General features: G+C 71.7%; 75 protein-coding genes and 3 pseudogenes. 39 read left to right on the plus strand and 39 right to left on the minus strand.

The window, feature by feature from the left end; all coding sequences use genetic code 11:
- Nucleotides 1-312: 312 nt before the first annotated feature.
- From FM051_RS01460 to FM051_RS52995, 5 genes are all read right to left on the minus strand, one after another.
- Nucleotides 313-1482, minus strand: coding sequence for a GTP-binding protein (locus tag FM051_RS01460; protein ID WP_158839762.1), 1170 nt, complete (start codon nt 1480-1482; stop codon nt 313-315).
- 64 nt (nt 1483-1546) lie between these two features.
- Entirely contained in the window at nt 1547-1780 is a 234-nt protein-coding gene (rpsR, locus tag FM051_RS01465; protein ID WP_158839764.1) for a 30S ribosomal protein S18, read from the minus strand.
- 5 nt (nt 1781-1785) lie between these two features.
- Entirely contained in the window at nt 1786-2082 is a 297-nt protein-coding gene (gene rpsN, locus FM051_RS01470) for a 30S ribosomal protein S14 (protein ID WP_158839766.1), read from the minus strand.
- A 3-nt stretch (nt 2083-2085) separates the two neighbouring features.
- The gene (rpmG, locus tag FM051_RS01475; RefSeq protein WP_158839768.1) at nt 2086-2253 is read right to left on the minus strand and encodes a 50S ribosomal protein L33; all 168 of its coding nucleotides are present in this window, start codon (nt 2251-2253) and stop codon (nt 2086-2088) included.
- On the minus strand, nt 2253-2378 hold the full coding sequence (locus tag FM051_RS52995) for a large ribosomal subunit protein bL28 (RefSeq protein ID WP_274383424.1): 126 nt from the start codon (nt 2376-2378) through the stop codon (nt 2253-2255). Before FM051_RS52995 ends, rpmG begins: the two co-directional genes overlap by 1 nt.
- A 49-nt stretch (nt 2379-2427) precedes the next feature.
- Between FM051_RS52995 and mrf the strand changes: the two genes are divergently transcribed.
- The 4 genes from mrf to FM051_RS01495 all read left to right on the plus strand — a co-directional run bounded on the left by mrf (nt 2428) and on the right by FM051_RS01495 (nt 4680).
- Complete coding sequence (mrf, locus tag FM051_RS01480) at nt 2428-3522, plus strand: ribosome hibernation factor-recruiting GTPase MRF (RefSeq protein ID WP_158839770.1); 1095 nt, start codon at nt 2428-2430, stop codon at nt 3520-3522.
- Entirely contained in the window at nt 3519-3770 is a 252-nt protein-coding gene (locus tag FM051_RS01485) for a type B 50S ribosomal protein L31 (RefSeq protein WP_158839772.1), read from the plus strand. Before mrf ends, FM051_RS01485 begins: the two co-directional genes overlap by 4 nt.
- Nucleotides 3770-3931 carry a 50S ribosomal protein L32 gene (rpmF, locus tag FM051_RS01490; protein WP_158839774.1) on the plus strand — a complete coding sequence of 54 codons (162 nt, stop codon included), beginning with the start codon at nt 3770-3772 and terminating at the stop codon, nt 3929-3931. The genes FM051_RS01485 and rpmF overlap by 1 nt, the downstream gene beginning before the upstream one ends.
- A gap of 524 nt (nt 3932-4455) precedes the next feature.
- On the plus strand, nt 4456-4680 hold the full coding sequence (locus tag FM051_RS01495; RefSeq protein ID WP_158839776.1) for a DUF2795 domain-containing protein: 225 nt from the start codon (nt 4456-4458) through the stop codon (nt 4678-4680).
- 102 nt (nt 4681-4782) lie between these two features.
- Here FM051_RS01495 and FM051_RS01500 read toward each other — a convergent pair whose 3' ends face one another.
- The 8 genes from FM051_RS01500 to FM051_RS01535 form a co-directional block, all read right to left on the minus strand.
- A complete protein-coding gene (locus FM051_RS01500; protein ID WP_158839778.1) occupies nt 4783-5238 on the minus strand; it encodes an AAA family ATPase in 456 nt (151 codons plus the stop codon).
- A gap of 143 nt (nt 5239-5381) precedes the next feature.
- Nucleotides 5382-6608, minus strand: a complete 1227-nt coding sequence (locus tag FM051_RS01505) for a hypothetical protein (protein WP_158839780.1) — start codon at nt 6606-6608, stop codon at nt 5382-5384.
- A 126-nt stretch (nt 6609-6734) separates the two neighbouring features.
- The gene (locus tag FM051_RS01510; protein ID WP_158839782.1) at nt 6735-9239 is read right to left on the minus strand and encodes a glycoside hydrolase family 32 protein; all 2505 of its coding nucleotides are present in this window, start codon (nt 9237-9239) and stop codon (nt 6735-6737) included.
- Nucleotides 9236-10708, minus strand: a complete 1473-nt coding sequence (locus FM051_RS01515) for a glycoside hydrolase family 32 protein (RefSeq protein WP_158839784.1) — start codon at nt 10706-10708, stop codon at nt 9236-9238. The genes FM051_RS01510 and FM051_RS01515 overlap by 4 nt, the downstream gene beginning before the upstream one ends.
- Nucleotides 10709-10770: 62 nt before the next feature.
- The gene (locus FM051_RS01520) at nt 10771-11682 is read right to left on the minus strand and encodes a carbohydrate ABC transporter permease (RefSeq protein WP_158839786.1); all 912 of its coding nucleotides are present in this window, start codon (nt 11680-11682) and stop codon (nt 10771-10773) included.
- Nucleotide 11683: 1 nt separating this feature from the next.
- Nucleotides 11684-12619, minus strand: coding sequence for a carbohydrate ABC transporter permease (locus tag FM051_RS01525; RefSeq protein ID WP_238412047.1), 936 nt, complete (start codon nt 12617-12619; stop codon nt 11684-11686).
- Between the two features lie 75 nt (nt 12620-12694).
- Nucleotides 12695-13951 (minus strand): extracellular solute-binding protein, encoded by a 1257-nt coding sequence (locus FM051_RS01530; protein ID WP_238412049.1) that lies wholly within the window; start codon nt 13949-13951, stop codon nt 12695-12697.
- A 129-nt stretch (nt 13952-14080) separates the two neighbouring features.
- Nucleotides 14081-15112 carry a LacI family DNA-binding transcriptional regulator gene (locus FM051_RS01535; protein WP_202918623.1) on the minus strand — a complete coding sequence of 344 codons (1032 nt, stop codon included), beginning with the start codon at nt 15110-15112 and terminating at the stop codon, nt 14081-14083.
- 330 nt (nt 15113-15442) lie between these two features.
- On the opposite strand from FM051_RS01535, the gene FM051_RS01540 reads away from it, so the two are divergent.
- Nucleotides 15443-16024 carry a lytic polysaccharide monooxygenase auxiliary activity family 9 protein gene (locus FM051_RS01540; RefSeq protein WP_158839792.1) on the plus strand — a complete coding sequence of 194 codons (582 nt, stop codon included), beginning with the start codon at nt 15443-15445 and terminating at the stop codon, nt 16022-16024.
- Nucleotides 16025-16156: 132 nt separating this feature from the next.
- Nucleotides 16157-16609, plus strand: a pseudogene (locus FM051_RS51440) (amidohydrolase family protein); the annotation flags it as partial.
- Between the two features lie 442 nt (nt 16610-17051).
- Here FM051_RS51440 and FM051_RS01550 read toward each other — a convergent pair.
- On the minus strand, nt 17052-17285 hold the full coding sequence (locus FM051_RS01550; protein ID WP_158839796.1) for a hypothetical protein: 234 nt from the start codon (nt 17283-17285) through the stop codon (nt 17052-17054).
- 126 nt (nt 17286-17411) lie between these two features.
- On the opposite strand from FM051_RS01550, the gene FM051_RS01555 reads away from it, so the two are divergent.
- Complete coding sequence (locus FM051_RS01555; protein ID WP_158839798.1) at nt 17412-17612, plus strand: hypothetical protein; 201 nt, start codon at nt 17412-17414, stop codon at nt 17610-17612.
- A 65-nt stretch (nt 17613-17677) separates the two neighbouring features.
- Here the strand turns inward: FM051_RS01555 and FM051_RS01560 are convergent, their stop codons facing one another.
- The 5 genes from FM051_RS01560 to FM051_RS01580 form a co-directional block, all read right to left on the minus strand.
- Nucleotides 17678-18601, minus strand: coding sequence for an RNA polymerase sigma-70 factor (locus tag FM051_RS01560; protein WP_158839800.1), 924 nt, complete (start codon nt 18599-18601; stop codon nt 17678-17680).
- A 176-nt stretch (nt 18602-18777) separates the two neighbouring features.
- Entirely contained in the window at nt 18778-19545 is a 768-nt protein-coding gene (locus FM051_RS01565) for an SDR family oxidoreductase (RefSeq protein WP_158839802.1), read from the minus strand.
- A 243-nt stretch (nt 19546-19788) separates the two neighbouring features.
- Nucleotides 19789-20055: a hypothetical protein gene (locus FM051_RS01570; RefSeq protein WP_158839804.1), complete on the minus strand. Its 267-nt coding sequence runs from the start codon at nt 20053-20055 to the stop codon at nt 19789-19791.
- Between the two features lie 46 nt (nt 20056-20101).
- Nucleotides 20102-20443, minus strand: a complete 342-nt coding sequence (locus FM051_RS01575) for an SH3 domain-containing protein (RefSeq protein WP_158839806.1) — start codon at nt 20441-20443, stop codon at nt 20102-20104.
- A gap of 187 nt (nt 20444-20630) precedes the next feature.
- A complete protein-coding gene (locus FM051_RS01580; RefSeq protein WP_158839808.1) occupies nt 20631-21089 on the minus strand; it encodes a DegT/DnrJ/EryC1/StrS family aminotransferase in 459 nt (152 codons plus the stop codon).
- 81 nt (nt 21090-21170) lie between these two features.
- On the opposite strand from FM051_RS01580, the gene FM051_RS01585 reads away from it, so the two are divergent.
- Together FM051_RS01585 and FM051_RS01590 are read left to right on the plus strand one after the other, a co-directional pair.
- Nucleotides 21171-24044: a proprotein convertase P-domain-containing protein gene (locus FM051_RS01585; protein WP_158839810.1), complete on the plus strand. Its 2874-nt coding sequence runs from the start codon at nt 21171-21173 to the stop codon at nt 24042-24044.
- A 245-nt stretch (nt 24045-24289) separates the two neighbouring features.
- Nucleotides 24290-25273, plus strand: coding sequence for a quinone oxidoreductase family protein (locus FM051_RS01590; RefSeq protein ID WP_158839812.1), 984 nt, complete (start codon nt 24290-24292; stop codon nt 25271-25273).
- A gap of 93 nt (nt 25274-25366) precedes the next feature.
- Here FM051_RS01590 and FM051_RS01595 read toward each other — a convergent pair whose 3' ends face one another.
- Genes FM051_RS01595 through FM051_RS01620 form a run of 6 tightly spaced genes read right to left on the minus strand, consistent with a single transcriptional unit; the run spans nt 25367 to nt 32286 of the window.
- Nucleotides 25367-27133 (minus strand): condensation domain-containing protein, encoded by a 1767-nt coding sequence (locus FM051_RS01595; protein WP_158839814.1) that lies wholly within the window; start codon nt 27131-27133, stop codon nt 25367-25369.
- 6 nt (nt 27134-27139) lie between these two features.
- Nucleotides 27140-28096, minus strand: coding sequence for a thioesterase domain-containing protein (locus FM051_RS01600; RefSeq protein WP_158839816.1), 957 nt, complete (start codon nt 28094-28096; stop codon nt 27140-27142).
- On the minus strand, nt 28093-29565 hold the full coding sequence (locus FM051_RS01605; protein ID WP_158839818.1) for an AMP-binding protein: 1473 nt from the start codon (nt 29563-29565) through the stop codon (nt 28093-28095). The genes FM051_RS01600 and FM051_RS01605 overlap by 4 nt, the downstream gene beginning before the upstream one ends.
- A gap of 2 nt (nt 29566-29567) precedes the next feature.
- Nucleotides 29568-30077: a phosphopantetheine-binding protein gene (locus FM051_RS01610; protein WP_158839820.1), complete on the minus strand. Its 510-nt coding sequence runs from the start codon at nt 30075-30077 to the stop codon at nt 29568-29570.
- Nucleotides 30071-30847, minus strand: coding sequence for a hypothetical protein (locus tag FM051_RS01615; RefSeq protein WP_158839822.1), 777 nt, complete (start codon nt 30845-30847; stop codon nt 30071-30073). Before FM051_RS01615 ends, FM051_RS01610 begins: the two co-directional genes overlap by 7 nt.
- On the minus strand, nt 30838-32286 hold the full coding sequence (locus FM051_RS01620) for an AMP-binding protein (protein ID WP_158839824.1): 1449 nt from the start codon (nt 32284-32286) through the stop codon (nt 30838-30840). Before FM051_RS01620 ends, FM051_RS01615 begins: the two co-directional genes overlap by 10 nt.
- A 127-nt stretch (nt 32287-32413) precedes the next feature.
- Between FM051_RS01620 and FM051_RS01625 the strand changes: the two genes are divergently transcribed.
- From FM051_RS01625 to FM051_RS01635, 3 genes are read left to right on the plus strand one after another with little or no spacing between them, the layout of a single operon-like run.
- The gene (locus FM051_RS01625) at nt 32414-32674 is read left to right on the plus strand and encodes an acyl carrier protein (RefSeq protein WP_158839826.1); all 261 of its coding nucleotides are present in this window, start codon (nt 32414-32416) and stop codon (nt 32672-32674) included.
- A complete protein-coding gene (locus tag FM051_RS01630; RefSeq protein WP_158839828.1) occupies nt 32671-33906 on the plus strand; it encodes a beta-ketoacyl-[acyl-carrier-protein] synthase family protein in 1236 nt (411 codons plus the stop codon). The genes FM051_RS01625 and FM051_RS01630 overlap by 4 nt, the downstream gene beginning before the upstream one ends.
- Nucleotides 33899-35317, plus strand: a complete 1419-nt coding sequence (locus FM051_RS01635; RefSeq protein ID WP_158839830.1) for a condensation domain-containing protein — start codon at nt 33899-33901, stop codon at nt 35315-35317. Before FM051_RS01630 ends, FM051_RS01635 begins: the two co-directional genes overlap by 8 nt.
- 69 nt (nt 35318-35386) lie before the next feature.
- Here FM051_RS01635 and FM051_RS01640 read toward each other — a convergent pair whose 3' ends face one another.
- From FM051_RS01640 to FM051_RS01650, 3 genes are read right to left on the minus strand one after another with little or no spacing between them, the layout of a single operon-like run.
- A complete protein-coding gene (locus FM051_RS01640) occupies nt 35387-36178 on the minus strand; it encodes a 2-hydroxy-acid oxidase (RefSeq protein WP_158839832.1) in 792 nt (263 codons plus the stop codon).
- A 6-nt stretch (nt 36179-36184) separates the two neighbouring features.
- On the minus strand, nt 36185-36466 hold the full coding sequence (locus tag FM051_RS01645; RefSeq protein WP_158839834.1) for a phosphopantetheine-binding protein: 282 nt from the start codon (nt 36464-36466) through the stop codon (nt 36185-36187).
- A 27-nt stretch (nt 36467-36493) separates the two neighbouring features.
- Nucleotides 36494-37423, minus strand: coding sequence for a 3-oxoacyl-[acyl-carrier-protein] synthase III C-terminal domain-containing protein (locus FM051_RS01650; protein WP_158839836.1), 930 nt, complete (start codon nt 37421-37423; stop codon nt 36494-36496).
- A gap of 57 nt (nt 37424-37480) precedes the next feature.
- Here FM051_RS01650 and FM051_RS01655 point away from each other — a divergent pair, with 57 nt between their 5' ends.
- The 13 genes from FM051_RS01655 to FM051_RS01715 all read left to right on the plus strand — a co-directional run bounded on the left by FM051_RS01655 (nt 37481) and on the right by FM051_RS01715 (nt 52934).
- Nucleotides 37481-38626 (plus strand): glycosyltransferase, encoded by a 1146-nt coding sequence (locus FM051_RS01655; RefSeq protein WP_158839838.1) that lies wholly within the window; start codon nt 37481-37483, stop codon nt 38624-38626.
- Between the two features lie 26 nt (nt 38627-38652).
- Nucleotides 38653-39537, plus strand: coding sequence for an alpha/beta fold hydrolase (locus tag FM051_RS01660; protein ID WP_158839840.1), 885 nt, complete (start codon nt 38653-38655; stop codon nt 39535-39537).
- 144 nt (nt 39538-39681) lie between these two features.
- Nucleotides 39682-39879 (plus strand): hypothetical protein, encoded by a 198-nt coding sequence (locus FM051_RS01665; RefSeq protein ID WP_158839842.1) that lies wholly within the window; start codon nt 39682-39684, stop codon nt 39877-39879.
- Nucleotides 39876-41522 carry a class I adenylate-forming enzyme family protein gene (locus FM051_RS01670; RefSeq protein ID WP_158839844.1) on the plus strand — a complete coding sequence of 549 codons (1647 nt, stop codon included), beginning with the start codon at nt 39876-39878 and terminating at the stop codon, nt 41520-41522. The genes FM051_RS01665 and FM051_RS01670 overlap by 4 nt, the downstream gene beginning before the upstream one ends.
- 3 nt (nt 41523-41525) lie before the next feature.
- On the plus strand, nt 41526-44762 hold the full coding sequence (locus FM051_RS01675) for a non-ribosomal peptide synthetase (protein ID WP_158839846.1): 3237 nt from the start codon (nt 41526-41528) through the stop codon (nt 44760-44762).
- 55 nt (nt 44763-44817) lie between these two features.
- Nucleotides 44818-46191 carry an aminotransferase-like domain-containing protein gene (locus tag FM051_RS01680; RefSeq protein WP_238412051.1) on the plus strand — a complete coding sequence of 458 codons (1374 nt, stop codon included), beginning with the start codon at nt 44818-44820 and terminating at the stop codon, nt 46189-46191.
- Between the two features lie 86 nt (nt 46192-46277).
- Complete coding sequence (locus FM051_RS01685) at nt 46278-47687, plus strand: class I adenylate-forming enzyme family protein (protein WP_158839848.1); 1410 nt, start codon at nt 46278-46280, stop codon at nt 47685-47687.
- A 51-nt stretch (nt 47688-47738) separates the two neighbouring features.
- Entirely contained in the window at nt 47739-47993 is a 255-nt protein-coding gene (locus FM051_RS01690; RefSeq protein WP_158839850.1) for a hypothetical protein, read from the plus strand.
- The gene (hppD, locus tag FM051_RS01695) at nt 47974-49077 is read left to right on the plus strand and encodes a 4-hydroxyphenylpyruvate dioxygenase (RefSeq protein WP_158839852.1); all 1104 of its coding nucleotides are present in this window, start codon (nt 47974-47976) and stop codon (nt 49075-49077) included. Before FM051_RS01690 ends, hppD begins: the two co-directional genes overlap by 20 nt.
- A gap of 16 nt (nt 49078-49093) precedes the next feature.
- Nucleotides 49094-49993 (plus strand): phytanoyl-CoA dioxygenase family protein, encoded by a 900-nt coding sequence (locus tag FM051_RS01700; protein WP_238412053.1) that lies wholly within the window; start codon nt 49094-49096, stop codon nt 49991-49993.
- Between the two features lie 25 nt (nt 49994-50018).
- Entirely contained in the window at nt 50019-50999 is a 981-nt protein-coding gene (locus tag FM051_RS01705; protein WP_158840070.1) for a thiamine pyrophosphate-dependent dehydrogenase E1 component subunit alpha, read from the plus strand.
- Nucleotides 50999-51967: an alpha-ketoacid dehydrogenase subunit beta gene (locus tag FM051_RS01710; RefSeq protein WP_158839856.1), complete on the plus strand. Its 969-nt coding sequence runs from the start codon at nt 50999-51001 to the stop codon at nt 51965-51967. Before FM051_RS01705 ends, FM051_RS01710 begins: the two co-directional genes overlap by 1 nt.
- Nucleotides 51968-51989: 22 nt before the next feature.
- Complete coding sequence (locus FM051_RS01715) at nt 51990-52934, plus strand: alpha/beta hydrolase (RefSeq protein ID WP_158839857.1); 945 nt, start codon at nt 51990-51992, stop codon at nt 52932-52934.
- A 34-nt stretch (nt 52935-52968) separates the two neighbouring features.
- Here FM051_RS01715 and FM051_RS01720 read toward each other — a convergent pair whose 3' ends face one another.
- The 3 genes from FM051_RS01720 to FM051_RS01730 are packed head-to-tail and all read right to left on the minus strand — an operon-like array spanning nt 52969 to nt 57891.
- Nucleotides 52969-54087, minus strand: a complete 1119-nt coding sequence (locus FM051_RS01720) for an alpha-hydroxy acid oxidase (RefSeq protein ID WP_158839859.1) — start codon at nt 54085-54087, stop codon at nt 52969-52971.
- A 22-nt stretch (nt 54088-54109) separates the two neighbouring features.
- The gene (locus tag FM051_RS01725) at nt 54110-55897 is read right to left on the minus strand and encodes an ABC transporter ATP-binding protein (RefSeq protein WP_158839861.1); all 1788 of its coding nucleotides are present in this window, start codon (nt 55895-55897) and stop codon (nt 54110-54112) included.
- On the minus strand, nt 55894-57891 hold the full coding sequence (locus tag FM051_RS01730) for an ABC transporter ATP-binding protein (protein WP_158839863.1): 1998 nt from the start codon (nt 57889-57891) through the stop codon (nt 55894-55896). Before FM051_RS01730 ends, FM051_RS01725 begins: the two co-directional genes overlap by 4 nt.
- A gap of 743 nt (nt 57892-58634) precedes the next feature.
- Here FM051_RS01730 and FM051_RS01735 point away from each other — a divergent pair.
- On the plus strand, nt 58635-58841 hold the full coding sequence (locus FM051_RS01735; RefSeq protein WP_158839865.1) for a hypothetical protein: 207 nt from the start codon (nt 58635-58637) through the stop codon (nt 58839-58841).
- A 79-nt stretch (nt 58842-58920) separates the two neighbouring features.
- On the opposite strand, the gene FM051_RS01740 is transcribed toward FM051_RS01735, so the two are convergent.
- On the minus strand, nt 58921-59373 hold the full coding sequence (locus FM051_RS01740) for an SRPBCC family protein (protein WP_158839867.1): 453 nt from the start codon (nt 59371-59373) through the stop codon (nt 58921-58923).
- Nucleotides 59374-59592: 219 nt separating this feature from the next.
- On the opposite strand from FM051_RS01740, the gene FM051_RS01745 reads away from it, so the two are divergent.
- From FM051_RS01745 to FM051_RS01770, 6 genes and pseudogenes are all read left to right on the plus strand, one after another.
- Nucleotides 59593-60990, plus strand: coding sequence for an NAD(P)/FAD-dependent oxidoreductase (locus FM051_RS01745; RefSeq protein ID WP_158839869.1), 1398 nt, complete (start codon nt 59593-59595; stop codon nt 60988-60990).
- A 20-nt stretch (nt 60991-61010) separates the two neighbouring features.
- Nucleotides 61011-67688 (plus strand): type I polyketide synthase, encoded by a 6678-nt coding sequence (locus tag FM051_RS01750; RefSeq protein ID WP_202918624.1) that lies wholly within the window; start codon nt 61011-61013, stop codon nt 67686-67688.
- A gap of 30 nt (nt 67689-67718) precedes the next feature.
- Nucleotides 67719-72578 (plus strand): annotated as a pseudogene (locus tag FM051_RS01755) (type I polyketide synthase); the annotation flags it as partial.
- 19 nt (nt 72579-72597) lie between these two features.
- A pseudogene (locus tag FM051_RS51445) lies at nt 72598-90743 on the plus strand (beta-ketoacyl synthase N-terminal-like domain-containing protein); the annotation flags it as partial.
- Entirely contained in the window at nt 90726-98477 is a 7752-nt protein-coding gene (locus FM051_RS01765; RefSeq protein ID WP_476655314.1) for an SDR family NAD(P)-dependent oxidoreductase, read from the plus strand. The pseudogene FM051_RS51445 and the gene FM051_RS01765, both read left to right, overlap by 18 nt.
- An 80-nt stretch (nt 98478-98557) precedes the next feature.
- Nucleotides 98558-99469, plus strand: coding sequence for a proline iminopeptidase-family hydrolase (locus FM051_RS01770; protein ID WP_238412055.1), 912 nt, complete (start codon nt 98558-98560; stop codon nt 99467-99469).
- Here the strand turns inward: FM051_RS01770 and FM051_RS01775 are convergent.
- Nucleotides 99420-100883, minus strand: coding sequence for an AMP-binding protein (locus tag FM051_RS01775; RefSeq protein ID WP_158839879.1), 1464 nt, complete (start codon nt 100881-100883; stop codon nt 99420-99422). The genes FM051_RS01770 and FM051_RS01775 overlap by 50 nt on opposite strands.
- Nucleotides 100884-101000: 117 nt before the next feature.
- On the opposite strand from FM051_RS01775, the gene FM051_RS01780 reads away from it, so the two are divergent.
- Complete coding sequence (locus tag FM051_RS01780; protein WP_158839881.1) at nt 101001-101249, plus strand: phosphopantetheine-binding protein; 249 nt, start codon at nt 101001-101003, stop codon at nt 101247-101249.
- Between the two features lie 104 nt (nt 101250-101353).
- Here the strand turns inward: FM051_RS01780 and FM051_RS01785 are convergent, their stop codons facing one another.
- On the minus strand, nt 101354-102235 hold the full coding sequence (locus FM051_RS01785) for an ACP S-malonyltransferase (RefSeq protein WP_238412056.1): 882 nt from the start codon (nt 102233-102235) through the stop codon (nt 101354-101356).
- A 410-nt stretch (nt 102236-102645) separates the two neighbouring features.
- On the opposite strand from FM051_RS01785, the gene FM051_RS01790 reads away from it, so the two are divergent.
- From FM051_RS01790 to FM051_RS01800, 3 genes are read left to right on the plus strand one after another with little or no spacing between them, the layout of a single operon-like run.
- Nucleotides 102646-103482 carry a vWA domain-containing protein gene (locus FM051_RS01790; protein WP_158839883.1) on the plus strand — a complete coding sequence of 279 codons (837 nt, stop codon included), beginning with the start codon at nt 102646-102648 and terminating at the stop codon, nt 103480-103482.
- 8 nt (nt 103483-103490) lie between these two features.
- A complete protein-coding gene (locus FM051_RS01795) occupies nt 103491-104294 on the plus strand; it encodes a protein phosphatase 2C domain-containing protein (RefSeq protein WP_158839885.1) in 804 nt (267 codons plus the stop codon).
- Complete coding sequence (locus tag FM051_RS01800; protein ID WP_158839887.1) at nt 104257-106404, plus strand: serine/threonine-protein kinase; 2148 nt, start codon at nt 104257-104259, stop codon at nt 106402-106404. Before FM051_RS01795 ends, FM051_RS01800 begins: the two co-directional genes overlap by 38 nt.
- Before the next feature lie 50 nt (nt 106405-106454).
- On the opposite strand, the gene FM051_RS01805 is transcribed toward FM051_RS01800, so the two are convergent.
- From FM051_RS01805 to FM051_RS01820, 4 genes are read right to left on the minus strand one after another with little or no spacing between them, the layout of a single operon-like run.
- Complete coding sequence (locus FM051_RS01805) at nt 106455-107690, minus strand: cupin domain-containing protein (protein WP_202918626.1); 1236 nt, start codon at nt 107688-107690, stop codon at nt 106455-106457.
- Nucleotides 107691-107739: 49 nt separating this feature from the next.
- Nucleotides 107740-108882, minus strand: a complete 1143-nt coding sequence (locus FM051_RS01810; RefSeq protein ID WP_158839889.1) for a cupin domain-containing protein — start codon at nt 108880-108882, stop codon at nt 107740-107742.
- Between the two features lie 5 nt (nt 108883-108887).
- On the minus strand, nt 108888-110681 hold the full coding sequence (locus FM051_RS01815; protein WP_158839891.1) for a GMC oxidoreductase: 1794 nt from the start codon (nt 110679-110681) through the stop codon (nt 108888-108890).
- A gap of 4 nt (nt 110682-110685) precedes the next feature.
- Nucleotides 110686-111681 carry a gluconate 2-dehydrogenase subunit 3 family protein gene (locus tag FM051_RS01820; RefSeq protein WP_158839893.1) on the minus strand — a complete coding sequence of 332 codons (996 nt, stop codon included), beginning with the start codon at nt 111679-111681 and terminating at the stop codon, nt 110686-110688.
- Between the two features lie 580 nt (nt 111682-112261).
- Between FM051_RS01820 and FM051_RS01825 the strand changes: the two genes are divergently transcribed.
- Nucleotides 112262-112861: a DUF6801 domain-containing protein gene (locus FM051_RS01825; protein WP_158839895.1), complete on the plus strand. Its 600-nt coding sequence runs from the start codon at nt 112262-112264 to the stop codon at nt 112859-112861.
- 380 nt (nt 112862-113241) lie between these two features.
- Complete coding sequence (locus tag FM051_RS01830; protein WP_158839897.1) at nt 113242-113928, plus strand: glycoside hydrolase family 12 protein; 687 nt, start codon at nt 113242-113244, stop codon at nt 113926-113928.
- 176 nt (nt 113929-114104) lie between these two features.
- On the opposite strand, the gene FM051_RS01835 is transcribed toward FM051_RS01830, so the two are convergent.
- Nucleotides 114105-114638 carry a carboxymuconolactone decarboxylase family protein gene (locus FM051_RS01835; RefSeq protein WP_158839899.1) on the minus strand — a complete coding sequence of 178 codons (534 nt, stop codon included), beginning with the start codon at nt 114636-114638 and terminating at the stop codon, nt 114105-114107.
- Between the two features lie 82 nt (nt 114639-114720).
- Between FM051_RS01835 and FM051_RS01840 the strand changes: the two genes are divergently transcribed.
- Nucleotides 114721-115188 (plus strand): MarR family winged helix-turn-helix transcriptional regulator, encoded by a 468-nt coding sequence (locus FM051_RS01840; RefSeq protein ID WP_158839901.1) that lies wholly within the window; start codon nt 114721-114723, stop codon nt 115186-115188.
- The last annotated feature ends 155 nt before the right edge of the window (nt 115189-115343 follow it).

The raw sequence follows: 115343 nt of genomic DNA on the forward strand, positions 1-115343 counted from the left end.
GGCTTTCCTGGGGGGTTGGGGGCGGGGGGTGCGCGCGTGGCCACGGCGGGGGGGGGTGAACGCGGTGCCACGGCTCGGCTGCCCCTGCCTGGGGCGGTCCCAAATCCGTCCCTGGAGTTGGACGGCACGGTGGTCTTGGTTGTCGGCACGGCGTCGAGAACGACCGCGGACGGCGGGCGGTCGACGGGGTGGGTGACCGTGCCGTCGCGGCCGTCCTCGAACGTGACACCGATGACGTCCACACCGTAAGCACGATTGCAGATGATAATCATTATCGGCAGGGCCGGTTGGTCGAATGGTCGCCCCGCCGCATCAGTGCTCCACCGACCAGCGTGGCGCGGGGAACGGGTGCTCGTGCAGGTGGGGTTCGAGGTCGTCCCACGAGGGCAGGGGGTCGTCGAACCGTCGCCACGCGGCCGGACCCGCCGCCAGTTCGGCGTCGGTGAGCAGGGCGGGGTCGAGCCTGCGGCGCGGTTCGTCGCGGTCGAGGTCGACGCCGATGAACACCAGCTCCTGGCGGGCGGTGTGGCCGTCGAGCAGTTCGCCCGGCTCGATGGTCAGGTTCGGCCCGGCCTGGGACCACACGGCGAGGGTGTGCGGGCGGCTGGCGATGTGGCAGAAACCCTTGCTGCGCACGACGCCCTGCCAGTCCTCCAACGCGGCGGCCAGCCGGGCGGGGTGGAACGGGCGGTCGGCGCGGTAGGTGACCGAGCGGATGCCGTACTCCTCGGTCTCCGGCACGTGCGACCCCGCCAGCTCCTCGGCCCATCCCGGTGACGTGGCGGCGGTGACGGGGTCGTAGCGGCCGGTGTCGAGCACCTCGGCCAGGTCCACCACGCCGCGGTGCGACCGGATCAGCCGGGCGCTCGGGTTGAGCTTGCCCAACAGCCCCTCCACCACCGCCAACTGCTCCGGTGTGGCCAGGTCGGTCTTGTTGAGCACCAGCACGTCGGCGAACTCCACCTGGTCCACCAACAGGTCCGAGATGCCCCGTTCGTCCCCCTCGGCCGCGGCCAGGGCGCGTTCGTCGAGCCGGTCGCCCCGTTCCAGCTCGGTGAGGAACCCGGAGGCGTCGACGACGGTGACCATCGTGTCCAGGCGGGCGTGGTCGGACAGGCTGGTGCCGTCCTCGAACGTCCACTCGAAGGTCGCGGCCACCGGCATCGGCTCGGAGATCCCGGTCGACTCGATCAGGATCGTGTCGAACCGGCCTTCGCGAGCCAGGGCCCCGACGCTGTCCAGCAGGTCTTCGCGCAACGTGCAGCAGATGCACCCGTTGGTCAGCTCCACCAGCCGTTCACCGCCGCGTCCGGACACCAGGGCGGCGTCGATGTTGACCTCGCTCATGTCGTTGACCACCACGGCCACCCGGCGTCCTTCCCGGTTGGCCGGCACGTGGTTGAGCAGGGTGGTCTTGCCCGCGCCGAGGAAGCCGGACAGCACGGTGACGGGTACGCGCGGGGGAGTGGGCGCAACAGACATGATCATCAATCTCGGTGGGGGGACGGTGGCGGATGCGGGCCGCCGGTGGCGGCGGCCCGTCCGGTCAACGTCCTTGGCTGGGGTAGGGCAGTAGTGCCATCTCTCGTGCGTTCTTGATCGCGGTGGCGACCTGGCGTTGTTGTTGCGGCGTCAGGCCGGTGACGCGGCGGGAGCGGATCTTGCCGCGGTCGGAGATGAACTTCCGCAGCAGCGTCACGTCTTTCCAGTCCACTGTGGTCACGCCCTCTTTGCGCAACTGGTTGACCCGGCGCTTCGGGGCACGCTCGATTTTGGGCACCCGGCTCACCAACTCGACTTGGTCACGCCGGGCAGCTCGCCGCGGTGCGCCATCTCACGCAGTCGGATGCGGGACAGGCCGAACGCGCGGTTGAAAGCCCTGGGGCGGCCGTCCACGGCATCGCGGTTGCGCAACCTGGTGGGACTGGCGTCGCGAGGCAGCTTCCGCAGTGCCCGCTGGGCCTCCGCCCGCCGCTCGGGGTCGAGCCGGATGATCTCCTTGAGCTCCTGCCTCCGCTCGGCGTACCGGGCGACGACCTGCCTGCGCTGCTGGTCGCGGGCGATCTTCGACTTCTTCGCCACGTCTCAGCGCTCCTCTCGGAAGTCGACGTGCTTGCGGACCACCGGGTCGAACTTGCGCAGCACCATTCGATCCGGATCGTTTCGGCGGTTCTTGCGGGTCACGTAGGTGTAGCCGGTGCCCGCCGTGGAGCGGAGCTTGATGATCGGCCGCACGTCGTTGGCCTTGCCCATCAGACCTTCTCCCCGCTCGCGCGCAGCGCCGCGACGACCGACTCGATGCCGCGCCGGTGCGAGTGCGGGACCTGCTCGCCGAAGCCGGGTTTGCGGCCGGTCAACCGGCAGTGGTGCGAGGACACGCGACCTCCCGTTTTGTAACGACAATCATTTCCAGTTACGCTACAGCACATGGGAACCGAGGTCGTACTGGTGGCCGGGCTCGCACACCACGACGTCGCCGACGAGCTCTGGCGCGCGTCGCCGGGCTCGGTGCTGGTCCGCCACGACCTGAGCGGCCTCGCCGAGGGCGTGGTGCGCCGCTGGGTCGACGGCAGGCTGACCGTGCTGGAACTCGCGCACGGCTGCGTCTCGTGCACCCTGCGCCTGGACCTCCTGCCGTTGCTGAAGCGGCTGGGCGGTCGGGTGGTCGTGCACCTGGACCCGGCGCTGGAGCCGGAAGCCGTCTGCTTCGCGCTGCGCGGCCTCGACGTCCGGGTCGAAGCCGTGATCACGGTGGTCGACCGGACGACGTGGTTGGCCGACGCGACGGGCGGCGTCACGCTGGCCGAGCGCGGCATGGCGGCGGCCGAGGGCGATGAGCGCACCGTGGCGCAGGTCGTCGTGGGGCAGGCCGAGTTCGCCGACGCGCTGGTGATGACCGGTGTCGGCGGCGGTGAGGTGCTGGACGCGGTGCTCGACCGGTTGGCGCCACTCGCGCCGCGGCACGAGCTGAACACGCTGGACGTGGCGGCCCTGCTCGCGGCGATCCCGACCGACGCGCGCAGGGGTCGCGTGGACGACGGGTTCGGGCCTTTGCTGCACGGGCAGCCGCCGCTGGAACCGGCGCACGGCGTGTCCGTCGTCCACTTCACGGAACGGCGGCCGTTCCACCCGATGCGGTTGCACAAGGCCGTGGACGTCCTGCTCGACGGTGTCGTGCGCACCCGTGGCCGGCTGTGGGTCGCCGGCCAACCGGATGTCGCGCTGTGGCTGGAGTCCGCCGGCGGCGCCCTGAACGTGGGAAGTCTCGGCCCGTGGCTCGCCGCCGTGGAGGACTGGTCCGAGGTCGACGCCGAGCGGCGGGCGACGGCGGCGGCCCTGTGGGACCCGGACTACGGCGACCGGTCGCAGGAACTGGTGGTGATCACCGAGTCCGCCTCGCCGGACGAGATCACGACGGCACTGCGCGAGGCGTTGGTGACCGACGAGGAATTGGCGTTGATCGACGAACTCGAGTTCGTCGACCCCTTCGCCGAGTGGCACGACCAGATGGAGGAGTTGTGAAGCAGGGCATCCACCCCGACTACCACCCGGTGGTCTTCCAGGACCTGTCGACCGGGAAGGCGTTCCTCACCCGGTCCACGGCCACGTCGAACAAGACCGTCGACTGGGAGGACGGCAACACCTACCCGCTGATCACCGTCGACATGACCTCGGACTCCCACCCGTTCTGGACGGGCACCCAGCGACTGGTGGACACCGCCGGCCGGGTGGAGAAGTTCAACCGCCGCTACGGGAAGAGGACCACCTGATGGCCGTGCCCAAGCGCAAGACCTCGCGCAGCAACACCCGCCACCGCCGCGCGCAGTGGAAGGCCACGCCACCGGACCTCGTCCCGGTGACCACCCTCGACGGCCGCAAGCTGACGGTGCCCCGCCGACTGGTGGCCGCCTATCGACGGGGACTTCTCTGACGTCAGGATCACCGCGGTCCTTGCTGAGCGGGACTTTCAGCCGAAGAACCCCGGTCCGCCGGGCACGGCGGGTTCGCCGAGCACCTGAACTTCGTCCGCGCGACCGACTACCCCGGCACGATCCCCGGCGATCCAGGCGATCCGAACGGCCCCGGCACGACTCCGGGCGACCCGACGGGCGGACTGCCCGGCGGCTGCTGAACACCGGAGGGGCCGCCGATCGGTATCGGCGGCCCCTCCGCTCACACGAGGGTACGAACCGGCTCGGGGGTGGATTTCGTGCCGGCCGGAACCTCGGTGGCTCGTGTTGGGCTGTCGGGGGTTTCCGCGCAATCCCGGTTGATTACTTGAAGTGACCGGGTTATTGCACAGCGAGGTCTGGCACATGCCGTTGACGAGTGGTGGGTCCCGAGGAGGTCCTGTTATCGCCATCCAGCGTTTTTCCGGACGCAGTGGGGGTAATCGCATCGACACGGGGCTCGGCCGAGGACGGGCAACGCACGACAAACCACGTGGAGGTGGCCATGTCCGCGTACACCACTCGCGAACGGCTTCGGCAGTGCTTGAAGGAGATCGACTTCCCCGCCAGCAAGGACGAGTTGATCTACGCGGCGCAAGAGCTGGGGGACGAGATGACGGCGCGGGCGCTTCGGGCGATCCCGCCGGTCGACTACGCCAACATGGCCGAGGTGATCGCCTCTGTCCGGTTCGACGACGACACCAGGCGTGCCAACCCCAGCGGGCGCTGACCGGCGGGAGGGGGGACCGTCGTCCACGTGCCGCCGTGCCCGCGGGTGTTCCTGGCGGATGTCGAAGTCGACGGGGCGACGGATGACCCACTGCGGACCGCATCAAGGCAGCGGCGTGACGGTGAAGCCGCCGACGCCGTCGAACCTCACTTCGCACACCTCGTCGAAGCCTTCCTGGCGCGTCGGCGGTGTGAGTCGTTTCGCCGTCGCGAACAGCCCCACGTCCGGCACTCGGGCCCGCCCGGCACGAGTGGAGTTGCGCTGGAGCGATTCAGAAAGATCGGGCGGGAACCAGTAGCCGACAACCGGGACACCGGCGGCCCGTGCGAGCGCGATCAGGGCCGCTCGCTCCCCGATGGAGGCGTTGGTGTTGTCGACGGCGACGGAGTGCCCGTGCCCGAGCGCTGCCGCCACGACCCGCTGCTGACGGGAATCGCGTCGGCGTGAGTTGGGCCAGTGGTCCTTGCTGACGTGGACATGGGTGGCCGCGAGGTGACGGGCGTAGAAGGTGCTCTTGCCCGACGCCTGCAACCCCACCAGGACCACGAGTCGCGCCATGTCTGCAAAACCTCGCAGGGCGGATACCACCCGAGGCGGATCCGGATACGGGCGAACGGGGAAAAGCGGTGGTGACGGTGTTGGGCGCGCAGTCACCGCCGTCCGTATGCAGTACCGGTGAACCTCTCACGCGTGTGGCCCGTTCAGTCACGGCGGTACCGGCTGGTGGCTGTGGTGCCACTGTCGGCTACCCCCTCGACCCGACGCCGGCGTTGCTGCTCGCGGTAGCCGTAGGTGGCCTCGCGGACCGTGGTGTCGTCCTCGAGCCCGGACCCGACGGCGCCGGCGATCGTGCCGAGCACGCTGGCCATCAGGGCGAGGACCAGGTAGTGGGACGGGCCCACCGGGTGACCCAGCGTGCCGGCCAGGTACGAGGGCGGGATGACCAGTGCCACGGCGGCGAGGGCGATGGTCAGCATGGCGAGGAAGAACGCGACGGTGCCGACGGTGACCGTGACGAGCGTGCTGGCGTTGCGCAACCGGACCCGGGGGTCACGGCCGCCGCCGTCGGTCCGCCGCCCGCGTTCCCACAGCTCGTGCCCGACGATGACCCAGACGGTCATCGCGGCCACGGCGGCCACGGTGACCCCGGCCAGTCGCAACGGGCCGAGCGAGGTCCCGAGGGTCCAGATGGTGGAGTACAGCACGCCGAACGCGATGCCGGTCAGCGCACCGGCCAGAGCCCTGGACAGTCCGCGGAGCAACCGCCACGGCCGGTTGACGCGGACCATCCCGGCCAGCAGGCGGGGCAGCGCCCGCCGGAACGGGCGGACGACCTCGACACGGGAGTCGGCATGGGCGTCGGCGTGGGCGTCGAGGTGCGGAGAGCCCGGTTCCGCGCCGAGCACGCAGGTGGTGCGCGAGGACAGCCGCCGTCGTAGCTCGCTGATCGCGACGGGCTCTCGCGGATCGTGGGTCTGCGCGGTGAAGTAGCCGATGATCGCCACCACGGTCGCGCTCAGCCGGCGGCGCAGACGCCACCCGCCGAGCGCGGGCAGCGAGATCACCGAGACCCGGTCGGCGGTGTGGAGGCTGGCGACGACGACGGTCGAGTCGTCCTGCATCGGCTGGTCGGTGACACAGACCACGAGGTCCCACACGGTGCCGCGGACGTGTTCGCGCGCCTTGTCGATCAGCGGGCTGTAGTCCGGGTACATCGCCTCGAACGGCTCGTGCACCGTGTCCACGGTCCAGGCGACCTCGTCCGTCACACCGTCGCGGAGTCGCTCGGGCAGCGCGTCGCGCAGCCGGTCGGTGAGTGTCGCGGGCAGACCCGGGTCGGCGAGGAGACCGACCGCAACCGCGGCCGGCGGCGCGTCGTCGGATCGCTGCCCGATGCCGACGTCGAAGCGGTGGTCCGGATCGGTCATCGGTCTCGGCCCGAGGTCACAGGTCGTTCCTCCAATTCGACGTCGCCTCTCGTGGCCTACCCGCTCCTCTCGGGGGAAAAACCGGGCACGGTGGTGGAGCCCGGCGGGCTCCACCACCGTGTGCGGTCAGTGCCGGTAGGAGCCCATGTCCCAGACGGTGAGGCGGTCGACCCGGGCGCTGCCGCCCTCGGCGAAGACCTCCACCCCGTCGCTGGTCGGGTCGGGGAAGACCTGGCTGGTGATCACGGCCTGGCCCGCGCCGCCGAAGACCTCGACCGACGACCAGTCCACCAACGCCCGCAGCGTCACCTTCCCGTTCACGGCGGCCAGCGGCGCGCGTTGCACGGCGGGGAACTCGGGACTGAAGTCCACGCGCCCGGACCGCGTGCGGTCCACGTACAGCTCACCGGTCGTCGTGTCGTAGCCGATCACCGTCTCCTGCCCCGCACCGCTGCGCACCTTGAGGCCGAAGCGCTCGGCGTCGCGGAGGGAGAAGGTCGCCTCGATGTCGAGTGCCTGCCCCTCGGCGTCCAGTGATCGCGAGCCCTCGGGGACGGTGCTGCCTTGCACGAAGACCGGCCGGCCTCGGTGGAGTTGGCTCAGGGAGTGCACCGGCTCCTGCACGAGTTGGATCTCACCTCCGATGGTGCGCAGCCCCACCTGCCTGGGCGCACTCTGGGCGCTGCGCCACGGCGAGGTCGGGGTGTTGCCGGCGTACTGCCAGTTGTTCATCCACCCGATCATGTAGCGCTTGCCGTCCGGGACGTCGTCCCACGACACCGCGGCGTAGTAGTCCTTGCCGAAGTCGACCCAGTCCGCCCGCTCGACGGTGGACCTCGCGGGTGCGTCGGCGAACGTGAACTGGTCGACCATCACGTGTCCCCAGCCCGCCGTGTTCATGTCCACCACGGAAATCCGCGCCTGCCTGCCGTGGTACTCCCGCAGGTCGAACGACGCCCAGTCGAGGGTTTCGCCGTCCGCACCGGTGGCGGTCCGCACGACCTTCCCGTCGACCACGAGGTTGACCGACGTCTCGGTGGAGCGCGGCTTGGCGGGGGCGTCGGCGAGCACCACGTGGTCGACCAGGATGTGTCCCCAGCCGCCGGTGTTCTCGTCCACGACTTCGACGCGCGCCTTCCTGCCGGCGAGTTCGCGCACGTCCCACGAGGCCCAGTTCAACGCCTCGGAGTCCTTGCCGGTGGCACTGCGCACGACTTCGCCGTCCACGACCAGCCGCACGGCGGTGGGCGCAACGGAGGTGACCGGGTGGTTGCCGCCGCCGATCAGGAAGTTCAGGTACGGCGAGGAGACGGTGAACTCCGGTGAGGTGAGCGTGCCGACCGTGGCGTCGCCCCGCAGGTAGGTGTTGACCAGGCCGCCGCCCTGCCAGCCGGACACCTGCTGCTGGTCGGGGAGCGTGCCGGTCGCGGGCGCGGTGCCGAACGCCTCGCCGGTGGTGGTCCAGGTCCCGTAGTCGCCGCCCTCGAAGTCGGCCAGGACTTCGCCCGAAGGCGCCGGCTCGTCACCGGTCACGGCTGCCGGGTCGTGCGGGTGCCTGCCACCGCCGATCTTGAAGTTGAGGTACCGCTCGTCCACCGTGAACGGCGGCGAGGTGAGAGTGCCGGTCGAGCTGTCACCGCCGTGGAAGCTGTTGGCGTAGCCCGTTCCCTCGACACCGCCCACGGGGGACTGCCCCGCCGGCGGGCCGGTGGCCGGTGTGTCACCGAAGGCGCCGCCGGTGGTGGTCCACCCGCCGTAGGACGACTCGAAGTCCTGGAACACCAGGCCGGCAGGCGGGGTGTAGCTGCCGTCGTCGTCGGCGGTGAAGCGGGTGCCGTCGAAGTCGCCGACGAAGTACTGCGTGGCCGAACCGCCCGCGATCCCGCCGGGGTTGATGCTGACCACGAGGACCCACTTGGTCTTGCGGGGGTCACCGTCGACCTTGAGCGGGAACAGGTCCGGGCACTCCCACACGCCCCCGACCGCGCCCGCCGGGCCGAAGTCGCTCAGCGCCTCCCACGTCTTCAGGTCCTTCGACGAGTAGAACCGGATCTTGCGCTCCGTGGCCAGGGCCACGGCCATCAGCCAGCTCTGCGTGGGCGCGTGCCACTGCACCTTCGGGTCGCGGAACTCGGTCGAGCCGATGTCCAGGACGGGGTTGCCCGCGTACTTCGTCCACGTGCGACCGCGGTCGGTGCTGTAGGCCAGGGATTGGGCCTGTTTTCCGCCGTCCTTGAAGAAACTGGTGTAGACGGCGACCATCGCCGGTTCGTCGGGGGTGCCGAAGCCGGAGGTGTTGGCGTGGTCGACGACCACGCTGCCGGAGAACACCATCTCGGTGTCGTCGTGGGCGATCGCGAGGGGAAGCTCCTGCCAGTGCACGAGGTCGCGGCTGACCGCGTGACCCCACGACATGTCGCCCCACGAGTTGCCGTTCGGGTTGTGCTGGTAGAAGAGGTGGTACTCGCCCTTGTGGTGGACGAGGCCGTTCGGGTCGTTCATCCAGTTCCGCTCGGGGGTGAAGTGGAACTGCGGTCGGTACGTCTCGGTGGCCGGCGCCGCGAGGACGGGGCTCGTCGAGACGACGAGCGCCGCCGCGGTAAGCACGGCGGTCATCAACCTCTTCGTCATGGCTGCCCTACTTTCTGTTCGGGGGAGCGGAATCGGTTGCGCCGACCGCTGGTGCCCAGCTCCCAGGCGTCGACGATGTGGTCCGGCGCGCCGAAGGTCCGCAACCGCCACGGAACGGGCCCGGTGGGGTAGCACCGCAGCGTCAACGCCTCGCCGCTGTCGAGGAACAGCTCCACGATCGAACCGTCCACGATCACCCTGAGGTCGACCGAGCCGTCCGCTGAGCCGTCCGTTGAGCCGTCCGCCGTCCGCTGCCCGGACAGTGGAATCCGGTAGCGGCCTTTCAGGGCGCGGGGGTCGAGCGACGCGTTGTCGCGATCCACCACCAGTTCGCCCGCGATCGGGTCGACGACGATGTCGAGGTGTTCGGCGCCGTCGTCGGTGGTCTCCAGGCGCAGTCCGCCCGGCGCGCCCGAGCCGGGCCGCAGCCTCGCGGTGAGGTCGAAAGCCGAGCCGACCGTGCCGAGATCGGCGGTGGAGGACCAACCGGTGGCGTGCACGAGTTTGCGGCCCCGGTGCCCCAGGACCTCGACCGCGGGCTGCTGGTGAACCCTCCCGTCGTCGGTGAGCGAGACCTCGCGGGGAACGGTGAGGACCCCCGCCCACCCCGCCGCACGTGACCATTGCCCGTCGCGGGCTTCCCAGGACCACCCCCACAGCAGCCATCGGCCGTCCGGCGCGGGCAGCAACGCGGGCGCGTACATGTCCGGGCCGTAGTCGAGGGGCTGGTGCCGGGTGGGGACGAACCGGTCCTCGTGCTCACCGCCCACGTAGGCACGTGTGCTGCGCGGACCCGCGACGGCGTCCCACAGGCTGACGACCAGCACCGAGCGGTCACCGAAGGTGGCGTACTGGGGGCACTCCCACCCGGTCCAACCGTCCGCCGCGGTGACCACGTCCGGTCCGTCGGTGAAGAACGGTCCCCGGTACCGCCAGTCTTCCAAGTCAGACGACTCGTACAGCAGCGCCGCGCCGCGTTCACCGGTGACGCTCGCGCCGACGAGCATCCGCCACCGGTCGCCCTGGCGCCAGACGTAGGGATCGCGGTACATCGACGTGCCGTCCGGTGGCTTCGGGATCACCAGTCCGGGGTGCTTGCGCCAGGTGAGTCCTCCGTCCCGGGACTCCGCCGTCGCGATCGGCTGCCACCAGCGGTCGGTCCGGTAGGCGGAGTAGAACGCCAGCACCCGTTCCCCGTCGGAGATCGCGTTGCCGGAGAAGCAGCCGTCGGCGTCGTCGCCACCGGGTGTGGGTGCCAGCGCCACCGGCAGTTCCTCCCACGTGACGAGGTCGGTGCTGCGGTAGTGCCCCCAGTGCATGCCGGCGTGGTCGGGTCCGCTCGGGTTGTGCTGGAAGAACACGTGGTAGTGGCCGTCGTGGAAGGTGAGCCCGTTGGGGTCGTTGATCCAGTTCCGCGGGGGTCTGAGGTGGATCGCGGGCAGGTGGGTGTCGGGAGATGGGGTCGACAAAGGAGTCCTTCGATCGGAAGGGCCGCGCCGGGGAGCCGGCAGTGGAGAAGGGAGTCGGCGGGTCAGCCTTTGACGCCGCTGGAGGCGATGCTGTTGATGAAGGACCGCTGGAAGGCCAGGAACAGCGCGAGCACGGGAACCGTGATCATCGACGAGTACGCCATGATCTCGCCCCAGGAGGGGTTGAGCTGGAAGAAGTACTGGATGCCGACCATGACCGGGCGGAGTTCCTCCTGCTGCACGACCATGAGCGGCCACAGGTAGGAGTTCCACGCGGGCAGGAAGGTCAGGATCGCCACGGTGGCGATCGCCGGACCCGACAGCGGCATGACGATCCGGCGGTAGATGCCGAACCACCCCGCGCCGTCGATCAGCGCGGCCTCGTCGAGTTCCTTGGGGATGCTCTGGAAGTACTGGTGGAACAGGAAGATCGAGAACCCGTGCGCGACGAAGGGCAGGACCTGCACCCGGTAGGTGTCCAGCCAGCCCTCGGTGAGGGTGAGGCCGAACCCGTTCAGTTCGAGCCACGGCAGTTCGTTGACCCACCAGACCAGGGGCAGCGCGAAGGTCTCGAACGGCACGATCAGGGTGGCGATGATGAGCGTGAGCAGGAGTTTCCGGCCGGGCCAGCGCATTCTCGACAGGGCGAACGCGGCGAGGCTGTTCACCACGATGCCCAGCACGACGGTGGTCGCCGAGATGGCGAGCGAGTTGAGCAGGAACCGCAGCGCGGGCACGCGCTCGAACACCGCGGTGTAGTTGGTCAGGGAGAGGTCGCCGACCGGGAGGAAGGCGCGGGGGCCGCTGAGGTCGCCGAAGATCTGCTGGTCCGGCTTGAACGAGGAGACCAGCATGAACACCACGGGGAACGCGAAGAACAACGCGAGCACGACCCGCACCGCGTGGACCGGCAGCCTCCGCCACGCGGTCGGGGGTCCGGACGTCGCACGCGACTGGGACGACCTGGTCGACATGTCAGTCCTTCTCCCTGGTGAGGTAGCGCTGGACGAGCGAGACGATCAGCACCAGCACGAAGAACACCAGCGAGATCGCGGAGGCGTACGCGGTCTGCTGTTGCTGGTACCCGCTGCGCACGGCCTGGTAGACCACGGTGGTGGTCGAGTCCAGCGGGCCGCCCTGGGTCATCACGTTGACCTGGGTGAACAGGCTGAACGCGGCGATGGTGATGGTGATCAGCACGAACGTGCGGGTCGCCCGCAGCCCCGGCCAGGTCACGTACCGGAACCGCGTCCACCGGCTCACGCCGTCGATGGAGGCGGCCTCGTACAGGTCGGCGGGGATGGTCTGGAGTCCCGCCAGCCAGATGATCATGTGGAAGCCGGCGCCCTGCCAGACGGACATGAACACGATCGCCGCCAGCGAGGTCGACGGGTCGTTCAACCAGTCGGGCCCTTCGACCTGCCCGAACGTGACCGCCTCGATGACCCGGTTGAGCAGACCGTCCTTCTGGTACAGCAACGTCCACACGATCGACACCACCACCATGGAGGTGACCACCGGGATGAAGTAGACGGTGCGGAAGAAGTCGGTGCCCCGGAAGCGCGCGTTGATCAGCAGGGCCAGCCCGAGGGCGACACCTGCCTGGAGGGGCACCACGACGGCGGCGAAGACGAACGTGTTGAGCACGGAGCGGAGGAACACCGGATCTTCCGCCAGCATGGCGAAGTTGCGCAGGCCGACGAAGCGGGCGGGCGTGGGTGAGACCAGGCGGGCACTGGTGAAGGCCAGCACGAACGCCAGGCCGATCGGGATCACGACGAAGACGAACAGCAGCAGGACCGCGGGGGCGGCCATGCCGACGGCGATGATGCCCTCCCGGCGGCGGGCGCCGGTCTGCGTGGTGCTGTGCGCGCGTCGCAAGCGCGCGCGGAGGGGGACAGCGGCGGTCAACGAGACCTCCGGAGGAGGAACGGGCGCGCCTGGTGGAGACGATCAGGCCACCACCAGGCGGGCGTGGCGGGGCCGTCAGCCGGCGTAGAAGTCGTTCATCTTCAGGTTGGCGTCGATCTGCTTGACCGCCTCGTCCAGTGCCGAGTCGGGATCGGCGCCCGCGACGACGTCCTTGGCCGCTTTCTCGAAGACCGAGGCGATGAACGGGTACGCGGGCGTCACGGGGCGCACCACGGCGAAGTCCCTGGCGGCACGGACCAGGGGCTCATACCGGCCACCGGGTTCGTACCCGGGGATCTGCGCGGCGGCGGCGTCCGTCGCGGGAATGGTGCCGGTCGCCTTGGCGTACTCCGTGAAGTACTTCGTCTTGCGGGAGAACTCCAGGTACGCGCGCGCACCGTCCGGTTCCGAGCAGTTGGCGCTCATGGCCCACTGCCAGGAGGCACCGCCGATCTTCGGCCCCTTGCCGAAGTCCACCGGCGGCAGGATGACGAGGTCGTCGCCCAGCTTCTCGACGTTCTTGGCCGCGTCCCAGCTACCGTCCCACTCGATGGCCGACTTGCCGTTGAGGAAGTCGTCGTTGGGGCTGGCGCCCGACTTCTGGGCCATGTACCCGTCGGTGACCAGGGAGCGGAACCACTTCGCCCAGTCGAGCGCCTCAGGCCCGTTGAGCGTGCCGTCCGCGGTCTTGTAGGTGGTGCGGTCCACCAGGTCGCCGCCGAAGCTCTGCAACTGCGGGGAGTACGCGTAGGGCCACCACTCGCCGCTGCCCCCGGTGCCCATCTCCAGCGGGTGCTCGAACTTGCCGGTCGCCTTCAGGGCGGTCAGCGCGGCGGTGAACTCCGCGCGGGTCCACGGCTGGTCGGCGGTCGGGATGCGGATGCCGTTCTCGTCGAGGACCGACTTGCGGGCGAACATGGTCAGCGCCACGTCGTAGAAGCCGAAGGCGTAGACCTTGTCCTGGTACTTGCCGACGGTGCTGGGCAGCTGGTCGGCCACGGGGACCTCTCCGTCGGAGATCTCCAGCGGGGCCAGGTACCCGCCCCAGGCCCAGTTGGGCACGTTGGGGCCGTCCACGTCGAGGATGCAGGGCAGCTTCTTCGACGACGCGGAGGCGACCACGGCGTCGTTGTAGGCGCCCTGCGGGAAGGCCTCGATCTCGACCTTGTAGGTGGACTGGCTCGCGTTGAAGTCGTTGACGATCTTCTCCACGACCGCGTACTCGGCGGCGTTGCCCGCGTTGTGGGTCCACAGCTTCAGGGCGCCGCCCTGGCCGCCCGATCCGCCGCCTCCGGTGGCGCAGCCCGTGAGCGCGGCCGTCGCGGTGATCACGGCTAGACTCGCTCTCGCGAGACGCCTGGTCCTCGCATTCATGGTTCCTCCATCGTGCTGGGCTGGGTTCTCGCCGGGCGACCGGTGTCAGCGGTCGCCCTCCTCCAAGTCGCTCTGCCGTTCCGGTGGTCAAGACCGGGGCGGCGGAGCGACCGAATCCCTGGCCACCAAGGGGCAGCGCAGTACCTCTTGGGGAGCAGGGCCGGTCGTCGTCTCCGATGTGTCGATGACGGCCTGGAGCCGGGCGATCGCCCGTGCCCCCATGTCGTAGTGGGGCAGGGCGACGGTGGTCAGCGCGGGGTGCAGGTTCTCGCTGATCAGTTCCTGGTTGTCGAACCCGATCACGGACAGGTCGGTCGGGACCGTGAGGCCGAGTTCGGCAGCCGCGCGGTAGGCGCCCATCGCCATGCGGTCGTTGAAGCAGAACAGCGCGGTGGGCCTGTGCGCGGACGAGAGCAGGGTCCGTGCCGCGCGGTAGCCGCCGGGCGCGTCGGAGCGGTCGGCGACGACCAGCGCGGGGTCGAACCCGATGCCCCCTCCGGCCAGCGCGGCCCGGTATCCGGCAAGCCTGCCCCTGGTGGCGGGTATGTCATCGATGTTGGTGACGAACCCGATCCTGCGGTGGCCGTGTTCGAGCAGTTCCCGGGTGGCGGTCAACCCGCCCTGTTCCTCGTCGGGCACGATCGAGGGGACCGTCGGGTCGTCCGCGCTCGCGTCGACCAGGACGGTGGGCACCGAACGCAGCTGTTGCGGCACTTGCACGACCCGGTGGTACATCGACGCGTAGAGGATGCCGTCGACGCCGTGCTGGAGCAGCAGCGCTATCGCCTTGCGCTCCAGCTCGGGGTTGCCCCCGGTGTTCAGCATGAGCAGCAGCAGGCCGTGCTCGGTGCCCGCGTCCTGCGCGCCCCGGATGATCTGACCGGCGTGAGGCGTCGTGGCGATCTCGTCGCTGACGAAACCCACCGTGTAGGTGCGGCTCGTGCGCAGGCCGCGGGCCAGGCTGTTCGGGCGGTAGCCCAGCTCGCGTGCCACCCGGAGCACGGTCGCCCGCGTCTCGACGTTGATCCGCTTGCCCTCGACGTCGTTGAGGATGTGGGAGACCGTCGTCGCGGACACCCCGGCCGCCGCGGCCACGTCCTTGATCCCGATGCGCTTCACGCCAGCCTGCCAAATCGTTTGGGCACCTTGGTTCGGTAGACCATTCATCACGATCAAGCGCGTGTCAACGATCCGTTACGTACTCGTGTCCGATGTTGGACGACCGTGCGCCAGGGCTCGCAGCACCCGCCGTCGTGAGGGCGGTGACCGTCGCAACGACGAAGCCGCGTGCTCGTCCGGCTGCAGCCGAGCGCCGCCGGGACTCATCGGTCGTCCCCGGTCGGGTGGACGACAGGGTGCCGCCCCGTATAGGCGACACCGCGTCACACTGGCGAGTGGACGCATCCCGATAGCATATCGTGACTGTTTGGTCACTCTTAGTCTGACGTCATGACTGAAACTCGTAGTGGCGCACGGCATGGTGCGGTGACCGACCCGCCGTCGCGTGCGGCGATCTATCTGACCGACTGGCAGGCCGCCGACCTCGAGGCGGGCAAGTTCTTCCCGGCGACGGAAGCCGGCCTGCAGGACCCGTTCGCACCCGAGGACGTGGTCAGCGCCACGCCGCCGCCGGACGGCCGGATCGCCAGCGCGGGCCGTGACTACGCCGCGATGCTGGACGAGCCGCGCCCCGACTGGCAAGCGCACCAGGTGAGCCCAGGGGAGTCCCTGACGGTGAGCTGGCACTTCCGCATGCCGCACAAGACGCGGCGGTGGAACTACTTCCTCACCCGTCCCGACTGGGATCCCGGCCTGCCCCTGTCGCGCGCGCAGTTCGAGCCGGAGCCGTTCCACGTGGTCCAGTTGCCCTGTCAGCCGTTCTGGCAGTGCGACGACCTCGAGCCCGAGAACCCGACCCAGCACACCTTCACCTTGCCCGAACGCAGCGGCCGGCAGGTACTGCTGGCTGTGTGGGAGGTCGCCGACACCGGCAACGCCTTCTACCAGGTCATCGACCTCGACTTCGGCTGATCCCCGCTTCCCGCGGTATCCGCGAGTCGACCCGCCTCCACGAGCTGCAGCCCGTCGACGCTCCACGTCGGCGGGCACTGCCGCACAACAGCTTCGGCGGCGGCAAGGTCATCCGCGAGTCATGGGCCAGGCGCCGTGGACGGCCTGCCGGTGAACATCCTGCAACTGGGCAAGGGCAGCACCGCGCACCCCGACGGGCTGTGGGAGCAACTGCGCGCCGTCGCCGCCGGGTTCAAGATCCACGAGGACTGGGGCGCGACGCCCGCGGCGCTCGACATGGCATTGAGCGTGGCGGGGGAGAGCGGCGTGCAGGTCGCCATCCACACCGACACCCTCAACGAAGCGGGCTTCCTGGAGTCCACTCTGGACGCCGTCAAGAACCGCTCCGTCAACGCCTTCCACACCGAGGGCGCCGGAGGCGGGCACGCGCCGGACATCCTCCGCGTCGTGGCCTACGACAACGTGCTGCCCTCCTCGACCAACCCGACCCTGCCGCACACCGTGAACACCTTCGACGAGCACTTGGACATGCTGATGGTGGCCCACCACCTCAAGCGGTCCACCCCGGAGGACCTGGCGTTCGCCGGCTGCGCCAACACCTCGACCTCGGCGATCTCGGCTTGGACGCCTGCCCCACGCACCTGGCCGGTCACCGCGTCATCGCCACCGAACTCGTCATCGGTGGCCACGACCCCCTCGAACCCGTGGCCGGCGACTGGTGGTCCCTGGTTCCCCTGGCCCGCGGCGGCTCCCTGGCCACGGTCCTCGCCGAGGACACCATCACCGCCTACCGCCTCCTCGACACCGCCACCGCCGCACGCCCCGGACTTCCGGCGCGCGATCGCGACCCGATCACCGACCCCGGGCACGTCGACCGTGAACCGGCATACGCCACCAGCCTCGGCTGAGCCGCCTCGCGCTCTTCCGCCCCGCGACGGCGTGTTCGTCGAGGACCGCTTCCGCGCCGCCCTCGGGTTCCAGCCCTTCTGACCACTGCGGTGCTGATCGGGGTACCGCGAGCGATCTTTCAGTCGACGCGCTGGGCGAGGAAGTAGTAGCCGTCCTGCCAGGGGTTGCCCAGGTCGCGATAGCCGCAACCGGACGTCACGTGGCCGGCGGCCTGGAACCCCAGTTCGGAGATCTCGCACTCCGCGAGCGTCGGGTACGGACCAATCGACCCCCACTCGGTGGCGGTGGCCACACCGGCGCAGCCGAACACCAGAGCCGTGGAAATCCCGAGCACACCCACAAGTCTTCGCATCAGACAAGCACACTGCCTGGGGACCGGAGTCACAATCCGCCGTTGTGTGCAGCCAGCCCGGGCGAATGGCGCGAGCCGCGCACGTCGCGTCATCGGTACCCGCCGGCGCACTGCTCGTGGGCTTGGATGCTCGGAGCCGGTGAACCCCGCCGGCGGCACCCGCAGCAGCGCGGCCGGCACCACTTCGGGCGGTTCGCCTTGTCGAACGAGGCGTTCCTCACGAACTCCACCCCGTTGAACCAGGCTTCCCCGGCGAACCTCGCGTCGTTGAACCGGGCTTTCCCGCCCCACCACTTCGTCGAGCCGGTCCGGCCGTTCACGCCGTGATTGCTCACGGTGGGTTTCCCGGCCCGCCCGGCACCCCGGGTCTGGAGCGCAGTCGGCTCTTGCGGTCACTCCGCGGCCCGGCGGGCCTGGTTTGTCTCGCGGAGGACTGCCCAGGCGTCCGCCACCGGACCCATGTGCCCGAGTTTGTCGGGGTTGATCACCGTGCGGATCGTCTGGATCTGCCCGTCGAGGACGTCCAGCGCCCAGGTGTTGATGACCTTGCCGTCCCGGTCGCGGAAGACCGCGCCCGGCTGGCCGTTCACCTGGTGCGGTTCCACGACGCCGCCGATCCGGACGAACGGCCGGACGAGTGCGACGAGCACCCGGGCCACGTTCTCGGCGCCGATGAAGTGAGTGGCCCATTGCGGTGCCTTGCCGCCGCCGTCACCGACCATGTGCACGTCGGCGGCGAGGAGCTCCCGCAGCCCGTCGACGTCCCCTTCCCTGAAGGCGTCGAAGAACCGTCCGGCGAGTTCCTCGCGCTCGCGGCGGTCGGCCTCGAACCGGGGCCGGCCCGCGTCCATGTGGCGGCGCGCCCGCACCGCGAGCTGGCGGCACGCCGCCTCCGAGCGTCCCACCGCCGACGCGACCTCGGGGAAGCCGAACCCGAACACCTCCCGCAGCACGAAGACCGCGCGCTCCAGCGGGGTGAGCCGCTCGAGCAGGAGCAGGGCCGCCATCGACAGCGAGTCGGCCAGCTCCGTCGAGCGCTCCGGGTCCTGGTACGGGTCGGTGAGCAGCGGCTCGGGGAACCACGGCCCGACGTACTCCTCGCGCCGGACGCGGGCCGAGCGCAGCACGTCGATCGAGATCCGGGTCACCACGGCCGAGAGGTAGGCCTTGGTCGATGTGGGCCGGGTCGGGGAGGCCTCGTGGCGCAGCCAGGTCTCCTGGACCGCGTCCTCGGCCTCGCTCACGCTGCCGAGGATCCGGTAGGCGATCGAGAACAGCAGCGGCCGCAGCTGTTCGAACTCCTCGGTACGGGTCACGCCGGCTCCTCCTGGAAACCCTGCCACCGCCAGGGGGCGCGCGGCTCCCAGCCCAGCTCCCGCTCGGCCTCGGCAGGGGAGAAGCCGCGTCCCTCGGTCATCATCACCACCGCTTGGTCCCCGGCCGGCAGCCGGGCCGGCCACTTCATGACCCGCGTCGGCAGCCAAGGTCACCATCACCAGGGCACCGAGCCGTCCGCGCTGAAGAACCCGCCGGTCGCTCCGTCCGCGCCGAGCGTGGCCAGGCGCACCACGACCGCGGCGCCCTGCGCGGGGGTGAGGTGCCCGCTGTGGTTGTTGCTGTCCGTGTCGACGTAGCCGGGGGCGACGGCGTTGACGAGGATGCCGTCCTTCCGCAACTCATTGGCGTACTGCACGGTCAGCGCGTTCAGCGCGGCCTTGGACGGCGTGTACGCGGCCGACGTCGGCAGATCCGCCAGCGGGCCGTCCGGGTCGCTGGTGATGGTCAACGACGCGGCGTGACTGCTCACGTTGACGATGCGCGGCGCCGGTGACCGCCGCAGCAGCGGGAGCGCGGCGTTGGTCACCGCGATCACCCCGAAGACGTTGGTCTCGAACACCGCCCGGACCATGTCCAGGTCGACGGAGCTGGGGATCTGATCGAGGGCGTCCTCGGGCGCGACCTGCCCGGAGCCGGTGATGCCGGCGTTGTTGATCAGCACGTCGAGGTGGCCGAAGCGCTCCTCGACCTGCGTCGCGGCTGCCCGGATGGTGGTCGGGTCGGTGACGTCCAGGGTGACCGCGTGCGCGTCGCCGCCTGACGCGCACAACGCCGCAGCGGCCTCCTCGCCGCGCCGCGGGTCTCTGGCGCCGATCAGGACCGTCATGCCCAGCGCAGCCAGTTGCTCGGCAGCCGCACGGCCGATCCCCTTGTTCGCCCCGGTGACCAGCGCGACCTTCTGGTGTGTGGTCCGCTCGCTCATGACCAGCTCCTCGTTACGGGATGGTGTGTTCTTCTCAGAACCTGTCTTCGACACCCGAGACGAGACAGCCACGGTCATCTGTGACATGCGGACAGAAATTGCCGGGAGAAGATCGTTGGCGGCGCCGCCCGGGGACAAACCCGAGACAAACCCGAGACAAGTCCGGCTGCCCGCCGGCCCAAGACCAGGCCGCTCACGGGCCGTCCCGGAACCCGGATCGGAGCGCCCGGGTTCCGGGACGGTTCACGGAACGATCAGGGTGGCGAGACCACCATCCACGGCTTCATCCCCGGCCACGAACTCCGCGCCATCCAGGCCCGAGTACGCGAACGCTTCGGCGGCTCCGCCCACGCCTTCCGATGGCGCCAGGGGCTCCATCTCCGTCCGCTGCCGGTCAACCCCCCTCAGCGGACGTTCGCGCCGGTTTCCCCGCTCGCCGGGGCGTGTTTGTTCGTGAAAGCCGACGAGGCCGGCCGCGCCGGGAAGTGCCGTGCGGATGCCGCAGGGCACCTACCTGCGATCCGACGCGGACGGAACTCGTCGTCGTGTGCTGTCGTCAGCCCGTGTAGCGGACGTCGGCCTGCGGTACGTAGCCGTAGCTACCGGTGCTCAGGTACACCCTGAACCAGCCACTGGTGGCCACGCAGGGCGCCGGTCCGGTCATGTGCTCGCCCCGGAACTTGGTCCGCACGACCGGGTACTGCGTGCCTCGACCGCTCCTGACGCCGGTGGCCCACGCGACGACCACGTAATTGCAGTCGGCCGCGACCGCCACATCGTCCGCGGCCGGCGTCCTCGGTGCGGCCTGCGCGGTCGCCGTGGTCACCCCGAACGCGAGGAACGCCGCCATGGCGAACAGGCACAGTCGCAGCGCCGACGCCTTGATGTAGGAACCCACTTCTACCTCCATTTCTCACCGCCCGGTTCTCCGGGGCGGTGCTCACGACCTGTCCAGGACGGTCTTCGACCACGCGGTCCACGAATTTGAGTGACGTGGCGTCCCTCTCGGGTGGTGCCGTGTGGCCGTGAAGACACCGTGGGCCGCCGTTCGTGTGAATCACCCGTGATTTCCTACAATGCGCTGGTCAGAGCCGGTAGGCAGGCCCTCGGGGATCGGGTGTGCGGGGGTGGCGAGGCGGCGGACGAGGGCGGATGGCGGTGCTGCGGAACACCCCGTACTCGGGGTAGGTCTTCCTCCGGACGACGCGGGCCGGCACGCCCTCCGCCCGCACCGCGTCGCAGAACTCCTGGGCGCTCGACGCGCTGCGCGCCAGGAACAGGGTGTGCGAACCCGCGTCCAACTCGGGCGCCTCGGTGTCGACGACGGCGGACATCACGTCGATGCCGAGCATTTCCCGCAGTTGTGCGCGGTTGGCCCGCTGCCGCGCGATGCTGTCGTCCAGCGCTCGGGCCTGGTCCATGACGAGCGCCGCTTGCAACTCGGTCATGCGGAGGTCGTCCGCGACGACCGCCCGCTCGTCGTCCCAGTCGGGCACCTGACAGCGTTCGGACGCGTTCGGATGCGTTCGGGACAGTTCGCGCACCCGCTCGACACCACCTCGGTCGGTTTTGCTGGCACGGGCAGCCCTGCCTGTCGCCCGGACCGTCCCGAGGAGGGATCGCGGATGCGCTCCGCCCGAAGAACCCGCCCGCGCACACCCGTCGCGGTCGCGACCGCGCTCGCCCTGGTGGCGACCGCGGTCGTCGCCACGCCCGTACAGGCCGACCCGCCGAAGAAGCCCGGGTGGTCGTCGACCACCCGCACCAAGTCCGTGCCCGGCACCCCGGCCACCGCGCGACCGCGTCCGGCCGACCCGCCCGCCGAGCACGCCCTGACCGCCGCGCCTGCCGTCGCCTGGCCCAAGGCCACGACGGCGGACGTCGCGGTCACCGCCGCGGCGGCGCGCGTCGCCGACACCCCGGTGTCGGTCAAGGCGGCCGGCGGACCGGACCGCGTGCGCGTGGAGGTGCTGGACCGGGCCGCGGCGGACAAAGCCGGCGTCAACGGCGTGCTGTTCCGGGTCGGCCGCGCCGACGCCGCGCAGCCTGCCGGACCGGTGACCGTGGAGGTCGACTACTCCGGCTTCCGGCACGCCTTCGGCGGCGACTACGCCACCCGGCTGTCCCTGGTGCGGCTGCCCGCCTGCGCGTCCTTCGCGCCGCAGCGGGCCGACTGCGCCCGGGGCACGCCGCTGCCCGCGCACAACGACGTCAAAGCCGGCAGGCTGCGCGGCGAGGTCACCGTCTCCGGCAAACCCCGCGCGGGCGACCCGGAGAACGGCCGCGCCGCCCTCGAACCCGACGCGCTGTACGCGGTGACGGCCGCGCCGTCCGGCAGCGCGGGCACCTTCAAGCCCACCTCCCTGGCGCCGTCGGCGATGTGGCAGGTCGGCCTGCAGTCGGGCGACTTCGCCTGGTCCTACCCGCTGGAGCTGCCCCCGGTGCCCGGTCCGGAGCCGGAGTTGGCGCTGTCGTACTCCTCGGGCGCGATCGACGGCCGCACGGCGTCGACCAACAACCAGTCATCGTGGATCGGCGACGGCTTCGACTTCCAGCCCGGCTTCATCGAGCGCCAGTACACCTCCTGCACCGCCGATGGCGGCAGCACCGGCGACCTGTGCTACGCCTCGGCCAACGCGGTGGTCGCGCTGCCGGGCGTCGCCGGGGAACTGGTGTGGGACGCGACGAAGGAGGTCTGGCGCGCGGAGGAGGACGACGGCTGGCGGGTCGAGCAGCTGTTCGGCGCGGCCAACGGCGACAACGACGGCGAGCACTGGCGGCTGACCTCCCCGGACGGCACGCAGTACTTCTTCGGCCGCAGCGCGGAGGCCCGCTCGGCGTGGACGGTCCCGGTGTACGGCAACCAGGCCGGGGAACCGTGCCACGCGGCGACTTTCGCCACGTCGTGGTGCCGGCAGTCCTACCGGTGGATGCTCGACCACGTCGTCGACCGGCACGGTGACGCCGTCGCGTACTTCTACGACACCGAGACCAACCACTACGGCCGCGACAACACCGCCTCCCTGGCCACGCCGTACGTGCGCGCCGGGCACCTGGTCCGCATCGACTACGGCCTGCGTGAAGGCCAGGAGCCCGCCGCCCGTGTCGTGTTCACCCCGGCCGACCGCTGCGTCCCCGGCTCGGCGTGCACCCGGTCGCAGCCCGCGGACTGGCCGGACGTGCCGTGGGACCAGCAGTGCGACGGCGGCACGTGCACCGGCAAGCACTCACCGGTGTTCTTCGGCTCCAAGCGGCTGGCCGCGATCACCGCGCAGGTGCGGACCGGCGGCGAGCTGGTGGACGTGGACTCGTGGCGGCTGAGCCACCTGTTCCCGTCCACCGAGGACCACACCAGCCCCGGCCTGTGGCTGGAGTCGATCGTCCACACCGGGCACATCGGCGGCACGGCCACCCTGCCCGAGGTGAACTTCGACGGCGTGCTGCTGGACAACCGGGTCGCCGCCAACGGCGTGTGGACCCTGCGGTTCCGGCACACCAGCACCAGCGGCGCGCCGACGGTCACCGCGTGGAGCCTGTCGTCGTCGATCAACCTCCAGGCGTCCACCACCGCGCCGGACACCAAGTTCGCCAATCCCGCCGACCTCACGATCGACGGCTACTACACCTTCGGCTCGGCGCGGGCGTGCGGCGTGCCCGGCACGGGCGCGAACGACGTGCGGGTCGCCGTCGACATCCGGCACCCCAACCGGGGCGACCTGAAGCTGGAGTTGGAGGCCCCGGAGGGCGCGGCGCGGTACCTGCTGGAGGACGTGCCGGACAGCGACACCGGCGACGACCTGTTCAAGACCTACTCGGTGCCCGGCGTCGCGCAGATCGCCAACGGCGACTGGGAGCTCGTCGTCCGCGACACCAGAACGGGCAACACCGGCACGATCGACGGCTGGAGCCTGCACTTCGGCGGGCTCCAGGCCGTCGCGCCCGGCACCCGGTTCGAGAACGCCGCGGACGTGCCGATCACCGACAACGGCACGGTCGAGTCGACGGTGTCGATCACCGGCGTGACCGGCGCCGCGCCGGCGGGACTGCGCGTGGGCGTGGTGATCCGGCACCCGCGGCGCGGCGACCTCACCCTGCACCTGGTGGCGCCGGACGGGACGGCGTACCCGTTGGAGGACCTGACCGGCAGCGGTGACGGCGACGACGTGGTCACCGAGTACGGCGTCAACGCCGACGGCGAGACGGCCAACGGCACTTGGCGGCTGCGCGTGGCCGACACGGCGCTCGGCGACACGGGGGTGGTGGACGTCAAGCACCCCAACCGGGGCGACCTCGTGCTGACCCTCGTCGCGCCCGACGGCACCGCCTACCCGGTCGCGGACCTGCCGGACACCGACACCGCCGACGACCTGGCCGCCACCTATTGGGTCGACGCCTCCGGCGAGGCCGCGAACGGCGGGTGGGCGCTCCAGGTCCGTGACCTGGCGCCCGGCGGCACCGGCCTCATCGACGCGTGGAGCCTCCAGTTCGGGAGCGACTAGGCATGTGTCGAAAGTGGGTTCTGGTCGACCAGCTCCAGGCCCGGCTCGGTGAACGCCCGGACGACTTGCTCGACCGACGGCCTGCCATGGCGTGCCCCGGGGGCGACCGCGGAATTGGCGAAGCTGCGCGTGCTCATGGCGGGCGAGCTGGAGGCGGCCGACCGGGTCGCGGTGCCGGGCCGCGGCCTCGACGTCGATCTTCTCGCGTAGCCTTTTGGCAAGATCGGCAACCGGAGGAACGACCGATGCGGGCATGGGGGTTCAAGGCCAACGGCGGGCCGGAGGTCTTCGAGTGGATCGAACGGCCGACACCGCAGCCGGGCCCGGGTCAGGTGCTCATCGAGGTCGGGCACGCGGGCCTCAACTTCGCCGAGGTCCAGCACCGGCGCGGTGAGTTCGGTGCTCCGGACGGCGCCGACGGCTACGACGTGCCGGGTCTGGAGGTCGCGGGGACGATCGCGGCCGTCGGTGACGGCGTGGGCGGACTCGCCGTGGGCGACGCCGTGGCCGCCTACCTCCCCAGCTTCGGTGGCTACGCCGAGCACGTCCTCGCGGAGGCCGCGTTCACCCGCCGCACCGACGGCCTGCCCTCTGCCGTCGCGGCGGGAGTGCCGTGCGTGTACCCGACCGCGTACGGCGTGCTGTTCGACGCGGCACGCCTGACAGCAGGCGAAACCGTGCTGATCCACGCGGCCACCGGCGGTGTCGGCTCGGCGGCGGCGCGGGTCGCGCGCCTGGCCGGTGCCGCCGCGGTCTTCGGCACGGTCGGGTCACCGGGCAAGCAGGCCCTCGCCGCGGAACTCGGCTACGACGCGCTGTTCCGGCGCGAGGACTTCGGTGACGTGCTGCTCGACGCCACGTCCGGCCGCGGCGTCGACATCGTGCTGGACCCGGTCGGCGGCCGGGTGCGACGTCAGAGCCTGGACGTGCTCGCCCCCTTCGGCCGCGTCGTCGTCTACGGGGATCTCGCCCGCGACCCGGACTGGACCGTCGACGCGTGGGACCTGTGGAAGCACAACAAGTCGCTGGCCGGGTACAGCATCCGCGACCTGTCGCGGCGGGACCCGGCTCGCCTGGGCGACTACCTGGCCCGCGCTCTGGCCGAACTCGCCTCGGGCGAGCTGCGCCACGAACGACCCACCGTCGCCCCTGTCGCCGATGTCCGCGATGTGCACCGACGTTTCGAAGGCGGCGACACCAGCGGCAAGACGGTGTTCAGTTTCGCCTAGGTCGCCCGGCGACGCCGCCCGACCACGGACGCAAGGGCTTCGAGTGCGAATGCCGGTCGGTGACCCGGTGGGCGGGACGTCGGCTGGTAGGCATCAGGCAGGGGTACGGCCGGTGCCGGAGCTGAGGGGTGGGGGCCAGGTGGTGAGGTCCGTCGGGTCGGGTGGGGCGGTCGCGCAGATGACGTAGTGGCGGGGGGTGAGGGCCGTGGGGTGGTTGGCGAGGGCGGCCATGCAGCGGGCGTGGGCTTGCTCGGGGGTGTGGACGGAACTGGTGGCGACCAGGTAGGCCACCAGGGCGCGGCCGTCGGCCGAGGGGAAGATTCGGGCTACCGCAGGCGCGAGGGCCTCGTCGAGGAGGTGTTGCACCTCGGTGAGGTCGACCCAGCAGGAGTCGACCAGCACCGAGTCCGGGGTGCGGGCGATGGGCTCCAGACCGACGAGTTCGCGGATCCGTCCGGCGTCGAGATCACTGTGGGCGGCACCTACGAGCAGGCGCTCGACGGCCAGGAGCAACGACTCCATCTCGGCGCGGGGCACCAGGCCGGTATCGGCGCTCCACAGGTCGAGCAGGACGCGGTCGTCGACCTGGTTGAGGCCGAACCGCACCGGCGTCCCGTTGCGGTGCACCGGGCGCCACCGCAACTCGGTCCGCCGCAGCTCGGCGCTGATCTGCTCCGGCCGGTAGCTGACGCCGGCGTTGAACCCGGACCAGGACTCGGGGACGAGGCTGTTGAACAAGGGGGCGTAGAGGAAGCGGAGACCTCGTTCGTACTCGATCCGGTCGCCCATCCCGGCCCGCTCGGCCCCGTCGTACCTGGCGTGTCTGCTCGCCTCCAGGACCGAGGTCCAGGTGTGCTTGACCAGCGCGTCGAAGCTCCGGTCGCCGACCTCGACGGTGACCAGGCTGCCTTGGGCCAGGGTGCCGACGTAGTTCGTCAGGCGGCGTTCGAAGCGGTTGGCCGACAGCAGGGGGAACACCAGTTCCCGGTAGCCCGTGCGCTGGGCGAGCACAGCGCAGATGGCGGCGAGGACGATGCTGGACCGGCTGGACCGGATGCGCGCCGCCACCCGCCGCACCGCCATCGCGGCGGCCACGGACGACAGCTCCACCGCCAGCGACTCGCCGGAGGCCTGGACATTCGGCAGGGCGTACAGGCAGCGGGGTATCCGTTGCGATTGCTCCCGCAGGTAGGCGAGCGCCGACTCGGCTCGGCGCCGCTCGGCGGGCGTCGCCTCCAGTTCCGCCTGGTCCAGCGGCTGGTGACGCGGTTCCCCCACCTGCCGCAGGGCGGGGTTCCCGACCATCTCGGCGAACTCGCGCTTGACGACCTCGATCGCGCCGAGGTCGACGGCCATGTGCGAGAGCCCGGCGGCGCAGGCGACGACCCGCCCGTTCTCGCCGGTGGCCACCGCGATCCGCATCGCGGTGGCCACCGTGCCGCGCCGTTCGCGCAGCCACGCGACGAGCGCCGCGGCCACCGCCGGGCGGTCGCGCGGTCCCCAGCGGCCCTCACCGAGCGAGCAGACGTCGAGCATGAGCACGCCGGTCGCCGCGACCTCCTGATGCGGGTGCTCGCCGCCGACGTAGGTGGTCCGCAGGCCTTCGTGCCTGGTGACCAGCACGGCGGTCGTCTCGGCCACGTCGTCGACGGACACACCGTCGGGCACCGGGAGTTCGACGCAGAGGATCGCGTTGAAGTGGTCGGGGGTGAGGCTCAGCCACCGCAGGGTGTTGAGCTGGCCGAGGGTGAGCGGTCCCTCGCCCGCCCGCCGGCCGGTGAAGGCGACCGGGACCGACTCCACCGGGGTCAGCCGGATCCGTCGTCGGCGGTGCTGACCGGTGTCGAAGGAGGTGGTCATCGCCGGTCAGCCGATCAATTCGTGCAGCGCGCCGGCCAGGTGCCGGCTGTCCGTGGTGTGCTCGTGCACCCTCTGGACCGCCGTCACCGGCCAGTCGGCGGTCGGTGACCGGTCGCCTGAAGGGCCGCGGAAGACGTCGAGCGGGCCGGAGTACGGCTGCGGGCTCCAGTCGCGGACGGCGTCCTGGTTGGCCTGCCACACGCGCAGCGAGCGCGCGACGAACTCGGGAGTCGCGTCCTGCGGTACGACGCCGCGTGCCTTCCACCTGTCCAGAACCCCGGTCAGGTCCTCGTCCCGGGGCGACTCGTCGAACCAGGACTCGGTGACGGCGTCCAGCAGTCCGACGTCGATCACGGCCAGGAGTCGCACCTCGGCGCCGGTGTGGGCGAGTTGGGTGGCCATCTCGTAGGCGATCGCCGCGCCGGTGGAGCAACCGCCGAGGAGATACGGGCCCGCGGGCCGCACCGCTCGGACGGCATCGACGTAGGCGCGGGCCATGGCCGGCACCGTGCGGACGGGGTCCGCATCGGAGTAGAGCCCGGTCGCCTGCAGGCCGAACAGGGTGAACTCCTCGCCCAGCGCCTGGGCGAGGTGGCAGTACGCGCCGACCTGCCCGGTGGCCGGGTGGACCAGGAACAGCGGGGGACGGGTTCCGTCGCCGCGCTGGATCGGGACGAGGGGGTCGGACAGGCGCTCGTTCTGGTCGCGCAGACGGGTGGCGAGGCTTTCCACGGTCGGGTGCTCCGTCATCACGTTCAAGGGGAGCTGGACACCGAACTCTTCGAGCACGGCGTTGATGAGCCTGGCCGCGTCCAGGGAGTTGCCGCCCACCTGGAAGAAGTTCTCCCGGATCCCGACAGCGAATCCGATGACCTCCTGCCACTGCCGGGCCAGCCACAGCTCCACCGGGTCCCGGGGGTGTTGGTAGCCGGTGTCGGTCACATCGTCGACGGTCGGGTTCATTGCGTGGGTGCACCGCCCTCGTGGCTGGGAGCGAGTCGCCAGCGTTGGATCTTCCCGGCCGCGGACCGGGGGAGCCGGTCGACGAACGTGAAGTGCTTCGGGATCTTGTAACCGGCCAGCCGCCGCCCGCAGTGCGCGGCGAGGTCGGCCTTGCGGACGCTCGCCTCGGGGTGCAGCACCACCTGCACGCCGACCACCGACCCGAGCGTCCGGTGTGGGACGGCGAGGGCGACGGCGTCGACGACCGCGGGGTGGTCCAGGAGCGCGGCCTCGACCTCGTTCGGGTCGACCTTCTCCCCACCCACGTTGATGGTGTCGTGATGGCGTGGGTCGAGGTACAGGTAGCCGTCCCGGTCGAGCCGGCCGCGGTCGCCCACCGTGGCGAACCCGTCCGGGGTGGAGCGGACCACCTGGTCGTTGACGTAGTCGGATCGGTCGACCCGCTGTGGGGTCCGCATGAACACGGTGCCCGCCGTGCCCGGCGCGACCTGCTCGCCGGTGTCGTCCAGGACGCGGACCTGGGTGAGGAAGCCGCGCCCGACCGTGCCCGGACGGGCCAGCCACTCGTCCCCGCGCACCAGCGTCACGCCGATTCCCTCGGTCGCCCCGTACAACTCGAAGACCCGTTCCGGACCGAGCAGGTCGATCCACCCGCGTTTGGTGTCCGCGTCGCAGCGCGCTGCGGTGTGCAGCACCGCCCGCAGGCTGCCGAAGCTCGACGGTCCCGGGTGCGCGAGCATCAGGATCTCGCGCATGTGCGTCGGGGTCAGCTGCATCCACTCGACGGCGTACCGCTCCACGAGGTCCACCGTCCACTGCGGTGAGAACTGCGGCTGGAGGACGACGGTGTTCATGTCCAGCAGGGCGTCCACGAACACCGTGAACGGGGCGGCGTGGTACAGCGGCCCGACGATGAGCTGCCGCTGGCCCGTTCGCCAGCCGGTCTGCCTGATGACGAGTGACGGTGTGCGGGCGGGGTCGTAGCGCAGCGGCCCCGGTTTCGCGGAGATCTTCGGGATGCCCGTGCTCGCACCGGTGGCCAGCAGGTACGCCACGGCGCTCGCGCCGGTCGGACGCACGGGCGCGGCGCGGGGGTCCGCCGGTCGCGGCTGGTGCCGGGCGTCCATCAGGTGGACGTGCTCGAATCGTCGACCCAGCAGTCGCAGCAGGACGTCCCGCTCGGCCTGCGGGGTGGCCGGGTTCAGCGGGAAGACAGGTACCTCGGCCGCGAGGGCCGCCGCGATGCCGGTGGCCGCGGACAGGGTGTTGCCGGCCTCCACGACGACGCACGACCGGGTGTCCGGGTCGAGCGCCGCGCGCAAAGCGCCCACCGCGGCCCCGACCAGATCCGCGAGTTCCCGCCAGGACAGGGTGTGCTCGACCAGGTCCGCGTCGAAGCCGACGAGGGCCGTCCGCTCGGGTGCGGCGCGGGCGATGTCGGTGATCCGCTGGTGAACGGAGAGGGTCATCGCTACCGGAGGATCTCTGCCAGCCGCCGGACACTGGACGCGCTCATGAACTCGTACACGTCGAGCGGCCGGTCGAACTCCGTCTCGATGGCGGCGATGATGCCGAGCGCCGACAGCGAGTCGCCGCCCAGTTCCAGGAAGTCGTCGTTCGCGCCGACGGACCGCACGTCCATCTGCGCCGACCAGATCTCCGCCACCCTGCGCTCGACGTCGTCGCGCGGATCCTCGAACAGCGTGCACCGGCCGTCGGCGACGGCCGACGCGAGGTGCTCGACATCCACCGCGCCGCCCGCCATCGGGATGCGCTCCACGACCAGCACGCCGGTCAGCCCGCTGTCTTCGCCCAGCCGCTGCCGCACGTGGTTGCGCAGCATCGGTCCGCTCAGGTACTCGCTCAGCTCGACGACCGCGATGGTGACGTCCCGCCCGTCGTGGGGCACGACGGCGACCTCGGTCTTGCTGACACCGGGATGTGCCGACAACACGTCGGATATCTCGGCCAGGCTCACCATGGGTGCTCTCCCATCAGCAGTTCGGCGACGAGTTCGTGCACCTCGGCGTCGCGCAGCATGTCGGCGTGGCCGACGTCCAGCGCGACGTTCCTGGCGCCGTCCACGGGTGGCTCGTGGTCCTTTGAGGACAGGAACAGTGGCGTTCCGGTGCGCGTGTCGAACCTGCCCTCGCCGGCCAGGAGCAGGTAATCCACGTACCCGGTGAAACCCCTGGTGAGTTCCTGCCGGAAGAACTCGTTCAGGGACAGCCTGCCGGTGACCGCGCCCATCAGGCTGTCGTACCGGTCGGTCAGGGCGGCGGCGATGCGCGGCAGGTCGTCCGGGTGCGCCTCGACCATTTCCTCCGACAGCGCGCGAGCGCCGTCCAGCTCGTCGGCGGTCAGGTGCTCGGCGGACGACTCCAACGCGGAGGTGAACTGGTTGGCCAGCGAGCCGGCGGTCGTCGCCACGGCGTCGAAGAGCAGGGTCACGGGCTGTGGTCCCGACTTGGCGACCGCGTCGGCGACGCAGGTGGCCAGCGCGGCTCCGGCGCAGTACCCCAGCACCGCGCGCACCGGACGACCGGTCGCCAGCGCCTCCGCCACCCACCGGTCGACGCACGCGTCCAGCGAGCCGGAACCCGCCTGTCCGAGGTGGAGGAAGCACGCGTCCACCGGCACCCCGGCCGCCAGGTCCGCGAAGCCCGCCGCGGCCCGTCCTCCCGGGAAGTCGAGGCACAGGACGAGATCAGGTCCCCGGTCGGACAGTTGCCTCCAGTGAGTCAGTTCCACTGCCCGACCTCCCGCGTGTCCACGACTGCCGCCAACGTCCGGTAGTCGACCTTCCCGCCGGGTGTCCGGGGTAGGTGGTCGACGGGCCGGAGGACGACGTGTCGGCTCGGCACCCCGAGTGCCTCGGCCAGTTGCCGGCGCTGTTGTTCGTGAACGGCCGCGTCCCCTGCGCCGAACAGGTACACGACGTCATCGTCACCGCAGATCACCGCGGAGGGGTGATCCGGCCGTTCGACCATGCGCTCCAGGTCGTCGAGACTCGTGCGGACGCCCAGCACCTTGACGATGCGCTTGGTGCGGCCGGTCAGGTACAGGTAACCGTCGCGCAGGTACCCGAGGTCACCCGTGTCGAGGAGGTCCACCTCCGCGCCGCGGCGGAGGTCCGCGCGACCGGTCGCGTAGCCGAGCATGACGCCGGGGCCGCGGTAGTGGACCGCGCCCTCGCCGGGCGCGGCCCGGTCGTGTGGTCGGACCGGCCCGATCGTGATGGTGCCGCCCGGTACCGCCACCCCGACCGACCCGAGGCGACCCGGCAGGTCGGCCGGGTCGAGGCAGGAGATTCGCGAGACGGCCTCGGTTTGGCCGTACATCGCGAAGAACCGGCCCCGCCTGTGCTCCATCATCCGCGCGAGCCGCATCGTCAGTTCGTCGCCGAGGCGTGCGCCCGACTGGGTCATGGTGCGGATCTCCGTACGGCCCAACAGGTTCACGTGTGCTGGGCCGAACGCCGCGTAGGTCGTCGGCACGGCGCTGAACGACGTGGCGCCCGCCCTGGTCAGGTGGTCCCACATCGCCAGCGACAGCGGCGACCGGTCGCTGAGCACGATGCTCGCGCCTGCCAGCAGGTGGGTGTTCAACACCGACAACCCGTAGGCGTGGGTGATCGGCAGCGTGGTCGGCGCGCGCTCGGCGGACGTGATGCCCAGTGCGCGGATGACGGCGGCGGTGTTGTCGGCCAGCCCGTCGTACGACAGCCGCACCGCTTTGGGACTGCCCGTCGTTCCCGAGGTGGCGAGCAGCAGGGCCGTGTGCGCGAAGATGTCGTCGGCCGGTCCGGCCGCACGGCGGCGGAACACTTGCGTGCCGCCGATCGAGTGCTCGCCCGGACGGTAACCGAGGTCCGCCAGACCCTCTCCGGCACCGGGAGCCGGCACCACGAACTCGGGCTGGTACGCCGAGAGGACCTCCGCGGTGGCAGGCAGGAACGCGACGGTGTGGCCGAGCCGCAGTGCGGCCAGGTAGACGAGCAGAGTGGGGAGATCGCGGTCTCCCGCGCACAGCACCAGCGCCTTGCCGTCGTGGCGCAGCGACCGTTCGGCCCCACCGACCAGTCCGGTCAGATCCGCGTAGGTCAGCGTCCGGGCGCCGGCGAGGTGGACGGCCGGGGATCGCGGCGGTGCCTCTTCGTGCGTCACGAGATCGAGCATCGCCAGTGCCATGGGCACAGTCTGCGGGCTGACCCGAACCGCGGTCCATAGCCCGTGTGCGGACGAAGCGCCGTGCTTGACGGCTCCGACCCCGGTGGTGCAGATTTCGTTGACCTCCCGGGGAAGGGAAGCGTGCGCAATGACTTCTGAGATCCGCCAGTTCCTTTTCGAGTCGTTGACGGTCATGAAGTACAGCACCGCCGACATCGACGACGACACGGTGCTGGGCCCGGCCGGAGCCGACCTGGAGTCGCTCGCCCTCGCCGAACTCTCCATGAGGGTGGAGGACCAGTTCGGTGTCCGGTTCGACGAGGACGAGGCCGAGAGGTTCGCCGCCATGACGGTCGGCGAGTTCTGTGCCGAGGTGGCGCTTCGGGTGCAGACCACCTCGGCCACGTGAGCAGAAACGTTGCCGTGACCGGGATCGGGCTGGTCAGCCCGGTCGGCACGGCGGTGGAAGAGGTGTTCGACGCGGTCTGCGCCGGACGGTCCGGGGTGGTGCGTCCGCCGGAAGGGCATGCGCTGCACGGAGTCGTCGAGGTGGCCGCGTTCGCCCCGGCCATCGACGCGGAGAGCGTGCTCCCGGCGAAGGACGCGCGGGTCGTGGACCGTTCGATCGTGATGGCCCTACGGGCTGCCGAAGATGCTTTGGCGGACGCCGGGATCGAGGTCGGCCGGGATGTCGACCCGTTCCGCGTCGCGGTCGTCCTCTCCGGGGTCGGTGGCCTGGAAACCCTTGCGGACCAAGCGGTCGAGCGGTCGAAGCGCGGTCGCCTGGGCGTCAGCCCGTTCATGCTGCCCGGCGTGCTGCCGAACATGGCGGCGGCGCGGATCGCCATCAAGTCCGGCATTCGGGGGTACACGTCCTCGGTCGGCACGGCGTGCGCGGCCGGTGGGCAGTCGATCGGCGAGGCGATGCGCATCCTGCGGTCGGGCGAAGCGGACGTGGTGGTGTGCGGGTGCACCGAGGCGCCGCTGTTCCCGACGTTCGCCGACGCGTTCGGCAACGCGCTCGCGCTCGCCAGGGGTTGGCCCGACCCGACCACCGCGAGTCGCCCTTTCGACCGGCGCCGCAACGGTTTCGTGCTCGGCGAGGGCGCCGGTGTGCTCGTGGTCGAACGGCCCGAGTTCGCGCGGGCGCGCGGTGCGGCGGTCCACGCCGACGTGCTCGGGTGGGGTGCGACGAGCGACGCGTACCACCCGGCCACACCCCGGCCGGACGGCTCCAGCGCGGCCGAGAGCATGCGGATAGCCCTGCGGGACGCGGGACTGTCCACTGGTGACATCGGCTACCTCAACGCGCACGGCACCGCCACGAAGGCCGGTGACGCCGCCGAGACGATGGCGATCAGGAACGTGTACGGCGACGACATGCCACCCGTGAGTTCGACCAAGGGGGTCACCGGGCACATGCTCGGCGCCTCCGGTGTGGTCGAGGCGGCGATCGGCATCGCGGCCATGCGCAACGGATTGCTCCCGCCGACCCACAACCTGGACGACCCGGACCCGGCCTGCGACCTCAACCACATCCGGGGCAAGCCGTTGCCCGTGGACGTGGACGCGGTCATGTCCAACTCGTTCGGCTTCGGCGGCCACAACGTGAGCGTCATCTTCGGGAGCGTCGATGGATGAGCGGATCGTCTCCGACCGGATCGTGTCCGACCGGATCACGGTGCCGTTCTCCGGGCCCGGCGCGGGGACCGCACCGCTGACCTGGGGGCAGAAGGCCATCATCCAGGACATGCGGACGAGCGACTGGACGTACAACATCAGCGGGGCGCACCCCTTGCCGGAGGGCCTCACCGTCGAGGACATCGCCGCACGTCTGAGCCGGCTCATGGGCAAGCACCCGGCGCTGCGGACGCGGTTGGGCACGGACGCCGAGGGCAGGCCGTGCCAGGTGGTGTCCGCGTCCGGGGAGATCGACCTGGAGGTCGTGACCTTCGCCGACGAGCTGGAACGCGACGCTGCGGTCAACTACGCCAACAAACTGTGGCTCGACTGGATGGCGACCCCGATCGCCCGGCACTCCCCGTGGTCGCTGCGGATGGCGGTGATGCGGCACCGGGGGGCCGCGGTGTCCCTGGTGCTCACCATCGGCCACCTGGTCGCCGACGGCGTGGGCGCGTTGCTGCTCATGACCGACCTCGGGATCGGTGAGCTGGCCGGCCGCGCGGTTGACCCGGACGCGCTGTGCCTCGCCGATCTGGCCCGGCGTGAGCAGACGCCGGAGGTGCGGCGCGTCAGCGACCGCGCCATGCGCTACTGGGAGGGGCAGTTGCGGCCCCTTCCGCCGCTGACCTTCGGTGCGCCGAAGTCTCCGGACTACCGGCCGGGCGAGCGGTGTCGGAACGTGCGGTTCCACTCGCCGGCGGCGTACCTGGCCGTGCTCGCGATCGCCCAGCGGACCCGCACGGACACCTCACGGGTGCTGCTCGCCGTGATCGCCATCGCGATCGGTCGGACGACCGGCGTCAACCCGCTCACCACGCACGTCGTCGCGAGCAACCGGTTCCGGCCGGCGCTCGCCGACGTCATCGGCTCGGTGGTCCAGAACTCCGTGCTCACCCTCGATCTCGACGGCAACGTGGGCGACGTGGTCGCACGGGCACGCCAGGCGACCACGCTCGCCTGGATGCAGGCGTACTACGACCCGGATCAGCTGGCGGAGCTGACCGCGCGCCTCGACGCCGAACGCGGCCACCCGGCCAGGATCACCTGCCGGATCAGTGATCGGCGGTTCAGCACCAGGGTGGAGGCCGAGGCGATGGCGCGCAGTGCCTCCGTGACCGCGGAAGCGATCCGGGCCCAGCTGCCGGAGACGTTCCTCAAGTGGCACAAGTACGTGTACCGCTGGACCGACCAGGTGTTCATCAACATCGAGGACCGCCCGAAGACCGTCTACCTCCAGATGGTCTTCGACACCGAAGTGTTCACCACGCAGCAGGTGGAAGCGATGTTGCGCGCGGTGGAGGAGGTGGCCATCGAGGCCGCGTTCGACCCGGACGCGTTGACCCGGGTGGCTCCGGACCGGATGCCCTAGCGACGTCGGAATCGCCGATCCTCACGGCCCCGCAAGCGGATCGCGGATGTCCGTTCGTCGTGCGGTCGTCTACTGGTCGCGCACCTCGACGACGGCAAAGCAGAGGTACCGCAGTTCGCGGTCGTAGTCGCCGATCACCACCGGACCTCCGGAACCGGCGAGCGCTTCGGCCAGGTGCCACCACACCCCCGTGGTCGGCTGTCCGACCGGCGCACGCGTGTGGTCGGGAGGCCCCGGCCACACCGCGGCGAGCGAGTCGCTCAGCACGACACGCGCGCCGGGGTGGCCGGCCGACAGTTCGGCCACCCCGAGGGAAGCGAGCCCCGCAACGGCCTCCGGGGCCACGTCGGGGTACTGGCGGAGGTCGGTCACCCGGGTACCCGGGTGACCGCTGTACAGCATGGCGACGCCACGGTGTTCCAGCGGTGGTGCCGTCGTCGAGTCGTAGGGCAGCGACGCCTGCTCGACGACGATCAGCAGGGCCCGCCGCGCGCCGTAGTCACGGATGACGCGCAAGCCGGTGAACGGCGCGGCGCTGCCCTGGTCGCAGACGGCGAACGACAGCGGCGTGCCGGGGCAGAGGTGGCTGAGGTAGGTCGCGGTGGCCCGGCCCGGCCACATGTCGTGGATCGAGAACGCCAGCACGAGCAGGTCGACCGGCTCCGCCGCGGGCACGACCGCCGCGACCAGGGCCTTGGCCATCTCGCCGTAGGAGTGGCCGGACAACTCGGTGTCCAGCTCGGCGCCGAAGGGACGCGTCATGTCCGCGAAGTAGGCGGCGACATCGGCGCGGTGGTCGTCGTCGTCGAGGATTCCCGCGGCGCCGGTGAAAGTCCTGCGCTCGGCGCGGATGAGGCGCATCCCGGCTTACCAGGGTCGGCTGTGGCCGGCGATGAACGTGGCCAGTTCGCCGACAGTGCGCAACTCGTCGGGGCGCATCTTCTCGACGTCGATCTGGATTCCGACCTGCTCTTCCACCTCCAGCAGCAACTCCAGCCCCAGCGACGAGCTGACACCGAGTTCGTCGGCCATGTTCATGTCCTCGCTGATCGGCTCGTCGCGGTCGACCAGCCGCTTGAGCACGGCCGACATGGCTTGGACCACGCGTTGCCGTAATTCGACGTCGATCTGCGCATCGGGTGCGGTCATGTCGGCCTCCTGTTCAGGACAAGGGGATCAGTGCTCGAACACCATCGCGGCGAACGTCGCCCCGGCACCGGCGCCGACGGTCGCGACGAGGTAGCGGTCGCCCTCGCTCAGCAGGCCGAGTTCCCGCGCGGTCTGGTAGTTGGCGAACGCATCGGTGCAGAAAAGGTGCCCGTTGGCGGGCACGTTCGACAGCAGCACGCGCCGCACCGGGAAGTCGATCAGCAGGCACAAGCGCTGCCACGTCACGACGTTCACGTTGTGCGGCAGGACCAGGCGGATGTCGTCGAGCGCCAGACCGGCGTCGCCGACCGCTCGGTGGATCACCTCGGCCAGCGACGAGCGGTACTCGCGCTGGAACTTCTCGGCGCGTTCGCCGAACTCGGTGTCGAACTCGCCGCGCTGGGAGCACGCGTAGGAGAGTAGCCGGTCGCGGGACCCGTTGGCGCTCACCAAACACGCGGACGCACCCTCACCGAAGATCGAGGTTCCCGGCAGCAGTCGGGCGTCGCGGGTGAACGCCTTCTCGCCCGTCAGCACCAACGCGAGTGCGTCGTCGGCCGGATCTCCGGCGAGCAGCCTGCCGGCCAGGTCGATCGCGAGTAGTCCACTTGCGCAACTTTGTTGCGTGACGGTGAATGTGAGGGCGTGTTCGAGGCCGAGCTCCCGGCAGACGTCGTGCAGGGGGTTGTGCGGGTACGGGACCACGACCGGCATACCGCGGCCGTGGATGACGTACCGGACCCGGTGTTCTCGGCCGCGCAGCGCGGTGAGCCCGTCGGCCGCGGCGTGCAGGAGGTCGGCCAGGGACCGGTCGGGGTCGAACCGGATCTGGTCGAGCCCGTGGAACCGTCGGAAGAGCCTGACTTGGATGTCGGTCAGTTCGAGCGGGTCGGCCAGGTCCTCGATGGGAACGCGGAACGCCGGTGTGTACACCGACACCGCGTCGAGAGCGGTCACACTTCGGGATCCCACCACGTCGTTCCGGTGACCGTCAATGTGTGCCACGATGTTGTGGTGTCGCGGTTTCTGCTCGTCGTACTGCCGCTGCAAGGTCACCTCTACCCCATGCTCGCGATCGGGCAGGAACTCGTCCGCGCGGGACACGAAGTCGTCTGGTGCGGTCCCGAGAACGTGCTGCGCCCACTGGTCGGTCCGGACGCGACGGTGCACGCCACGGGCGCACGCGCCTACCGCCGTTACGACGAGATGGGCATGGCCGGGCTGCGGGCGCTCTGGGACGGGTACCTGATCCCGTTCACGCGCTTCACCCTCGGCCCCGTCGACGCGGCGGTGGTCGAACACGAGCCGGACGTCGTGGTGACCGAGCAGTACGCGCTGGCCGGCGGACTGGTGGCACACCGCCGCGGCGTGCCGTGGGCGACCCTGTGCACCGGGACGCTCGAACTGACCCCGCCGGCGGACCTCCCGGAGTTCGAGGACTTCGTGGCCGACCGGGTTTCGCAAGTGGTGGCGATGGCCGGCCTGCCTGCGGGTGAACCCGTCGACCCCAGGTTCTCGCCGCACCTGGTGATCGCCTTGATGACCAGGGGACTCGTCGGCGACGTCGAGCTGCCGGACCGCTGCGTGCTCACCGGCGCGGCACTGGGCGTCAGGCCGAACGCTCCCGAATTCCCCTGGCACGCTTGGGATCCCGACCGCCGCCACGTGCTGGTGACGGTCGGCACCCTCGTCGGGCACATGATCGGGGACTTCTACGAGCGGGCGGCGGCGGTGCTCGCGCCCATGGCGGACGAGGTGCAGGCGGTGTTCGTCACTTCGGGGGTCGCCGCGGAGTCGTTCCCCGACAACGCGATCGCCGCCGAGCTGGTGCCCATGCTCGACCTGATGCCCAAACTGGACGCGTTGGTGTGCCACGCCGGTGGCGCTGTCAACGAGGCTCTTGCCTTCGGGGTTCCGATGGTCGTGGCGCCGGTCAGGTCCGAGCAGGTGGCCTTGGCGCGGCAGGTCGACCGGTCGGGCGCCGGTATCGAGGTCTCCATACTCGATGCCACGGTGGCCGAACTGGACGCCGCGGTGCGGGCGGTCCTGGACGAGCCGGGCTACCGGCGCAACGCCCGGCGGATCGCCGCGGAGTTCGCCGCCGCCGGGGGAGCGGCCGCCGCCGCCGCGCACCTGGCCGAACTGGCATCCGGCGGGTAACCGCCCCGAGTCGCGAGGATGGGTGGGTGGACGGGTCCAGAGTGAACGCGTTGCCGGCGGCCGAGGAGTTCGCGTGGGCCAGGCAGCGGCGTGCCGACATCCGGGCGACGGGCGGGATCCTCGACCTGGTGCTGCCGTTGCGGGAGGGCGGTGAGGGGCCCGCCTTGTTCTGCGCGCCGCCGCTGGTCGGTGCGAGCTGGTGCTACCTCGCGCTGCTGCCGCACCTCGGCCCCCGGCACCCGGTGTACGGCCTGCAGTCGCGAGGGCTGCGCAGGCCGGAGCCGCTGCCGGTCGACATGGCCGAGCTGGCACGGGACTTCGCCGACCAGATCAGGATCACGCAGCCGCACGGCCCGTACCACTTGTTCGGCTGGTCCCTCGGCGGCAACACGGCCCACGCGATCGCCGAGGAGCTGGAGCGGCGCGGCCACGAAGTCGGTCTGCTCGCCATCGGCGACGCGATGCCGGATCAGCCGCGCAGCATCAGCGTGGCGGACGACAACGTCTGGTTGCTCTGCGACTTCGTGCTCCGCGAGTTCGGCTACCAGCCGGTGATCGAGCCGGACGAGCCGGATCCCGTTGGCCGGATGCTCGAGCTGATCAGGGCGCGGCCGGGGCTGGGGCTGCACGAGTGGCCGGACCGGCAGTTGCTCGCCCTGCCGAGGGTGATCAGGAACAACATCGCGGTGGCACAAGGCCATCGCCCCGGCCGGGTCCACTGCCCCGTGCTGTTCTTCGCCGCGACCCGGAGCCCGCAGACCACCGAGTCGAAGCTGGCGTCCTGGGACGAGCACGTCAGCACGGCGATCGACGTCGTCACGGTGGACTGCAAGCACGAGCACATGTTGCTGCCGGAACCCGTCGCGCGGATCGGCGCCGGGATCACCGCCCGCCTCGCCGAGCTCTCCTGAGTGTCCGGTGGCGTCCCGGCGGACGGCGGACACGTCCGAAAGCGCGATTGCCACAGTGGATCCGCCAACTTAGTCTCGGTTGATGAGTCCACGACCGCTGTTGCCGGTTCACGAGACCGGCAGCCGCCGTCGCCGCTCGCGGGCGTGCCCACCTCGTTCACGCCCGCACCGCCGCTGACGCGGAACCTGGCTCGACGGAACCCGCTCACTCGGGCGACCAGTGGCGTGCGCGCCCTGATCGCCCGCCGCTCCACCGACAACGCCACCCGGCAGGGCGCGCCGATCGTGGTCGCGGTGGGTGTCGGGTGGTCCATCCATCTCTTCAACCGGGAGGTCCCATGAGTCGGGCGAACCTGCGCACCGCGCTGGCGCAGGACATGCGGGTCGGTGCGGGCAACGTGCTGTTCATGCTGGCGGAGCACGGCGCGGACCCGGACGCCCCCCGGGTGACCTTCGACGTGGACGTGGACGGCATACCCGCGTGGACACCGCTTTCCCTGCGCGACCTGACCGAGCGGGTCGCGGCACGGGCGGACTGGTTCGCGCGCAAGGGGATCGGGCGACGTGACCCGGTCGCCCTCTTCGTGACCACGGCGGCCGACGTGTTCCTCAACTTCTTCGCGTTGAACCACCTGGGCGCGATCCCGGCGCTGATGAACGGGAACATGCCGATCGAGATCGCCGCGGAGTTCGTCCGCCGGCTGCGCGGTGTGGGCGTGGTGATCGACGCCGACCACGCGGCACTGCGGGAACACGAACTCGGCGTGCCGATCCTCGGTGACGCGGCGGAGACCGGCACCGGCGATCCCAGCCAGGCGCCGCCGCACTACCGCCACCACGCGGACGACCCCGTGGCGATCACGCACTCCTCCGGCACTACCCGGATGCCCACCGCGGTCGTGCACTCGCACCACAGCCTGTTCGCCGCCGTGCGCGCGGTGCGGCTCACCGAAGCCCGGCCACACGGGCACGTGCGTGAGATGTCCGTGCTGCCCGCCGCGCACGCCGCCGGCGTCATCGTGGTGAACCAGGCGTTGTGCAACGGCTACGAGATCCTGTGCCTGTCCGCGCAGGGCGGCCCGTTCGAGCACAGCGGCGAGGTGGTCCTGGACGCCATCGAGCGGTGGCGGCCGACCGGCGTGTTCGGCTTCGCGGTGACCTGGGCCGAACTCGCCCGGTTCGACCTGTCCACACGCGACCTGAGTTCCGTGCGCAACTGGTCCAGCACCGGGGACTGCGCGCACGAGGCGCACATCCGGCGCCTGGTGGCGGTCGGCAGCCACCCGACCTGGACCCGGGACGGCGTGGTCGACGTGCCGGGCTCGAAGTTCATCGACACGCTCGGTTCGACCGAGATGGGCCACAGCGCGTTCTCCATCAGCCACCGGCTCGGCAGCGACCGCTACGACCGTTGCGTCGGCAAGCCGTACCCGTTCGCCGAGGTGGCGCTGCTGGACGTGACGACAGGCGAGGAGGTGCCGGTCGGTCAGGTCGGGCAGTGCGGGCTCAAGTCGCCGACGCTCGCGCCCGGCTATTGGAACGACTCGACCGCGACGTACCGCAACCGCCTGAACGGTTACTACCTGACCGGCGACCTGATGTACCGGGACGAGGACGGCTACTACTACCACCTCGACCGGGCCAACGACGCGGTCGACCTCGGCGACGGCAACTGGCTCTACACCGCGCTGTCCGAGGAGCGCATCCTCGCCCGGTGCCCGGACGTCCGCGACTGCACGGTCCTCGCGACCAGGCAGGAGGACGGGCCTCCGGTCACCGATGTGCTGCTGGTCCTCCACGAGGGCGCCGACCCCGAACTCGACCGCGGCGAGGTGGTCCGCGCCGCGCTCGGCGAGGCGGTGGCGCGCACCCTGCGGCGGATCGACGTCGTTCCCGACGACCTCATGACGGTCGGACCGACCGGGAAGGTGCGCAAGTTCCTGATGCGTCAGCGGGTTCTGGTGGAATTACCCCACGGGAGGTAGCTCGTGCGGTATCCGGTGTCGTTCGCACAGCGGCGGCTGTGGGCGCTCGACCGGCTCGTGCCGGGCGATCCCGCGTCGCACCTGTCCCACGCGACCTGGCTGGACGGTCCGGTCGATCCCGTTGCCCTGCAACGGGCGATGGACGCAGTGGTCGCCCTGCACGCGACGCTCCGGACCAGCGTCGTGACCGTCGACGGCGTGCCCGAACAGGTCGTCGACGACACGGGCGGCGTGCTGGTCGACCACGTCGTCCTCCCCCGTGGTCCGGAGGACGTCGAACGGGCTGAGTCGATCGCCGCCGAGCTGGCCGTGCGCCCGTTCGACCTGGAACGCGGGCCCCTGCTGCGGGCCGCGCTGGTCGAGGCGGGCACCGACCGGTGGCTGTTCGTGCTGGTGGCGCACCGGATCGTCGTCGACGACACCGCGTTGACGATCCTGCTCGACGACCTGTCCACGGTGTACCGAGATGGCACGGCCGCGCTGTCGCAACCCTGGATGGACTACGGGGACTACGCCGTGTGGCAACGGGAACGGCTGCGCGGTGAGGAGCTGGCGCGTCAGCTGGACCACTGGCGCGAGGTGCTGCGCGACGTGCCCGAGAAGCTCGCCCTGCCGACCGACGCGCACCGGCCGACGCGGTCGTCGCGTGGTGCGCGGGCGACGGCGGCGATCGACACGACCTCCACACGGCGCCTCGCCGACGTGGCGCAGGGACTCGGCGCCACCCTGTCCGCGGTGTTCCTCACCGGGTACGCGGTGGTGCTGTCGCGGTACGCCCGGCAGGCCGACCTGGTGATCGGCCTCCCGGTGAGCGGCCGCATCCGGGCGGAGCTGGAACCGATCGCGGGTCCGTTCGCCGACACGGTTCCCGTTCGGGTGTCCCTGGCCGGCGCCCCCACCTTCGCCGAGCTGCTCGACCGGGTGCGGGACGCGACGGCGGAAGCCCTGTCGCACGACGAGCTCCCGCTCGACAAGCTCACCGAGGAGCTGGGGATCGACTTCTCCGGCCACGCGGTGCGGTTCGCGTCCCAGCCGCCCGCGGCGCCGGTGCCGGACTTTCCCGGTGTGGCCGTGCGGAGCCGGGTCGTGTTCACCCCGACCGCCGAAGTCGACCTCGACCTGACCGCGAGCGATGACGGCGCCGTGACGCTCGGGTACCGCGCCGACCTCTTCGGCGCACCCTTCGCCGACCGGTTCCTGCGTTCGGTGGTGACCGTGCTGGAGCACGCCGGACAGGCGCCGCACACCCCCGTGGCCGACCTGCCACTGCTGCCGGCGGAGGAGATCGTGGTCCCGACGAGTGCCCGGCCCGTGCCGCCGGACGAGTTCGACCTGCTGCGATTACTCAGCGAGTCGACGGCCGTGGTCACCGACGGCAGCGGCACCGTGCCGGTGTCGGTGGTGTGCGACCGGGCCGCCCGGCTCGCCCGGACGATCAGCGAACGAGGAATCGGCCAGGACACGCGGACAGGGGTGTGCCTGGATCGCGGCGTCGGTCTGCTGACCGCGCTGCTCGGGGTGTGGTGGGCGGGCAGCGCGATCGTGCCGCTGGAACCCGACCTGCCGCTGTCGCGGTTGGGGATCATGGCCCGCGACGCGGCCCTGGCGCTCGTGGTGTCCGACGACGACCACGCCGGCTTGGCCCGCTCGGTGGCGGGCGACGTCCCGGTGATCACCCTGGGCGAGGCCGCCACCGAACCGCTGGACCGCGTTCCGGCGCTCGCGGACGCCCTGGCGTACACCGTCTTCACGTCCGGCCCGGCCGACGGGCCAACAGGTGTCGACATCACCCACGGCGCGTTGGCGAACCTGCTCGCCGTGCTCCGCCGCGATCTCGGGTTGGGCGCGGACGACCGCTTCGCGGCGGTCACCACCACCTCGTCCGACGTCGCCCTGCTCGAACTGCTTTTGCCGCTGGTGTGCGGCGCGGATCTCGTGATCGCGGCCGCGGCCGACACCAGGGAGGCCGGCCCGTTGCGATCGCTGGTCGAGCGGAGCGCCGTGACCGCCGTGCACGCGACGCCGCACACCTGGCGGCTGCTCCTGTCCGGCGGATCCGTGCCCGCGAGCCTGCGGCTGCGCCTGTGCGGCGGCGACCTGCCCAGGGATCTCGCCAACTCGCTCACCGCCCCGGACGCGGTGCTGTGGCGCCTCTACGGCCACGCCGAGACGGCGGTGTGGTCGGCGGTCGGTGAAGTGGTCGCGGGGGAGGGGCCGGTGGTGATCGGGCCGGCGGTCGGCCACACCCGCGTGCACGTCCTGGACGAGCGGCTGGCCAAGGTGCCGGTCGGGGTGGTCGGCGAGATCCACATCGCCGGCGTGGGCGTGGCGCGCGGCTACCCGGGCCGCCCGGAGCACACGTCGGCGGCGTTCCGCCCCGAGCCCTGGGCAACCGGGTCGGGAGCACGCATGTACGCCACCGGCGACCTCGGCCGGTGGCGCGAGGACGGTGGTCTCGAACTGGTCGGCCGGACCGACCACCGGGTCGTGGTCCGCGGCGTCCGGGTCGACTGCGGCGAGGTCGAAGCCGCGCTGCGGGCACACCACGCGGTGCGCGAGGCGGTGGTGGTCAGCACGCGCAAGGACGGCGAACCCGTCCTGGTGGCCTACGTCGTGCCCGACCCGGACGGACCCGCCGCGCGGGTCGGTACCGACCTGCTCGCGCTGATCCGGCCACACCTGCGGGCCATCCTGCCCGAGCCCGTGGTCCCCGCGCTCGTCGTCGCGCTGCCGGCGTTGCCGACGACCCGCGACGGTGGAGTGGACCGGGCCGCGCTCCCCGCCCCGGAATGGGCGACCCGGCCGAGCGTGGACCGGGTGCCGCCGCGTGACCCGGTGGAGGAGACCATGGCCCGGATCTGGGCCGAACTGCTCCGCACGACGGAACCGATCGGGGTGCACGACAACCTGTTCGGCCTCGGCGGGGGCTCGCTGACCGCGGTCCGGTTCGCCGCCCGGATCGCCGACACCTACGGCGTGAACCTGCCCATGCACCGCATCGTGGTCGCTCCCACGATCGCCGCGCTCGCCGAGATCGTGTCGGCCGACCTGGGCTCCGCCCGAGCCGATGAGAACACCCACGCCGATGAGACGGCCCACGCCGCTGAGACGACCCGCGACGTCGAAGCCGCCCGCGACGCCGAGTTGGTGGGACTGTCCGACGACGAACTCGACGATCTGCTGCGCGCGGTCCTGGCCACCCGCGACCGCCGCCGGACCGCCAAGGGGGACGCGCAGTGAGCACGACGTCGAGCACTTCGTCGCTGTGGTCGGAAGCCCTGTGAGAACCCCGCCGGTGAACGTCGAACACATTGCCGACCTGGCCACGAGCACGCTGTTCGGCGCGCTGGAAGATCCGGCCCTGAACTCGATGAATTTCCTCAACGAGGTGGCCGGCCACTATCCGGACGCGATACAGCTCGCAGCCGGGAGGCCCAGTGAGGAGTTCTTCGACCTGGACGACGTGCACCGATATCTGCGAGTGTTCTGCCGGTATCTCGCCGAGGAACTCGGGCACACCGAGGAAGAGGTGCGGCGCACCGTATTGCAATACGGTCGGACCAAGGGAATTATTCACGGACTGATCGCGGAGAACCTCCGATTGGACGAGGGGACCGCGGTCGACCCGGAGTCGGTCGTGGTCACCGCCGGCTGCCAGGAGGCGATGTTCCTCGTCCTGCGCGCGCTGCGCGCCGACGAGCGCGACGTGCTGCTCGCGGTGTCGCCGACGTACGTCGGGCTGACCGGCGCGGCGCGACTGGTGGACCTGCCGGTGCGGCCGGTGCGGACCGGCGAGCGCGGGATCGACCTCGACGACCTGGTCACCGTCATCCGGCGGGAGCGCGCCGCCGGCCGCCGACCGCGTGCCTGCTACCTGATGCCGGACTTCGCCAACCCGTCGGGCCTGAGCATGGACGTGGCGACCAGGCGCCGGCTGCTGGAGGTCGCCGAGGCCGAGGACGTCCTGTTGATCGAGGACAACCCGTACGGGCTGTTCCACGGCGACTCGGACCGGCTGCCCACCCTCAAGGCCCTGGACGAGCGGCGTCGGGTGGTGTACCTGGGCTCGTTCGCCAAGTCCGTGCTGCCCGGCGCACGCGTCGGCTACGTGGTGGCCGACCAGCGGGTGGCCGCGGCCGACGGCGTCGTCGGCCTGTTCGCCGACCAGCTGTCGAAGATCAAGAGCATGGTGACGGTGAACACCTCCCCGGTCGCGCAGGCCGTGGTCGGCGGCAAGCTGCTCGAACACGGTTGCCGCCTCACCGGGGCGAACGCGCGCGAACGCGAGCTCTACGCCGCGAACCTGCGGCGCGTGGTGGACGGGCTGGCCGAGCGCTTCCCCCGTGCCGCGGACGGTGCCGCGGACGTCACCTGGACCGTGCCCGCCGGCGGGTTCTTCGTCGTGGTCACCGTCCCGTTCGTGGTGGACGACCGGCTCCTGGAACGCTCGGCCCGCGACTACGGCGTGTTGTGGGCGCCAATGGGGCATTTCTACGACGGGGTCACCGCCGTCCCGGCGCTCCGGCTTTCCTGCAGCGCCGTTCCCGCCGACCGGATCGACGCCGGTCTCGATCGGTTGGCCGCATTGATCAATGATCTGATCGGCCGACCGGCGGGCGCGATGATCGGTCGCGACCGATTGGCCGATAGTGCTGCCGGTGAGCCTTGACGTACCATTCTGTCCACTCGGTACGTCGATGATCGCCCACTCTTGCGCATATTTCCCGACAAACGCGCGACCAGGCGGGAGTCCTGATGACAAAAGGCCTGGCGTCGACCGGGTTCGAACTGGTGGCGAGTCCGGAATGGGTCGACGAGATCCTGCTCCGCGGCGCGGACGGTGATATCTGCCTGTATTCGGGTGGACCGATCGACCGAAGTGCGCTGCGCCGGATGGTCGCGGAACGGCAATCGCGTCTGGCGGCGGCGGGACTGCGGGCAGGCGGCTCGCTCGCGCTGCGGCTGCCGCCATCGCCGGCGTACGTGGCGAACCTGCTCGCCGGGTGGCGCATCGGCGCCCAGGTGATCCTCCTCGACCACCGCCTCACCCCGTTCGAGGTCGACACCGCGTTCCAGCGGCTCGCCCCGCAGGTGGTGGTCGCACCGGGACGGATCACGAGCAGCCCGCTGCGGGCGTTCGCCGACGTGGAGGAAACCGTCACGCCCCACCCGGGCCGCCCCGCGGCGACACCGCACGCCGTGATCCAGTTCAGCTCCGGTTCCACCGGCCCCTCCAAGGTGATCGGCCGGACGGCCGCCGACCTGGTCGCCGAGATCGACCGGTACACCCGGATCGACGGCGTGCCGCTGCCGGGCGAGCGGGTCGTCGTGCTGGCCTCGATGGTGCACGTCCTGGGGCTGGTCGGCGGCCTGCTGTACGGCCTGCACGCCGGCGTGCAGATCAGGCCGCCCGAGCGGCTCACCGGGGACAGCGTCCTCGAAGCGGTGGCGGCCGAACCCGCCCCGGCGACGGTGCTGGGCGTGCCGTTCCACATCGGTCTGCTCGCGTCCGTCGTGGACCCTCCCGCGCTGCCGCAGCTCAAGCGGATGACCACCGGGGGCGAACCGGTGCCTGCCGCGACCGCCGCCGCCTTCACCGGGAAGTACGGCGTGCCGCTGGGCAACATGTGGGGCATGACCGAGGTCGGCGTGATCGCCACCGACCTGTTCGGCGAGCACCGGCCCGCCCTCACCCCGGCACCGGGGCTCGTGGTGGTCGAGCGCGGCGGCGAGCTGCTGCTGAGCCGGCCGGAGTCGCCGTACGTCGGCTCGTCCGACCCGGACAGGTGGGCGGACGGCTGGCTGCGCACCAGGGACGCAGGCACGGTCGACCCGGTCACCGGACTGGTCACCGTCAAGGGGCGCCTCGACTCCCAGGTGTCGGTCGGCGGCCTGAAGGTCGACCTGACCGAGGTCGAGGCGACGGTGGCCGAACTGCCGGGAGTGGTGGCGGCCGTCGTGCTGCACGACGACGTGATCACGGCGTACGTGCAACTCACCTCGCCGGCCACGGCGACGACCGTCGAGGCCGGGCTGGCCGAGCGGCTCGCCGCCTACAAGAGACCGCGCCGGATGCGCGTGCTCGACGCGATGCCGCGCACGACGACGGGAAAGCTGGTCCGCGACCGCTCGGTGCTCCGCCAGGCCGCGCGTGGAGGAAGGTGATCCGATGAGGACACAGGTCGTCGCCTCCGCTGCAGGAGACGAGGCGCCGGTATGAGCCAGGGCGCGACACCCGATCGGGACGACATCCTGGCCATGCTCGGCAGCCTCGACGGCCGGCCGGCGGAGGACGTTCCCGAGCTGATCGAATCGATGGAGCTGGCCTGGCTCGTGCACCAGGTGGAACAGCGCTACGGCGTGCGCATGGAACTCGACAGCGACCAGTACGGCCGCATGACCACCGTCTCGGGAGCCGCTGACGTGCTCCGGGAAGTGATCGGGATGCCTGATGAACATTTCCGGTATTGACCACATCGAGTTGTACGTCGGCGATGCCCGCCAGACGGCGTTCTACCTCTGCACCGCGTTCGGGTTCAAGGTCTGCGGGCAGGGCGGTCCCCAGACCGGGCTCGACGGCCAGTTCTCGTTGCTGCTGCGGCAGGGTGAGATCCAGGTCGTCCTGACCTCCGGTCTGGTCGCCGACCACCCCGCGACCGAGTACGTGCGCCGGCACGGCGACGGCGTGGCCGTCATCGGGATCGGGGTGGACGACGCCGCGGCCGCCTACCGCCGCCTCACCGAACGCGGCGCGGAGCCGGTGTCGCCGCCCAGGGAGTACGTGCCCGGGGAATCCGCGGCCAAGGAATCCGGGGCGGACGACCAGAGGGTCGTCGTCGCCGAGGTCTCCGGTTTCTCCGACGTGACGCACCGGCTGGTCGAGCGGCACGGTCCGCGGCGGGAGTTCCTGCCCGGCGCGATCGAGGTGACCGAGCCCGATCCGCACAGCGACGGCAAGGTGCTGCGCACGATCGACCACATCGCGATCTGCGTGCCGGCCGGCGGCCTCGCGCCGACCGCCCGGTACTACGTGGACGTGTTCGGGTTCGAGCAGATCTTCGAGGAGTACGTCGAGGTCGGCGGGCAGGGCATGGACTCCAAAGTGGTGCAGAGCCCGTCCGGGCACGTCACCTTCACGCTGATCGAACCGGATCCGGAACGCCAGCCGGGGCAGATCGACAACTTCCTGTCCTGGCACGCCGGCGCGGGCGTCCAGCACGTCGCGTTCGGCACCGACGACATCGTCAAGGCGGTCGGCGCGCTGAGCGACCACGGGGTGCGGTTCCTCGGCACCCCGGCCGCCTACTACGACACGCTCGAAGAGCGCGTCGGTCACCTGGACGCGCCGCTGGACGACCTGCGCCGGCTCGGCGTGCTGGTCGACCGGGACCACTGGGGGCAGTTGCTCCAGATCTTCACCGAGTCGATGCACGTGCGCCGGACGCTCTTCCTGGAGATCATCGAGCGGCGGGGCGCGCTCACCTTCGGCAGCGGGAACATCAAGGCGCTGTACGAGGCGAAGCAGGGCGAACTGTCCGGCACGACGGCCACCTGAAGGAGAAGTGACCACGGTGAACGCGTTCACACTGACCGAGCAGGAGCGTGCCCTGCTCCCGTCGGACGATGACGTCCGGTTCTTCGCCGAGCACGGCTGGTACCTGTCGAAGAAGCTCTTCTCCGACAGCGAGGTCGACGACCTGGCCGAGGCGGTCGAGCGGTACTACGCGGGGGAGCGGAGCCGCCGATTACCGGTGCGACCGCCCCGGCTGGCCTACTGGTCGCCGGACGACGGCGACGTGCAGCGGCACAACGACTACGTGCACTACGAGAGCGACGCGATCGCCAAGGCGCTGATCAAGCCGGTGATCGGCGCGGTGGCCGCGCGCCTGGCGCAGGCGGAGGAGATCCGGGTGTTCCAGTCGACCCTGATCTACAAACCGCCGATCGCCGAGGAGCCGTCGAACGTCGTGCCCTGGCACTTCGACAAGCACTACTGGTCGTCGTCCTCGTCGGACCGGATGCTCACCGCGTTCATCCCGTTCCACGACTGCGACGAGGAACTGGGCACGATCACGATGGTCGACGGCAGCCACCGCTGGGAGGAGGTCGGCTCGGACGACAGCACGACGAAGCACTTCGCCGAGCGGGAGGCCGGCCACCTGGAGAACCTGCTGAAGGCCAACGCGGCGCACAACGGCACCGAGGTCACGAAGATCCCGATGATCATCCCGAAGGGGCACATGAGCTTCCACCACTGCCGGACCTACCACGGCAGCGGCCCGAACCGCTCAACCCGGCCGCGCCGGGCCATCTCGCTGCACCTGCAGGACGGCGACAACGCCTACCGCGAGTTCGCCCTGTCCGACGGGAACCTCGCCTTCTACAACCACGACTCGCTCGTCCGCCGCACACCGGACGGCAGGCCGGACTACGGCGACCCGGAGTTCTGCCCGACCGTGTGGCGCTCCTGACCACCGGGGCGAGGAGGACGGGGTGATGGTGCGAGCGCCGGACACCGATGTCGGCCTGTACCGGACGGTGCGGCTGATCCGCCGGTTCGAGGAGCGGGCGGTCGAGCTCGTCCGCTCCGGCGACATCGTCGGCGGGATCCACCCGTACACCGGCCAGGAGGCCGTCGCCGCCGGGGTGTGTGCGGCGCTGCGCGACGACGACATGATCACCAGCACCCACCGCGGGCACGGGCACGTCCTCGCCAAGGGCGCCGATCCCGCCCGGACGCTGGCCGAACTGACCGGCCGCGCCACCGGGCTGAACCGGGGCCGGGGCGGTTCGATGCACGCCGCGGACTTCCGGTTGGGGATCCTCGGCGCGAACGCGATCGTCGGTGCGAACGGGGCGATCACCGCCGGCGCGGCCTGGGTCGCCCGGCAGGAGGGCGGTGACCAGGTCGCGGTGAGCTTCTTCGGTGATGGCGCGGTCAACCAGGGCGTGCTGTTGGAAGCCATGAACCTCGCCGCCCTGTGGCGGTTGCCGGTGCTGTTCGTCTGCGAGAACAACGGGTACGCGACGACCCTGACCGTGGCCGACGCGGTCGCCGGCACGATCACCGGCCGGGGCGCGGCGTTCGGCATACCGGCGGTGACGGTGGACGGGATGGACCCGCGGACGGTGCTCGGGGCGGCGCGCGAGGCGGTGGACCGGGCACGGGCGGGCGGCGGGCCGTCGCTGATCGAGTGCCTGACCTACCGGTTCGACGCGCACCACACCTGGGAGCACCGGGCCGGGGTCCGCTACCGCGACGACGATGAAGTCCGAAGTGGACGCGAGAGGGACCCGGTGGTGATCCAGGGCACGCGGTTGACCGACGGCGAGCGGGAGCGGGTCGACGCCGAGATCGAGTCCACAATGGACAGCGCGGTCGCTTTCGCACTGGACAGCCCGCACCCCGATCCGGCCGGTGCGCTGGACTACCTGTACGCCACCGGGATGCGCGCGCGTCCGGGCGGTGGTTGGTGATGCCGTGGCTGTCCTACCAGAAAGCGCTCAACCGGGCGCTCGCCGACGAACTGGCCCGTGATCCCGCGGTGTTCGTGCTCGGCGAGGACGTCCGCGTCGCGGTCTCCAACGTGACCGCCGGCCTGTTCAAGCGGTTCGGGCCGGACCGGGTGCTGGACGCACCGCTGTCGGAGCAGGCGTTCACCAGCTTCGCCACCGGCGCCGCGCTGACCGGGCGGCGGCCGGTGGTCGAGTTCCAGATCCCGTCGCTGCTGTACCTCGTGTTCGAGCAGATCGCCAACCAGGCGCACAAGTTCTCGCTGATGACCGGCGGCCAGGCCCGCGTTCCGGTGACCTACCTGGTGCCCGGCTCGGGGTCGAGGACCGGCTGGGCCGGGCAGCACTCGGACCACCCGTACGCCCTGTTCGCCCACGCCGGGGTGAAGACGGTGGTGCCGGCCACGCCCGAGGACGCCTACGGCCTGCTGACCACCGCCATCCGGGACGACGACCCGGTGGTGGTGTTCGCCCCGGCGGCAGCGCTCGGAGTCCGGGTCGACATCGACTACGACGAGCTGGGCCCGGTGCCGCTCGGCGTCGGCCGGGTGCACCGGGAGGGCGGTGACGTCACCGTCGTCGCGATCGGACACCTGGTGCACGACGCGCTCGCGGTCGCCGAGGAGCTGTCCGGTGACGTCTCGGTCGAGGTGTTCGACCCGCGCACCGCGTACCCCTTCGACTGGGACGGACTGGCGGCCTCGGTGGCCAGGACCGGCCGCCTGGTCGTGTTCGACGACTCCAACCGCATGTGCGGGATCGCGGCCGAGGTCATCGCCACCGCGGCCGAGCGGCTCGACCTGCTCGCCCCGCCGGCCAGGGTGACCAGACCGGACGGCGCGGTCGTGCCGTTCGCCCTCGGGCTCGACCACGCCGTGCAACCCGATCGTGGCCGGCTGACGACCGCGATCCAGAAGGTGCTGAAGTACTGACGATCGCGCGACGGAGGCCGGCATGTCACTCGACCCGCAGTTGCAGGCGATGCGCGATCGCGCGATCGCCGCCGGCACCCCGCCGCTGTACACCCTCTCGATCGAGGAGGCGCGGGCCGCCGACCTCGCGGCGATCCGAGCCGCGGCGGGCACCGGTGAGCGGGTGCGCCACGTCACCGACCGCCACGTCCCCGGACCGGGCGGCGACCTGCCGATCCGGATCTACCGCCCGGTGGACACGGCCGAGCCCATGCCCACCGTGGTCTACTTCTTCGGCGGCGGCTGGGCGCTCGGCAGCATCGACACCTCCGACGCGATCTGCCGGGCCCTGGCCAACGCCGTGCCGTGCCAGGTGATCACCATCGGCTACCGCCTGGCCCCCGAGCACAAGTTCCCGGCCGCCGTCGACGACTGCCTCTCGGCCGTCACCTGGATCGCCGCCAACGCGGCCGAACTCGGCGCCGACCCGGACCGCCTCGCGGTCGCCGGCGACAGCGCCGGCGGCAACCTCGCGGCCACCGTCACCCTCCAAGCCCGCGACCGCGGCGAGCCCGTGCTCGCCGCCCAGGTGCTGATCTACCCCAACACCGACTACCGCGGCGACACCGGATCCATGCGCGCGAACGACGACCCCGCCCTGTTCAACCGCCGATCCGTCGCCTGGTACTGGAGCCACTACCTGGCGAGCCCCGACGACGGCCTCAACCCCCTGGTCTCCCCGCTCCTCGCCGAGGACCTGACCGGCCTCCCCCCGGCATTGGTGATCACCGCCGAGCACGACCCGCTGCGCGACGAAGCGGAGCACTACGCCGAACGCCTGCGCGAGGCCGGTGTGCCGGTGGTCGCGACCCGCTACCCCGGGATGGCGCACGGTTTCTTCGCCATGTCCGACATCGTGGACGCGGCCCGCGAAGCCCGGGACGAGGTCGCCGCCCACCTGCGCGCCCACCTCGTCCCGGACCGCTGAGCCGGATGCGGACCGTCCACCCGACTCACCCGACTCACCCGGGCCGGTGCCGCTCCGCCGGCCAGACCGACGACCCGAGGCGGCGCGCGGACGCCACGTCGGGGCAGCCCGCCAACCGCATTGCCGTCTCCAACTCGTCCCGCAGCAGGTCCAGCACCGCCGTCACGCCCCGCTCACCGCCCGCCGCGAGTCCCCACAGCACGGGCCTGCCGATCAGCACGGCCGTCGCGCCGAGCGCGAGCGCGCGCAGGATGTCGACACCGCTGCGGACACCGCTGTCCAGCAGCACCGGGCACCGCCCGCCCACCGCGGCGACCACGTCCGGCAGCGCGGTGACGCTGGGGATCGCGCCGTCGAGTTGCCGGCCACCGTGGTTGGACACCACCACGCCGTCCACACCGAGATCCACGGCCCGCACCGCGTCCTCCGCGTCGAGGATGCCCTTGACCACCAGCGGGAGTCGCGTGCGCGCCCGGATCCACGCCAGGTCGCGCCAGCTCAACGACGGGTCGAACACCGCCCTGGTGTGCCGGGCGATCGCCGAGTCACCCGGCAGCGCGTCGCCGACGTCGCCGTCGATGTTCACCGGCCGCACCCCCGGCGGCAGGGCGAACCCGTTGTGCTCGTCGCGCAACCGCCGGCCGAGCACGGGCACGTCCACGGTGAGCACGACCGCGCCGCACCCCGCGTCCTCGGCGCGGCGGAGCAGGTCGGCGACGACTTCGCGGTCACGCAGCCAGTAGAGCTGGAACCAGGTCGTGCCGCCCACGCCGGCCACGACGTCGATCGGTTCGGAGCTGAGGGTGCTCACGATGTAGGGAACCCCGGCCGCCGCCGCGGCGGTCGCGGCGGCGCGCTCACCCCCGGCGTGGATCAGTCGCTGATAGGCCATCGGCGCGACGGCGAGCGGCAGCGCCGACTCGACGCCGAACAGGTCGCAGCCGGTGTCGCAAGTGGACACGTCCACCAACGCGCGCGGCACGACGGCCACCCGGTCGAAGGCGGCGCGGTTCGCGGCGAGGGTGACCTCGTCACCGCTGCCGCCCGCGACGTAGTCCCACACGTCCGGCGGCAACCGCTCGGCGGCCAACCGCTCCACGTCGGCCGTCGACCACACGCCCGGCAACGCCCGTGAGCCGGCATCGCGTTCCATGCGCCCCCTCAGTCCACCCCGGTCACGCGTAGGCCGCCGCCTGCATGTCGTACAGCTCGGCGTACAGGCCGTCCGCGGCCATGAGTTCTTCGTGCGAGCCCTGTTCTTCGACGCGGCCGTCGGCCACCACGAGGATGAGATCGGCCATGCGCACCGTGGAGAACCGGTGGGAGACGAGCACGGTGATGGCGCCGGTGCGTCGACCGACGCGCCGTGCCCCTGCCGCGTACTGCTCGAACAGCCGGTGTTCGGCTTGCGCGTCGAGTGCCGCGGTGGGTTCGTCGAGGACGAGCAGCAGGGGGTCCTGGCGCATCATGGCCCGGCCGAGCGCGAGTTTCTGCCATTGTCCGCCGGACAGTTCCGCGCCGTCGGCGTAAGACTTGCCGAGTTGCGTGTCCAGGCCGTTTTCGAGGCGGTCCAGGACGTCTTCGGCACGGGCGCGGTGCAGTGCGCCGCGCACGGCGTCGGGCGATTCGACGTCGGCCAGCTCGCCGACCCCGACGTTCTCGCGGGCGAGCAGTTCGAAGCGGACGAAGTCCTGGAACCCGGCCGCGATGCGGGTCCGCCACTGGTCGACGGGGAAGCGCGTGAGGTCCGTGCCGTCGAGCGCGATCACGCCGGTGGTGGCCGGGTAGAACCGGCACAGCAGCTTGACCAGGGTCGTCTTCCCCGCCCCGTTCTCGCCGACGATCGCGACCGTGGTGCCCGCGGGCAGGGTGAGGTCGACGTCGGCGAGCACGGTCCGGTCGGTGCCCGGGTAGGTGAACGAGACGCCGCGCAGCTCGATGCCGTCCCGGACGCGCTCGGGCACGTCCCGGTCGGGCGGTGGCGGGGCCTGGCTCGCCAGGAGCGCGCGGACCCAGCGCATGTTCGCCATCACCCGCCCGGTGCGCTGCATCTCCTGCAACGCGGTTACGGCCGAGGTCACCTGCTGGTTCACCTGGGCCGCCAGGGTCAGCACGAGCAGGACGTCGCCGACGCTGCGCCTGCCCGCCACCGCGTCGCGCACCACGAGCAGCGTGCCCAGCACGTAGGCCGCGGCGAAGATCAACTGTCCGGTGGTGCGCAACAGCACGGCTCGGCGCTCGCCGTGCCACAGCTCCTCCGACGCGTTGTCCCAGGCGCGTCGCTGGCGGGCCCGCATGTCCGACCCGAGGCCGTTGACGCGCAGCTCCTTGGCCGAGGCAGGGCTCGCCACCAGCCCGAAGAGGTGCTTGGCGTGCCGCGACGGCGGCGCGGCCAGTTCGCGTGCGGCGTTCACGATCGTCTCGGCCCGCCGCCCGAGCAGCAGTGGCGGCACGGCCGCCAGCGGCAGCAGCAACAGCAACGGGTTGAGCCGGGCCAGCAGGACCGCGGTGATGGAGATCGCCACCAGCAGGCCCAGGCTGTTCAACAAGCCCTCCATCGAGCCCCACGCCGCCCGGTGCAGTTCCTGGCGCAGCACTTGCAGCTTGTCGGCGTACTCGGGTCGCTCGTGGTGCTCCAGCCCGGCCGAGCCGTTGGTCATCTCGATGAGCTCGCGCTCCAGGCGCGGCACGGCGCGGTCGCCCAGCTCGAAGTAGAAGATGTGGGCGAAGTGCCCGGCGGTCAGCGCGGCGATCACCGCGACCACGACGAGCACCGCCGCCACGGTCGCACCCCGGACGTCACCCGCCAGCGCCGAGTCGGCCAGCGCCGCCATGGCCGGTGCGGCCAACGGCATCGCCGCCGCCTGGGCGATCATGAGCACGACGGACAGCACGAGCCGGTACCGGCTCTCCCGCCAGGCGATGACGAACAGCTCCCAGCCACCGCGGACGACCTCGATCACCGGTTGCCCTCCCGCGCCTCGTCCGCCATGCCGCCGTCCGCCACGCCCGCGTTCGCCACGCCGTCGTCCTCGGCGTCCAGGCCGTGTGCGAACCGCTCCGCCTGCAACGCGAACAGCCGTGCGTAGTGGCCGCCCGCCGCGATCAGCCCGTCGTGCGAACCGCGCTCCACCACGCGCCCGCCGTCGAGCACCACGATGTGGTCGGCGCGCCGGACGCTGGAGAACCGGTGCGAGATGAGCAGTGAGGTGACCCCGCGCGTCAGCTCGACGAACCGGTCGAAGAACGCCGCCTCGGCGCGGACGTCCAGCGCCGCGGTCGGCTCGTCCAGCACCAGGACCTTGGCGCCCGCCTCCAGGGCGTAGAGCGCGCGGGCGATGGCGATCCGCTGCCACTGGCCGCCGGACAGGTCGGTCCCGCCGGGGTAGGCCCGGGAGAGCGGCGTGTCCAGCCCGTCGGGCAGGGCGAGCAGCGCCTCGGCGATCCCGGCGCGCTCGGCGGCGCGCAGCACCACCGCCCGGTCGACCGGGACGTGCGCCGCGCCGAGCGCGATGTTCTCCGCCGCGGTCAGCTCGTAGCGCACGAAGTCCTGGAAGATCACCCCGACCTGCCGGCGCCACTGCTCCGGGTCGAACTCCGCGATGTCCACGCCATCGGCGCGCACGCTGCCCGAGGTCGGCTCGTACAGCCGCCCGAGCAGCTTCACCAGGGTGGTCTTGCCCGCACCGTTGACACCCACCACGGCGGTGCAGCGCCCGGCGGGCAGCTCCAGCTCGATGCCGTCGAGCACGGTGCGGCCGGCACCCGGGTAGCGGAAGCCGACGCGGTCGAAGGTCAGCGCCACGGCCGGCGTGCCCGCGGGCACCGCGGCCCGACCGGGTGGCCGCTGTCCCGCCTCCACCTCGTCGAGCCGCTCCCGCAACCGCTGGAGGGCGCTCAACGACAGCATCGCGTACTGCGTGCTGGTGTCCGCCTCGGGGTAGTAGCCGCCCAGCGAGATCGCCAACGCCACCGCCTGCACCCCCAGGGCCAACGCGGTCAGGCCCACCTGGCCGGTCGCGGCGAGCTGGGCGGTGTGCACCATCGCGCCGCCCGCCAACAGCAGACCCACCGACGTCAGCACCAGGTACGGGACCAGGTAGACGCGCCGGCGTGCCCGCTCGAAGGGCCTCACCACGGCCTCCCAGGCGGCCACGTAGCGGTCCGCCAGCCACCCGCTCAGGCCGAAGAGCCGGATCTCCTTCGCCGCGACGTCGGTCATCGTGACCTGGTGCAGGTACGTGACCTCGCGCTGCTTGCCCACGACCTCCCGCCACACCCGCGAGTACTTCCGCAGGCCACCGCGCTGGCCGTAGCGGAACAACAGCACCGCCGCACCCACCGCCGGTCCCGCCGGCCAGGCGACCGCCACGCCGATGACCACGACCAGGGCCAGCAGGCGGGTGTAGCGGGCGACCAGCCCCAACAAGCCGACGCACGCCTGGCCGGGCGTGCCCCACTCGCGGTCGAAGGCGCGCACGGTCTCGCTCAGCTCGTCCAGGATGCGCTGGTCCTCCAACGGCCCGATCCCCACCGGGCGCAGCATCAACGCCATCGCCTCGTCCCGCAGCGCACCGTCCACCCGGCGTCGCAACCGCTGACCCAGGGCGTTACCCACCGGCGTGAGGAGCTGGGTGAGCAGGAACGCGGCGGCGGCGAGCAGGAAGATCCCGGTGAGCCGGTCCCACGCCGCGCTGTCGACGCCGCCGTCGACCGCGGCGGGCACCTCGCCCACCAGGACGCTCGTCGCGACCACGAACGCCACCGGCAACAGGCCGAGGGCGACGTTGAGGACGGTCAGGAAGACGACCAGGCCATCACCCCCGGACGTCAACAGCCGCACGATCCGCAACCGCGGGCGCACCGCCTCGTCCACCCAGTGCGACCACGTGACGCGCAACCCCGGCGGCGCAGTGGCCGCCGCGGGCTCAACCGCGGAGGGTGTTCCGGTCGTCATGGCGCCCTTCGAGTCGTCCGGTGCCGGAGGTCGGTGGTGGTCGGGCACGAGTGCCCCGCGGGCGGCCGTGCGATCGCCGGAACCGGCCGTGCAGTGCGCGGTGAAACCCCGATACCAGCTCTTACCGGCGGTACCGGCGGTATCGTCGCTTTCCGCGGTTTCTCAGCAGCTCGAATGGGCGAAGGAACCAACTCGGTTCACGAGGCATCAAAGCACATCAGGGCAAGCGCCATCAAGACGATAACCGGGTAAGTCCGTACGATTTCTCGCGCAACTCCGCAGTTCGCGGACCTGCTGCGAGAGTGGCCGGACAACGATGGATCAGCCGAACTGTCAACCATTCTCAGGTCGGATTGCGCCGATTGGTTCAACACCGACCTACGGGTTCCCGCCGGCACCGCCACGGCAGCCGGGTCACCGCCACCGCCACCGTCGACTCCGGATGTGGTCCCTCTGGGGGATGGGCCTTCGGAGCCTTGGACGTTGCCGCGCGGCGGTCGGCGTGCGCGGTGTGCTCGCCGTCGAGGGGACGACATGAATGGCTTGCGGATCGGCTGCCTTTTCACCGCTACCTGCTGAAGGTCGGCGTCGCAGCACGCATTCCGAGTGATGATCGCCGCGTGGCCCGCGACCGAACGGATAGGCGACGAGCGCCGGTTCCGGCGGGATCCATTCGAATACATCGAGAATCTTGTCGTCACGACCAGGCGGGTGTGATCCGGATTCCCCGGGGCGGCTGGTGCGTGAGTGATGCCGATCTGGCACGGGTGCTGCTGCGCGGCCCGGACTTCAACGACGGGAAGTCCGGCTTCTTCGGGGCACTGCTGCCGTCGCGGTCGGCCCAGGTCGACGTCGGCCGCGCGGTGCGGGACATCGTTCGAGCGCACGTGTCCGAGTACCGCGACCGGCCGGCCGTGGCCGTGGCCCGCCGACTCGGATCGGTTCGGTGAACCTCGGCCCGGTGGCACGGGCACCGGTGAAGGGCGGGGCGGCCGTGGCCGTCCCGCCCTTCGTGTCGTGGACCCCGGGTCAGTTGGACGTCAGCTTGGCGAGCGTCTCGACGCCGCGGATGACCGACGCCTTCAGGTGACCGGCGACGGCCTCGCCGACCTGTTCGGCGGCGAAGCCGCTCAGCTCGCAGCGGTGGGTGATGCTCGCGCCGTCCGCCTTCGGGGTGATCTCCAGGACCGTGCGCAGCGCGACCTGGTCGACGATGCCGGTGGCCTGCGCCGGCGCGTACGCCTCCAGCGTGAAGCCCTCGTTCTCCTTGACGTCCACCAGCTTGAACGGCACGGCGCCCGGGACGTGCCCGTGTTCGACGGCCTGCTCGATCTCACCGCGGGTGCCGCTCGCGAACGGTCCGTCGATCTTGATCGACACCACGTCGGGGTACCACTCGGCCCAGGTGCTCAGGTCGGTGTAGCGGGCCCACACCGCGGCCGGCGCGGCATCGGTGTCGGCGGTGTGCTCAAAGCTCCACATGGCAACAAACCTCTCCGGGCGATACTCCAGTCCGCCTGTCATTGAAGGCCCGCCGGCCGTCGGGTGGCTCCCCTATCGGCCGGGCCGACCCCCCTGAAGTGGCGACCACCGCCGGGAACCACCGTGTTTTAGGGGGACGCGCGGCGCTCTCGCGTACCTAATGTCCGAGTCGAGGCGTCATCAGGCGAGGCCACGCGTGTGCGCATTCGAGGAGTGCGAATGACGAAGGCAGTTGTGCTCGGGGGCGGTTTGGCCGGGATGCTCACCGCGGCGGCGTTGGCCGGCCGGGTGGACGAGGTGACGCTCGTCGAGCGCGATCAGCTGCCGGAATCGCCGCGACCGCGCAGGTGCCTGCCGCAGGGCCACCACAGCCACATCCTGCTGCGCGGCGGCGCGGAGACGTTCGACGTGCTGCTGCCCGGCGCCGTCGGGCGGTTGCACGAGGCCGGGGCGCGGGAACGGGTGCTGGCCCGCGGCGCGCTGGCCCGCGGCCCGGAGGGGTGGTTCGAGCGGCTGGACACCGGGGCGTCGATGGTGGTGTGCAGCAGGGACCTGATGGACCACGTCATCCGCGCGGACGTCCTGGCCGACGAGCGGGTCACGCTGCTGGAGGGCGCCACCGTGGCCGGACTGGTCGGCACGGCCACGCAGGTGACCGGTGTGCTGGTGGAACGCGACGGCGGTACCGGGACGATCGAGGCCGACCTGGTCGTGGACGCGTCGGGCCGGTGGTCCGACGCGCCGTCCTGGCTGGCCGGGCTGGGACTGCCGGAGGTGCGCGAGGACGTCGTGGACGCCGGCGTCACCTACGTGAGCCGTTGGTACGAGGCGCCGGAGGGCACCCGCGAGGACTTCCCCGGCGTGCTGGTGCAGATGGTGCCCAACACCGGGGAGCCCGGCAGGGGCGCCTCGCTGCTGCCCATGGAGGGCCGTCGGTGGCTGTTGAGCCTGTTCGGCAGCAGGGGCGGTGAGCCGCCGACCGACGAGGCGGGGTTCGTCGCCTTCGCCCGCGAACGCCACCACCCGATCATCGCGGACCTGATCGCGCAGGCCCGTCCCGACGGTCCGATCCGCGCCTACCGGGGTATGCCGGACCGGCGTCGCCGCTTCGAGAAGCTGCCGATGCCCGACGGTTTCGTCGTCATCGGGGACGCGGCCACCGCGCTCAACCCGATCCACGGCACCGGCATGTCGTTGGCCGCCAAGTACGCCGTCCTGCTGCGCGACCAGCTGGACCGCGGCGGGCTGCGGCCGGGGTTCGCGCGCCGCGTGCAGGCGGGCATCGCGAAGATCAGCGCCGGTGCGTGGCGGATGGCCGTCACCACCGATCAGGGTTTCCCGGACGTCCGCACGAACATCACGCTGCGCAGCAGCAGGATGCAGGAGCGGATGAACGTGCGCGTCGCCCGCACGGCGTGCCACGACGCCGAGGTGTCGAAGGCGTTGTTCCGCGTCGCGTCCCTGTCCGCGCCGGCGAGCTCGCTGATGTCGCCGTCGTTCCTGTGGCACGTGCTGCGCGGCCCGCGCAAGCCCGCGCTCACCGCCGAGCAGGCGATCGCGCAGTTCCCCGAGTTCGGTGACCTGGTCGCTCCCGCGCCGGCCACCGACGCCGCCTGAGAATCGAGGAGGTGCACTGCTTGAGCGGCGCGGATGTGGTTGTTTGGGTGCTGTCGGGCCGGAACGCTCGGGCGGTGCGGGCACAGGCGGAGAAGCTCGCGTCCTTTGTGGCCGAACGCCCCGAGCTGCGTCCGGCGGACGTCGGGCTGTCGCTGGTGCGCACGCGTGCCGCGTTGAGCCACCGCGCGGTCGTGCTCGGCGCGGACCGGTCGGAGTTGCTGGCGGGTTTGGCTCGGATCGCGGACTCGATGCCTGCGGGCGAGGGACGTCCGGTGTTCGTGTTCCCTGGCCAAGGGGCGCAGTGGCAGGGCATGGCAGTGGAGTTGCTGGGCTCGTCGCCGGTGTTCGCCGCGCGGATGGCGGAGTGCGCGGAGGCGTTGCGGCCGTTCGTGGACTGGGACCTGACCGACGCGCTGTCCGGCCCGCTGGACCGGGTGGACGTCGTGCAGCCGGTGTTGTGGGCGGTCATGGTGTCGTTGGCCGGGTTGTGGCGTGCGTATGGCGTGGAGCCCGCTGCGGTGGTGGGGCATTCGCAGGGGGAGATCGCGGCTGCTTGTGTGGCGGGGGCGTTGTCGTTGGAGGACGGCGCGCGGGTGGTTGCGTTGCGCAGTCGGGTCATCGCGACGGAACTCGCCGGGCGGGGCGGGATGATGTCTGTGCCGCTGCCCGCGTCCGAGCTGGCGGCGTGGCTGGACGTGGTCGAGCTGGCGGCTGTGAACGGTGCGCGGTCCAGCGTGGTCTGCGGTGAGAGCAAGGCGCTGGACGAGCTGTTCGCGGAGCTGACCTCCAGGGGTGTGCAGGCCAAGCGCATCCAGGTGGACTACGCCTCGCACTCGCGGTACGTCGAGGCGGTCCGCGAGCCGCTGGCCGACCTGCTCGCCGCCGTTCGGCCGCGGTCGGCCAAGGTCCCTTTTTACTCCACGGTGACCGGTGGGCTGTTGGACACCACCGCGCTGGACGCCGGGTACTGGTACCGCAACCTGCGGCAGACCGTGCGGTTCGACGAGGCCACCCGCGCCGTGCTGGGCGCGGGTGCCGACCTGTTCATCGAGGTCAGCCCTCATCCGGTGGTGCGGCTCGGGCTCCAGGAGACGATCGAGGCCGAGCGGTCGGTCGCGACGACCGTCGGCACGCTGCGGCGCGGCGAGGGCGGCCTCGCCCGGTTCACCGAGTCGTTGGGCGAGGCTTACGCGCGGGGCGCGTCGGTGGACTGGGAGCCGTTCTTCCCGGACGCGGAGTTGGTGGACCTGCCCACCTACGCGTTCCAGCGTCGTCGGTACTGGGTCGACGCCGCTCCGGCGGCCGACGCCGCCGGGTTGGGGCAGGCGTCTGCGGGGCACCCGTTGCTGGGTGCGGTCGTCGACCAGGCGGGCGCCGACGGGGCGCTGTTCACCAGCAGGTTGTCGCGGGGCACGCACCCGTGGCTGGCCGATCACGCGGCGCTGGGCGAGGTGCTGCTCCCCGCGACCGCGTTCGTGGAACTGGCGCTGCGGGCGGGGGACCACGTCGGCTGCCCGGTGGTCGAGGAGCTGACGCTCGCCGCGCCGTTGGTGCTGCCCGAGCGGGGCAGCGTGCAATTGCAGGTCACGGTCGGCGCTTTGGCGGAGTCGGGCGCCCGCCCGATCACGGTGCACTCCCGCGAGGACGGCCCGTGGACGCTGCACGCCGAGGGCGTGCTCGGCCCGCCCGCCGCCGCACCGGCCTTCGACCTCACCGCTTGGCCGCCGCGCGACGCCACGCCGATCGCGCTCGACGGCCTCTACGACCGCCTCGCTGTTCGGGGTTACGCCTACGGTCCGGTGTTCCAGGGTTTACGCGCTGCCTGGCGGCGGGGCGCCGAGCTGTTCGCGGAAGTGGCCCTGCCCGAGCAGGCGCACGGCGACGCGGAGCGGTTCCTGGCGCACCCGGCGTTGGTGGACGCGGCCATGCACGCGAGCCTGCTCGACGGTGACGGGACGGTGCTGCCGTTCGCTTGGACCGGTGTCGCGCTGCACGCCGCCGGGGCGAAGGGCCTGCGCGTGCGGCTGGGCCCGGACGGTGCCATCGAGGCGGCGGACCAGACCGGTCGACCGGTGCTGTCGGTGAGGTCCCTCGCGGCCCGGCCGGTGACGGAGATCAGGCGGCCCGGCCCGACGCCGATGCGGATCGACCTGGTGCCGGTGGCCGTTCCGGAGATGTCCGAGGACATGCCGGTCTACACGTGCCAGAGTGGCTCGGGCGACGTGCTCGCGGACCTGCGAACCCTGCTCCACGACGCTTTGCGGGCGGTCCAGCAGGCCGATCGGCTCGCCGTGGTGACGCCGCCGGGCGACCTCGCAGCAGCGGCCGTGCGCGGCCTGGTGCGCGCCGCTCAGCGCGAACACCCCGACCGGCTCGTGCTGGTCGATTCGGACGGCACCGCCGCCTCGGCCGAGGTGCTGCCCCGAGCGTTGGGGTCCGGTGAACCCGAGATCGTGCTGCGGGAGGGGCGTGTGTTCGCTCCTCGGTTGGTGGTCGGGTCTGGGCCGGGGGAGCCGTTGCCGCCGGGCGACACCGTGCTGATCACGGGCGGCACGGGTGGGTTGGGTGCGGTGGTGGCGCGGCACCTGGCCGCTGAGCACGGTGTGCGGCGTCTCGTGTTGACCAGCCGTCGCGGTCCGGAGGCTCCTGGTTGGTCGGAGTTGCGCGACGAGCTGGCTGCGTTGGGGGCTGAGGCGACCGCTGTCGTCTGCGACGTGTCCGACCGTGGTCAGCTGGCCGATGTGCTTGCGGCGCACCGGTTCACCGGTGTCGTGCACGCCGCCGGGGTGCTGGACGACGGGGTGGTCGACTCGCTCACGTCGGAGCGGATCGACACCGTGCTGGGTCCCAAGGCCGACGCGGCTTGGCACCTGCACGAACTCACCGCGGACGCCGATCTCGGCATGTTCGTGCTGTTCTCGTCCGCCGCCGGGATGCTCGGCTCGGCAGGACAGGCCAACTACGCGGCGGCCAACGCCTTCCTGGACGCACTGGCCGAGCACCGGCGGGCGGCCGGCCTGCCCGGCATCGCCATGGCCTGGGGCATGTGGGCGGAGGACACCGGCATGACCGCCCACCTCGCCGAGGCCGACCGGCGTCAGGTGGGTTTCCCGGCGCTGTCCCGCGCTGAGGGCCTCGATCTGTTCGACGCGGCGCTGACCGCCGACCAGGCCGTCAGCGTCCTGCTGCGCCTGGACCTGCCCGCGTTGCGTGCCGGCTCCGGGGCCGTGCCGCCCGCATTGCGGACGCTTGTTCCGCCCAGGATCAGAACGGCCTCGGATGCCGAGCTGTCCTTTGCGGACAGCCTGGTCCGACTTCCCGTTGACGAGCGGCAGGCGGCGTTGCTCGACCTCGTGCGCGGTCGGGTGGCGGACGTGTTGGGCCACGCCGAGGACGCGGACGCCGTCTCGGCGGACCGGGCCTTCAAGGAGTTGGGTTTCGACTCCCTGACGGCCGTGGAGCTGCGCAACCGGCTCAACAGCGCGACCGGCCTCCGGCTGCCGGCGACTCTCGTCTTCGACCACCCGAACGTCCGCGCGGTCGCCCGGCACATCGACTCACTGCTCTCCGGCACCGACCAGGCGGTGCACGTCCGGTCGGTCGCGGGGGCCGACGAGCCGATCGCGATCGTCGCCATGGCGTGCCGGTTCCCCGGCGGGGTGGCGTCGCCGGAGGACCTGTGGCGGATCGTCGAGCAGGGCGTGGACACCGTCGACGGCTTCCCGACCGATCGCGGCTGGCCCGACGACCTCTACGACCCGCGGCCCGCGACCCCCGGCCGCACCTACACCCGGCACGGCGGCTTCCTGTACGACGCGGCGGCGTTCGACGCCGACTTCTTCGGCATCAGCCCGCGTGAGGCGTTGGGGATGGATCCGCAGCAGCGGTTGTTGTTGGAGACATCGTGGGAGGTTTTCGAGCGGGCCGGTATCGACCCGGACACGCTCAAGGGCAGCCCGACCGGCGTGTTCGTCGGGGCGATGTACCACGACTACGCGTTCAGCACGGCGACCGGTTCGATCCTGTCCGGCCGGCTCGCCTACCAGTACGGCCTGGAAGGTCCGGCGGCCACAGTGGACACCGCGTGTTCGTCGTCGCTGGTGGCGATGCACTTGGCGGTGCAATCGCTGCGCAGCGGCGAGTCGGAGCTGGCGCTGGCCGGCGGTGTCACGGTGATGGCGACGCCCGAGGTGCTGGTCGAGTTCGGCACCCAGCGCGGCCTGGCACCGGACGGCAGGTGCAAGTCGTTCGCCGCGACGGCCGACGGCACGGGCTTCGGTGAGGGTGTTGGTTTGTTGTTGTTGGAGCGGTTGTCGGATGCGCGGCGTTGTGGGCATCCGGTGTTGGCGGTGGTTCGTGGTTCGGCGGTGAATCAGGATGGTGCGTCGAATGGTTTGACGGCGCCGAATGGTCCGTCGCAGCAGCGGGTGATCGGTCTGGCGTTGGCCAATGCCCGGTTGTCGGCGGATGAGGTCGATGTGGTGGAGGCCCACGGGACCGGTACGACGTTGGGTGATCCGATTGAGGCGCAGGCGTTGTTGGCGACTTATGGTCGGGATCGTGATCGTCCGGTGTGGTTGGGGTCGGTGAAGTCGAACATCGGTCATACGCAGGCTGCTGCGGGTGTGGCGGGTGTGATCAAGATGGTGCAGGCGATGCGGCATGGTGTGCTGCCTCGTACGTTGCACGTGGACGAGCCGTCGTCGGAGGTGGATTGGTCGGCGGGTGCGGTGCGGTTGTTGACGGAGTCTCTGCCGTGGCCGGAGGTGGACAGGGCGCGGAGGGCGGCGGTGTCGTCGTTCGGGATCAGCGGCACCAACGCCCACCTGATCCTGGAGGCCGTCGAGCAGCCCGCGCCCGTGGAACGGACCCCGCGTGACGTCGTGCTGCCCTTCCTCCTGTCGGCCCGCACCGTCGAGGCGTTGCGCGCCCAGGCGGCGCGGATCGACACCGGTGAGAACCTGATCGACCTGGCCTACTCCCTGGCCACGACCCGCACCGCGCTGGACGAGCGCGCGGCGGTGATCGCCGGGGACGCAGAGGAACTGGCGAAGGCCCTGGCCGGTCTCGCGAGCGGCGACGTGGACCCCGATGTGCCGAGGGGCCACGCCCGACCGGGTGCGACCGCCTTCCTGTTCCCCGGCCAGGGGTGCCAGCGGATCGGCATGGGCCGCGAGCTGCACGGGAGGTTCCCGGTGTTCGCGCAGGCGTTCGACGCCGCCGTGTCCGAACTCGACAAGCACCTGGACCGGCCCTTGCGCGACGTCGTCTGGGGCGACGACCAGCAGCCCCTCGACCGGACCGGCTACACGCAGCCCGCGCTGTTCGCCCTGGGCGTCGCGCTGTACCGGCTGGTCGAGTCCTGGGGAATGCGCCCGGATCACCTCGCCGGGCACTCCATCGGTGAACTCGCCGCCGCACATGTCGCGGGCGTGCTCTCCCTGACCGACGCGTCGAAGCTGGTGGCGGCACGCGGCAGACTGATGCAGGCGTTGCCGGAGGGCGGTGCGATGGTCGCCGTGCGCGCGACCGAGGACGAGGTCCTGCCGCTGCTGTCCGACGGGGTCGGCATCGCCGCGATCAACGGCCCCGACTCGGTGGTGCTGTCCGGTGTCGAGGACGCCGTCCTCGCGCTGGTCGACCGGTTGGGCCGCAAGTCCACCCGGCTCAAGGTGAGTCACGCGTTCCACTCGCCGCTGGTGGAGCCGATGCTCGCGGAGTTCGGCGCGATCGCCGCGTCGCTGACCTACCACGCCCCGGAGATCCCGGTGGTGTCCAACGTGACCGGGGGACCGGCCGACCTGACCGATCCCGGCTACTGGGTGCGCCACGTCCGGGAGGCCGTGCGGTTCCGCGACGGCCTCGACCACCTCGCCGGACGCGGTGTCCGCACGTTCGTCGAACTCGGCCCGGACGCCGTGCTGTCCGCGTTGGGCGAGCAGTGCGTGGAGGCGGACTTCATCCCCGTCCTGCACCGGACCGGCGGCGAGGAACGTGCCGTCGTGACGGCGGTCGCCACGGCCCACGTGCGCGGCGTGACCGTGGACTGGGAGGCGTTCTACGACGGGTTGGAGCCCCGCGTGGTCCCGCTGCCGACCTACGCCTTCCAGCGCGGCACGTACTGGCTCGTCTCCACCGGCGCCACCGGTCCCGCCACGTCGCTGGTGTCGGCTCCCGCCCAGGTGGACACCGGGCTCCTCGCCCGGCTGGCCGAGCTGCCGCCGGACGAACGCGACCGGGAGGTGCTGGAGCTGGTGCGCACGCACGTCGCCGTCGTGCTGGGGCACGCCTCGGCCGAAGCGGTCGACCCGGACCGGCCGTTCCTGGAACTGGGCTTCGACTCGCCGGGCGCGGTCGAGCTGCGCGGGCGGCTCACCACCGCCACCGGTCTCGACCTGCCCGCGACGCTGGTGTTCGACCACCCGACGACGCGGGACGTGGCCGCCAGGCTGACCGCGGAGCTGGCACCGCGCGAGGACGACCCGACGAACGCGGTGCTGGTCGAGGTGGACCGGTTGGACGCCACGATCGCCCGACTGCCCGTCCTCACCGACAAGGTGACCACCCGGCTGGAGGCCCTGCTGCGCAAGCTGCGCGACACCGGCGCCGTCCCGGCGGACGACAGCGCGGACGACAGCTACGAGACGGCCAGCGACGAGGAACTGTTCGAGGTCCTGGACAACCTCGAGATTGGGTGATGCGGGATGAGCAACGACGGCAAGCTGCGCGACTACCTCCGGCGTGCCACCGCCGACTTGCAGCAGACGCGCCGCCGGCTGCGCGAGGTGGAGGCCCGCGACCACGAGCCGATCGCGATCGTGGCGATGGCCTGCCGTTACCCCGGTGGCGTCGACTCGCCGGAGGCGCTGTGGGACCTGGTCGCCTCGGGCGGTGACGCGATCACCCCGTTCCCGGTCAACCGCGGGTGGAGCACCGAGGAGCTGTACGACCACCGGCCCGCCACCCCCGGCAAGACGTACTCGACGTTGGGCGGGTTCCTGCACGACGCGGGGGAGTTCGACGCGGACTTCTTCCGGATCAGCCCCCGTGAGGCGCGGGAGAGCGATCCCCAGCAACGGCTGCTGCTGGAGCTGGCGTGGGAGGTCGTGGAACGCGCCGGCATCGACCCGACGTCGCTGAAGGGCAGCCGGACGGGCGTGTTCGCCGGTGTGGCCTACCACGACTACAACGCGCCGGGCGCGCACAACCTGGCCAGCGTCGTGTCCGGCCGGATCGCCTACGTGCTGGGGCTGGAAGGCCCGGCGATCACCGTGGACACCGCGTGCTCGTCGTCGCTGGTGGCCCTGCACCTCGCCGTGCAGGCGCTGCGGTCCGGCGAGTGCGAGCTGGCGCTGGCGGGCGGTGTGACCGTGATGGCGACCCCGGACTCGTTCGTGGGTTTCAGCCAGGAACGCGGGCTCGCGCCGGACGGCCGGTGCAAGTCCTTCGCCGCGACGGCCGACGGCACTGGGTGGGGCGAGGGCGCGGGTCTCCTGCTGGTCGAGCGGTTGTCCGACGCCCAGCGGCTCGGGCACCCGGTGCTGGCCGTCGTCCGGGGCAGCGGGGTGAACCAGGACGGCGCGAGCAACGGGTTGTCCGCCCCGAACGGCCCGGCGCAGCAGCGGGTGATCGAGCAGGCGCTGGCCAACGCCCAGTTGACCGCGTCCGAGGTGGACGCCGTCGACGGGCACGGCACCGGCACGGTCCTCGGTGACCCGATCGAGCTCCAGGCGCTCATCGCGACCTACGGCCAGGGACGGGAGCACCCGCTGTGGCTCGGCTCGCTGAAGTCGAACATCGGCCACACGCAGGCCGCCGCCGGCGTCGGCGGCGTGATCAAGATGGTGCTGGCCCTCCAGCACGGCGAACTGCCCCGCACCCTGCACGTGGACGAGCCGACCCCGCAGGTGGACTGGTCGGCGGGCGGCGTCCGACTGCTCACCGAGGCACGGCCCTGGCCCGAGGTCGACCGGCCGCGGCGGGCGGGCGTCTCGTCGTTCGGGCTCAGCGGCACCAACGCGCACGTGATCATCGAGGAGGCGGGTCCACCGGTCGAGCCGGACGTCAGCGTGGCCGAGATGGTCACCCTGGTGGCCTCCGGCCGGGGCGGCGACCTGCTGCGTGCCAAAGCACACGAGCTGTGGTCCAAAGTGGAGTCCGCTGCCGCGTCGGTGCTGCCACCGGACCTGCGGTGGCCGGATCCGGGCGCCGGTGGCCGTCCGGTGCCCGTGCTCGTGTCCGCCCGCACCGAGGACGCGTTGCGCGCGCAGGGACGGCGACTGCTGGAGCACGTGCGGCGGCACGGCGAGCACCGCGTGCACGACCTGGCGTTCTCGCTGGCGACCAGCCGGGCGGGGCTGGAGCACCGGGCCGCGATTGTGGCGAGTGACCACGACGAGCTGGTCCGCGGGCTGACCGCGTTGGCCGAGAACCGCACCGAGGCCGGGTTGACGCTCGGCGTGGTGCCCACCGAGGGGCGCACCGCCTTCGTGTTCACCGGTCAGGGCACGCAGCGGATCGGGATGGGCCGCCAGCTCCACGACCGGTTCCCGGTGTTCGCGGAGGCGTTCGACGCGGTCGTCGCGGAACTGGACGTGCACCTGGACCGGCCGCTGCGCGACGTGGTGTGGGGCGAGGACCCGGAGACGCTGGACCGCACCGGGTACGCGCAGCCCGCGCTGTTCGCCTTCGAGGTCGCGCTGTACCGGCTGCTGGAGTCCTGGGGCATCCGACCCGACTACCTGATGGGGCACTCGATCGGTGAGCTGTCGGCCGCGCACGTGGCCGGGGTGCTGTCGCTGACGGACGCGGCGACGCTCGTGGCGTGGCGCGGCCTGCTCATGCAGGAGTTGCCGGACAGCGGGGCGATGGTCGCGGTGCAGGCGAGCGAGGAGGAGGTCCGGCCGCTGCTGGACGGGCACGCCGACATCGCGGCGGTCAACGGGCCGCAGTCGGTCGTGGTGTCCGGTGAGCTCGACGTCGTCCTGGCGCTGGCCGACCACTTCGCCGCACTCGGCCGCAAGACCAAGCGGCTGAAGACGTCGCACGCGTTCCACTCGCCGTTGATGGAGCCGGTGCTCGCGCGGTTCGGGGCGATCGCGGCGGGGCTGACCTATCACGCGCCGGACATCGCGGTCGTGTCGAACGTGACCGGCGAACTGGCGGCGGCCGGTGACCTGACCTCGCCGGAGTACTGGCGGCGGCACGTCCGGCAGGCCGTGCGGTTCGGGTCCGGGGTGCGGTGGCTGGAAGGCCGGGGTGTGACGACGTTCGTCGAGATCGGCCCGGACGCCGCGCTGTCGGCCCTCGGACCGGACTGCCTGACCGGCGACCGGGACGTGGCGTTCGTCCCGGTGGCCCGGCGTGGGCGCGGCGAGGAGCGGGAGTTGGCCACCGCGGTCGCGCGGGTGGCGACTCGGGGTGTGTCGGTGGACTGGCGCGCGTTCCACGACACCACTGACGCGCGTCGGGTCGACCTGCCGACCTACCCGTTCCAGCGCCGGTGGTACTGGTGGGAGGAGCCGACCAGGGTGGACGGGGATGGCGCCGACGCGGCGTTCTGGGACGCGGTGGAACGGCTGGACCTGTCGGGGCTGGGCGGGGAGGTGGACGCCCGTGCGCTGGAACAGGTCGTGCCCGCGATCTCCGCGTGGCGGCGTCGGTTCCGGGAGCAGTCCATTGTGGATGGGTGGCGGTACCGGGTTTCCTGGGAACCGTTGGACGACCCGGTGCCCGCGAGGCTTGCAGGTGCGTGGCTGGTGGCCGTGCCCGACGGGTACGCGGACGACCCGCGGGTGACGGCGACGATCGCCGGGCTGGTCGCGCACGGTGCGGAGGTGGTGCGCGTCGACGTCGGCGACCGATCGGGGCTGGAGGCTCGGCTTGCCGCCGAACGCGATGCCCGTGGCGACATCGCGGGCGTGCTGTCCCTCCTTGCGTGGAACGACCGGGACCATCCGTTGCACCCGGAGCTGTCCTGGGGCACTGCCGCGACCGTGACGCTCATGCAGGTGTTGGCGGCGTCCGGGCTGCAGACCCGCTTGTGGTGCGTCACGGCGGGGGCCGTTGGAACCGCCCGTGCCGAGGTCACCGAACCTGGCCAGGCGTGCGTGTGGGGACTCGGCATCAGTGCGGGCCTGGACCGGCCGGACGCCTGGGGAGGTCTGGTCGACCTGCCCCGGTCCGTGGACGAGGAGGCCGTGCGCAGGTTGTGCGCGGTGCTGTCCGGGACCGAGGACCAGGTGGCCGTCCGGCCGAACGGGATGTTCGCCCGGCGGCTCGTCCGGGCGTCCTCCCCGGAGAAGGCGGGCTGGCAGCCGCGCGGGACCGTGCTGATCACGGGCGGCACCGGGGCGTTGGGGGTGCACGTGGCACGGGTGCTGGCCGAACACGGCGCCGAGCACCTGGTGCTCACCAGTCGGCGCGGCGCGGCTTCCCCCGGCGCGGAAGAGCTGGCCGCCGAGCTGACCGCGCGCGGCACCCGGGTCACCCTCGCCGCCTGCGACGTCACCGACCGGGAGGCGGTGCGCCAGGTGCTCGCGGACGTGCCGGGGTTGACCGCCGTCGTGCACGCAGCCGGCGTCATGCAGCGGATCGTGCCGTTGACGGACCTCGACCTCGACGAGGTGGCGGAGGTGGTGCGCGCCAAGACCACCGGAGCGGCCAACCTGGACGAACTGCTCGGCGACCGTCCCCTGGACGCGTTCGTGCTGTTCTCGTCGGGCGCGTCGGTGTGGGGCAGCATGGGCCAGGCGGCCTACTCGGCGGCGAACGCCTACCTCGACGCGCTGGCCCACCGCCGCCGTGCCCGCGGCCTGACCGCCACCGCGATCGCCTGGGGCTCTTGGGACGCCGGCATGGTCGGTGACGACCTGGGCCGGGAGATGCGGCGGATCGGCGTGACCCCGATGGACCCCCGGCTCGCCGCCGGGGTGGTGCTGCAGGCGGCCGACGACCTCGTGGTGGCCGACATCGACTGGGCCCGGTTCACCCCGATCTACGCGCTGGCCCGGCCGAGGCCGCTGCTGGGCTCGTTGCCCGAGGCACGGGCGGCGCTCGACGACGAGCCCGGCGGCGGCAGCCGACTGCTCGACCAACTGGCCGGGATGCCGACCGCCGGGCAGCAGCGCGCCTTGCTGGAGCTGGTGCGCACGGAGGTGGCCGCGCTGCTCGGGTACGCCGACCCGACCGAGCTGGAGGCCGCCAGGACGTTCACCGACCTCGGTTTCGACTCCGTGGCGGCGACCGACCTGCGCGGCAGGCTGACCCGCGCGACCGGTCGGAAACTGCCCGCCACCATGGTGTTCGACCACGTGACGCCGACCGCGCTCGCCGGGTTCCTGCACCGGGAGCTGTTCGGGGGAGGACAACCGGCCGAGGCGGCGGTGCTGGTGGAACTGGACCGGCTGGAGGAGGCGCTGACCGCGCTGCCACCGGAGGAGATCCAGCGCAACCGGGTCACCGCACGCCTGCGGGCGATCGCGGACCGGTTGGGCACGACCTCGGACACGCCGGACCCGGCGATCGGCGCGGACGCGACCGCCGACGACCTCTTCGACTTCATCGACCGCGAACTCGGCATGGCCTGAAAGGCTTCTCATGGCGGACGACCGGAAGCTCCTGGACTACCTCAAGCGGGTCACCACCGAGCTGGCGGACACCCGGCGGCGGCTGCAGGAGGCGCAGTCGGACGACCCGATCGCGATCGTCGCGATGAGCTGCCGCTACCCCGGTGGCGTCGAGTCGCCGGAGGACCTGTGGCGGCTCGTCGCGGACGGCGTGGACGCGATCGGCGACGTGCCGCGCGACCGGAGCTGGGACATGGCCGGCAGTTCCGTGCGGTCGGGCGGCTTCCTGCACGGGGCGGGCGATTTCGATCCCCAGTTCTTCGGCATCTCGCCCCGTGAGGCGCTGGCCATGGACCCGCAGCAGCGGTTGGTCCTCGAACTGGCGTGGGAGGCGTTCGAGCGGGCCGGGATCGACCCGCACAGCAGCCGTGGCGCGCCGGTCGGCGTGTTCGTCGGCACGGGTGCGCAGGACTACGAGATGCTGCACGCGGCCAACCCGGAGGTCGCCGCCGCGTACGGGGCCACGGCGACCGCCGCGTCCGTGCTCTCGGGCCGGATCTCGTACACGTTCGGCTTCGAGGGCCCGTCGATCAGCCTCGACACGGCGTGCTCGTCGTCGCTGGTGGCCCTGCACCTGGCGGCGCAGGCGCTGCGGCAGCGGGAGTGCGACCTCGCGCTGGCCGGCGGGGTCACGGTCATCTCGACACCGGGCGTGTTCATCGCGTTCGGCGACCAGGGCGCGCTGGCTCCGGACGGCCGCTGCAAGGCGTTCTCCGACACCGCCGATGGGACGGGCTGGGGCGAGGGCGCCGGGTTGCTGCTGCTCGAACGGCTGTCCGACGCCCAGCGCAACGGTCACCGGGTGCTCGCGGTGCTCGCCGGCACGGCGGTGAACTCCGACGGTGCGTCGAACGGCCTGACGGCGCCTAACGGGCCGTCCCAGCAGCGGGTGATCCGGCAGGCGCTGGCGAACGCGAGCCTGTCCGCGGCGCACGTGGATGTTGTCGAGGCGCATGGCACCGGCACGACGTTGGGCGATCCGATCGAGGCACAGGCGGTGCTCGCGACCTACGGCCAGGGACGCGAGCGGCCCCTGTTGCTGGGTTCGCTGAAGTCGAACATCGGCCACACGCAGGCCGCGGCGGGCGTCGGCGGTGTCATCAAGGTGGTCATGTCCATCCGCAACGGGATGGTGCCCCGGACGCTCCACGTTACGGAGCCGTCGTCCCACGTGGACTGGTCGACCGGCGACGTGCGGCTGGTGACGCAGCCCGAGCCGTGGCCGGAGACGGGCCGCCCGCGCCGTGCCGGCGTGTCGTCGTTCGGCGTGAGCGGGACCAACGCGCACGCGATCATCGAACAGGGCCCCGACATTCCAGTAGGCACCCCAGTAGACATCCCAGTCGACGCCGGCTCGTTGGTCAACACCCCGGTTGCTGACAACCCGTCCACGACGCACCCGGTCCTGGCGTGGCCCGTGTCCGCTCGCACGGCTCCGGCGCTCCGCGACCACGCGAAGCGGCTGGCGGCGGCGGTGGGTGGGTTGGATCCGGCGGATGTCGGCTACTCGTTGGCGTCTCGCGCGGCGTTGGAGCGGCGGGCGGTCGTGCTCGGCGCTGACCGCGAGGAGCTGTTGCGCGGGTTGGTCGCGCTCGCGGAGGACGCGTCCCCCGGCACATCGGTGAGCGGTTCGGCCCCTGTGGTGTTCGTGTTCCCTGGTCAGGGCTCGCAGTGGCGGGGGATGGCGGTGGAGTTGCTGGACTCCTCGCCGGTGTTCGCCGAACGCATGGCGGAGTGCGCGGAGGCGCTGCGGCCGTTCGTCGACTGGGACCTGTTCGAGGTCCTGCGGGGCGAGCCGGACGCGGTGGACGTCGTGCAGCCGGTGTTGTGGGCGGTCATGGTGTCGCTCGCTGGGTTGTGGCGTGCGTGTGGCGTGGAGCCGGCGGCGGTGGTCGGGCACTCGCAGGGGGAGATCGCGGCTGCGTGTGTGGCCGGTGCCTTGTCGTTGGAGGACGGCGCGCGGGTGGTTGCGTTGCGCAGTCGGGTCATCGCCACCGAACTCGCCGGGCTCGGCGGGATGATGTCGGTGGCCATGCCCGCCGACGAGGTCCGCGAGCGGCTGTCCGGCAGGGAAGACCGGCTGTCCCTCGCGGCCGTGAACGGCCCTGGTTCGGTGGTGGTGTGCGGGCACGTCGACGCGTTGGACGAACTGCGCGCCGAGCTGACCGCCGAGGACGTCCGGGTGCGCGTCATCCCCGTCGACTACGCGTCGCACTCGGTGTTCGTGGAGGGCATCCGGGACCGGCTGCTCGACGTGCTCGCCCCGGTCCGGCCCCGGTCGGCCGGGATCGCGTTCTACTCCAGCGTCACCGGCGGTCTGATCGACACCGCCGGGCTGGACGCCGAGTACTGGTACACCAACCTGCGGCGGACCGTCCTGTTCGAGGACGCCACCCGGGCGCTGCTGGCCGACGGGCACCGGCTGTTCATCGAGACCGGCCCGCACCCGGTGCTGCACGTCGGAATGGCCGAGACCTTCGCGGACGCCGGTTCCGACGCGGCGGCGGTCGGCTCCCTGCGGCGCGACGAAGGCGGGCTGCGCCGGTTCGCGGAGTCCCTCGCGGAGGCGCACGTCCACGGCGCGAACGTCGACTGGGCCCGGCTGACCCCCGGTCGCCAGGTGGACCTGCCGACGTACCCGTTCCAGCGCAAGAGGTTCTGGCTGCGGCCGGCCGAGGTCTCGACCGTGGTGGCGGACCCGGAAGGCGACGGCGTCACGGTCACCGGACAGCTGTCCCTGGCGACGCACCCGTGGCTCGCCGACCACGTCGTGCTGGGCGAGGTGCTGTTCCCCGGCACCGGGTTCGTCGAGCTGGCGATCCGCGCGGGTGACCACGTCGGCCGTGACGTGGTCACCGAGCTGACGATCGAGACATCGCTGCGCCTGCCCGAGCACGGCGCGGTGGACGTCCAGGTCGTGGTCAGCGGCGCGGACGTGCGGATCTACTCGCGCGCCGACGACGAGTGGACCCGCCACGCCACCGGCGTCCTCGGTCGGGGCGCTGGGCGGGCACAGTTCGACCTCACCGAGTGGCCGCCACGCGACGCCACCGCCGTGCACGGCCTCTACGACGAACTGGCCGAGGTGGGTCTGGCCTACGGGCCCGCGTTCCGGGGCGCGCGGGCGGTGTGGCGGCGCGGTGCGGAGGTGTTCGCCGAGGTCGCCCTCCCGGACGGGACCGACCCCGCGCACTACTCGATCCACCCGGCCCTGCTGGACGCGGCACTGCACCCGATCGCGGTGAGCGCGGTCGCGGGCCACGCGGCGGCCCTGCCGTTCGCGTGGTCGAACGTGGCCCTGCACGCGACGGGCGCGACGGTGCTGCGCGTCCGGCTCGCCCCCGACGGGGAGCACGCCGTGTCGGTCCAGGTGGCCGACGCGGCGGGGCAGCCGGTCGCCACCGTGGGGTCGCTGGCGCTGCGACCGGCGGCCGGCGGGCCGAAGCGCGACCCGCTGTTCGCCGTGCGCTGGTCGGAGGTCTCGGCCGGACCGGGGACGCCGGTGGACGTCACCACCTGGGACGACCTGGACGATGTCGTGCCTGGGGCCGTCGTGTCCGAGGCCGTCCTGTCTGGGGCGGTCGTGCTGCCGGCTCACGACGTGCACCGGGTTCTCGACGTGCTCCAGACCTGGCTGTCGGACCCCCGGTTCGACGCCGCACGACTGGTGGTCGTCACGCGTGGCGCGGTCGCCCTGCCCGGCGAGGACGTCACCGACCCGCCCGCCGCCGCCGTGTGGGGCCTGGTGCGGTCGGCGCAGACCGAACACCCCGACCGGTTCGTGCTGGCCGACGTCGACGCCGAGCCCGATGTCGCCGCGATCCTGGCCACGGGCGAACCGCAGGTCGTGGTGCGCGGCGGAACGCTGCACGGCGCACGGCTGGAACGACTGCGGGCACAACCCGCCGAACCCGCGCCCCTCACCTTCGACGGCACCACCCTGATCACGGGCGGCACCGGCACGCTGGGCCGTGCGCTGGCACGGCACCTGGTCACCGAGCACGGTGCCAGGCGCCTGCTGCTGCTGTCGCGCAGCGGCACCGACGACGGGATCGTGGCGGAACTCGCCGCACTGGGCGCCACCGCCGACGTGGTGGCGTGCGACGTGGCGGACCGCGCGGCGCTGGCGGACGTGCTGGCCGCGATCCCGGCTGACAGCCCGTTGACCACCGTGGTGCACGCCGCCGGTGTGCTGGACGACGGCGTGATCACCTCGCTCACCCCCGAACGCCTGGACCGGGTGCTGCGGCCGAAGGTGGGCGCCGCGCTCGCCCTGCACGACGCGACCCGCGACCTGCCGGTCGAGAGGTTCGTGCTGTTCTCGTCCACCGCCGGCGTCCTCGGCGCGCCCGGTCAGGGCAACTACGCCGCCGCGAACGCCTTCCTCGACGCGCTGGCGTGCCACCGACGGGCGAACGGGCTGCCCGCGCAGTCCCTGGCGTGGGGTTTCTGGGCCGAGGGCACCGGCATGACCGGCGGCCTCGACAACGCCGACCGCGCCCGCATCGCACGAGGCGGCGTGCTGGGCCTGGAGACCGACGAGGGCCTCGCGCTGTTCGACGCCGCCCTGGCGCACGGTGAGCCCGCGCTCGTTCCGGCCAAGTTCGACCGCGCTGCGGCCCACCACCTCTTCCTGCCACGCACCTCGGGTCGCCGCGACGCCGCCGAGGTCCCCGACGCGAGCCCGTCCGCCGACCTGCCCGCCGTGCTGGACGTGGTGCTGGACCGCGTCGCGGTCGTCCTGGGCTACGACTCGGCGGCCGAGGTCGACCCGGACCGCGCCTTCCGCGAACTGGGTTTCGACTCGCTGACCGCCGTGGAGTACCGCAACCGCCTGAACGAGGCGCTGGGCCTGCGGCTGCCGGTGACCCTGGTGTTCGACTACCCGTCACCCGTGGTCCTGGCCCGCCACCTGCACGGCCTGCTGTCCGGTTCGGACGTGCCCGGCTCCGCTGTCGCGGTGGTGGCACGGGACGACGACCCGATCGCCATCGTGTCGATGGCGTGCCGGTTCCCCGGCGGGGTGACCTCGCCGGAGGACCTGTGGCGGCTGGTGGCCGACGGGGTCGACGCGATCTCGGGGTTCCCGACCGACCGCGGTTGGAACGTGGAGTCGCTGTACGACTCGGAGGCCGGCACACCGGGCACCAGCTACGCCCGTGAGGGCGGCTTCCTGTACGACGCGGCGGAGTTCGACGCGGGGTTCTTCGGGATCAGCCCGAACGAAGCGTTGGGGATGGATCCGCAGCAGCGGTTGTTGTTGGAGACGTCGTGGGAGGTGTTCGAGCGGGCGGGTATCGATCCCGGCACGCTCAAGGGCAGCCCGACCGGTGTGTTCGTCGGCCTGATGTACCACGACTACGCGGGCAACAGCGGCACCGGAGCCATCGCGTCCGGTCGTCTGTCCTATGTGTACGGGTTCGAGGGGCCGTCGGTGACGGTGGACACCGCGTGCTCGTCGTCGCTGGTGGGTCTGCACCTGGCCGTGCAGGCGTTGCGGTCGGGTGAGTGCTCGATGGCGTTGGCCGGCGGCGTCACGGTGATGGCGACGCCCGAGCTGTTCGTGGAGTTCACCCGACAGCGGGGTCTGGCGCGGGACGGCAGGTGCAAGTCGTTCAGCGCCGGGGCCGATGGTGCCGGTTTCGGTGAGGGTGTTGGTTTGTTGTTGTTGGAGCGGTTGTCGGATGCGCGTCGCAACGGGCATTCGGTGTTGGCGGTCATCAGGGGTTCGGCGGTGAATCAGGATGGTGCGTCGAATGGTTTGACGGCGCCGAATGGTCCGTCGCAGCAGCGGGTGATCGGTCTGGCGTTGGCCAATGCCCGGTTGTCGGCGGATGAGGTCGATGTGGTGGAGGCCCACGGGACCGGTACGACGTTGGGTGATCCGATTGAGGCGCAGGCGTTGTTGGCGACTTATGGTCGGGATCGTGATCGTCCGGTGTGGTTGGGGTCGGTGAAGTCGAACATCGGTCATACGCAGGCTGCTGCGGGTGTGGCGGGTGTGATCAAGATGGTGCAGGCGATGCGGCACGGCGTGTTGCCGCAAACGCTGCACGTCGACGAACCGACGTCGGAGGTGGATTGGTCGGCGGGTGCGGTCCGGCTCCTGACCGAGTCCGTGCCGTGGCCGGAGGTGGACAGGGCGCGTCGGGCGGCGGTGTCGTCGTTCGGGATCAGCGGCACCAACGCCCACCTGATCCTGGAGGGTGTCCCCGCCGAACCGGAGCCGGCACCGGTGTCGAACACGGTCGTGCCCTGGGTGCTCTCCGCGAAGTCCGCGGACGGCGTGCGGGCCCAGGCGGCGCGGCTGGCGGCGTTCGTGCGCGACAACCCCGACCTGCGTCCCGTGGACGTCGCGCTGTCCTTGGCGACCGAGCGCCTGGCGTGGCAGCACCGGGCCGTCGCGGTCGGTGCTGGGTGTGACGAACTGCTGGCCGGCCTCGACCGGATCGCCGATGGCAGCGAGCCGGTGAGCACCGCCGTGCCGGGCCGACCGGTGATGGTGTTCCCCGGCCAGGGCTCGCAGTGGCGCGGCATGGCGGTCGAGTTGCTGGAGACCTCGCCGGTGTTCGCCGCCACGATGACCGAGTGCGCGGACGCCCTGCGGCCCCACGTGGACTGGGACCCGGTCGAGGCGTTGCACACCGAGATGGAACGGGTGGACGTCGTCCAGCCGATGCTGTGGGCGGTGATGGTCTCGCTCGCCGCGTTGTGGCGGTCCTACGGCGTCGAGCCGGCGGCTGTGGTGGGGCACTCGCAGGGGGAGATCGCGGCGGCTTGCGTTGCCGGAGGTCTGTCCCTTGAGGACGGCGCGCGCGTGGTCGCCCTGCGCAGCAAGCTGATCGCCGCGGAACTCGCCGGGCTCGGCGGGATGATGGCGGTGTCCCTGCCCGAGTTGGACCTCACCCGCTGGGCCGGGCGGCTGTCGACGGCCGCGGTCAACAGCCCGTCGTCGATCGTCGTCGCCGGCGAGGTCGACGCGCTCGCGGAACTGCGTGCCGACCTGGAGGCGCGGGGCGTGCGGTTCCGGGTCATCCCGGTGGACTACGCCTCGCACACCCCGTACGTGGAACAGTTGCGCGAATCGCTCCTCGACGTGCTCGCGCCGATCCGGCCGCGGTCGGGTGACGTCGACTTCTACTCCACGGTGACGGCCGAGCCGGTCGACACCGCCGGGCTCGACGCGGAGTACTGGTACACGAACCTGCGTCACACGGTGCGGTTCGAGGAGACCGTGCGGGCACTCTTGGCGCAGGGGCGGACGCACTTCGTGGAGTGCAGCCCGCACCCGGCGTTGACCCACGGGTTGGAGGAGTTCGACTCCGTCGTCGCGGTCGGATCGCTCCGTCGCGGTGAGGGTGGGCCGGCGCGGTTCGTCGCCTCCCTCGCGGATGCCCACGTCCGGGGTGTCGCGGTCGACTGGGCCGCGTTCTTCGCCGGGACCGGCGCGCGGCGCGTCGAGCTGCCCACGTACGCGTTCCAGCGCAGCCGCTACTGGCTGGACAGCCTGGACTACTGGAGCACCGCCTGGGCCGCGGGTTCGGGTCCGATCACCGCCGCCGGTCTCGACGAGGTCGAGCACCCGATGCTGATCGCGGCGGTGCCATCTGCAGAGTCCGACGAGCGCGTGTTCACCGGGCAGCTGTCCGCGCGCACCCACCCGTGGATCACGGACCACGAGGCGCTGGGCACGGTGCTCCTGCCCGGCACCGGTTTCGTGGAGGTGGCGTTGCGCGCGGGCGACCAGGTGGGCTGCCCGGTGGTGGAGGACCTGACCCTGCGCGCACCGCTGGTGCTGTCCGGTCCGGGTGCCGTTCAACTCCAGGTGCACGTCGGTGCACCCGGTGCCGATGGGACCAGGTCGGTGAGGGTGCACGGCAGGCCGGAGGGTGGGTCCTGGACGCTGCACGCCGAGGGTGTGCTCGCCCCGGCTCGGGCGCACGACCCGGCGGATTACGACTTCACGGCCTGGCCGCCGGCGGACGCGACGGCGGTGGACGTCGAGGACGCGTACGAACGCCTGCTCGACATGGGGTACCGCTACGACGGGGCGTTCCGGGGACTGCGGGCCGCCTGGCGGCGGGGTGACGAGGTCTTCGCCGAGGTGGCCCTGCCGCAGGACGTCCACGCCGAGGCGACCCGTTACGGCGTCCACCCGGCCTTGCTGGACGCCGCGCTGCACGCCGGTCTGCTGGGTGAGGACGACGGGCGGCCGACGGTGCCGTTCGCGTGGACCGGGGTCGCCCTGCACGCGGTCGGCGCCACCGAACTCCGCGTGCGACTGCGGCCTTCGGGCGAGGACGGCACGCGGATCGACGCCGCCGACACCACGGGGGGCTTGGTGCTGTCGGTCGAGTCCCTGGTCGCCCGGCCGGTGTCGGCCGAGCAGCTGCGGACGGCACGCCGAGAACAGCCGCTGCGCGTGGAGTGGACCGCCGTGCCGGCAGTTGTCGACGAGGTGCCCGACTACGTCGTGTGGTCGCCGCCGACCGGAACCGGTGACGTGCCGACCGACGTCCGGACCGCCGCCCTGGCCACGCTCGACGTGGTGCGGGACTGGCTGGCCGAATCGCGCCCGGAGCGCTTGGTGATCAAGCTCGGGGACGACCTGGCCATGACCGGTGTCCGCGGCCTGGTCCGGGCCGCCCAGGCAGAGCACCCGGACCGGTTCGTCCTCGTAGACACAGACATGGCCACCACCACCGCTCCCGACACTGCCACCGGCTCCGGCTCCGGCTTGGGCTCGGGCATGGGCAGCGGCTCCGACATCGAGGATGCGGTCCGCGTTGCGCTGCGCACTGGCGAGCCCGAAGTGCGGGTGCGTGACGGCGTGGCGTTCGCGCCCCGGCTGGCTCGGGTCGCGGCCTCGGATAGTCGGGTCGAGTTGGACCCGGACGGCACGGTCCTGATCACCGGCGGGACCGGCGGTCTGGGTGGTCTGATCGCCCGGCACCTGGTCACTGCCCACGGCGCGCGGAACCTGTTGCTCGTCAGCCGTCGGGGCATGGCGGCACCGGGCGCCGCCCAGTTGCGGGACGAGATCGAGGCGCTCGGGGCGACCGTGACCGTGGCGGCGTGCGACATCACCGACCGGGACGCGTTGGCGAGTTTGGTCGAGTCGGTGACCCTGACCGGGGTCGTGCACGCGGCGGGAGCGCTGGACGACGGCGTGGTCGAAGCCCTCACCGCCGACCGGTTCGAGACCGTGCTGGCACCCAAGGTCGACCCGGCCTGGTGGTTGCACGAGTTGACCGACGACCTGCGCCTGTTCGTGCTGTTCTCCTCGGCCGCCGGCGTCCTCGGCGCGGCCGGGCAGGCGAACTACGCCACGGCGAACGTCTTCCTGGACGCGCTGGCCGCCCACCGCCGCGACCTGGGCCTGCCGGGCATCTCCCTGGCGTGGGGCCTGTGGGACGTGGGCACCGGCATGACCGGCCACCTCGACGAGGACGACCTCCACCGGCTGCGCAGGCAGGGCTTCGCGGCGATGTCCACCGACGACGTGCTGGCGCAGTTCGACGCCGCACTGTCCGGCGACGCCGCATTGCGCGTCCTGATGCGCCTGGACATGTCGGCCCTGCGCGCCCGCGAGTCGGTTCCGCACGTCCTGCGCGGCCTGGTCCGGGCGCCCGTGCGGCGCGCGGCAGCGGCCACCCGGCTGGACGCGGTGCCGCAGAAGGACCGCGAACGTGTGCTGCTCGACCTGGTCCGCGCACGGGTGGCCGACGTGCTCGGGCACTCGTCCGTGGCGGCGGTCGAACCCGACCGGGCCTTCACCGAGCTGGGCTTCGACTCGCTGACCGCCGTGGAACTGCGCAACAGGCTGAGCGCCGAGACCGGTGTCCGGCTGCCCGCCACGCTGGTGTTCGACCACCCCACGGCACGCGACGTGGCCAGGTTGCTCGCCGGCGGCGCCACCTCGGACGCGCCGAGCACAGCGGCGCCCCGGGACGACGAGCCGATCGCGATCGTGGCGATGGCCTGCCGCTACCCGGGCGGCGTCACGTCCCCGGAGGACCTGTGGCGGGTGGTGGCCGAAGGTCTCGACGTGATCTCCGAGTTCCCGGCCGACCGCGGCTGGGACGAATCCGCGCGGACCTCCGTGCGCCGGGGCGGTTTCCTGCACGACGCGGCGGAGTTCGACGCGGGGTTCTTCGGGATCAGCCCGAACGAGGCGTTGGGCATGGACCCGCAGCAGCGGCTGCTGCTGGAGACGTCGTGGGAGCTGTTCGAACGGGCCGGGATCGACCCCACCGGATTGCGCGGCACCGACGTCGGCGTCTTCGCGGGCATGATGCACCACGACTACGCGGACAACAACAACACCGGCTCCATCGCATCCGGCCGTCTGTCCTATGTGTACGGATTCGAAGGGCCGTCGGTGACGGTGGACACCGCGTGCTCGTCCTCGCTCGTGGGTCTGCACCTGGCGGTCCGGGCACTGCGGTCCGGGGAGTGCTCGATGGCGCTCGCCGGCGGCGTGAGCGTCATGGCCACACCGGACGTCTTCGCGGAGTTCAGCCGTCAAGGGGGTTTGGCCTCGGACGGGCGCTGCAAGGCGTTCGCCGGTTCCTCGGACGGGACCGTGCTGTCCGAAGGCGTCGGCCTGCTGCTGGTCGAGCGGCTGTCCGACGCGCGGCGCAACGGGCACCCGGTGGTGGCGGTGGTGCGCGGGTCGGCGGTGAACTCCGACGGCGCGAGCAACGGTCTGACGGCTCCGAACGGTCCGGCGCAGCAGCGGGTCATCGGCCGGGCGTTGGCGGACGCGGGGTTGTCGGCCTCGGACGTGGACGTCGTGGAAGCCCACGGGACCGGTACGACGCTGGGCGACCCGATCGAGGCGCAGGCGGTGCTGGCGACCTACGGCCAGGACCGGGACCGGCCGCTGTGGCTGGGGTCGCTGAAGTCGAACCTGGGGCACACGCAGGCCGCGGCGGGTGTGGCCGGGGTGATCAAGGTCGTGATGGCGATGCGGCACGGCGTGCTGCCCCGCACGCTGCACGTGGACGTGCCAACGCCGAACGTGGACTGGTCGGCGGGGGACGTGCGGTTGCTGACCGAGCCCGTGGACTGGCCGCAGCCGGGGCGGGCCGGGGTGTCGTCGTTCGGCATCAGCGGCACGAACGCGCACGTGATCCTGGAGGCGGTGCCGGCCGAACCGGAGCCCGCCGCGCCCGAACCCGCGCCCGGTGTGGTGGTGCCGTGGGTGCTGTCCGCCAAGTCTCCGGAGGGCGTGCGGGGCCAGGTCGCGCGGCTGACGGCGTTCGTGCGGGACAACCCGGACGTGCGCCCGCTCGACATCGCCTACTCGCTGACCCGGCGTGCGGCGCTCGACCACCGTGTCGTCGCAGTGGGCAGTGAGCCCGACGAACTCGTCGCCTCCCTCGAAGCTCCAGCCACCCGTGCGGGCACCGATCACCGGGTCGCGGTGCTGTTCACCGGCCAGGGCTCGCAACGCATCGGGATGGGACGCGAGCTGTACGACAGGTTCCCGGTGTTCGCGCAGGCGTTCGACGCCGCCGTCACGGAACTGGACAAGCACCTCGACCGGCCGCTGCGGGACGTCGTCTGGGGCGACGACCAGGACCTGCTGAACCGGACTTCGTACGCCCAGCCGGCGCTGTTCGCGGTGGAGATGGCGTTGTTCCGGCTGGTCGAGTCGTGGGGGGTCGAACCGGATTTCGTGGTCGGCCACTCGGTGGGCGAGATCGTCGCGGCACGCGCGGCAGGCGTGCTGTCCCTGCCGGACGCGGCGACCTTGGTGGCCGCCAGGGGTCGGCTGATGCAGGCGTTGCCCGCCACCGGGGCCATGTTCGCGGTCCAGGCGACCGAGGACGAGGTCGCGCCGCTGCTCACCGACGAGGTGAGCCTGGCCGCGGTGAACGGGCCGGACGCCGTCGTGGTGTCCGGCGCGGAGCACGTCGCCGCCGGGATCGCCGCCCGGTTCGCCGCCGACGGGCGCAAGACCCGCCGCCTCGCGGTCAGCCACGCCTTCCACTCGCCGCTGATGGAGCCGATGCTGGACGAGTTCCGGAGGGTCGCGGAGGGCCTGACCTACCGGCAGCCGCGCCTGGCCGTGGTGTCGAACGTGACCGGACGCCTGGCCGAGGAGCTGACCGACCCGGAGTACTGGGTGCGGCACGTCCGGTCGGCCGTGCGGTTCGCGGACGGCGTCCGCACGTTGGCCGACGAAGGCGTCGGCGTCTACCTGGAACTGGGGCCGGACGGGGTGCTCAGCGCGCTCGTGCCGGACGGCGAGCGGATCACCGCCCTGCGCGGGAAGCGGCCGGAGGTGGCGTCGATCGTCACGGCACTCGGCCGCCTGCACGCCCACGGCGTGCCGGTGGACTGGTCCGCGTTCTTCGCCGACACCGACGCCCGCCGCGTCGAGCTGCCGACCTACGCGTTCCGCCGCAGGCGGTACTGGATGCCCACCGTGTCCGCCGCCGACCCGGCCTCCCTCGGGCTCGGCGCCGCCGGGCACCCGCTGCTCGGCGCCGCGGTGCCGGTGCCCGGAACGGGTTCGGTGGTGCTCACCGGCCGCCTGTCCACGGCGACCCAGCCGTGGCTGGCCGACCACGTGGTGCACGGCGAGATCGTGTTCCCCGGCGCCGGTTTCGTGGAGCTGGCGTGCCGGGCCGGGGACGAGGTCGGCTGCCCGGCACTGCGCGAACTGGTCCTGCACGAACCGCTCGTGCTGCCCGAGCAGGGCGGCGTCGCCGTGCAGGTGGTCGTGTCGGCCGCCGACGAGTCCGGCGCACGCGAGGTCGCCGTCTACTCCGGTGACGAGACCCGCCACGCCTCGGGTGTGCTCGTCGCCGCTGTCGGTCCGGGTGAAGGGTCGGAGCAGTGGCCGCCGGCCGACGCGGTGGAGGTCGACGTCGAGACGCTCTACGACGACCTGGCCGATCTCGGGCTGCGGTACGGGCCGGCGTTCCAGGGCCTGCACGCCGCCTGGGTGCGGGGTGACGAGGTCTTTGCCGAGGTGACACTGCCCTCTGGGACGCTGCCGACCGGTCAGGTGGAGGGGTTCGGCGTGCACCCGGCACTGCTCGACGCCTGCCTGCACGCCATCGGGCTGCGCGCGGGCGGCGGGGGAACGGCCCGGCTGCCGTTCGCCTGGACCGGCGTGACGACGCACGCCGCCGGCGCCACCTCGGTCAGGGTGCGCGTGTCGCAGTCGGGCGCGATCACCGTCGCGGACGGGGAAGGACGGCCGGTCGTGTCGGTGGAGTCCTTGGCGCTGCGGGAGGTCTCGCGGGCCGGCGATTCCCTGTACCGGGTGGAGTGGCAACCGGTGCCCTTGCCCGGGGAACCGGTGGCCGAGGACGTGCTCGTGCACCGCAGTGAACCGGGCGGCGACGTGCACTCCCGCACGGCCGAGGTCCTGGCCGTGCTTCAGGCCGAGCCGGACAGGCTCCTCGTGGTGACCAGCGGCGCGGTGGCGTTGGACGGCGAGGACGTCACGGACCTGGCCGGTGCCGCCGTGTGGGGCCTCGTCCGCTCGGCGCAGGCGGAGTACCCGGACCGGATCGTGCTCGCCGACACCGACGGGTCGGTGGACGTCGCCGCGATCCTCGGTGCGGGTGAACCGCAGGTCGTCGTCCGGGAGGGCACGGTGCACGCGGCGAGGCTGGTGCGTGCCGTCACCCGTGCCGATGCCGGCGAGCCCAGCCCTCGGTACGACCGGGGGACGGTGCTGATCACCGGCGGCACGGGGACGATCGGGCGCCTGCTGGCCAGGCACCTGGTCGACGTGCACGGCGCGCGCAGGCTGCTGCTGCTCAGCCGGAGCGGCGGGTCGGTGGACATCCCCGGCGCCCACGTCGACGTGGTGGCGTGCGACGCGGCGGACCGGGACGCCGTCGCCTCGGTGTTGGCCGACATCCCCGTCGAGCACCCGTTGTCCGCGGTGGTGCACGTGGCGGGTGTGCTCGACGACGGGGTGATCGGGGCCCTGACGCCGCAGCGCCTCACGACCGCGTTGAGGCCCAAGGTGGGTGCGGCGCTCGTGCTGCACGACCTCACCCGCGACCTGCCGCTGGACGCGTTCGTGCTGTTCTCCTCGGCGGCCGGGGTCATCGGTACCGGTGGCCAGGGCAACTACGCCGCTGCCAACGCCTTCCTGGACGCGCTCGCCGCGCACCGCCGCGCCAACGGGCTGCCCGCGCAGTCGCTGGCGTGGGGGCGGTGGGCGGACGACGCGGGTATGGCGGGCCGCCTCGACGCGGCCGACCGTGGCCGCCTCGACCGCACCGGCGCCCGTGCGCTGTCCGCCGAGGACGCCCTGGCGCTGTTCGACCGGTCGGCCGCGGTGGACTACCCGGTGGTGGTCCCGATGTCGGTCGATCTCGCCGCTCTGACCGAGGTGCCGCCGCTGTTCGGTGCGCTCGTGCGCCGCCCGGCACGTCGGGTGCGCGGCGACGTGACCGCGATCCGGCGTCGGCTGGCGTCGCTGTCCGGCGAGGAGCGCGAGGAGGCGTTGCTGGAGCTGGTCCGGACGCAGGCCGCGGTCACCCTCGGGCACGCCGACCCGACCGCCGTCGACCCGGACCTCGCGTTCCGCGAGTTGGGCTTCGACTCGTTGAGCGCGGTGGAGTTCCGCAACCTCGTCAACGCCGCGACCGGCCTGCGGCTCGCGCCGACCCTGGTGTTCGACTACCCGAACGCGCGGGTGCTGGCTTCCCACCTGGGCAAGGAGCTGGACGGGCCCGCCGACGAAGCGGACGCCGACGCCGCCGCCGACGCCGCCGACGACAGGATCCGCCGGGTCCTGCACGCGATCCCGATCGAACGGCTGCGGGAAGCGGGGCTGCTGGACAGCCTGCTGGAGCTGGGCGGCTCGATCACGCCCGCCGTCGTGGATACCCCACCGGACGACGGTGCCGACGGCATCGACGACATGGACGCCGACGATCTGATCAACATGGCCCTCGGCCTGGAGACGGGAGAACGGTGATGCCCGGACAGGACCAGCTCGTCGAGGCTCTGCGGACGGCGCTCAAGGAGACCGAGCGGCTGCGCACGCAGAACCGCACGATCACCGCGGCGGCCGCGGAACCCATCGCGATCGTCGGCATGGCGTGCCGGTATCCCGGCGGCGTGGCGTCGCCCGACGACCTGTGGCGGTTGGTGGCAGACGGTGTCGACGCGGTCGGCCCGTTCCCCGCAGACCGGGAGTGGGACCTCGACGCCCTCCACGACCCGACCGGGGAGGCGCCGAACACCAGCTACGTCCGGGAAGGCGGCTTCCTCGACCGGGTTGCGGAGTTCGACCCGGACTTCTTCGGCATCAGCCCGAACGAGGCGCTGATCATGGACCCGCAGCAGCGGTTGCTGTTGGAGACCGCGTGGGAGGCCGTGGAGCGTGCCGGGATCGACCCGGCGGCGTTGCGGGGCAGCGACACGGGCGTGTTCGCCGGGATGATGTACCACGACTACCCGGGCAACGCGAACAACGGCTCGGTCGCGTCAGGGCGCGTGTCCTACGTGTTCGGTCTGGAAGGACCGTCGGTGACGGTCGACAGCGCGTGCTCGTCTTCGTTGGTGGCGCTGCACTTGGCGGCACAGGCCTTGCGCAACGGCGAGTGCTCGCTCGCGCTCGTCGGCGGCGTGGCGGTGATGTCGACTCCCGAACCGTTCATCGAGTTCAGCCGTCAGCGCGGGTTGTCGCGGGACGGCCGGTGCCGGTCCTTCGCGGCGTCGGCCGACGGCACCGGGTGGGGTGAGGGCGCGGGCGTGCTGCTGGTCGAGCGGCTGTCCGACGCGAAGCGCAACGGGCACCCGGTGTTGGCGGTGGTGCGCGGGTCGGCGGTGAACTCGGACGGCGCTTCGAACGGCCTGACCGCACCCAACGGGCCGGCGCAGCAGCGCGTGATCCGGCAGGCGCTCGCCAACGCCCGGTTGTCGGCGTCGGACGTGGACGTCGTGGAGGCCCACGGCACCGGTACGACGCTGGGTGATCCGATCGAGGCGCAGGCGTTGCTGGCGACCTACGGCAAGGGGCGCGACCGGCCGCTGTGGCTGGGATCGCTGAAGTCCAACATCGGGCACACCCAGGCGGCGGCCGGTGTCGGCGGCATCATCAAGATGGTCATGGCCATGCGACACGGCCTGCTGCCCCGCACGCTGCACGTGGACGAGTCCAGCCCACACGTCGACTGGACCGCGGGCAACGTGCAGCTGCTCACCGAGCCCCGCGAGTGGGGCGGGGGAACGCGGCGCGCGGCGGTGTCGTCGTTCGGCATCAGCGGCACGAACGCGCACGTGATCCTGGAACACGTGGCCCCGGAACCGATCGAGCCGGGCGCGGACGCCGCCGGGGTACCGGACCGATTCGCCGCACCGAACTCCACCGCCGCATCGAATACGGCCGCATCACCGGATCTCGCCGCATCATCGACCCCCATCACCGCACCGAACCCGACCACCGTGCCGAGCCTTGCCGCCGAGCCGGAGGTTGCTGCCGTGCCGCTGGTCCTGTCCGCTCGAAGCGCGCGGGCGTTGCGGGGACAGGCTGAGCGGTTGCGGTCGCACTTGGCCGCGAAGCCGGACCAACCGCTGGCCGACGTGGCGTTCTCGCTCATCGGGAAGCCGCTGTTCGACCACCGGGCCGTGCTGGTCGGCCGTGACCGCGACGAGCTGATCGGCGCACTCGCCGAACCCCCGGGCCTGGTCCGCACCGGCGGCCGGACCGCGTTCCTGTTCACCGGGCAGGGCGCGCAGCGGTTCGGGATGGGACGCGAGCTCGCGCGGGCGTACCCGGTGTTCGCCGCCGCGCTCGACGAGGTGCTGGCCGAACTCGACCCCGCGCTGCGCCGCGTCATGTGGGAGGAGGACGACGGCGCGCTCGACCGCACGGTGCACACCCAGCCCGCGCTGTTCGCCGTCGAGGTCGCGCTCCACCGACTGCTCGCGTCCTGGGGACTGCGGCCGGACTTCGTCGCCGGTCACTCGATCGGGGAACTCGCGGCCGCGCACGTCGCCGGCGTCTTCTCGTTGCGCGATGCCGCGACGCTGGTCACCGCCCGTGCCGAGTTGATGCAGGCGTTGCCCGCCGGCGGGGCGATGGTCGCCGTCGAGGCGACCGAGGACGAAGTTCTCCCGCTCCTGTCGGACGAGGTCGGCCTGGCCGCCGTGAACGCGCCCGACTCGGTGGTGCTGTCCGGGACGGAGGAGGCGGTGCTGGCGGCGGTGGGTCGCCTGGCCGGCCGCCGGACCACCCGGCTCAAGGTCAGCCACGCGTTCCACTCTCCGCTGATGGAGCCGATGCTCGACGACTTCGCCGCCGTGGTCGGCCGGATCGCGTTCGGCACGCCCGACATCCCGGTGCCCGAGGAGTTCCGCGATCCGGACTACTGGGTGCGGCAGGTCCGGCAGCCCGTGCGGTTCGCGGATCGGGTGCGCGAGCTGGTCGACCAAGGCGTCACGCGGTTCCTGGAGGTCGGCCCGGACGCCATCCTGGCCGAGATGGTGCGGCGGACGGCGCAGTCGGACGTCGTCGTGGCGTCCGTGCTGCGCCGCAACCGCCCGGAGGCTCCCACCCTGCTGTCCGCCGTCGGCCGGATGCACTCCGCAGGTGCCGTGGTCGACTGGCGGGCGTTGCTGAACGGCGGCCGGCGGGTCGAGCTGCCGACGTACGCGTTCGACCGGCAGCGGTACTGGCTGTCCACGATGGACTACGTCACCGAGTCGTGGATCGGGGCGGGCCTGGCGGGCAACCCCGAGGCGATGGGTCTGGAGGTCGTCGGGCACCCGCTGCTCGCGGCCGCCGTCACGCTGCCCGGCTCCGATCGGGTCGTGTTCACCGGACGGCTCGCGCAGAGCTGGCTCGCCGACCACGAGGTGCTGGGCACGGCCATCCTGCCGGGCACGGCGTTCGTGGAGATGGCGTTGCGCGCCGGCGAGCACACCGGTTGCCCGGTGGTCGAGGAACTCGCGATCCAGGCGCCCGTCGTGGTCACCGAACCGGTGGACCTGCGCGTCGTGGTCACCGAACCGGACGACGGCGGGCGGCGGGCCATCACGATCCACTCCCGCGTCGGGGACGCGCCATGGGCGCTGCACGCCGAGGGCGTCCTCGCACCCGGTGAGGCGACGCCGTCCGGATTGGCCGAGTGGCCGCCGAAGGATGCGGTCGTGGTCGAGACGGATGGCGCGTACGACCGGCTGCGCGATCGTGGTTACCACTACGGGCCGGTCTTCCAAGGTCTGCGCGCCGCCTGGGTGCGCGGCGACGAGGTCTTCGCGGAAGTGGAGCTGCCCCGCGAGGCGCACGACGACGCCGAGCGGTTCGGCCTGCACCCGGCGCTGCTGGACGCCGCCATGCACGCCACGCTGCTCGACGACAGTGGCGACGCGGAAACCCTCCTGCCGTTCCTGTGGCGTGGTGTGGCGCTGCACGCCGTGGGCGCGACGCGGCTGCGGATGCGGATGAGCCCCGCCGGTCCGGGCAGCGTCCGGGTCGTCGTGGCGGACGGCACCGGCCAACCCGTGCTGTCGGTAGAGGCGGTGGTGTCCCGCCCGGTGTCGATCGGAAAGGCGGCCACCGGACCCGACTTCCTGTACGTGGTCGCCTGGCGCCCCCTGACCACGACGGCCACTACGACGGACTTCGAGGTCGTAGAGGTGGCGTCGGGCCAGTTGCGCCCGGTGGCCGAGCAGGTGGTCGACGCCCTCCAAACCGCCAACGGCCGCCTCACTGCCGGCTCCCGCCTGGCCGTGGTCACCCGAGGCGCAGTCACTCGGGGTGCAGCCGCTGGGACCCCGGCCACCGGCAGCTCGGCCACCGGCAGCCCGGCCGGCGAGGGCGCAGTCAGTGCGGGCCCAGCCACCGGGAGCGCCGTCGCCGGGGGTTCGGCCGGCGGGAACGTGGTCGTCGACCCGGTTCAGGCTGCGGTGTGGGGGCTGGTTCGAGCCGCTGAGGCCGAGAACCCCGGCCGGTTCGTGCTCCTGGACCTGGAACCCGGCGAGGCCGTGCCCGGCTCGCTACCTGAGGGTGAGCCGGAACTCGCGTTGCGCTCCGGCCAGTTCCACGTGCCCCGCCTGGCGCGAGCGACCGCGACGCCCGGCGCCTTCCCCACGAACGGCACGGTGCTGGTCACCGGCGGCACCGGCGGGATCGGTGCGGCCATCGCCCGTCACCTGGTGACGCGGCACGGCGTCCGTTCCCTGGTGTTGGCGGGCAGGCGCGGGCTCGCCGCGCCCGGAGCCGAACGGTTGCACGCCGACCTGACAGGTCTCGGGGCCGAGGTGACGATCGCCGCCTGCGACGTGTCCGACCGGGACGACCTCGCCGCCCTGCTCGCCGCCCATCCCGTCACCGCCGTAGTGCACGCGGCAGGCGTGCCCGACAGCGGACTGGTCGACTCGGTGACCTCGGAGCGGCTGGACGCGGTCCTCGGGCCGAAGGCCGACGCGGCGTGGCACCTGCACGAACTCACCAAAGACACCGATCTCGACGCCTTCGTCCTGGTGTCCTCCGCCGGCGGTCTGCTGCTGCCGGCGGGACAGGCGTGCTACGCGGCGGCGAACGTCTTCCTCGACGCCCTCGCCGAGCACCGCAGGGCGCTCGGCCTGCCCGCGATCTCGCTGGCGTACGGGCTGTGGGACATGGCGGCCGGTCTCGGGGCCGAGTTGACCGAGGACGACCTGGCCCGCATGGCACGGCGTGGTTTCCCGGCGCTCACCGCCGAACAGGGCTTGGCCGCGTTCGACGCCGCCCTCAACGCGAACACCGCCACCGTGGTCCCGGTGCGGCTGGACCGGACGGCGCTGCGGACCGGGGGAGAGGTGCCGGCGCTGCTCCGCGCCCTGGTCCGCGTCCCCCGGCGAGCGGCGAAGGCGCTCGCCCCGACTGCCGATCCGCTGGACCTGGTGCGCTCGACCGTCGCCGCCGTACTGGGCCACACCTCCGGTGAGGCGATCGACCCCGACCGGTCGTTCCACGAACTGGGCTTCGACTCGCTGTCCGCCGTGGAACTGCGCAACCTGCTGGCCGACGCGACCGGCCTGCGGCTGCCCGCCACCCTGGTCTTCGACTTCCCGACCGCCAGGGACGTCGCCGCCCACCTCTCCGGAGCCGGGGCCGGAGCCGGAGCCGGAGCCGGGGCCGGGGCCGGGGAGACGCCGGCACCACCAACCATCACCCCGACCAGGGCGGACGACGATCCGATCGCGATCGTGGCGATGGCCTGCCGGTACCCCGGCGGCGTCACCGCACCGGAAGACCTGTGGCGCGTGGTCTCCGACGGGCTGGACGTCGTGTCGGACTTCCCGACCGACCGCGGCTGGCCGAGTGACCTGTACGACCCGTCGCCCGGAAAACAAGGCAAGTGCTACGCCAAAAACGGCTCCTTCCTGTACGACGCCGGGGCGTTCGACGCCGGGTTCTTCGGCATCAGCCCGAACGAGGCGTTGGCGATGGACCCGCAGCAGCGCCTGGTGCTGGAGACGTCCTGGGAGGCGTTCGAACGCGCGGGCATCGACCCGACGACGCTGAAGGGCACCCCCACCGGCGTCTTCGTCGGCGTCATGTACCACGACTACGGACAGGGCACCGGGGCGCCGACCAGCGCCGGGAGCGTCGTCTCCGGCCGGGTGGCCTACACCTTCGGCCTCGAAGGGCCCGCGGTCACCGTCGACACCGCCTGCTCGTCGTCCCTGGTGGCCCTGCACTGGGCCGCGCACGCCCTGCGGTCCGGTGAGTGCTCGATGGCGCTCGCCGGCGGCGCGGCGGTGATGGCCACCCCGGAGATCCTGGTCGAGTTCTCCCGCCAGCGCGGGCTCTCCCCGGACGGCCGGTGCAAGGCGTTCGCCGCCGCGGCCGACGGCACGGGCTGGGCCGAGGGCGTCGGCATGGTGCTGCTCGAACGGCTGTCCGACGCGCGCCGCAACGGCCACCCCGTGCTGGCGCTGGTGCGGGGCAGCGCGATCAACCAGGACGGCGCGAGCAACGGCTTCTTCGCCCCGAACGGCCCCGCCCAGCAACGCGTCATCCGCCGCGCGCTCGCCGACGCCGGACTCGAACCGTCCGAAGTGGACGCCGTGGAGGCGCACGGCACCGGCACCACGCTCGGCGACCCGATCGAGGCGCAGGCGTTGCTGGCGACCTACGGCCAGGACCGCGAACGCCCCCTGTGGCTGGGCTCGATCAAGTCGAACATGGGCCACGCCCAGGCCGCCGCCGGCGTGGCGGGCGTGATCAAGGTGGTGGAAGCGCTGCGGCACGGTGAACTGCCGCGGACCCTGCACGTGGACCAGCCGACACCGCAGGTCGACTGGTCGGCGGGCGCGGTGCGGCTGCTGACCGAAGAACAGCCGTGGCCGGAGACCGGCCGTCCGCGCCGCGCGGGCGTGTCGTCGTTCGGCCTCAGCGGCACGAACGCGCACGTCATCCTCGAACAGGCACCACCGGTCGACGCGCCCGCGGAGCCGGCCGACGCGCCCGCCGTGCCCCTGGTGCTGTCCGGCGCGTCCCCGGAGGCGTTGCGGGCCCAGGCCGCGCGGCTGCGGGACGGCCTGTCCGGGCGGTTGGCCGACATCGGCTACACGCTGGCCACCGGCCGGGCGGCGCTGGAACACCGGGCGGTCGTGGTGGCCACCGCGCACGACGACGCCGTGCGCGGCCTCACCGCCCTGGCCGAGGGCGGGCGCCGGACGGGATCGGCCCGCACGAAGGGCGACACCGCGTTCGTCTTCACCGGGCAGGGCGCGCAGCGGTTGGGCATGGGACGGGACCTCTACGCGGCGTTCCCGGCTTTCGCGTCCGCGTTCGACGCGGTGATCGCCGAGCTGGGCGACGACGTGCGGGACGTGATGTGGGGTGCGGACCGGGCGCGGCTCGACCGGACCGAGTACGCCCAACCAGCGCTGTTCGCGCTGGAAGTGGCCCTGTTCCGGTTGTTCGAGTCGTGGGGTGTGCGGCCGGCGTTCCTCGCCGGGCACTCGCTCGGTGAACTGACCGCCGCGCACGTGGCCGGCGTGCTGTCCCTGCCCGATGCCGCCCGACTGGTGCTGGCCAGGGGCAGGTTGATGCAGGCGCTGCCCGAGGGCGGCGCCATGGTCGCCGTGCAGGCGGGTGAAGCGGAGATCACGCCGACCGGCGGCGTCGCCATCGCTTCGGTGAACGGTCCGTCGGCCGTGGTCCTGTCCGGTGCGGAGGAGGAAGTGCTCGCGTTCGCGGCGCGGACCGGCCGCAAGACGCGCCGGCTCGCGGTCAGCCACGCGTTCCACTCGCCGCTGATGGAGCCGATGCTCGACCGGTTCCGGGCCGTGCTCGGGGAGATCACCTTCGCCGAGCCGCGCATCCCGGTGGTGTCGAACGTGACGGGCACCTGGGCGGAAGAGCTCGGCGATCCGGAGTACTGGGTGCGGCACGTGCGCGAGACCGTGCGGTTCGCGGACGGCGTGCGGACCCTCGCCGCCGCTGGTGTCAGCCGGTTCGTCGAGCTGGGGCCGGACGGCGTGCTGACCGCGATGATCCAGCAGTGCGTGGACGACGAACCCGCCGTGCTGACGCCCGCGTTGCGGGAGAACCAACCGGAGGCGGTGGCCGTCCTCACGGCCGCCGGGCACCTGCACGCGACCGGCGTCGCGGTGGACTGGCGGCCGGTGTTCGAGGGCGCCCGCCGGGTCGACCTGCCGACGTACGCGTTCCAGCGCACCGACTACTGGCTGCGCGCGACCGCACCCGCCGGCGATCCGTCCGCACTCGGGCTCGCCCCGGCCGGTCACCCGTTGCTGGCCGTCGCGGCACCCGCGCCGGACGGTCTGCTGTGGACGGGTCGGCTGTCGCTGGACACCCAGCCGTGGGTGGCCGACCACCGGGTGCTCGGCACCGTTCTGCTGCCCGGCACGGCGTTCGTGGACCTGGCGTGCTGGGCGGCAGGGCAGGCCGGGTGCCGTTCGGTGGACGAGCTGACCCTGCACGCCCCGCTGGTGCTGGGAGCCGAGGACGCGGTGTCGTTGCGGGTGGCTGTGACCGAACGGGTCGTCACCGTTCACTCGCGGGCCGACGCCGACGGTCCGTGGATCCTGCACGCGGAGGGCGCGATCGGTGACGAGCCTGTGGCGCCGGCGTTCGACTTCGCGCAGTGGCCGCCTGTGGACAGCACGCCCTTGGACGTCGCGGGACTGTACGACGAACTGTCCGACCGGGGGTACGAGTACGGGGAGGTGTTCCGCGGGCTGCGGGCGGCTTGGCGTCGCGGTGACGAGCTGTTCGCGGACGTGCGGCTGCCCGAGCAGGCGAGCGGGGACTTCCCGGTGCACCCGGCCCTGCTCGACGCCGCCATGCACGCGCTCGGTCTGGGCGAGTCGGACGCCACCGTGCTGCCGTTCTCCTGGCAGGGCGTGACGCTGCACGCGGGCGGTGCGCGTGCGCTCCGGGTGCGGATCGCGTCCACCGGACCGCGGGCGCTGTCGTTGGACTTGGCGGACGCCTCCGGCGCTCCGGTGGCGTCGGTGGCCGGTCTGGCGTTGCGCGAGGTCGCCGCCGGACAACTCGCCGCCGCCAACCGCTCGCTGTTCCGGATCGGAACGGCCCTGCTGCCGCCCGTCTCCGCCGACCGGTCCGAGGTCCGGATCGTCCGGCTCGACCCCGGTCCGGGTGACGTGCCCTCGGCCGTGCGTGCGGTCACCGGCCAGGCCCTGGACCTCGTGCGGTCCGGCGGGTCGCTGGTTGCCGGGTCGCGGGTCGCCGTGGTGACTCGCCGTGCGCTCGCCGTGGAGCCGGGCGAGGAGGTGGACCCCGCTGCCGCGCCGGTCTGGGGACTGGTGCGGGCCGCGCAGGCCGAACAGCCCGGCCGGTTCGTGCTGATCGACACCGACGGTCCGGTGGCCGACGAAGCGCTGGCCGCCGCCGCGTCGAGCGGCGAACCGGAGATCGTGTTCCGCGACGGCACGCCCGCCGTGCCCCGCCTCGTGCGGATCACCGATGCCGGCCCGGCCGACCAGCCGTGGGGCGGGACCGTCCTGGTCACCGGCGGCACCGGCGGTCTCGGGGCCATCATCGCCCGGCACCTGGTCACCGAGCACGGTGTGCGCCGCCTGGTGCTCACCAGCCGGCGCGGGCTCGACGCGCCCGGTGCGGCGGACCTGCGTGCCGAACTGACGGCGGCGGGCGCGGACGTGGTCGTGGCCGCGTGCGACGTCTCCGACCGGGCCGCGCTCGCCGCGCTGCTCGACGAGGTCGGGGAGCTCGGCGGCGTCGTGCACGCGGCGGGCGTCGCCGACAACGGACTCGTCGAGACCCTCACCCCGGAGCGGGTGAACGCGGTGCTCACCCCCAAGGCGGACGGCGCGTGGCACCTGCACGAGCTGACCCGCGCCATGCCGCTCACGGCCTTCGTGCTGCTGTCCTCGGCCGGTGGCCTGGTGCTGCCCGCCGGACAGGGTGGTTACGCCGCCGCCAACGTCTTCCTCGACGCCCTCGCCGCCCACCGCCGTTCGCTCGGCCTGCCCGCGACGTCCCTGGCGTACGGGTTGTGGCAGGTCGACACGGGACTGAGCCAGTGGTTGGGCGAAGCCGACCTGCACCGCATGCGGCGTCAAGGACTGCCCGCGTTGTCCGCCGAGGAAGGCCTGGCGCTGTTCGACGCCTCCCTCACCGCCGGCGTGCCGAACGTGGTGCCGCTGCGGGTCAGCCTGCCCGATCTGCGTGCCCGGACCGACCAGGTGCCCGCGCTGCTGCGCGGACTGGCCGGGGGAGCGGCACGACCAGCCGCCGTGCGTGACTTCGCCGCACTGTCCGGGGACGAACGCGACCAGGCCGTCCGCGAGCTGGTGCTGGCGCAGGTTGCGGACGTGCTCGGGCACGGTTCCGCCGCCGACGTCGACCCGGAGCGCGACTTCCTGGAGCTGGGCTTCGACTCGCTCGGCGCCGTCGAGCTGCGCAACAGCCTGAACGCGGCGACCGGCCTGCACCTCGCCGCGACCGTGGTGTTCGACTGCAAGAACCCCGCCGAGCTGGCCCGTCGGATCTGCGAGGAACTCGGCGTCCAGCGCCCGGCGGCTGCCCGGACCGGGGACGACACGGTGGCCCGGCTGTTCAGCTCGGCGGTGCTGTCGGGGCAGGTCCTGCGCGGGTTCGACCTGCTGCGCGCGGTCGGCGCGCTGCGCCCGAGGTTCGACGCGGCGGCCGACTTCACCCGCGAGGCGCCCGCCGTGAGGCTCGCCGACGGCCCCGCCCGGCCGGTGGTGATCGGTGTGAGCACGCCGATGGCGACCGGTGGCCCGCGCCAGCACGCGCGCCTCTCGGCGGCGTTGCGCGGCATCCGGCCGGTGCACTCGTTGGCACTGCCCGGCTTCGACGGAGACGAGCCCCTGCCCGCGTCCGTCGAAGCCGTGCTGTCGGTGCTGGCCGAGGACGTGCTGCGGGCGGCGGAAGGCGACCCGTTCGTGCTGCTCGGCTACTCCGGTGGCGGCACGCTGGCGTACTCGCTGGCCGGTCACCTGGAGCGGGTGACGGGCGTGCGACCGGCCGGGGTGGTGCTGCTGGACACCTACGCGGTCGATCCGGAGGACGACGGCCAGGCGAAGCTGATGGAACGGCTGGCGCACGGCATGGTGGCCAAGGACGCCGAGTTCGGCCTGTTCCACAGCGGTGTGCTGTCCGCGATGACCTGCTACTTCGACCTGATGCCGCACTTCGGCCTCGCGGATGTCGAGGCACCGGTGCTCTTCGTGGGCGCGGAGCGTTCGTTCGACCCGTCGGACACCGGGGACGGCTGGCGGGCGCGGCCGTGGCACCCCGCGCACAGCCACCGCACCGTGGCCGCCGACCACTTCACGATCATCGAGCAGGACGCGGCGGCGACGGCCGCCGTGGTGGAGGAGTGGATCAGCTCGACGCTGACGTGACGGCACGCCGACCTGACCGATGCCGACCCGACCCATGCCGACCCATGCCGACCTGGCGGACGTCGACCCCGAGGAGAACCGTGCCCACCGTCGCTTTCGGCCCCTACCGGACGTGGTACCGCGTCACCGGTGACCTGCGTTCCGGCCGTCCGCCCGTCGTCGTCGTGCACGGCGGCCCCGGCAGCACCCACGACTACCTGCTGCCGCTGACCGTGTTGGCCGAGGACGGCTGGCCGGTGGTGCACTACGACCAGCTCGGCAACGGCGGGTCCACCCACCTGCCCGACCGCGGGGCCGACTTCTGGACGGTGGACCTCTTCCTGGACGAACTCGACAACCTGCTGGACCGCCTCGACATCGCCGACGACTACGTCCTGTTCGGGCAGTCGTGGGGCGGGCTGCTCTCGGCGGCGCACGCGGCCGAACGCCCCGCCGGCCTGCGCGGACTCGTCGTCGCCAACGCGCCCGCGTCCTACCCGTTGTGGCTGCGGGAGATGAAGGTGCTGCGGGACGCCCTGCCACCCGGCATCGACGACGTGCTGCGGCGGCACGAGGCCGCGGGCACCACGGACAGTGACGAGTACCAGCAGGCCGCCCGGGAGTTCTACCGGCGGCACGTGTGCCGGCTCGACCCGCTTCCCCAGGAGTTCCAGGCCTCGCTGTACGAGCTCGACAACGACCCCACCGTCTACCACACCATGAACGGCCCCAACGAGTTCCACGTCGTCGGCACGCTGGCCGAGTGGGGCGTGGAGGACCTGCTGCCCGACGTCGAGGTACCCACCCTCGTCCTCTCGGGTCGCCACGACGAGGCCACCCCGGTCACCGTGCGGCCCTACCTGGACCTGATCCCGGACGCCCGGTGGGAGATCTTCGAGGAGTCCAGCCACGTGCCCCACCTCGAGGAACCGCAACGGTTCCGCGAGGTGGTCGTCGGTTACCTCAGCGGTCTGCCATCCGCGTCAACCGCGAGCGGTCGATCTTCCGGTTGAAGTTCAGCGGGAACCCGTCCACGTGCCGGTACTCGCGCGGCAGCATCCCGGGTGGCAGCACCTGTCGCATCCAGCGCGCCAGCTGCGGCGCCGGTGTCACGGCCCCGGTGTAGAAGGCGACCAGCTCGGTGCCGTCCGGCCCGGAACGGGCCACCGCGACCGCCTCCCGCACGCCGGGGCAGCTCCGCAGCGCGTGCTCGACCTCGGCCAGCTCCACCCGCCACCCGTGCACCTGCACCTGCGAGTCGAGCCGGCCGAGGTAGACCAGCTCGTCGTCGGGCAGCCGCCGGACCCGGTCCCCGGTGCGGTACCAGCGCTTCCCTGCGCGGTCGAGGAACCGGCCGTCGCCGTCCGCCGGGTCGAGGTAGCCCGGCGTGAGCTGCGGGCCGGCGATGCACAACTCGCCCTCGGTCTCCGCGTCACCGCCGTCCTCGTCCAGCAGCAGGTAATCGTGTCCATCGTGGACGGTCCCGATCGGGACCAGCCCGTTGACGCACCGCGCCGGAGAGGTGAGCGGGTCCCAGCGGTGCCCGGTGACGGTCACCGTCAGCTCGGTCGGCCCGTAGATGTTCTCCAGCGCGGACCCGTTCGCCGCCGCCTGCCAGTCGGTCGCGTCCGCCGCGTGCAGCGCCTCGCCCGCGAACAGGCTCCACCGCAGCGACGGCATGGCGCCCGGACCGAGCCCGCCCATCCTGCGCACCAGGGCGATCGCGCTCGGCGTGGAGAACCAGACCGTCAACCGCCGTTCCGCGACGAACGCGGGCAGGTCGCGATAGGCCGTCGGCGGGACCGCGTGCACGCTCGCACCGGCGCCCCACCCGCAGAACAGGTCGAACATCGCGCAGTCGAAGTTCAGGTCGAACGTCTGCGAGAAGACGTCTTCCGGCGTGAAGTCGTACCGCCGGTCCAGCAGCCGGAAGTAGTGGTCAGTGTTGGCGTGGGTGATCGGCACCCCCTTCGGGCGACCGGTGGACCCGGACGTGAACAGCACGTAGGCCGTATCGGAAGGGGCGACGGGACGCGGTTCGGTGAGCGCCCGGCGCGGGTCGGGTTCGGTGAGCACCGTGACGCCGAGGTCCGCGGCGGGGGAGTCGGAGACCACCACCGACACACCGGCGGCGGCCAGCATGCCGCGGGTCCGCTCCAACGGGAAGTCGACGTGCAGCGGAACCACCGTCACGCCCGCGTACAGGCAGGCGAGAACGCCCACATAGGACTCGACGCTCTTGGCCCCCAGCACACCCACGGCCCGTGGCGGCTCGTCGGTCGCCGACAGCAGCGTGCCCGCCCACACCAGCGCGCGTTCGTGGAGTTCGGAGTAGGTGAGGCAGTCCCGGCCCACCCGCAGCGCGACCCGGTCCGGCGCCACGGCGAGCCCGCGCAGGAAACGCGCGTGCAGGGCGTGCTCGGTCATCTCTGCTCCCGGCGGTAGTGGTTTGCGGCGGTAGGGGTCTGCGGCAGTAGGGGTTTACGGCGGTGTCGCGATCGGCTTTCTTCGAGTGCGTAGGAATCACGAGGATTCGGAGTCGCCATGTGGGATCAGCAGTTCGAGGACATGCTTCGCACCTACCTGCCGTTCATCGCGGCCGACGAGCCCCTGGCCGAGGACGCCGACCTGCGCGACCTCGGGCTGGACTCGCTCGGCGCGGTGGAACTGCTGGCATCGCTGGAGAACGCGTACGGCGTGCGGTTCGTCGACGACATGCTGACGATGGACAACTTCGCCACGCCCGGCGTCCTGTGGGGCACGCTGGACAAGGCCAGGGAAGTCGCGGCCTGAGTGCCCCGGGGCCGGGTGCCGTCGCCGTCGGGTCCGTCGCCGTCGGTCCGGTGCCGTCGGGTTGCGGTGCCGTCGGGTTTCCGGGCAAAGCCTCCCGCCCGGCATCAGGCCACCGGCACCGGGCGCCGGGGACGCAGAGCCGTCCTCGGGTCCACCAGGGTCACCGATGAGAACGACTCCCGCACCCGTCGCACCCGACCGAAGAGCCGGTCCGGCCCGGCGACGTGCAAGTGCTCGATCCCGTTGTCACGCAAGCTGTCCACCACCGCGGGCCACCGAACCGCCCGCACGTACCCGTCCAGCAGCCGCGTCCGGACGTCTTCGCCGGTACGCAGCACGGCACCGTCCTGATCGGCGACAACAGGGATGACCGGATCCACGAAGGGAATTCCGGCGAGCACTTCGCGTTCCACCACGTCACGCAGCGGGCCGAACACACTGGCGTGCAACGGCGGTCGCATGGTGTAGAGCGGCATACCGCCCACCGACCGGATCCGGCGCTGCAACCACTCCAGCCGGTCCTCCCGCAGGGTGACCATGTAGAGGTCCTCGTCCACCTCGCACGAGACCTCGTACCAGTCCAGTTCGGTCAGGATCTCGTCCAACCGCTCACGCGGCGTCCGCGCGAACGACTCGGTCACCACGTCACTGTGGTGCAGAGCGAAGTACTCGCGCTCGCACCGCGCCATGCCCACCGTCACGCGCACCGCGTCCTCGAACCCGAGGGCGCCGGAGTAGACGGCGGCGGCCTTGCCCCCGAAACTCGCACCCGCGCACAGCTCGGCCTCCTGCCCCGACCACTGGGCCAAGGCCAGACACGTGACCAGGAACGCGACCTGCGCCGCCTCCGAGTAGTCCCCCTCCTCGACCTCGTACCGGTCGAACAAGGAGTACCCCAACACCTCGTCCGCCCGCCCGGTCAACTCCCGGGCGAACGGGTTCACCACCATCAGCCTGGCAACGTCCTGGAACCGCACGGGCCCCATCCCGGGAAAGGCGATCGCGGTACCCGCCACCATTGAACCCCTTGCGAGAAAGTGCACGGCCACCGCCAGTCTGCCGCCCACCCCCGCCCGCCCCGTACCCCCTAACCTCCCCTAACTATCACAAAGCCACAACGGTGAGAACGATGCCCGACACCAGAATCAAACCCGGCAGATCGCGGCGGCCGAGGTCTGGGGGTCCGGACTCGGCGTGCACGGCGTGCTGGGCGCTGCTTTCGGCAAGCCCGGAAAGCGCTAGCCTTTCGAGTGATACACAGCGTTCTTCCGGTAGCATTCGCCGTGCCGTGGTAACGCTGCGTGTTCAAATTGCGATATCGCAGCGTAGTGCCTGTCGAATCAGCGCGATCACGCCGTGCCACAGCGGGTGATCGCGCGAGAAGTGGACCTCTTACGTGACTTACGCAGCCGAGATCAGTCGCGCCAACCCCTCCTGCTTCGTGTTCCTGGTCGACCAGTCGGCGTCGATGAGCGACCCGATCGGGGGCGGTGCGCGGCAGCGCAAGGCGGACGTGGTCGCCGACGCCATCAACCGGCTGCTCGCCGAGCTGAGCGTGAAGTGCGCGAAGGAGGAAGGCGTCCGCGACTACTTCCACATCGCCGTCATCGGGTACGGGCACACGGTCGGCTCGGCGTTCACCGGGCCGCTCGCGGGACGTGACCTCGTGCCGCTCAGCCAGGTCGCGGACAAGCCCGCGCGGGTGGAGAAGCGGGTCAAGAAGGTCCCCGACGGCGCGGGCGGGCTCGTGGAGACGACCACCCGCTTCCCCGTCTGGGTGGACCCGGTCGCCAACGGCGCGACGCCGATGTGCCGGGCGCTGTCCCGGGCCGAGGCACTGGTGTCGGACTGGGTTGCCCGGCACCCGGACTGCTTCCCGCCGATCGTGCTCAACCTGACCGACGGCGAGTCAACCGACGGCGACCCGGCCAGTGCCGCGTGGGCCGTGCAGACGCACGTGAGCGCCGACGGCGCGGCGTTGCTGTTCAACCTGCACGTCTCCGCCGCCAACGCCGTCCCGGTGACGTTCCCCGACACCGACTCCGCGCTCCCCGACGCCTACGCGCGCACCCTGTTCGACATGTCCAGCCTCCTGCCGCCGCACATGCGGTTCTACGCGATGCAGCAGGGCGTGATGGCGAGCGACAAGACGCGCGGCTTCGTCTACAACGCGGACATCACCTCGCTCGTCCAGTTCCTGGACATCGGAACGCGTGCGACGGACCTGCGCTGAGCAGCGGCATGTTCACCTCCTCCCTCCGCGTGCCCAAACAGGGCAACACACTGCGGGAATGCGAGGACGCCGCCCGCGTCCTGCCCGCTTCCGACCCGGGGACCTGGCTCGCCGAACCGGTGTTCGCGGCCGTGGCCGACGGTGCGTCGGAGAGCCTGCTCGCGGGTGAGTGGGCCGACCTGCTGGCGAAAACCGTCATCGACGCCGTGCGGGACGACGAGTGCGTGCTCCAGGACGTGGACCGCTTCGCCACCGCGCTGATCAGCGCAGGGGCGGCGTGGGGCGAGTGGCTCGCCGACTACGTGGCGGAGCGCGAGGCCAACGGACGCCCGATCGCCTGGTACGAGCAACCCGGGCTGGACCGCGGTCCGCACGCCACCGTGCTCGCCGCGCGGTTCGAGACCGATTCGTCGCAGGTCACCCGGTGGGATGTCGCCGCGTTGGGTGACAGCTGCCTGTTCCACACCCGCGACGACCGGCTGCTGCGCGCGTTCCCGGTGGAGTCGCCGGAGGCGTTCGACAACTCGCCGGGCCTGGTCAACGCGTTCAACCGCGACCACGCGCTGCTGGCGCGCCACGTGCGGACGGTGTCGGGCGGCGCGGAGCAGGGCGACCAGTTCTTCCTCTGCACCGACGCGCTCGCCGAGTGGTTCCTCCGCGAGACCGCACGCGGTGGCCAACCGTGGCACGTGCTGTGCGAGTTCACGCGATCCGGTGATCACGACGAGTTCGCGGCGTGGTTGGAGAAGACGCGGGGGGAGGGGTTGATGCGCAATGACGACGTCACCGTCGTTCACGTGGACCTCGGATGACGAGCCCGTCCGCGCGTTCCCGTCCGGCGCCGCCTACGTCGAGGCGCTGCAGAACACCGCGCTGTGCTTCCGCGGCACCGACCTCGCCGGGGCCGAGGTGCGCGTCGACGCGCTGGGCCGGCCACGGGCGATCTCGGGCAACTTCGCCGGCGTCTTCTCGCTGACCGTCTCCGACGGCACCCGTTACGCGATCAAGTGCTTCACCCGGGAGGCACGGGAGCAGGCGGCCCGCTACCGCGCTGTCGGCGAGCACCTCGCGCGCCTGGACGACGACTGGACGGTCGGCTTCGACTACGTGAGCCAGGGCATCCTCGTGGAGGGCGCCTGGTACCCCGTGCTGCGGATGGAGTGGGTGGAGGCCGTCAGCCTCATCCGCTGGATCGAGCAGAACACCGACGACCCCGCGGCCGTGTCCCACGTCGCCGCGCGGTTCGCGCGCCTGGTCGCGGAACTCGCGGCGGCGGGCGTCGGGCACGGCGACCTCCAGCACGGCAACCTCCTGATCGGCGCCGACGGCTCGGTGAAGCTGGTCGACTACGACGGCATGTACGTCCCCGCGCTCGCCGGACTGCCCGCGGCCGAGACCGGGCACCGCAACTACCAGTCGCCCGACCGCACGGCGTCCGACTTCGGCCCGGAGATCGACCGGTTCTCCTCGTGGGTCGTCTACCTGTCGCTCGTGGCCCTGGCGACCGACCCCTCGCTGTGGCGGCAGTTGCGCGACGAGGACGCCGAGCACCTGCTCCTCGCCGAGCCCGATTTCGCCGACCCGGCGGCCTCGTTCCGGCTGGCCACCCTGACCAGCCACCCGGACGCGCGCCTGCGCGGACTGGCCGAGCGCTTCCAGGAGATCCTGCTCCACCACCGCGCCGCGCCCCCGCCGCTGGAACCAGTCGAACCGCTGGAACCGCTCGACACCGTGAGGACGGTCATGGCCCCGGCCCCGGTCAACGCCGCGCTGCCGTCGTGGATGGCGGAACGCGTCCAGCCGCACGTGCCCGCCCCACCGCCCTTGGTGCGGTTCAACCGGCGCGCGCCGGCTCTGGCCGTGCTGACGTGGGCGTTGTCGGTGCTGTTGCCGTTAGGCGTGCCGGCGGCGATCTTCGTGGAAGAGGCGATCGCGGTCGCCGACGTGTCGGCGCTGCTGGCGTGGACCGCGATCACGACGTTGGGCTACCGCCGCCAACCCGAGCGATCACGGGCCCGCGACGCGCGTGCCGAGCGCAAACGGCTCCACCGCGCCCGACTGGCCGCCGCCGCCCGCGCCACCCGGCTCGACAAGGAGACCCGGAAGATCACCCAAGAGGCCGAGAAGTCCAAGGAGGTGCACGACTACAAGCGGCGGCTCCTCCAACAGCGGCACAACGCGCGCCTCGGGGCGCACCAGCAGGCCGTCAAGCAGCACCTCGACCGGATCGACCGCGACCGGCAGACGTCGTTGGCCCGGATGCACCTGGAGGAACAGCGGCTCCTGGCCGTGCGGCAGAAGGAACACCTGCGCGCGCACCTGGCGGAGTTCCCGGTCAAGACCGCCGGTGTCGAAGGCGTCGGGCCGGCGCTGACCACCAACCTCGAAGCGGTCGGCATCCGCACCGCCGCGGACTTCGTCGGCGTCCGCTACGACGTGCAGGGACCCAACCGCGTGGCGATCTTCGTCCTGGTCGACGGCCGCGGCGTGCGCGTCGCCGGGATCGGCGAGGTGAAGGCGGGGCGCATCGACCAGTGGCGTGCACGCCTGACCGTCAAGGCCGCGAACAACCGGCCGACGTCGCTCACGCCCGCCGAGCACCAGCCGATCAAGGACCGGTTCGCCGCCGCGAAGGGCCGGCTCGACGCCCAGTACAAACAGGTGCTGGACGAGGCCGCGACGACGACCCGCGAGCTGCAGGCGGCCCTGCGCGCCGAGCAAGCCGTCCTGGCCGACGAGATGAAAGCCGCCAACACCGCGACCGCCCGGATCCGCGTCGACCACGACCGCGCGGTCGCCGAAGCCACCGTCGTCCTCGAACGCGCCCGACAAGCCGCCGCCGACGGCAACACGCGGGCCGACGCGTTCCGCACCATCACCTACCGCCGCTACCTCCGCTTCACCCTCACCGGCAAGGGCTGACCGCCGGCGTCGGTTCACCCGACGCCGGCGGCCGCGGAGGTCGGCGGAGGTCAGTCGTAGCCGCCGAACATGAACAGCGAGATCTGGTGGTCCGACGGGTTGGCCAGGCCGTGCAGGTTGCCGCCCTTCAGGAACGCCATGTGCCCCGCCCGCAGCAGGCGCACCTCGAAGCAGCGGGTGCGGGTGTCGGGCTCGGCCCAGTCGCCGATCACCATCCAGCCCTCGCCGTCCAGCATCAGGAACACCTCGGAGTTGTCCCGGTGGCGGTGCAGGCCGATACCGCACCCGGCGTCCATGACGTGCAGGTCCATGTAGTCGACGGCCAGGAACGGCTCCTTCGCGCCCGGCGCGGCCTTGCGGCCGAACGCGTCGAGGTTGTACGGCTCCAGGCTCCGGCCCAGTTCATCCGAACCGGTGAACCGGAAGTAGTTCGACAGCAGGTTGCGGTACTCCAGGAAACCGATGCCACCGTGCGGGTTCGGGCTGCGGCCGACCTCCAGGAACGCGTCCCAGCCGCGCACCACCATCTGGAACGCGATGGTGACGGGCCCGACCTCGGCGGTGCGGTCCGTGCTGCGCCACCGCAGCACGACGCGCAGCGGCCGAACCGGGTGCAGCAGGTGGTCGGGCGCCACCTCGCGGACGTCCCGACCGTCCAGCTCCGCGCGGCTGAACGCGTTCGGCGCTCCCCTCGCGATGTCCGGGCGGGCCTGCAGGACGCCGAGCTTGAGCGACTGCCGGCCACGCGCCCCGAGGCGGGACTCCAGGTCGTCGCCGCCGTAACCCCACAGTTCGGCGACGTAACGGTCGCTTTCGGGGTCGTAGGGCGCCTCCAACTCGGCACGCCCACCGCCCTCGACCTCGACGTCGACCAGCACCCGATCGCCCAGGGAACCGTTGTGCGCCTGGGCGAGCGCGCTGTCGGGCCCCGCGCGGTACGACAGGTGCAGGAACGGGCCGGTCCAGTCACCGGCCAGCGCCCAGCCGCGCACCGCCCTCGTGTCGCCCAGCCGGAAGTCGGCGACGTTCTGCTTCTGGAAGTCGGTCTTGAAGTCCTGCGCGGCCGGGTCGAGGACGTCGGTGTTCGGGCTGCTCGGCCCGTACAGCGCGAGCCATTCGTGGGGTAGCAGGTACTGCAGCGACGGCGTGGCGTAGCACTCCAGCTCGGCGGCGAGCCGGGTTTGCTGCACCACCGTGAGCAGTCGCTCCAGCGGGTTGTCGGACGAGTAGTTCGGCACCGTGCCGGGGTCGACGCGGTGGACGGCGTCACCTTGCGGGATCCGCACGGGGCACCTCCCTTTCAGGGGGTTGGTCTCCGCTCAGGGATGGCAAAGGTCAGGGATGGTAGAGGAATGCCACGAACTTCAACGGCTCGTCGCCGTCGGCGCGGATGCCGTGGATGCCCCCGCTCTTGGTGAACAGGGTGCTGCCGGGGCCCACGGCGACCTCCCGGCACGGCTTGGGGCCGATGCCGTACACATGGCGTTCGACGACCGGCTGCTGTGCCGCGGCCGGGTCGTCGTCCACCCCGAGGTAGGCCCGACCACGGCCGGACACCACGTAGTACAGCTCCTCGGAGCCGATGTGGCGGTGCGTGCCCTCCACGACGCCCGGCGGGATGGTCACCTCGTGGAAGAACACCAGGTCGCCGCCCAGCTCGCGCTGCACGAGCCACCGCATGTCCAGCACGTTGCCGTCGCCGGGCTTCGCCTCCGGGTTGTCCGGGTCCATCATGGCGTTGCGGTAGCGCACCGGCGGCACCTGCGCCGAGTCCGGGATGAACCACGCGCGCTGGTAGTCCAGCAGGTAGTTCAAGTCCCGCACGGTGTTCTGGTCCGAGGACGGCTGCGGGTCGCGCGGCTCCTGGTGGGAGCGCAGGAAGTTGTTGTCCCACTGGACGTCCGGCACCGGGTGGCCGGTGGGCGTCGTCATCGCCACCTCGCTGAACGCCACTTCCAGGCGGCGCAGGGCCTTGATGTCGACCAGCGCGGGCGCGAGCGACGGCGGGCGGGTGATCGGGGCGTTGGCACCCATCAGCGGGATCACCCGGTAGTCGTGGTCGGTGTTCTCGGGCGGCTCCAGGGTGTCCCACATCTCCACCGCGTACGCGTCCACCGACTTGTCGTAGCGCAACGTCACCGTCGCGTCGGCGGTCAGCGACTCGTCGTTCGGCAGCACGCGCACCCACGCGTTCACCGAGTCGCCGAGGCGGCGTCCGCGTTCCCGCACCAGCTCGGTGAGGCGCCCGGCGCGGTACTCCAGGCGCAGCACGCTGCACAGCCGCGTGCCGTCGAGGTAGACGCTGCCCTTCATCGCCGTGACGTCCGGGCCGTTGCGGACCTCGTCCACGTCGTACCGGTAGCGGGGGCTGCGCGCGGCCAGCAGGTACCGCGAGTGGTAGATCCGGTCGGGGAAGAACACGACGCGGAAGATCTCGTTCTCCGGCTGGGTGAAGATGTCGTCGAACGCCGGGTCCATGGACGTCACACCCTCGTGGTGAGCAGTTCGCCGACGCGGAAGGCGTTGGCCTGGATGGTCAGGGTCGGGTTGGCGCCGCCGGAGGTCGGCATGAACGACCCGTCGGTGACGTAGAGGTTGTCGAACCGCCACGCGCGGCAGTCCGGGTCGAGCACCGAGTCGGCCGGGTCGGTGCCGAAGCGCGCGCCGCCGAGGACGTGGTTGGCGATGCGCCGCACGTCGTTGCCGACGTGGCCGAAGCCGATCAGCTGCACGCCGTCACCGCCGCGGGCGAGGATCTCCCGGCAGCGGTCGGCCAGCACGTCCATCACCGCGCGGTCGTGGCTGTGCCAGCCCTTGTCGATGTGCGCCACCGGGCGGTTCCACTTGTCGCGCACCGACGGGTGCAGCGTGATCCGGTTGGTGGGCAGCGGGAGTTGGTTCGCCATGAACGCCACCGACAGCTGCCGGCCGAAGTTCTCGGTCAGGTAGCCGTCGAACTGGTCGCCGCGCATGTCCAGGTCGTAGAGGTAGCCCTTCCACATCGTGTCCATGTCGTTGGCGGCCCACGTGCGCGCCATGCTGATCGGCAGCGCCGAGTCCGACGTGTTGTTGTAGATCGCGCCGCCCGCCCACAGCCCGTTGGCGCGCACGAACTCCGGCGTGGCACACGCGTCGGTGGCCCAGTCCGAGTCGAGCGTGCGGGACTTGTCGTGACGGCCGGGTACGCGGGCCGACGCGCCGCCGAAGCAGTGCGTCAGGAAGTAGCGGCCCAGCAGGCCGTTGCCGTTGATCCGGTCCGCGAAGCCGGCGTCCCGCTCGGCGGACAGCTGCAACAGCCGCACCGACTCGATCGCGCTGCACGCCACCACCACGACCGTGCCGCCCACCGTCCGCTCGCGTCCCAGCGGATCGCGGTAGTGCACGTCCGTCACCCGCCCGTTCGTCGCCGACAGGTGCGTCACGACGCAGTTGGCGCGCAAGGCGAACCCCGGCTGGGTGGAGATCGGGTGCAGCAGCGACACCCACGTGTTGGACTTCAGGCCCAACGGGTCGCCGTAGCGGTTGACGAACGCGGTCTTGATCGACTCGCGGTCGGTCGGCACCGTGCGGCCGCTCGGCGCGTGGTCCTCGGTGATGACCGCCAGCGGGGTGCGGTAGCGCCGGAAGCCCAGCGCGTCCATCCCGGCGGCGACGTGCGCGCTGATGTCGTTGGGCTCCAGCGGCTTCTGGTAGTTGTCCACGCTCGCGGGCTTGAGCTGGCCGTCCCTGGTGCCGTTGATGCCGACCAGCTCCTCGGCCCGGCAGTACCACGGTTCCAGGTCGTCGTAGCCGAACGGCCAGTCGCGGGCCTCCCGGGCGACATCGCCGCCGGGGTCGGCGCGCAGGTCGTCCCGCCCCTGGTTGGCCGAGCGCAGCCGGAAGTCGTCCGGGGCGAACCGCAGCGACACCCCGCCGTAGAGCTGCGTGCCGCCGCCCACGACCTGCGCGGTGTACCCCTCGATCGTGACCCTGTCCTGGCCGTCGGTGTCGCGGTAGACGTGCGGCTCGTCGTTCAGGTCCGGCTCGACGTGGCTGGAGTAGAACGACACGCCGGTGTTCGCGACACCCTGCACCTGCAGCACCTTCTCGGCGCCGGTGGCGAACTCCTCGTCGCGCTTGAAGTCCGACAGCCCGTCGGGACTGGTGTGCTGTGAGTGGAACAGCGGCCCCTTCTCCAGCACCAGCACGCGTTTGCCCGCCCGCACGAGCGCGTGCGCGACGGGCGCGCCGCCCGCGCCGCTGCCGATGATCACCGCGTCGAACGTCTCGTCGGCCATGGTCTCACCCCCGGTAGTCGGTGTTGCGGCCCAGCGGCGCCTCGACCGCCGCGCGCCAGTCGAACTCGAAGCGCTCGGCGAGGTACGCCCACGCCGCCGCGCCGTGGTTGCCGCCGTGCTTGGGGTGCGCGAACGCGCCCGTCATGGCGTGGCGGCGCAGCAGGAGCAGGAAGTACCGCGGCTCGCCGTACCGGCCGTGGTCCCAGCCGGGCACCTGGTTGGCGGCGAGCTCGTCGTAGAGGTCCATGAACGCCTGCCTGCCCAGCTCCGCCGGTTCCCGACCGGGGAAGCGGGCGCGCAGCACGTCGTCGATCAGCCGCAGGCAGATCTTGTAGTCGTCGAGGTTGTGCCGTTCCTCGCGTGCGAGGAGCTTGTCGATGAAGTTGACGACCCCGACCGACTCGTCCATCAGGAACGCCAACGGGAACTGCCGGTCGCGCTCGGACCGGCTGAGCTTGTGGTAGAAGTCGGCGAGGAACCGCCGGTTCTCGGCGAGTTGGAAGGGCAGCACCTGCGTGACGAGTCGCTCCAGCAGCCGCAGCTCCCACCGGTCGAAGCTGACCGGGACCGCGCAGCCGTGGGTGAAGAACCGCGACCACTCCTGCCCGTTGTCCGTCCGCTGCCGCTGCGGGTTGACGGGGTCGAGCACCGACCTGCCGTCCACGGTGAACCGGTAGCGGTGCACCTGGCCCTTGCCGACCCGCACGGTGGCCGCCCAGAGGCCGGTCGGCTCGTCGAGGAACCGGACCTCCCGCAGCGGGACCGGGGTGTGGAGTTCACCGAAGGTGCCCACCACGCCGACCTCGCGTGCCTCGTCGTCGCGGTGCACGAACGTGACGTCGTTGAACTGGTAGGACGTTTCCGCCGATGCGCCGTCCCAGTGCGTGTCGACCACCGGCAGGTGGAACGGCTCGGACACCGTGCCGGTGTCGCGGGCGATGAAGCGCGTGGTGTGGTTGAGCACGTATTGGTCGTCTCGCGCGATGAGCACGACGGGCATGGGCCTTCACCCACCTGATGAGCACGGGGCCGCAGAGCCGGCCCGGTCGTGAACGGACGTGCCGAGCAGCGCTCCGCACACGGGGGAAGTCGCGACCCGCCGGAGCCGGGTTAGCCGGTTGCCGCCGGTTTCAACGGTCCGGGTGAAATGCGGGAATCACCGTAACGAATATCTTTCACACATCCCGGGCGTGGCGGCGGTCCGGTCCGCTCGGCCGGGGCATCGGCCCTTCGTGGCCTGGGCGTCATCGGGTCGACCGCCCGCGCGGTGAGGTCGTCGGGTCCGGCCTCCGGGCGCGGCAACTCGAACGGGTGTACCAGGTCGGGTGGCCTGTCGGCCCCTGTGGAGGGGGAGGGCATCGGTGCCGGTCAGGGGTGCCCGGAACTCTTGTCACCCGTGTGACAAATCGACCGTCCCTTTCTGTCGGGGTTGCCGAAAAATGCGGAAAATGCGTAGTGAAACTTGTTCGCGATTGCCTGTCCGCGCTACATTACTCACGGGTAGACAGGTGACCCGGCCGCCGCGATCGCGTTTCCACACAATCTCAACGAGGAGATTCTCCATGCTCAAACTGAATTCCATGTCACGGAGGCTGTTCGGCGGACTCGCGGTAGGAGCCGCCATCGCGGGCACTGTCGTGTTCGGTGGGGCGGGCGTGGGCCAGGCGGCGACGGCGTCGTTGACGCTCGTGTACAACTGCCCGTTCCCGTTGATCGGCGCGCAGGACATGAGCGTGAAGATCGTCGCCGAGGACCTGCCGGACTCGGCCGTGGTCGGCCGGCCGATCCCGGCGACGAAGGTGACCGCGACGGCGACCGTGCCCGCCAACGCGACCATGGGCTTGTCGCTGGTCGGCGCGAAGACCGTGGAGGGCACGGCGACGTCGCAGACGCGCATCGACAACGCCGGCACGCCGGTGGACGTGGTGGCGAACCTGACCGTGGTGAAGACGAACGTGCCTTCGTCCGGCACGTTCGACACGGTCGCGAGCGGCGGCACGCCGCCCGTCACGCTGGCGAACCCGGGCAGGACGACCATCACGGTCGGCAACTTCACCACCACGCTCACCCCGCGTCGCGCCGACGGCTCGACCACCGGCCTGGGCACGTTCACGGTCAATTGCACGCTCAAGCCGGGGCAGGTGACCAAGCTCTACGAGTTCACCGTCGCCGCGGCGTAGCCGCGACGGCAATTCGCCACACCGATTCCGCGCCGAGGCGGGCCGTTTCCCGAACGGCCCGCCTCGGCGCGGGTATACCCGGGTCTCGGTCGGGTCCGGGCGGCCGGGAGTGCGCGATCACCACGTCGCCGTGTGTGGAGCGGGCAGTCGAATGCCCGGTCGAATGGGGCGATCGAACCGATCGAATGCCGGGAATTTCCGCCGGGGATGTCCGTCTCATTCGGTCGGCGCCGGCGCGGGCGTTGACCTGCGACCCATTGGGCTGCGATAGTTCCGGCATACCGCCGCCACATCATGGGATGTTCCGCGCCCCTCCAGTCGAAGCGCTTCGACTCCAAGGGCGCGGCGACTTTGGGCAACGTCGCCCGGGAAGAAGTGTCATGAACAGGATGCGTTCGGCCGCGATCGCGGTCGCGTTGGTGGGATTGCTCCTCGGCACCGGCGGGGTCGCGCAGGCCGCGACCTGGTCGTCCACTGACAAGTGGGGCACGTGGTCCAACGGTGGGTACACCGTGCGCAACAACGTCTGGGGATCCGGTGTCGGTCCGCAGTCGATCTGGGCGAACTCCTACAGCAACTGGGGTGTGTGGGCCAATCACCCGAACACCGGCGGCGTCAAGTCCTACCCCCACTCGGCGAAGATGGTCAACCGCACGCTCGGTTCGCTGGGCAGGCTCTCCAGTTCGTTCAACGTGTCCCGGCCCGGTAGCGGCGCGTACGCGACGGCCTACGACATCTGGGCGAACAACCACGCCTACGAGATCATGATCTGGGTGAACAAGCAGGGCGCGGTCGGGCCGATCGGCTCCAGGGAGGCCACGGCGACCGTCGGCGGCCACACGTGGGACGTGTACCGGGGCTCGAACGGCTCCAACGCCGTGTTCTCGTTCGTGCGCACGAGCAACACCAATGCCGGCACGGTCGACGTGCTGGCGGTGCTGAAGTGGATCCAGGCACGCGGGTGGTACGGCGACGTCACGGTCGGCGACGTGCAGTTCGGGTTCGAGATCACCTCCGCGTCGGGTGGCATGGACTTCGTCTCCAACAGCTTCTCGATCACCACGTGACGGCACGGATCACCGTCGTCGCCACCGCCCGCAAGTACCTCGCGGGCTCGGACGGCCGGAACCCGGTCGGCTGAGCTCTCGGGTCGCGCGGTAGGACGACGGCCGTGTCATCGGCCGGCTGGTCCGACCCCACGTGCCGTTGTCCGGCACGTGGGGTCTCGTCGTTCGAGGGTGGGTCAGGCGAAGGCGGCGAGTTGCTCGTCGACGGGCGCCCCGGTCATGCGGTTGGCCAGGGTGGACAGGGTGTAGGTGCCGATGCCCATGACGACCTCCAGCGCGTTTTGTGGCGTGTAGCCGTGCGCGGTGAAGGAGTCCAGTGCTTCGCTGTCGACCGCGCCCGCGGTGGCGAGCACTTCGAGGGTGAACAGCCGGACCGCTTCCAGTCGGTCCTCGTGCAGTGGCAGCTGTTCACGCAGCGCCGTGATCAGCTCCGGCTCGGCGCCGAGCGCGGTCAGCTTGGCGGTGTGCATCGCCACGCACACGTGGCAGCCGTTGCGCGTCGCCATGGTCATGATGACGACTTCGCGGGCCACGGGGTCGAGCGTGGTCTGCTCGAACATGGCGCTGAGTTTCAGGAATCCCTCCAGCAGGTGGGGTGAGGAGGCGAGCCGTGCGACGCCCGCGGGCAGGTACCCGAGCTTGGCGACGGTGGCCTGCATGGACCGGCGGGCGGCGGCGGGTGCGGACTCGGGGGTGTGCTCGATGAACATGCGGTCCTCTCGCGGGGTAAACTCGACAACGTGGTTGACCAAACCGTAAACCAGGTTGTCGAGTTCGGCAATGGCTTCGGCAATGGCTGAGGACACGTCCGGCTTCGAGCTGCCGTTGCTGCTGTTCGCGGGTTTCCGCACGATCATCGACCGCCTGCACGCCGAGCTGGCCCGCCAGGGACATCCCGACGTGCGGCCCGCTTACGGCTTCGCGATGCAGGCCATCGGCAGGGGCGGGGCCACCGCCAGCGAGGTGGGCCGGCGGCTGGGCGTGTCCAAACAGGCGGCGGGCAAGACGGTGGACCGGCTGGAGGTCCTGGGTTACGTCGAGCGAGTCGACGACCCGGCCGACGCCAGGCGCAAGCTGGTCCGCCTCACCTCCCACGGGATCGACGCCCTCGACCGCTCGGCGGCGATCTTCGAGGAACTGCGGGCGGAATGGGCGAAGGCGCTCGGCGTGGAGCGACTGCGCGCACTCGAAGTCGACCTGCGCACCGTGGTCCCGCCCGGCCTCTTCCGGCTCGACGTGGCCGGCTGGTTCGGCTCCTGACCGGTAGGCCGGCTTCGATCGCGGCGCGCGTGCAAGAGACCGTCAGCGGCTGGCGACGGCGGCCGGCGGCCGGCGATGACGGCCGGCGCTTGGCGATGGTGGCCGGTGGTTGGCGATCGCGGCTGGTGGCTGGTGATGGCGGGTGGTGGTCCGCG

The sequence above is a fragment of the Saccharothrix deserti genome, assembly GCF_009769385.1.
In the GTDB taxonomy this organism is placed as follows: Bacteria; Actinomycetota; Actinomycetes; order Mycobacteriales; family Pseudonocardiaceae; genus Actinosynnema; species Actinosynnema deserti.

Bases quoted from the DNA above. Each gene is read 5' to 3' on its own strand.
- FM051_RS01520 (WP_158839786.1), bottom strand. From the start codon at position 11,682: ATGTCGACCAGGTCGTCCCAGTCGCGTGCGACGTCCGGACCCCCGACC.
- FM051_RS01690 (WP_158839850.1), top strand. From the start codon at position 47,739: ATGAGCCAGGGCGCGACACCCGATCGGGACGACATCCTGGCCATGCTC.
- FM051_RS01740 (WP_158839867.1), bottom strand. From the start codon at position 59,373: ATGTGGAGCTTTGAGCACACCGCCGACACCGATGCCGCGCCGGCCGCG.
- FM051_RS01815 (WP_158839891.1), bottom strand. From the start codon at position 110,681: ATGGCCGACGAGACGTTCGACGCGGTGATCATCGGCAGCGGCGCGGGC.
- hppD (WP_158839852.1), top strand. From the start codon at position 47,974: ATGAACATTTCCGGTATTGACCACATCGAGTTGTACGTCGGCGATGCC.
- FM051_RS01635 (WP_158839830.1), top strand. From the start codon at position 33,899: ATGGATGAGCGGATCGTCTCCGACCGGATCGTGTCCGACCGGATCACG.
- FM051_RS01585 (WP_158839810.1), top strand. From the start codon at position 21,171: ATGCGCTCCGCCCGAAGAACCCGCCCGCGCACACCCGTCGCGGTCGCG.
- FM051_RS01715 (WP_158839857.1), top strand. From the start codon at position 51,990: ATGTCACTCGACCCGCAGTTGCAGGCGATGCGCGATCGCGCGATCGCC.
- FM051_RS01785 (WP_238412056.1), bottom strand. From the start codon at position 102,235: ATGGGGCCCGTGCGGTTCCAGGACGTTGCCAGGCTGATGGTGGTGAAC.
- rpmF (WP_158839774.1), top strand. From the start codon at position 3,770: ATGGCCGTGCCCAAGCGCAAGACCTCGCGCAGCAACACCCGCCACCGC.
- FM051_RS01780 (WP_158839881.1), top strand. From the start codon at position 101,001: ATGTGGGATCAGCAGTTCGAGGACATGCTTCGCACCTACCTGCCGTTC.
- FM051_RS01710 (WP_158839856.1), top strand. From the start codon at position 50,999: ATGCCGTGGCTGTCCTACCAGAAAGCGCTCAACCGGGCGCTCGCCGAC.
- FM051_RS01835 (WP_158839899.1), bottom strand. From the start codon at position 114,638: ATGTTCATCGAGCACACCCCCGAGTCCGCACCCGCCGCCGCCCGCCGG.
- FM051_RS01820 (WP_158839893.1), bottom strand. From the start codon at position 111,681: ATGCCCGTCGTGCTCATCGCGCGAGACGACCAATACGTGCTCAACCAC.
- FM051_RS01730 (WP_158839863.1), bottom strand. From the start codon at position 57,891: ATGACGACCGGAACACCCTCCGCGGTTGAGCCCGCGGCGGCCACTGCG.
- FM051_RS01600 (WP_158839816.1), bottom strand. From the start codon at position 28,096: ATGAACCCGACCGTCGACGATGTGACCGACACCGGCTACCAACACCCC.
- FM051_RS01500 (WP_158839778.1), bottom strand. From the start codon at position 5,238: ATGGCGCGACTCGTGGTCCTGGTGGGGTTGCAGGCGTCGGGCAAGAGC.
- FM051_RS01800 (WP_158839887.1), top strand. From the start codon at position 104,257: ATGACGACGTCACCGTCGTTCACGTGGACCTCGGATGACGAGCCCGTC.
- FM051_RS01610 (WP_158839820.1), bottom strand. From the start codon at position 30,077: ATGGTGAGCCTGGCCGAGATATCCGACGTGTTGTCGGCACATCCCGGT.
- FM051_RS01555 (WP_158839798.1), top strand. From the start codon at position 17,412: ATGCTCGGAGCCGGTGAACCCCGCCGGCGGCACCCGCAGCAGCGCGGC.
- FM051_RS01720 (WP_158839859.1), bottom strand. From the start codon at position 54,087: ATGGAACGCGATGCCGGCTCACGGGCGTTGCCGGGCGTGTGGTCGACG.
- FM051_RS01540 (WP_158839792.1), top strand. From the start codon at position 15,443: ATGACTGAAACTCGTAGTGGCGCACGGCATGGTGCGGTGACCGACCCG.
- FM051_RS01495 (WP_158839776.1), top strand. From the start codon at position 4,456: ATGTCCGCGTACACCACTCGCGAACGGCTTCGGCAGTGCTTGAAGGAG.
- FM051_RS01590 (WP_158839812.1), top strand. From the start codon at position 24,290: ATGCGGGCATGGGGGTTCAAGGCCAACGGCGGGCCGGAGGTCTTCGAG.
- FM051_RS01810 (WP_158839889.1), bottom strand. From the start codon at position 108,882: ATGGACCCGGCGTTCGACGACATCTTCACCCAGCCGGAGAACGAGATC.
- FM051_RS01670 (WP_158839844.1), top strand. From the start codon at position 39,876: ATGAGTCGGGCGAACCTGCGCACCGCGCTGGCGCAGGACATGCGGGTC.
- FM051_RS01795 (WP_158839885.1), top strand. From the start codon at position 103,491: ATGTTCACCTCCTCCCTCCGCGTGCCCAAACAGGGCAACACACTGCGG.
- FM051_RS01825 (WP_158839895.1), top strand. From the start codon at position 112,262: ATGTCACGGAGGCTGTTCGGCGGACTCGCGGTAGGAGCCGCCATCGCG.
- FM051_RS01745 (WP_158839869.1), top strand. From the start codon at position 59,593: ATGACGAAGGCAGTTGTGCTCGGGGGCGGTTTGGCCGGGATGCTCACC.
- FM051_RS01645 (WP_158839834.1), bottom strand. From the start codon at position 36,466: ATGACCGCACCCGATGCGCAGATCGACGTCGAATTACGGCAACGCGTG.
- FM051_RS01460 (WP_158839762.1), bottom strand. From the start codon at position 1,482: ATGTCTGTTGCGCCCACTCCCCCGCGCGTACCCGTCACCGTGCTGTCC.
- FM051_RS01565 (WP_158839802.1), bottom strand. From the start codon at position 19,545: ATGAGCGAGCGGACCACACACCAGAAGGTCGCGCTGGTCACCGGGGCG.
- FM051_RS01550 (WP_158839796.1), bottom strand. From the start codon at position 17,285: ATGCGAAGACTTGTGGGTGTGCTCGGGATTTCCACGGCTCTGGTGTTC.
- FM051_RS01595 (WP_158839814.1), bottom strand. From the start codon at position 27,133: ATGACCACCTCCTTCGACACCGGTCAGCACCGCCGACGACGGATCCGG.
- FM051_RS01505 (WP_158839780.1), bottom strand. From the start codon at position 6,608: ATGACCGATCCGGACCACCGCTTCGACGTCGGCATCGGGCAGCGATCC.
- FM051_RS01620 (WP_158839824.1), bottom strand. From the start codon at position 32,286: ATGGCACTGGCGATGCTCGATCTCGTGACGCACGAAGAGGCACCGCCG.
- FM051_RS01625 (WP_158839826.1), top strand. From the start codon at position 32,414: ATGACTTCTGAGATCCGCCAGTTCCTTTTCGAGTCGTTGACGGTCATG.
- FM051_RS01840 (WP_158839901.1), top strand. From the start codon at position 114,721: ATGGCTGAGGACACGTCCGGCTTCGAGCTGCCGTTGCTGCTGTTCGCG.
- FM051_RS01510 (WP_158839782.1), bottom strand. From the start codon at position 9,239: ATGACGAAGAGGTTGATGACCGCCGTGCTTACCGCGGCGGCGCTCGTC.
- FM051_RS01640 (WP_158839832.1), bottom strand. From the start codon at position 36,178: ATGCGCCTCATCCGCGCCGAGCGCAGGACTTTCACCGGCGCCGCGGGA.
- FM051_RS01775 (WP_158839879.1), bottom strand. From the start codon at position 100,883: ATGACCGAGCACGCCCTGCACGCGCGTTTCCTGCGCGGGCTCGCCGTG.
- FM051_RS01605 (WP_158839818.1), bottom strand. From the start codon at position 29,565: ATGACCCTCTCCGTTCACCAGCGGATCACCGACATCGCCCGCGCCGCA.
- FM051_RS01685 (WP_158839848.1), top strand. From the start codon at position 46,278: ATGACAAAAGGCCTGGCGTCGACCGGGTTCGAACTGGTGGCGAGTCCG.
- FM051_RS01830 (WP_158839897.1), top strand. From the start codon at position 113,242: ATGAACAGGATGCGTTCGGCCGCGATCGCGGTCGCGTTGGTGGGATTG.
- FM051_RS01705 (WP_158840070.1), top strand. From the start codon at position 50,019: ATGGTGCGAGCGCCGGACACCGATGTCGGCCTGTACCGGACGGTGCGG.
- rpmG (WP_158839768.1), bottom strand. From the start codon at position 2,253: ATGGGCAAGGCCAACGACGTGCGGCCGATCATCAAGCTCCGCTCCACG.
- mrf (WP_158839770.1), top strand. From the start codon at position 2,428: ATGGGAACCGAGGTCGTACTGGTGGCCGGGCTCGCACACCACGACGTC.